This window comes from Mucilaginibacter koreensis (assembly GCF_054783355.1).
Genome location: NZ_BAAGQS010000001.1, coordinates 1,902,622 through 2,017,964 on the forward strand (window position 1 = coordinate 1,902,622; position 115,343 = coordinate 2,017,964).

At 45.0% G+C, this 115,343-nt stretch carries 111 protein-coding genes and 1 tRNA gene (2 of these 112 only partly in view); 70 read left to right on the forward strand and 42 right to left on the reverse strand.

Annotated elements, in window-relative coordinates:
- The 4 genes in view from ACYVNW_RS08615 to ACYVNW_RS08630 are tightly spaced (at most 36 nt apart) and all read left to right on the forward strand, a layout consistent with a single transcriptional unit that may run on beyond the window.
- On the forward strand, positions 1-419 hold the end of the coding sequence (locus ACYVNW_RS08615) for an XrtY-associated glycosyltransferase XYAG1 (protein WP_460679447.1). The gene continues 1,600 nt to the left of window position 1, outside the view; only the last 419 of its 2,019 coding nucleotides appear in the window; the start codon falls outside the window, past its left edge; its stop codon occupies positions 417-419.
- On the forward strand, positions 406-951 hold the full coding sequence (xrtY, locus tag ACYVNW_RS08620; protein WP_460679448.1) for an exosortase Y: 546 nt from the start codon (positions 406-408) through the stop codon (positions 949-951). Before ACYVNW_RS08615 ends, xrtY begins: the two co-directional genes overlap by 14 nt.
- Positions 941-1,492, forward strand: coding sequence for a WcaF family extracellular polysaccharide biosynthesis acetyltransferase (locus ACYVNW_RS08625; RefSeq protein ID WP_460679449.1), 552 nt, complete (start codon positions 941-943; stop codon positions 1,490-1,492). The genes xrtY and ACYVNW_RS08625 overlap by 11 nt, the downstream gene beginning before the upstream one ends.
- 36 nt (positions 1,493-1,528) lie before the next feature.
- A complete protein-coding gene (locus ACYVNW_RS08630) occupies positions 1,529-3,115 on the forward strand; it encodes a hypothetical protein (RefSeq protein ID WP_460679450.1) in 1,587 nt (528 codons plus the stop codon).
- Positions 3,116-3,257: 142 nt separating this feature from the next.
- On the opposite strand, the gene obgE is transcribed toward ACYVNW_RS08630, so the two are convergent.
- From obgE to ACYVNW_RS08650, 4 genes are all read right to left on the reverse strand, one after another.
- Entirely contained in the window at positions 3,258-4,256 is a 999-nt protein-coding gene (gene obgE, locus ACYVNW_RS08635; protein ID WP_460679451.1) for a GTPase ObgE, read from the reverse strand.
- A gap of 134 nt (positions 4,257-4,390) precedes the next feature.
- Complete coding sequence (locus ACYVNW_RS08640; RefSeq protein ID WP_460679452.1) at positions 4,391-4,963, reverse strand: adenylate kinase; 573 nt, start codon at positions 4,961-4,963, stop codon at positions 4,391-4,393.
- A 56-nt stretch (positions 4,964-5,019) separates the two neighbouring features.
- Positions 5,020-5,093: transfer RNA gene (locus tag ACYVNW_RS08645), tRNA-Arg, on the reverse strand.
- A 59-nt stretch (positions 5,094-5,152) separates the two neighbouring features.
- On the reverse strand, positions 5,153-5,614 hold the full coding sequence (locus ACYVNW_RS08650; protein ID WP_460679453.1) for a redoxin domain-containing protein: 462 nt from the start codon (positions 5,612-5,614) through the stop codon (positions 5,153-5,155).
- A gap of 151 nt (positions 5,615-5,765) precedes the next feature.
- Between ACYVNW_RS08650 and ACYVNW_RS08655 the strand changes: the two genes are divergently transcribed.
- Complete coding sequence (locus ACYVNW_RS08655; RefSeq protein WP_460679454.1) at positions 5,766-6,758, forward strand: NAD(P)H-quinone oxidoreductase; 993 nt, start codon at positions 5,766-5,768, stop codon at positions 6,756-6,758.
- Positions 6,759-6,810: 52 nt separating this feature from the next.
- On the opposite strand, the gene ACYVNW_RS08660 is transcribed toward ACYVNW_RS08655, so the two are convergent.
- Together ACYVNW_RS08660 and ACYVNW_RS08665 are read right to left on the reverse strand one after the other, a co-directional pair.
- Positions 6,811-8,109 (reverse strand): SGNH/GDSL hydrolase family protein, encoded by a 1,299-nt coding sequence (locus ACYVNW_RS08660; protein WP_460679455.1) that lies wholly within the window; start codon positions 8,107-8,109, stop codon positions 6,811-6,813.
- Positions 8,110-8,136: 27 nt separating this feature from the next.
- Complete coding sequence (locus ACYVNW_RS08665) at positions 8,137-9,360, reverse strand: OmpP1/FadL family transporter (RefSeq protein WP_460679456.1); 1,224 nt, start codon at positions 9,358-9,360, stop codon at positions 8,137-8,139.
- A 197-nt stretch (positions 9,361-9,557) separates the two neighbouring features.
- Here ACYVNW_RS08665 and atpD point away from each other — a divergent pair, with 197 nt between their 5' ends.
- From atpD to ACYVNW_RS08735, 14 genes are all read left to right on the forward strand, one after another.
- Positions 9,558-11,063 carry a F0F1 ATP synthase subunit beta gene (gene atpD / locus ACYVNW_RS08670; RefSeq protein WP_460679457.1) on the forward strand — a complete coding sequence of 502 codons (1,506 nt, stop codon included), beginning with the start codon at positions 9,558-9,560 and terminating at the stop codon, positions 11,061-11,063.
- A 105-nt stretch (positions 11,064-11,168) separates the two neighbouring features.
- Complete coding sequence (gene atpC, locus ACYVNW_RS08675) at positions 11,169-11,417, forward strand: ATP synthase F1 subunit epsilon (RefSeq protein ID WP_460679458.1); 249 nt, start codon at positions 11,169-11,171, stop codon at positions 11,415-11,417.
- A gap of 377 nt (positions 11,418-11,794) precedes the next feature.
- The gene (gene ilvD / locus ACYVNW_RS08680) at positions 11,795-13,501 is read left to right on the forward strand and encodes a dihydroxy-acid dehydratase (protein WP_460679459.1); all 1,707 of its coding nucleotides are present in this window, start codon (positions 11,795-11,797) and stop codon (positions 13,499-13,501) included.
- A 101-nt stretch (positions 13,502-13,602) separates the two neighbouring features.
- Positions 13,603-15,348, forward strand: a complete 1,746-nt coding sequence (gene ilvB, locus ACYVNW_RS08685; RefSeq protein WP_460679460.1) for a biosynthetic-type acetolactate synthase large subunit — start codon at positions 13,603-13,605, stop codon at positions 15,346-15,348.
- 37 nt (positions 15,349-15,385) lie between these two features.
- The gene (ilvN, locus tag ACYVNW_RS08690) at positions 15,386-15,994 is read left to right on the forward strand and encodes an acetolactate synthase small subunit (RefSeq protein WP_460679461.1); all 609 of its coding nucleotides are present in this window, start codon (positions 15,386-15,388) and stop codon (positions 15,992-15,994) included.
- Positions 15,995-16,110: 116 nt separating this feature from the next.
- Entirely contained in the window at positions 16,111-17,169 is a 1,059-nt protein-coding gene (gene ilvC / locus ACYVNW_RS08695) for a ketol-acid reductoisomerase (RefSeq protein ID WP_460679462.1), read from the forward strand.
- A gap of 119 nt (positions 17,170-17,288) precedes the next feature.
- The gene (gene leuC, locus ACYVNW_RS08700) at positions 17,289-18,710 is read left to right on the forward strand and encodes a 3-isopropylmalate dehydratase large subunit (protein WP_460679463.1); all 1,422 of its coding nucleotides are present in this window, start codon (positions 17,289-17,291) and stop codon (positions 18,708-18,710) included.
- 35 nt (positions 18,711-18,745) lie between these two features.
- The gene (locus ACYVNW_RS08705; protein ID WP_460679464.1) at positions 18,746-19,186 is read left to right on the forward strand and encodes a GxxExxY protein; all 441 of its coding nucleotides are present in this window, start codon (positions 18,746-18,748) and stop codon (positions 19,184-19,186) included.
- 1 nt (position 19,187) lies between these two features.
- Positions 19,188-19,778: a 3-isopropylmalate dehydratase small subunit gene (gene leuD / locus ACYVNW_RS08710; protein ID WP_460679465.1), complete on the forward strand. Its 591-nt coding sequence runs from the start codon at positions 19,188-19,190 to the stop codon at positions 19,776-19,778.
- Between the two features lie 114 nt (positions 19,779-19,892).
- The gene (gene leuB, locus ACYVNW_RS08715) at positions 19,893-20,972 is read left to right on the forward strand and encodes a 3-isopropylmalate dehydrogenase (RefSeq protein ID WP_460679466.1); all 1,080 of its coding nucleotides are present in this window, start codon (positions 19,893-19,895) and stop codon (positions 20,970-20,972) included.
- 99 nt (positions 20,973-21,071) lie between these two features.
- Positions 21,072-21,830, forward strand: coding sequence for a methyltransferase domain-containing protein (locus ACYVNW_RS08720; protein ID WP_460679467.1), 759 nt, complete (start codon positions 21,072-21,074; stop codon positions 21,828-21,830).
- 144 nt (positions 21,831-21,974) lie between these two features.
- On the forward strand, positions 21,975-23,138 hold the full coding sequence (locus ACYVNW_RS08725; RefSeq protein WP_460679468.1) for a 2-isopropylmalate synthase: 1,164 nt from the start codon (positions 21,975-21,977) through the stop codon (positions 23,136-23,138).
- 5 nt (positions 23,139-23,143) lie between these two features.
- Positions 23,144-24,400, forward strand: coding sequence for a threonine ammonia-lyase IlvA (ilvA, locus tag ACYVNW_RS08730; protein WP_460679469.1), 1,257 nt, complete (start codon positions 23,144-23,146; stop codon positions 24,398-24,400).
- Positions 24,401-24,660: 260 nt separating this feature from the next.
- The gene (locus ACYVNW_RS08735) at positions 24,661-25,356 is read left to right on the forward strand and encodes a TMEM175 family protein (protein ID WP_460679470.1); all 696 of its coding nucleotides are present in this window, start codon (positions 24,661-24,663) and stop codon (positions 25,354-25,356) included.
- 149 nt (positions 25,357-25,505) lie between these two features.
- Here ACYVNW_RS08735 and ACYVNW_RS08740 read toward each other — a convergent pair whose 3' ends face one another.
- From ACYVNW_RS08740 to ACYVNW_RS08755, 4 genes are all read right to left on the reverse strand, one after another.
- Positions 25,506-26,507 carry an ABC transporter ATP-binding protein gene (locus ACYVNW_RS08740; protein ID WP_460679471.1) on the reverse strand — a complete coding sequence of 334 codons (1,002 nt, stop codon included), beginning with the start codon at positions 26,505-26,507 and terminating at the stop codon, positions 25,506-25,508.
- Between the two features lie 140 nt (positions 26,508-26,647).
- Positions 26,648-27,481 carry a porin family protein gene (locus ACYVNW_RS08745; RefSeq protein WP_460679472.1) on the reverse strand — a complete coding sequence of 278 codons (834 nt, stop codon included), beginning with the start codon at positions 27,479-27,481 and terminating at the stop codon, positions 26,648-26,650.
- Positions 27,482-27,512: 31 nt separating this feature from the next.
- The gene (locus ACYVNW_RS08750) at positions 27,513-28,334 is read right to left on the reverse strand and encodes a hypothetical protein (protein ID WP_460679473.1); all 822 of its coding nucleotides are present in this window, start codon (positions 28,332-28,334) and stop codon (positions 27,513-27,515) included.
- Entirely contained in the window at positions 28,303-28,872 is a 570-nt protein-coding gene (locus ACYVNW_RS08755; RefSeq protein WP_460679474.1) for an RNA polymerase sigma factor, read from the reverse strand. Before ACYVNW_RS08755 ends, ACYVNW_RS08750 begins: the two co-directional genes overlap by 32 nt.
- A 120-nt stretch (positions 28,873-28,992) precedes the next feature.
- On the opposite strand from ACYVNW_RS08755, the gene ACYVNW_RS08760 reads away from it, so the two are divergent.
- Positions 28,993-30,267 carry a metal-dependent hydrolase family protein gene (locus tag ACYVNW_RS08760; protein WP_460679475.1) on the forward strand — a complete coding sequence of 425 codons (1,275 nt, stop codon included), beginning with the start codon at positions 28,993-28,995 and terminating at the stop codon, positions 30,265-30,267.
- Positions 30,268-30,428: 161 nt separating this feature from the next.
- Here ACYVNW_RS08760 and hemJ read toward each other — a convergent pair whose 3' ends face one another.
- The 9 genes from hemJ to hemA form a co-directional block, all read right to left on the reverse strand.
- Entirely contained in the window at positions 30,429-30,962 is a 534-nt protein-coding gene (hemJ, locus tag ACYVNW_RS08765) for a protoporphyrinogen oxidase HemJ (RefSeq protein ID WP_460679476.1), read from the reverse strand.
- A gap of 180 nt (positions 30,963-31,142) precedes the next feature.
- Positions 31,143-32,168 carry a uroporphyrinogen decarboxylase gene (hemE, locus tag ACYVNW_RS08770; protein ID WP_460679477.1) on the reverse strand — a complete coding sequence of 342 codons (1,026 nt, stop codon included), beginning with the start codon at positions 32,166-32,168 and terminating at the stop codon, positions 31,143-31,145.
- Positions 32,169-32,193: 25 nt separating this feature from the next.
- Positions 32,194-32,724 carry a hypothetical protein gene (locus tag ACYVNW_RS08775; RefSeq protein WP_460679478.1) on the reverse strand — a complete coding sequence of 177 codons (531 nt, stop codon included), beginning with the start codon at positions 32,722-32,724 and terminating at the stop codon, positions 32,194-32,196.
- Entirely contained in the window at positions 32,724-33,428 is a 705-nt protein-coding gene (locus ACYVNW_RS08780; protein WP_460679479.1) for a response regulator transcription factor, read from the reverse strand. Before ACYVNW_RS08780 ends, ACYVNW_RS08775 begins: the two co-directional genes overlap by 1 nt.
- 21 nt (positions 33,429-33,449) lie before the next feature.
- Positions 33,450-34,322: a sensor histidine kinase gene (locus ACYVNW_RS08785; protein ID WP_460681006.1), complete on the reverse strand. Its 873-nt coding sequence runs from the start codon at positions 34,320-34,322 to the stop codon at positions 33,450-33,452.
- Between the two features lie 9 nt (positions 34,323-34,331).
- A complete protein-coding gene (gene hemL / locus ACYVNW_RS08790) occupies positions 34,332-35,696 on the reverse strand; it encodes a glutamate-1-semialdehyde 2,1-aminomutase (RefSeq protein ID WP_460679480.1) in 1,365 nt (454 codons plus the stop codon).
- A gap of 136 nt (positions 35,697-35,832) precedes the next feature.
- Positions 35,833-36,804, reverse strand: a complete 972-nt coding sequence (hemB, locus tag ACYVNW_RS08795) for a porphobilinogen synthase (RefSeq protein WP_460679481.1) — start codon at positions 36,802-36,804, stop codon at positions 35,833-35,835.
- A 94-nt stretch (positions 36,805-36,898) separates the two neighbouring features.
- Entirely contained in the window at positions 36,899-38,482 is a 1,584-nt protein-coding gene (gene hemC, locus ACYVNW_RS08800) for a hydroxymethylbilane synthase (RefSeq protein ID WP_460679482.1), read from the reverse strand.
- 603 nt (positions 38,483-39,085) lie between these two features.
- Entirely contained in the window at positions 39,086-40,309 is a 1,224-nt protein-coding gene (gene hemA, locus ACYVNW_RS08805; protein ID WP_460679483.1) for a glutamyl-tRNA reductase, read from the reverse strand.
- 150 nt (positions 40,310-40,459) lie between these two features.
- Here hemA and ACYVNW_RS08810 point away from each other — a divergent pair, with 150 nt between their 5' ends.
- Genes ACYVNW_RS08810 through ACYVNW_RS08820 form a run of 3 tightly spaced genes read left to right on the forward strand, consistent with a single transcriptional unit; the run spans position 40,460 to position 42,697 of the window.
- Positions 40,460-40,849 (forward strand): DoxX family protein, encoded by a 390-nt coding sequence (locus tag ACYVNW_RS08810; RefSeq protein ID WP_460679484.1) that lies wholly within the window; start codon positions 40,460-40,462, stop codon positions 40,847-40,849.
- Between the two features lie 7 nt (positions 40,850-40,856).
- Complete coding sequence (locus ACYVNW_RS08815) at positions 40,857-41,687, forward strand: alpha/beta hydrolase family protein (protein WP_460679485.1); 831 nt, start codon at positions 40,857-40,859, stop codon at positions 41,685-41,687.
- Between the two features lie 14 nt (positions 41,688-41,701).
- The gene (locus ACYVNW_RS08820) at positions 41,702-42,697 is read left to right on the forward strand and encodes an MBL fold metallo-hydrolase (protein ID WP_460679486.1); all 996 of its coding nucleotides are present in this window, start codon (positions 41,702-41,704) and stop codon (positions 42,695-42,697) included.
- A 178-nt stretch (positions 42,698-42,875) separates the two neighbouring features.
- On the opposite strand, the gene ACYVNW_RS08825 is transcribed toward ACYVNW_RS08820, so the two are convergent.
- Positions 42,876-43,013, reverse strand: coding sequence for a hypothetical protein (locus ACYVNW_RS08825; RefSeq protein ID WP_460679487.1), 138 nt, complete (start codon positions 43,011-43,013; stop codon positions 42,876-42,878).
- A 4-nt stretch (positions 43,014-43,017) separates the two neighbouring features.
- Positions 43,018-44,754, reverse strand: a complete 1,737-nt coding sequence (locus tag ACYVNW_RS08830) for a thiamine pyrophosphate-dependent enzyme (RefSeq protein ID WP_460679488.1) — start codon at positions 44,752-44,754, stop codon at positions 43,018-43,020.
- Positions 44,755-44,829: 75 nt separating this feature from the next.
- On the opposite strand from ACYVNW_RS08830, the gene ACYVNW_RS08835 reads away from it, so the two are divergent.
- On the forward strand, positions 44,830-45,072 hold the full coding sequence (locus ACYVNW_RS08835; RefSeq protein ID WP_460679489.1) for a hypothetical protein: 243 nt from the start codon (positions 44,830-44,832) through the stop codon (positions 45,070-45,072).
- Between the two features lie 181 nt (positions 45,073-45,253).
- Here the strand turns inward: ACYVNW_RS08835 and ispG are convergent, their stop codons facing one another.
- The 3 genes from ispG to ACYVNW_RS08850 form a co-directional block, all read right to left on the reverse strand.
- On the reverse strand, positions 45,254-47,332 hold the full coding sequence (gene ispG, locus ACYVNW_RS08840; RefSeq protein ID WP_460679490.1) for a (E)-4-hydroxy-3-methylbut-2-enyl-diphosphate synthase: 2,079 nt from the start codon (positions 47,330-47,332) through the stop codon (positions 45,254-45,256).
- Positions 47,333-47,381: 49 nt separating this feature from the next.
- Positions 47,382-48,017 carry an RDD family protein gene (locus ACYVNW_RS08845; RefSeq protein WP_460679491.1) on the reverse strand — a complete coding sequence of 212 codons (636 nt, stop codon included), beginning with the start codon at positions 48,015-48,017 and terminating at the stop codon, positions 47,382-47,384.
- Between the two features lie 86 nt (positions 48,018-48,103).
- A complete protein-coding gene (locus tag ACYVNW_RS08850) occupies positions 48,104-48,727 on the reverse strand; it encodes a DUF4159 domain-containing protein (RefSeq protein ID WP_460679492.1) in 624 nt (207 codons plus the stop codon).
- 183 nt (positions 48,728-48,910) lie between these two features.
- Between ACYVNW_RS08850 and ACYVNW_RS08855 the strand changes: the two genes are divergently transcribed.
- The 10 genes from ACYVNW_RS08855 to ACYVNW_RS08900 all read left to right on the forward strand — a co-directional run bounded on the left by ACYVNW_RS08855 (position 48,911) and on the right by ACYVNW_RS08900 (position 62,450).
- Positions 48,911-49,903 carry an AAA family ATPase gene (locus ACYVNW_RS08855; protein WP_460679493.1) on the forward strand — a complete coding sequence of 331 codons (993 nt, stop codon included), beginning with the start codon at positions 48,911-48,913 and terminating at the stop codon, positions 49,901-49,903.
- Between the two features lie 84 nt (positions 49,904-49,987).
- Positions 49,988-50,863 (forward strand): DUF58 domain-containing protein, encoded by an 876-nt coding sequence (locus tag ACYVNW_RS08860; RefSeq protein WP_460679494.1) that lies wholly within the window; start codon positions 49,988-49,990, stop codon positions 50,861-50,863.
- A 69-nt stretch (positions 50,864-50,932) separates the two neighbouring features.
- Positions 50,933-52,456 (forward strand): BatA domain-containing protein, encoded by a 1,524-nt coding sequence (locus tag ACYVNW_RS08865; RefSeq protein WP_460679495.1) that lies wholly within the window; start codon positions 50,933-50,935, stop codon positions 52,454-52,456.
- A complete protein-coding gene (locus ACYVNW_RS08870; RefSeq protein ID WP_460679496.1) occupies positions 52,449-54,563 on the forward strand; it encodes a hypothetical protein in 2,115 nt (704 codons plus the stop codon). Before ACYVNW_RS08865 ends, ACYVNW_RS08870 begins: the two co-directional genes overlap by 8 nt.
- A 6-nt stretch (positions 54,564-54,569) precedes the next feature.
- Entirely contained in the window at positions 54,570-56,351 is a 1,782-nt protein-coding gene (locus ACYVNW_RS08875) for a hypothetical protein (protein ID WP_460679497.1), read from the forward strand.
- A 52-nt stretch (positions 56,352-56,403) separates the two neighbouring features.
- Entirely contained in the window at positions 56,404-58,044 is a 1,641-nt protein-coding gene (locus ACYVNW_RS08880; RefSeq protein ID WP_460679498.1) for a TldD/PmbA family protein, read from the forward strand.
- Positions 58,045-58,052: 8 nt separating this feature from the next.
- The gene (locus tag ACYVNW_RS08885; protein ID WP_460679499.1) at positions 58,053-59,384 is read left to right on the forward strand and encodes a TldD/PmbA family protein; all 1,332 of its coding nucleotides are present in this window, start codon (positions 58,053-58,055) and stop codon (positions 59,382-59,384) included.
- A 218-nt stretch (positions 59,385-59,602) separates the two neighbouring features.
- Positions 59,603-60,325, forward strand: coding sequence for a carboxypeptidase-like regulatory domain-containing protein (locus tag ACYVNW_RS08890; protein ID WP_460679500.1), 723 nt, complete (start codon positions 59,603-59,605; stop codon positions 60,323-60,325).
- Positions 60,326-60,423: 98 nt separating this feature from the next.
- A complete protein-coding gene (locus ACYVNW_RS08895) occupies positions 60,424-60,738 on the forward strand; it encodes a ferritin family protein (RefSeq protein ID WP_460679501.1) in 315 nt (104 codons plus the stop codon).
- Between the two features lie 74 nt (positions 60,739-60,812).
- Complete coding sequence (locus ACYVNW_RS08900) at positions 60,813-62,450, forward strand: TldD/PmbA family protein (protein ID WP_460679502.1); 1,638 nt, start codon at positions 60,813-60,815, stop codon at positions 62,448-62,450.
- Between the two features lie 134 nt (positions 62,451-62,584).
- On the opposite strand, the gene ACYVNW_RS08905 is transcribed toward ACYVNW_RS08900, so the two are convergent.
- From ACYVNW_RS08905 to ACYVNW_RS08915, 3 genes are read right to left on the reverse strand one after another with little or no spacing between them, the layout of a single operon-like run.
- Positions 62,585-63,547: a LiaF transmembrane domain-containing protein gene (locus tag ACYVNW_RS08905; RefSeq protein ID WP_460679503.1), complete on the reverse strand. Its 963-nt coding sequence runs from the start codon at positions 63,545-63,547 to the stop codon at positions 62,585-62,587.
- 6 nt (positions 63,548-63,553) lie between these two features.
- Positions 63,554-64,033, reverse strand: coding sequence for a PspC domain-containing protein (locus ACYVNW_RS08910; RefSeq protein WP_460679504.1), 480 nt, complete (start codon positions 64,031-64,033; stop codon positions 63,554-63,556).
- Positions 64,034-64,063: 30 nt separating this feature from the next.
- Entirely contained in the window at positions 64,064-64,768 is a 705-nt protein-coding gene (locus ACYVNW_RS08915; RefSeq protein WP_460679505.1) for an SDR family oxidoreductase, read from the reverse strand.
- Positions 64,769-64,841: 73 nt separating this feature from the next.
- Between ACYVNW_RS08915 and ACYVNW_RS08920 the strand changes: the two genes are divergently transcribed.
- Together ACYVNW_RS08920 and ACYVNW_RS08925 are read left to right on the forward strand one after the other, a co-directional pair.
- Positions 64,842-65,573 (forward strand): MlaE family ABC transporter permease, encoded by a 732-nt coding sequence (locus ACYVNW_RS08920; protein ID WP_460679506.1) that lies wholly within the window; start codon positions 64,842-64,844, stop codon positions 65,571-65,573.
- Entirely contained in the window at positions 65,570-66,322 is a 753-nt protein-coding gene (locus ACYVNW_RS08925; protein WP_460679507.1) for an ABC transporter ATP-binding protein, read from the forward strand. Before ACYVNW_RS08920 ends, ACYVNW_RS08925 begins: the two co-directional genes overlap by 4 nt.
- Positions 66,323-66,372: 50 nt before the next feature.
- Here ACYVNW_RS08925 and ACYVNW_RS08930 read toward each other — a convergent pair whose 3' ends face one another.
- A complete protein-coding gene (locus ACYVNW_RS08930) occupies positions 66,373-66,630 on the reverse strand; it encodes a hypothetical protein (RefSeq protein WP_460679508.1) in 258 nt (85 codons plus the stop codon).
- Positions 66,631-66,847: 217 nt separating this feature from the next.
- On the opposite strand from ACYVNW_RS08930, the gene ACYVNW_RS08935 reads away from it, so the two are divergent.
- From ACYVNW_RS08935 to ACYVNW_RS08945, 3 genes are read left to right on the forward strand one after another with little or no spacing between them, the layout of a single operon-like run.
- Positions 66,848-67,735, forward strand: coding sequence for a class I SAM-dependent methyltransferase (locus ACYVNW_RS08935; RefSeq protein WP_460679509.1), 888 nt, complete (start codon positions 66,848-66,850; stop codon positions 67,733-67,735).
- Between the two features lie 60 nt (positions 67,736-67,795).
- A complete protein-coding gene (locus ACYVNW_RS08940; RefSeq protein WP_460679510.1) occupies positions 67,796-69,382 on the forward strand; it encodes an N-acyl-D-amino-acid deacylase family protein in 1,587 nt (528 codons plus the stop codon).
- Between the two features lie 8 nt (positions 69,383-69,390).
- Positions 69,391-70,446: a hypothetical protein gene (locus ACYVNW_RS08945; protein ID WP_460679511.1), complete on the forward strand. Its 1,056-nt coding sequence runs from the start codon at positions 69,391-69,393 to the stop codon at positions 70,444-70,446.
- Between the two features lie 140 nt (positions 70,447-70,586).
- Here the strand turns inward: ACYVNW_RS08945 and porT are convergent, their stop codons facing one another.
- Together porT and ubiE are read right to left on the reverse strand one after the other, a co-directional pair.
- Positions 70,587-71,324, reverse strand: a complete 738-nt coding sequence (gene porT / locus ACYVNW_RS08950; protein WP_460679512.1) for a type IX secretion/gliding motility protein PorT/SprT — start codon at positions 71,322-71,324, stop codon at positions 70,587-70,589.
- Positions 71,325-71,327: 3 nt separating this feature from the next.
- A complete protein-coding gene (gene ubiE / locus ACYVNW_RS08955) occupies positions 71,328-72,059 on the reverse strand; it encodes a bifunctional demethylmenaquinone methyltransferase/2-methoxy-6-polyprenyl-1,4-benzoquinol methylase UbiE (protein ID WP_460679513.1) in 732 nt (243 codons plus the stop codon).
- Between the two features lie 331 nt (positions 72,060-72,390).
- Between ubiE and ACYVNW_RS08960 the strand changes: the two genes are divergently transcribed.
- Both ACYVNW_RS08960 and ACYVNW_RS08965 read left to right on the forward strand, forming a co-directional pair.
- Positions 72,391-73,104: a hypothetical protein gene (locus tag ACYVNW_RS08960; protein ID WP_460679514.1), complete on the forward strand. Its 714-nt coding sequence runs from the start codon at positions 72,391-72,393 to the stop codon at positions 73,102-73,104.
- 15 nt (positions 73,105-73,119) lie between these two features.
- Entirely contained in the window at positions 73,120-73,857 is a 738-nt protein-coding gene (locus ACYVNW_RS08965; protein ID WP_460679515.1) for a hypothetical protein, read from the forward strand.
- A gap of 37 nt (positions 73,858-73,894) precedes the next feature.
- Here ACYVNW_RS08965 and ACYVNW_RS08970 read toward each other — a convergent pair whose 3' ends face one another.
- Both ACYVNW_RS08970 and ACYVNW_RS08975 read right to left on the reverse strand, forming a co-directional pair.
- The gene (locus ACYVNW_RS08970; RefSeq protein WP_460679516.1) at positions 73,895-75,202 is read right to left on the reverse strand and encodes a DEAD/DEAH box helicase; all 1,308 of its coding nucleotides are present in this window, start codon (positions 75,200-75,202) and stop codon (positions 73,895-73,897) included.
- A 95-nt stretch (positions 75,203-75,297) separates the two neighbouring features.
- The gene (locus tag ACYVNW_RS08975; RefSeq protein WP_460679517.1) at positions 75,298-75,789 is read right to left on the reverse strand and encodes a VOC family protein; all 492 of its coding nucleotides are present in this window, start codon (positions 75,787-75,789) and stop codon (positions 75,298-75,300) included.
- A gap of 53 nt (positions 75,790-75,842) precedes the next feature.
- Between ACYVNW_RS08975 and yihA the strand changes: the two genes are divergently transcribed.
- From yihA to ACYVNW_RS09005, 6 genes are all read left to right on the forward strand, one after another.
- The gene (gene yihA, locus ACYVNW_RS08980) at positions 75,843-76,487 is read left to right on the forward strand and encodes a ribosome biogenesis GTP-binding protein YihA/YsxC (protein WP_460679518.1); all 645 of its coding nucleotides are present in this window, start codon (positions 75,843-75,845) and stop codon (positions 76,485-76,487) included.
- Between the two features lie 8 nt (positions 76,488-76,495).
- Positions 76,496-77,362, forward strand: coding sequence for a UbiA-like polyprenyltransferase (locus tag ACYVNW_RS08985; protein ID WP_460679519.1), 867 nt, complete (start codon positions 76,496-76,498; stop codon positions 77,360-77,362).
- Complete coding sequence (locus ACYVNW_RS08990) at positions 77,338-77,943, forward strand: Crp/Fnr family transcriptional regulator (protein ID WP_460679520.1); 606 nt, start codon at positions 77,338-77,340, stop codon at positions 77,941-77,943. Before ACYVNW_RS08985 ends, ACYVNW_RS08990 begins: the two co-directional genes overlap by 25 nt.
- 99 nt (positions 77,944-78,042) lie before the next feature.
- Positions 78,043-78,969 (forward strand): NAD-dependent epimerase/dehydratase family protein, encoded by a 927-nt coding sequence (locus tag ACYVNW_RS08995; RefSeq protein ID WP_460679521.1) that lies wholly within the window; start codon positions 78,043-78,045, stop codon positions 78,967-78,969.
- 68 nt (positions 78,970-79,037) lie between these two features.
- Positions 79,038-80,738, forward strand: coding sequence for a M3 family oligoendopeptidase (locus ACYVNW_RS09000; RefSeq protein ID WP_460679522.1), 1,701 nt, complete (start codon positions 79,038-79,040; stop codon positions 80,736-80,738).
- A 252-nt stretch (positions 80,739-80,990) separates the two neighbouring features.
- The gene (locus ACYVNW_RS09005) at positions 80,991-81,653 is read left to right on the forward strand and encodes a hypothetical protein (RefSeq protein WP_460679523.1); all 663 of its coding nucleotides are present in this window, start codon (positions 80,991-80,993) and stop codon (positions 81,651-81,653) included.
- Positions 81,654-81,777: 124 nt separating this feature from the next.
- Here ACYVNW_RS09005 and map read toward each other — a convergent pair whose 3' ends face one another.
- Positions 81,778-82,542: a type I methionyl aminopeptidase gene (gene map / locus ACYVNW_RS09010; RefSeq protein ID WP_460679524.1), complete on the reverse strand. Its 765-nt coding sequence runs from the start codon at positions 82,540-82,542 to the stop codon at positions 81,778-81,780.
- A gap of 124 nt (positions 82,543-82,666) precedes the next feature.
- Positions 82,667-83,098: a T9SS type A sorting domain-containing protein gene (locus tag ACYVNW_RS09015; protein ID WP_460679525.1), complete on the reverse strand. Its 432-nt coding sequence runs from the start codon at positions 83,096-83,098 to the stop codon at positions 82,667-82,669.
- A gap of 255 nt (positions 83,099-83,353) precedes the next feature.
- Here ACYVNW_RS09015 and ACYVNW_RS09020 point away from each other — a divergent pair, with 255 nt between their 5' ends.
- Positions 83,354-85,309, forward strand: coding sequence for a KUP/HAK/KT family potassium transporter (locus ACYVNW_RS09020; RefSeq protein ID WP_460679526.1), 1,956 nt, complete (start codon positions 83,354-83,356; stop codon positions 85,307-85,309).
- Positions 85,310-85,640: 331 nt separating this feature from the next.
- Here ACYVNW_RS09020 and ACYVNW_RS09025 read toward each other — a convergent pair whose 3' ends face one another.
- On the reverse strand, positions 85,641-87,353 hold the full coding sequence (locus ACYVNW_RS09025) for an amino acid permease (RefSeq protein ID WP_460679527.1): 1,713 nt from the start codon (positions 87,351-87,353) through the stop codon (positions 85,641-85,643).
- Positions 87,354-87,503: 150 nt separating this feature from the next.
- Between ACYVNW_RS09025 and ACYVNW_RS09030 the strand changes: the two genes are divergently transcribed.
- The 13 genes from ACYVNW_RS09030 (at position 87,504) to ACYVNW_RS09090 (ending at position 101,768) form a co-directional block, all read left to right on the forward strand.
- A complete protein-coding gene (locus ACYVNW_RS09030) occupies positions 87,504-88,160 on the forward strand; it encodes a phosphatase PAP2 family protein (RefSeq protein WP_460679528.1) in 657 nt (218 codons plus the stop codon).
- Between the two features lie 147 nt (positions 88,161-88,307).
- Positions 88,308-88,922 carry a fumarylacetoacetate hydrolase family protein gene (locus tag ACYVNW_RS09035; RefSeq protein ID WP_460679529.1) on the forward strand — a complete coding sequence of 205 codons (615 nt, stop codon included), beginning with the start codon at positions 88,308-88,310 and terminating at the stop codon, positions 88,920-88,922.
- Positions 88,923-89,062: 140 nt separating this feature from the next.
- Positions 89,063-90,778, forward strand: coding sequence for a M23 family metallopeptidase (locus tag ACYVNW_RS09040; RefSeq protein ID WP_460679530.1), 1,716 nt, complete (start codon positions 89,063-89,065; stop codon positions 90,776-90,778).
- Between the two features lie 12 nt (positions 90,779-90,790).
- Positions 90,791-91,255 carry a thioredoxin-dependent thiol peroxidase gene (gene bcp / locus ACYVNW_RS09045; protein WP_460679531.1) on the forward strand — a complete coding sequence of 155 codons (465 nt, stop codon included), beginning with the start codon at positions 90,791-90,793 and terminating at the stop codon, positions 91,253-91,255.
- Between the two features lie 68 nt (positions 91,256-91,323).
- Positions 91,324-92,199 carry a transketolase gene (locus ACYVNW_RS09050; RefSeq protein WP_460679532.1) on the forward strand — a complete coding sequence of 292 codons (876 nt, stop codon included), beginning with the start codon at positions 91,324-91,326 and terminating at the stop codon, positions 92,197-92,199.
- A gap of 92 nt (positions 92,200-92,291) precedes the next feature.
- Positions 92,292-93,248 (forward strand): transketolase family protein, encoded by a 957-nt coding sequence (locus ACYVNW_RS09055; RefSeq protein ID WP_460679533.1) that lies wholly within the window; start codon positions 92,292-92,294, stop codon positions 93,246-93,248.
- Between the two features lie 26 nt (positions 93,249-93,274).
- Positions 93,275-93,829 (forward strand): RNA polymerase sigma factor, encoded by a 555-nt coding sequence (locus tag ACYVNW_RS09060; protein ID WP_460679534.1) that lies wholly within the window; start codon positions 93,275-93,277, stop codon positions 93,827-93,829.
- A 50-nt stretch (positions 93,830-93,879) separates the two neighbouring features.
- Entirely contained in the window at positions 93,880-94,623 is a 744-nt protein-coding gene (locus ACYVNW_RS09065) for a hypothetical protein (protein ID WP_460679535.1), read from the forward strand.
- 5 nt (positions 94,624-94,628) lie between these two features.
- Positions 94,629-95,099 (forward strand): hypothetical protein, encoded by a 471-nt coding sequence (locus ACYVNW_RS09070; protein ID WP_460679536.1) that lies wholly within the window; start codon positions 94,629-94,631, stop codon positions 95,097-95,099.
- 66 nt (positions 95,100-95,165) lie between these two features.
- Positions 95,166-96,353: an aspartate aminotransferase family protein gene (locus ACYVNW_RS09075; RefSeq protein WP_460679537.1), complete on the forward strand. Its 1,188-nt coding sequence runs from the start codon at positions 95,166-95,168 to the stop codon at positions 96,351-96,353.
- A gap of 91 nt (positions 96,354-96,444) precedes the next feature.
- The gene (locus tag ACYVNW_RS09080) at positions 96,445-98,082 is read left to right on the forward strand and encodes an alpha-amylase family protein (RefSeq protein ID WP_460679538.1); all 1,638 of its coding nucleotides are present in this window, start codon (positions 96,445-96,447) and stop codon (positions 98,080-98,082) included.
- 397 nt (positions 98,083-98,479) lie between these two features.
- Entirely contained in the window at positions 98,480-100,756 is a 2,277-nt protein-coding gene (locus tag ACYVNW_RS09085; protein ID WP_460679539.1) for a glycosyltransferase family 4 protein, read from the forward strand.
- A gap of 1 nt (position 100,757) precedes the next feature.
- On the forward strand, positions 100,758-101,768 hold the full coding sequence (locus ACYVNW_RS09090) for a glycosyltransferase family 4 protein (RefSeq protein ID WP_460679540.1): 1,011 nt from the start codon (positions 100,758-100,760) through the stop codon (positions 101,766-101,768).
- Between the two features lie 198 nt (positions 101,769-101,966).
- Here the strand turns inward: ACYVNW_RS09090 and ACYVNW_RS09095 are convergent, their stop codons facing one another.
- The 4 genes from ACYVNW_RS09095 to ACYVNW_RS09110 all read right to left on the reverse strand — a co-directional run bounded on the left by ACYVNW_RS09095 (position 101,967) and on the right by ACYVNW_RS09110 (position 106,927).
- The gene (locus tag ACYVNW_RS09095) at positions 101,967-103,433 is read right to left on the reverse strand and encodes a glycoside hydrolase family 130 protein (protein WP_460679541.1); all 1,467 of its coding nucleotides are present in this window, start codon (positions 103,431-103,433) and stop codon (positions 101,967-101,969) included.
- 141 nt (positions 103,434-103,574) lie between these two features.
- Complete coding sequence (locus ACYVNW_RS09100; RefSeq protein WP_460679542.1) at positions 103,575-104,495, reverse strand: DUF58 domain-containing protein; 921 nt, start codon at positions 104,493-104,495, stop codon at positions 103,575-103,577.
- Positions 104,496-104,607: 112 nt separating this feature from the next.
- The gene (trxA, locus tag ACYVNW_RS09105; protein ID WP_460679543.1) at positions 104,608-104,928 is read right to left on the reverse strand and encodes a thioredoxin; all 321 of its coding nucleotides are present in this window, start codon (positions 104,926-104,928) and stop codon (positions 104,608-104,610) included.
- Between the two features lie 145 nt (positions 104,929-105,073).
- The gene (locus tag ACYVNW_RS09110; RefSeq protein ID WP_460679544.1) at positions 105,074-106,927 is read right to left on the reverse strand and encodes a DNA polymerase III subunit gamma/tau; all 1,854 of its coding nucleotides are present in this window, start codon (positions 106,925-106,927) and stop codon (positions 105,074-105,076) included.
- A 104-nt stretch (positions 106,928-107,031) separates the two neighbouring features.
- Between ACYVNW_RS09110 and ACYVNW_RS09115 the strand changes: the two genes are divergently transcribed.
- Positions 107,032-107,625 carry a Uma2 family endonuclease gene (locus ACYVNW_RS09115; RefSeq protein WP_460679545.1) on the forward strand — a complete coding sequence of 198 codons (594 nt, stop codon included), beginning with the start codon at positions 107,032-107,034 and terminating at the stop codon, positions 107,623-107,625.
- Between the two features lie 20 nt (positions 107,626-107,645).
- Here the strand turns inward: ACYVNW_RS09115 and ACYVNW_RS09120 are convergent, their stop codons facing one another.
- Entirely contained in the window at positions 107,646-108,623 is a 978-nt protein-coding gene (locus tag ACYVNW_RS09120; protein WP_460679546.1) for a Kelch repeat-containing protein, read from the reverse strand.
- 188 nt (positions 108,624-108,811) lie between these two features.
- On the opposite strand from ACYVNW_RS09120, the gene rpsF reads away from it, so the two are divergent.
- From rpsF to rplI, 3 genes are read left to right on the forward strand one after another with little or no spacing between them, the layout of a single operon-like run.
- Complete coding sequence (gene rpsF / locus ACYVNW_RS09125) at positions 108,812-109,174, forward strand: 30S ribosomal protein S6 (RefSeq protein ID WP_460679547.1); 363 nt, start codon at positions 108,812-108,814, stop codon at positions 109,172-109,174.
- On the forward strand, positions 109,174-109,437 hold the full coding sequence (rpsR, locus tag ACYVNW_RS09130; protein WP_090623589.1) for a 30S ribosomal protein S18: 264 nt from the start codon (positions 109,174-109,176) through the stop codon (positions 109,435-109,437). The genes rpsF and rpsR overlap by 1 nt, the downstream gene beginning before the upstream one ends.
- Before the next feature lie 19 nt (positions 109,438-109,456).
- Positions 109,457-109,900: a 50S ribosomal protein L9 gene (gene rplI / locus ACYVNW_RS09135; protein WP_460679548.1), complete on the forward strand. Its 444-nt coding sequence runs from the start codon at positions 109,457-109,459 to the stop codon at positions 109,898-109,900.
- A 20-nt stretch (positions 109,901-109,920) separates the two neighbouring features.
- Here the strand turns inward: rplI and ACYVNW_RS09140 are convergent, their stop codons facing one another.
- On the reverse strand, positions 109,921-110,205 hold the full coding sequence (locus ACYVNW_RS09140; protein ID WP_460679549.1) for a hypothetical protein: 285 nt from the start codon (positions 110,203-110,205) through the stop codon (positions 109,921-109,923).
- A 43-nt stretch (positions 110,206-110,248) separates the two neighbouring features.
- Between ACYVNW_RS09140 and mtgA the strand changes: the two genes are divergently transcribed.
- Complete coding sequence (gene mtgA, locus ACYVNW_RS09145; RefSeq protein ID WP_460679550.1) at positions 110,249-110,938, forward strand: monofunctional biosynthetic peptidoglycan transglycosylase; 690 nt, start codon at positions 110,249-110,251, stop codon at positions 110,936-110,938.
- A gap of 74 nt (positions 110,939-111,012) precedes the next feature.
- Here the strand turns inward: mtgA and ACYVNW_RS09150 are convergent, their stop codons facing one another.
- On the reverse strand, positions 111,013-111,615 hold the full coding sequence (locus ACYVNW_RS09150; protein ID WP_460679551.1) for a YdeI/OmpD-associated family protein: 603 nt from the start codon (positions 111,613-111,615) through the stop codon (positions 111,013-111,015).
- Positions 111,616-111,867: 252 nt separating this feature from the next.
- On the opposite strand from ACYVNW_RS09150, the gene ACYVNW_RS09155 reads away from it, so the two are divergent.
- The 4 genes from ACYVNW_RS09155 to ACYVNW_RS09170 form a co-directional block, all read left to right on the forward strand.
- The gene (locus ACYVNW_RS09155) at positions 111,868-112,614 is read left to right on the forward strand and encodes an acyl-CoA desaturase (protein ID WP_460679552.1); all 747 of its coding nucleotides are present in this window, start codon (positions 111,868-111,870) and stop codon (positions 112,612-112,614) included.
- Between the two features lie 156 nt (positions 112,615-112,770).
- Entirely contained in the window at positions 112,771-114,024 is a 1,254-nt protein-coding gene (locus ACYVNW_RS09160) for a pyridoxal phosphate-dependent aminotransferase (protein WP_460679553.1), read from the forward strand.
- 122 nt (positions 114,025-114,146) lie between these two features.
- Positions 114,147-114,857 carry an SAM-dependent methyltransferase gene (locus ACYVNW_RS09165; protein WP_460679554.1) on the forward strand — a complete coding sequence of 237 codons (711 nt, stop codon included), beginning with the start codon at positions 114,147-114,149 and terminating at the stop codon, positions 114,855-114,857.
- Between the two features lie 3 nt (positions 114,858-114,860).
- Positions 114,861-115,343, forward strand: the 5' end (the start) of a protein-coding gene (locus ACYVNW_RS09170) for an FAD-dependent oxidoreductase (protein WP_460679555.1). Its footprint extends 1,113 nt past the window's final position; 483 of the gene's 1,596 nt are visible here — the first part of the coding sequence; it begins with the start codon at positions 114,861-114,863; its stop codon lies off the right edge, out of view.

Below are 115,343 nucleotides of genomic sequence, written 5' to 3' on the forward strand. Positions count from 1 at the left end.
TGGACCACCGCTTTGTGATTGAAGGTAAAACCACCATCTGGAAGCAGGGCTGGCTAATTGAGGAAAACTTAAAAGAAAACCAGATTGCCTTTTGGATAGCCAAGCACAACCGTTACAGTGATTTGCTGGCCCAAGAGGAGGTAGAGCGCATGCAGCAGCTCCGCAGACAAACAATTAAGCCACGTTTTTTTGGCAGCCCCGATGAACGTACCGCCCGCCTGAAGCAATGGTGGTGGAAAATGCCCCGGTACCTCAGACCGTTTGTTTATTTGACTTACAGGTTGATATTTAAATTGGGCATACTGGATGGCCGCACCGGTATTATTTTTCATTTTTTACAGGGTTTTTGGTTCCGGTTAATTGTGGATGTAAAAATTGACGAATTACTAAAAAAACAACGGGATAATGCAGGCGCTTAAAAATCCTGCGGTACAGTTTGCGCTTAAGTTCCTGGCACTTTTTGCAGTGCTATATGGCTTTTATCTTTTTTACTTAGGCATTGTTTCGCCGGGCAACCTGTATGCCCCCTATTTGGATCGGCATTTTAACTTCATCCGTGGCCTCCGTCACCTGCTCATTGGCACCAGTGCCGGCGTTTTGCACTTACTGGGCTATACCACCAAATACAATGATGTACAATTAATGGTACCTGCCCATAACATCATTATCATTGGTTACGATTGCCTGGGTTTCGGGGTGATGTGCTTCTTTACGGCATTCGTTATCGCTTATCCAAAAGCTTTGCGCCCGAAAATCATCTTTTTATTAACCGGATTGCTTACTATTCAACTTTTAAATGTGTGCCGGTTCGTATGGCTTACTTTGTACTGGCACCATTCGCGTATATATGTAGCTGACCAGCATAATGTATTTAATATGGTTATTTATGCATTAATTATGGTAAGCCTGTACTTTTGGATCAAAACAACCCGTACAGTGCATGAAAACTGATTTATCTGCTTACAACAATCACCCCTATCATCCCGGCGGAAATGTAATTAAGCGGTTGCTGTGGTTTTATGTTAATGCTTTGATTTTTAAAACGAGCCTGCTGCCCTCCAGCCGCATCAAATGTAACTTACTGCGCCTTTTTGGAGCCAAGGTGGGTGAAGGCGTAGTGATCAAGCCTTGTGTGAACATTAAATATCCCTGGTTTTTATCAGTGGGAGATCATAGCTGGATTGGCGAGCAAGTGTGGATTGACTGCCTTACCCAGGTAACCATTGGCAGCCATGTTTGCCTCTCGCAGGGTGCCTTGCTGCTTACCGGGAACCATGATTACCGCCGCCCTGCTTTTAATTTAATGACCCGCCCCATCATTTTAGAAGATGGCGTATGGATATGTGCCAAAGCCACCGTGTGTCCTGGCATTACCGCCGGCAGCCATGCAGTGCTATTCACCGGCGCTGTAGCGATGGTGAACCTCGAACCATACGGTATCTACCAGGGCAATCCTGCCACAAAACTGCGCACCCGCCGTATTAGCGAATAATACGTACTTTTACCGCAGTATCATTCACATTTATTCATGCAAATTGCTAACCGAGCCGGTTCCCGCCTGCCCGGGCTAATTTTATGCCTGGTGGTTTTGCTCACATTAAGTTTAGCCTTCATCGCCTGGCTAAACCCGCCCGCTGTGTTCCCCGACCCGGCCTGGGGTTTTGAGGTGATACGGAGTATGGAGCGTGGCAGCAGTTTTAACCAGATTGTAAGCCCCAACCATGCTGACATTGCCCAAAACGGAACCCGCTTTCTAACCTGGTGGTCGCCGGGGCAATACCTGGTTCCCTATCTTTTTAAATTAATCTTCAAAGTCAATTACGGGCAAGCGTCGGTATTAACCACCTTATGTTGCGAATTATTAGGCCTTGCCGGTTTTTATGCTTTCTTTAAAAGAGCTGGTTTTAATAAACTAATTGCCGCCATCAGCATAGCCTTAATAGCAAGCCAGCAGTTCTACTTTACTCCCTATATATTTTATAATGGCGGTGAGGTTACCTTATTTGCGTTTGCAGGCTGGTTTTTGTACGGTTGCTTCTGTTTCAATCGCGCGGGCTGGAAAGCAGCTTTGTTTATTGTATTAGCAGGCTGGATAGGGTTCATCAGCAAATCGGCTTTTCTATGGATTTACCTGGCAGGGTTATTTGCCATGTGGATTCATTTCAGCTTTAAGCAAAAAGATTTTTGGGGATGGATTAGAAATGGCTTTATGATAGCCATACCTGCTCTTATATCTTTGGCTTGCATTTACATCTTCTTTCTATCCAAAGGCGATAATCCAGCCTCCGAACCTAAAAACATGAAGCTTACCTGGGAGACTTTTCTTTTCCCATTGGCATCGCCGCTGCTTTCTGGCTTTTCTGTTGATGATTTATGCGGCGGTCTGATTGAAAATAGCGATGAAGTGTGGTTAAGTTATGCACAATCTGTTTTGATATTACTGGCGCTTGCAGCGCTAAGCTTAGTCATATGCAGAGCCATTTTACGTAATGTTGAAGTCTCTGCTGCGTACAAGATTGTCATTACAACTCTATATGCTGTTGCAGTAGTTTTTTTCGCCTACGTGTTCCTGCGGCAATTGGATATCTCTTATGAAGGCAGGCACTTCAGGGTGTTGGGATTGATATTTATTCCGGGTTTGGTTTTCATCATCAGTCGACTCAAGTTCCCCTATCGGTTAGCAGCGGCAGGTTTATGGTTACTGATGAGCGGGCTAAGCTTAGTATACCTGTTGCAAGGCATACACATTACCAAATATGAAAGTGCCCACGGCAGTGCAGGTATAAGCCAGCAGTTTATAGATCCTTACTCGCTTAAACGCATTCAACAAATTGACCATCAATATCGCAATGCCATATTTGTATTTACCACAGCCGATTTACCTTTAGAAATAAACCATAACCGGGTAATCATTCTGCAACATGTAGGTATTGGCGATGAACTGACAGACCAGGAAAGCGTTTACAAAGGCCATGCAGGCCCGCTGTTTATCCTGTTTCCACCGGATGATGAGCAGCATCAAAATCAACAATTATTGCATAGGTATTTCCCTAATTATCGGCAGTTTAAATCTGAGAAACTAAGTGAGGACTATGTGCTGTATTCGGCGGAATGAGGAGATATTCTTCAAACAACATCTTGTCATTTCGACCGTAGGGAGAAATCTTCTTCAATAAGCCGGTCTGCTACTGACCTATCGCTTAAAGAAGATTTCTCACTACTGCTCGAAATGACGAGTTAGAGGACAATAAGAACCTTTATTGGTTGATAGCTGCCCAAAGTTTATCCTTTAACTCCGTGATACCCTTTTGTGCGATAGAGGAAATAAATACAGCCGGTATATCTTGCGGTAATTCGCGGCGCATTTCTTCCTGCAGTTCATCATCCAGCAAATCGCTTTTGGTAATAGCCAGTATGCGGGGCTTGTGCATCAGTTCGGGATTATACTGCTCAAGCTCATTCAGCAAAATACTGTATTCTTGTTGCAGCGTGCGGTTGGTATCGGCCGGTATCATAAACAGCAATACTGAGTTACGCTCAATATGGCGAAGGAAGCGTATGCCCAAACCTTTACCCTGTGATGCCCCCTCAATAATTCCGGGAATATCGGCCATTACAAACGATTTATTATCCCGATAAGATACAATGCCCAGATTAGGCACCAGCGTGGTAAAGGCATAATCGGCAATCTCCGGCTTTGCTGCCGATACCACTGATAACAAAGTAGATTTGCCGGCATTCGGAAATCCTACCAAGCCCACGTCAGCCAAAATTTTTAATTCCAGTATATTCCAGTCCTCGCGGCCGGGCTCACCGGGCTGTGCAAAGCGTGGGGTTTGCTGTGTGGGCGATTTAAAATGCCAGTTACCCAAGCCGCCCCGGCCACCTTCTGTTAAAATACGGGTTTCGCCGTCTTTGGTAATTTCAAACAAAACCTCACCTGTTTCCGCATTGCGGGCAATGGTACCCAGCGGTACTTCCAATATATCATCTTTACCGGTTTTACCGCTGCGCAGGGCAGGGCCGCCGCTATCGCCGTTACCGGCAATTACATGCTTGCGAAATTTAAGGTGCAGCAAAGTCCATAATTGGGCGTTGCCTTTTACAATTACGTGGCCGCCGCGGCCGCCGTCGCCACCATCAGGGCCGCCTTTGGCCGTATGCTTATCGCGGTGCAAATGCGCAGAGCCTGCCCCTCCGTGACCGGAGCGGCAACAGATTTTAACGTAATCTACAAAATTTGAACCCTGAGACATGGAATGTATTTTTTAGCTGTAAAGTCGTAAGACTTCAATCCGCACTTTTGTTTGTTAACGTCCCGAAAATCAGATGTCCGGAAGTATCCCGTTAACGGACTTCCGGACATCTGATTTTTGGAATAGATAAGTAATTAATAATTACCTATCACCTCATTTAATGAGTTAAATATTTCTTCAACCGCACCAATGCCGTTAATGCTTTGATACTTGTTTTGATCTTTATAATAATTAGCCACAGGCGCTGTTTTGGTGTTGTATTCGGTGATGCGTTTGCTGATTACCTCAGGGTTGGCATCATCCGGCCGGCCCGACTCTTTGCCGCGAAGCAGTAAGCGGTTTTTTAGCTCCTCATCTTCTACCTCCAGCGCAATCATGCCTGAAATTTGTGAAGATTTGCTTTTCAGCAGTTCATCCAGCGCTGCAGCCTGTGCTACGGTACGTGGAAAACCATCAAATATAAAGCCTTTTGCATCCTTGTTGGCATCCAGCTTATTGCTGATCATGCCGATGACCACCTCATCAGGAACCAGCAAACCTGCATCCATCAGCTTTTTAGCCTCGAGGCCCAATTCGGTACCTTGTGCTATCTCATTGCGTAATAAATCGCCTGTGGATAAATGCATTAAGCCGTATTTTTGAATCAGCTTTTGTGACTGGGTACCTTTCCCGGCTCCGGGCGGGCCAAATAATACAAGGTTGAGCATCCTGTTATAAAATTTAAAAAGCCTTTCTGTAACAAAACGGAAAGGCTTAAACTGTGTGCACTCGAAGGGAGTCGAACCCCTAACCTTCTGATCCGTAGTCAGATGCTCTATCCAATTGAGCTACGAGTGCCTGTTGTAACGGACTGCAAAGATAGAAACAGATTACATTCCGTCAAACATTTTTTTAAATTATTTTACAGCCTCTGCAATGGCATTAAAGTCAGGCAAATCACCTGCCGACTCAAGTACCTCAGCATAAATCACTTGCTGGTTTTCATCAATTACAAAAGCCGCACGTTTAGAAACACCTTTTAAACCGAATACAAACTCATCGTACAAAGCGCCGTAGGCTGATGATACCGTTTTGTTGAAATCAGACAGCAGCGGAAACTGGTATTCATTCTCTGCTTTGAACTTAGCCAGTGTAAAAGGAGAGTCAACTGAAATACCCAGCACCTGTGCGTTCAAACCGTCATAATAAGCCAGATTATCGCGCATAGTGCATAGCTGCGTAGTACACACGCCCGTAAAAGCCATCGGGAAGAAATGAATAATCACCTTTTTGCCTTTGAAGTCGCTTAATGATACCTCTTTAAGCTCTGATGATACCAGTGTAAAATCGGGCGCTTGTGTTCCTGTTTGAATTGACATGGGTTGAATTGATTTTGATACAAAACAAGCAGAAATAAACGAATTGTTAAGCACCCGGCTTAAATTTTACTTTTTTATGGTGCAAGTAGATGGTGTACCAGAACAAACATTAAACCCTTTACTGCCGTTATTCAGCCAGAATAATACAGGAATGAAAGCAATAACCATTACCCAGCCCGGCGGCCCCGATGTATTGAAGATGAGTGATTACGAACAGCCCTACCCGGTAGATGGACAAGTAATGATACGGGTAGAAGCTGCCGGCATCAACCGGCCAGATGTAGCCCAGCGCAAAGGCGTTTACCCCGCCCCTTTCGGCGCACCCGATGACATCCCCGGTTTGGAAATAGCAGGCATTATTTCTGCCGTTGGCGATGAAGTTACCCGCTGGAAGGTGGGCGATGAAGTATGCGCTTTAGTGGCAGGCGGTGGCTATGCTCAATACTGCCTTGCACCGCAGGAGCAATGCCTGCCCCGCTTAAAAAATTTGAGCTTTGAAGAAATGGCATCATTGCCCGAAACCTTTTTTACGGTATGGAGCAATGTGTTTAACCGAGGGCATCTGAAACCGGGCGAAAGCCTGCTGGTACATGGCGGCAGCAGCGGCATTGGGGTTACCGCCATTCAAATAGCAGTGGCCTTGGGCAGTACAGTGTACGTAACTGCCGGAAGTGATGAGAAGTGCCGCTTCTGCGAACAGTTGGGTGCCGCTAAAGCTATTAACTACAACAGTCAAAATTTTGAGCAGGAACTACTTGAACTCACCAACTATAAAGGTGTAAATGTAGTGCTGGATATGATAGGCGGCGACTACTTTAAAGCCAACCTGAATTTGCTGACCGAAGAGGGCCGCCTGGTAATGATTAATACCATGAAAGGCAAAGACGCCATGCTCGACCTGTCGCTGGTGATGCGCAAGCGTTTAACCATTACTGGCTCTACCCTGCGCTCACGCGATGCAGAATTTAAAGGCAGCATTGCCCGGCAACTGGAAGAAAAAGTATGGCCGCTGCTGGCATCGGGCCAGATTAAGCCGGTAATTGAGCGGGTATTTAATGCTTATGATGCGCCCGGAGCACACCGGCTGATGGAGAGCAGCACCCATAAAGGCAAAATCGTGCTTGATTTTAGCCAGGTAAAATAAAAAAAGGGCGGTGTGAACACCGCCCTTTTTTATAAATGAACTCAGTTAAGGTTTATGGAAACTTTACACCTGTATAATTGGTGATATTCACTTCAGGAATAGTTGAACCATATTTCAGGTTAGCTGCCTTAATAAATTCGTTGGCTTCAACAGCATAACCGCGTGGGGTTAAGTGCACCCCATCCAGTGAAAATAAACCGCCGCTGATATAGGCTGAACTTAGGTTTGCACCGTTGATGACTACGCCATTTTTGTTTAAATTAGTTAAAAAAGTGTAGGCATCAAACACAGCCAAACCTTTTGCCGCAGCAATACTGATAATGCTGGCATTATAAGAGGCTACATAATCGCGCACCTGGGCAATTTCGTTTTTATCCAGTACATACTGGTTTTCAATAGGCGCACGAGGGTCTAAACCATAAATATACCCGGTAATGGCTTGTGGCTTACCTATAAATGCTACAGGTGTAGTTAGCACCAGCAAATCATCGGCAGTAGCTGCGCGGGTTACATAAGCACCGGCATCGTTTTTAGCACTGATAAACAAAGATGTATTAGCAGGTAAGCTTGCCTGTATTGTACTCACTTTCACAGTAGTAAAGTAAGGAATAGAGGTAACATCTGGGATTGTGGCCACCACACCCTTTTGCCCATTTGCAGTCAATTTGGCAATTAACGCAGTATACAATTGTGCAAATTGGGTTTTATCGGTTAAGGCATCGCTTGCACCACCTGCTGTTGCATAACCCAAAGCATCATTATTACCTAACCAGCAGGTAAAAAAAGTGTAAGGTTTTGCGGTTACAAAATCTAAATAAGCCGTATTGTTGGTTGGTGAATTACCCGGTAGCAAACGCTCATAGTAACCATTCAGATTACCATAAGGTGCGTAAGTAATCTGTTGCAATTTAATTCCTGGTATACCGTAATTGTTGTTGTTACCGCTGTATTTGGTATATAAAGTAACATTGCCGAAACCGGGGATAGCTTGAGAACCACGCACAGCGGTATGATTGGCAACAACGCTGGTAACCGGGCTGCCAGTAGCGCTAAAGCCAGTAAGCTTTATATACCCCGAACCATCGGCCTGTGCATCGCTGAACAGCGGCTGATTAAAATCGCCACCACCAACGGCTTTTAATTGTTGGGCTATAATGGATGGGAATGAATTTTTCTGGCCTTCCAGGTATAGACCATTATCAGCATACCCGGCAGTTTGTGAATCACCAATGGCGATATAAGTAGAAAAATCTGCCGAGCCTTTGGTAAGCGTTGGCGTTTTTATTTCGGGTTTACATGAAGCCAGCAGTAACAAGCCGGCTACACCAATTTTATGTATAGTTGATTTCATTATTCTCGAGTTTTAATTAATCAGGTATTACCAGTGATAAGTGATGCCAATGCCGGGGATATACACATCTGTTTTAAAGGTGCCGGATAGTTGGGTTTCAATGTTGGTTTGGGTACGGCTCATCAGGTGCTCATACTCAAACGACAAATCAATATTGAAATGCTTGGCTACATTGTAACCAATACCGCCTGTTAAATAATAACGGTTAGCATCAGGCACTTCAGGCGTTACATAGCCATCGCGCACGGCAGTGCTTACATAACCACCACCTGCACGCAGCGCCCATTTATCTTCGGGCTTGTACTGTGCACCTGCACGTAACGAGAACGCGTTTTTGTAATTACGCGGCGAGTGGGTATCCTGCAAGGTTGCAGTATTGTTTTTGTAATCGAACGCCAGTTCCTTGTAAGCGCTCCAGTTCACCAGGCTGCCATCTAAAGCAAACAGCCACTGGTTATTCAGCTTGTAACCGAAACCAATATTAGTGCTGGCCGGCAGCGGGATGCTGGCATAAAAGTTATTAGGCTGCGGAAAATTGCTTTGCAGTAATTGCGGTACCCTGAAAAACGCATCTCCATTCTTTACCACTGTATTCATTCTTGAGCGATAAGCCACGCCTACGGTAAAATTGGTAAAAGGTTTCAAATACACACCGGCATTCCAGCCCAAACCATGGCCGCTGCCTTTCAGCTCGGCTTGCCCGGCCGGGTTATCGGCACTGGCCAGCGGGATAGCGCGGGTTAAATCAACTATACCACGCGTATATACAAAGCCTGCACCAATGCTGATGAAATCAGAAATTTTATACCCTACGGTAGGCTGAAATGAGATGGCTTTCAGGTCGAGCTTTTGCACAGCATACTTGCCTATCCAATCGTTACCCCAATCGGTTAAACCGCCAAAAGGCGTATATACACCAAAACCTACTTTCCAACGGGCGTTTTGCGGCCCCCAAACGGCATAAGCGCTAAATGGGGTAGCTACACGGTTTTTATTGTAAATTTGATCGGGTGTGTTAGCCGGGTTAAAGTTGGATTTAAAAACCAGCGGACTGATGCCACCCTGCACATAATTTTGTGTAAGATTGGCCATGGCGCCGGGGTTAAAAAATAAGGAAGCACCATCTTGTGCCAGCCCCACGCCGGTATGCCCCATACCAATTTGCTGTTGCCCTTGCAGATTAACCTGAAAACCCTGGGCAAAGGTTAAGGCAGGACATAACAATGCTAAAAAAAGTAAAAGTTTACGCATATATAAAAACTATGATTAATTGGTTTATTAAAAAAGCAGCAACAAAATTAGTGTTTATGAATCGATATCGTTGTAAAAATCTTTCAATTAAGCATTTAAAATATCGGCAATAAACCTTAACTTTGCGCTCCTGAAAAGGTGCATTATTAACAAATGCCTCTTTTTTTGATAAACTCTTAAAAAATACCAGGTTATATATGCCAAACATTGGAAAAATATCACAAATCATTGGACCGGTAGTTGACGTAAGTTTTAGCGATGACGCTCATCTGCCCCGAATTTATGATGCGCTGGAAATCACTAAAGACAACGGACAAAAGATTGTTTTGGAAGTTCAGCAGCACTTAGGTGAAGATCGTGTGCGTGCCATCGCTATGGACTCAACCGACGGCTTACTGCGCGGAATGCCGGTTACCGATTTGGAATCTCCTATCCGTATGCCCATTGGTGATGATATTAAAGGCCGTGTATTTAACGTGGTTGGCCAGGCTATTGATGGTATTACCCAATTAGATACCACTACCGGCCGCCCTATTCACAACACGCCTCCCCGCTTCGAGGATTTATCAACCGAAACTGAAGTACTGTTTACTGGTATCAAAGTAATCGATTTGTTAGAGCCTTATGCTAAAGGTGGTAAAATCGGCTTGTTCGGTGGTGCAGGTGTAGGTAAAACCGTATTGATTCAGGAGCTGATTAACAATATTGCAAAAGCATATTCTGGTTTATCCGTATTTGCCGGTGTAGGTGAGCGTACCCGCGAAGGTAACGACTTACTGCGCGAGATGCTGGAATCAGGCATTATCAAATACGGCGACGAGTTTATGCACTCTATGGAGAGCGGCGGCTGGGATCTTTCCAAAGTAAACAAAGAAGAATTGAAGGAATCTAAAGCTACCTTCGTATTCGGCCAGATGAACGAGCCACCGGGTGCACGTGCACGTGTAGCTTTATCAGGCTTAACCATTGCTGAATATTTCCGCGATGGCGACAGCGAAGGCAAAGGCCGCGATATCCTGTTCTTTATCGACAACATTTTCCGTTTCACCCAGGCAGGTTCTGAAGTATCAGCGTTGTTAGGCCGTATGCCTTCAGCCGTAGGTTACCAGCCAACACTGGCTACCGAAATGGGTATGATGCAGGAGCGTATTACTTCAACCAAACGTGGTTCTATTACCTCTGTACAAGCAGTATATGTACCTGCGGATGACTTGACCGACCCTGCGCCGGCTACCACTTTCGCCCACTTGGATGCAACTACTGTATTGTCACGTAAAATTGCCGAGCTGGGTATTTACCCTGCGGTTGACCCTCTAGATTCAACTTCACGTATCCTGAGTGCAGCAGTTTTAGGTGATGAGCATTATAATACCGCACAGCGCGTAAAAGAAACTTTGCAGCGCTACAAAGAACTGCAGGATATCATCGCTATCCTAGGTATGGATGAGTTATCTGAAGAAGATAAGTTAACCGTATCACGTGCCCGTCGCGTACAACGTTTCTTATCTCAGCCATTCCACGTAGCCGAGCAGTTTACCGGCTTAAAGGGTGTATTGGTTGATATTAAAGATACCATTAAAGGCTTCAACATGATTATGGACGGTGAAGTGGATGAATATCCCGAAGCCGCTTTCAACCTGGTAGGCAGCATTGAAGATGCTATTGAAAAAGGTAAAAAACTGTTAGCTGAAGCAAACGCATAATTAGATATGAGATCATAGATGTGAGATTTGAGACAAAGAAGGTAAAGTTGTAATACAACATTTATCTCAGATCTCTAATCTCACATCTCAAATCTATTCCCACACATGACATTAGAAATTCTTACTCCGGATAAAAAAGTTTTTGAGGGCGAAGTAACTTCGGTTACCGTACCGGGTACTCAGGGTTCGTTTGAAATTCTGAATAACCACGCTCCTATTATTTCAACCCTGGAGGACGGAAAGCTTACCGTTCGCAATAATGGCAAGCAGGATGTTTTCTACATCAAAGGCGGTGTAGTTGAAATGTCGAACAACAAAGTGATGGTACTTGCCGAAGGCATTACCCACCGATAGAAAATTATACTTTTAAAGTAGAAGGCCCGGATGTTTGTCCGGGCTTTTTTTATGCACAAAATTAAGGTGACTACTCTTTTTCCGACTGATTTTTGACAGCAAACTATGCAAGCATAATATCTAAACCAAAAACCCATTTTAACTTTGGTATAAATGATTAAAAATTTAATTACGATTATTCAAATTTAAACAACCTATAAAATACATTATTGAGCAATAATTTAGAATTATATTTTGTTTAAAATTTTATATTTCTCATATTGCTATATAAGATTGAGGTAGCTACCTTACAAATATCAATTAGCCACCTTACTCGATATGTTTTTTTAAAATTGAATGTAAGTAATGGCTGAGATGTATAAACAGACAGATACGGCATGAACAGCACCGAAGAGCAAACCATAACTTCTGAGTTAAACAAATACAGTAAAGTACTTACCCAAGATCCTACCCAACCTGCTGCGCAGGCTATGCTTTATGGCATTGGCCTTTCGGATGCGGATATGCAAAAGGCGCAGGTAGGCGTAGCCAGCATGGGTTACGATGGTAACACCTGCAACATGCACCTGAACGATTTAGCCAAAGTGGTAAAACAAAGCATTTGGGACGAAGAACTGGTTGGCCTTATATTCAACACCATTGGCGTAAGCGATGGTATGAGTAACGGCACCGATGGCATGCGCTACTCATTGGTAAGCCGCGATGTGATAGCCGACTCGATTGAAGCCGTATGCGGTGCCCAATATTACGATGGTTTAATTACCCTGCCCGGCTGCGACAAGAATATGCCTGGCTCACTCATTGCTATGGGCCGCTTAAACCGTCCATCTATTATGGTATATGGCGGTACCATTAAGCCCGGCCATTACAAAGGTGAAGACCTGAATATTGTATCTGCTTTTGAGGCCTTGGGTAAAAAAATTGCCGGCCAGATGGATGATATCGATTTTAAAGAAATCATTAAAAACGCCTGCCCTGGCGCCGGTGCCTGTGGTGGTATTTATACCGCCAATACTATGGCTGCCGCTATTGAGGCATTGGGCATGAGTTTGCCTTACTCCTCTTCTAACCCCGCCTTGAGCGAAGAAAAGCAGGCCGAATGCCGTGCCGCCGGTAAAGCCATTAAAGTATTGCTGGAACGCGACATTAAGCCAAGTGATATTATGACGCGCGAAGCTTTTGAAAACGCCATTACCGTAATTATGGTATTGGGCGGCTCCACCAATGCGGTGTTGCACTTAATAGCCATGGCTAAAAGTGTAAACGTACCTCTAACACAAGATGATTTTCAAACCATCAGCAACCGTGTACCTGTACTGGCCGATATGAAGCCGAGCGGAAAATACATGATGGAAGACCTGCACAAAGTAGGTGGCGTACCTGCGGTAATGAAATATTTGCTGAACGAAGGTTTACTGCACGGCAACTGCTTAACCGTAACCGGTAAAACATTGGCCGATAACCTGGCTGAAATAGACGCTATCAATTTTGATGAGCAAAAAGTTTTATTGCCTTTAGAACGCCCGATTAAAGCTACCGGCCACTTGCAGATATTGTATGGCAATTTGGCCGAAGGTGGTAGCGTAGCTAAAATTACAGGCAAAGAAGGTGAACGCTTTGAAGGCCCTGCCCGTGTGTTCGACGGCGAGCAGGAACTCATTGCCGGTATTACCAGCGGCCGCGTTAGGTCTGGTGATGTGGTGGTGATCCGCCAGGTAGGCCCTAAAGGTGCGCCCGGTATGCCAGAAATGCTGAAGCCTACTTCGGCTATTTTTGGTGCAGGTTTGGGTAGTTCGGTAGCGTTAATTACCGATGGCCGTTTCTCCGGTGGTACACATGGCTTCGTAGTGGGGCACATTACGCCCGAAGCGTTTGATGGCGGCTTGATTGCTTTAGTTAAAGATGAAGACCGCATTGAAATTGATGCCATTGCCCGCACCATGAATTTGATGGTAAGCGAAGAGGAAATAGCGGCCCGCCGTGCAGGTTGGGTAAAACCAGCATTGAAAGCAACTAAAGGCTTATTATACAAATACGCCAAACAAGTAACTACCGCAGCAGAAGGTTGCGTAACGGATGAATAAATTTCTTCACCCTCTAAAGGGGGAGTAAGATTGGACAAAAAAGAAACGGAATCAACTATATATAAAACTAAAATTCTCCCTTTAGGGAGTTAGGGGGCCATATGGAAGCAACACAGGATACACTAATTGCACCGGAAGCATCGCAGCAGGAAACAGCCGTACAGATTTCAGGTTCGGCAGCAGTATTGGAAGCCTTGTTAGCCGAAGGTACCGATACCATTTTCGGTTACCCGGGCGGGGCAATTATGCCTATCTATGATGCCTTGTTTGATTATCGCGATCAGTTGAACCACATCCTGGTTCGCCATGAGCAGGGCGGCATTCATGCAGGTCAGGGTTATGCGCGTTCATCGGGTAAGGTAGGTGTAGTGTTTGCCACCAGTGGCCCTGGCGCTACCAATTTGGTTACCGGTTTGGCCGATGCCCAGATTGACAGTACCCCGTTGGTTTGCATTACTGGCCAGGTGTTTGCCCACTTGCTGGGTACCGATGCTTTTCAGGAAACGGATGTCATCAACATCACTACACCGGTTACCAAATGGAATTACCAGGTAACAGATGCCTGCGAAATTCCGGAAGTATTGGCTAAAGCTTTTTACATCGCCCGCAGTGGCCGCCCAGGCCCGGTGCTCATTGATATTACTAAAAACGCACAGATACAGAAATTCGACTATAAAGGCTACACACCTTGCACCCATATCCGCAGCTACCGCCCAAAACCGGTAGTTCGCACCAAGTATATTGAGCAGGCAGCCGAACTAATCAACCAAGCTAAAAAGCCCTTCATTATTTGGGGTCAGGGCGTGCTGTTAGGCAAAGCCGAACAGGAATTTAAATCTTTTGTGGAAAAATCAGGTATTCCTGCCGCCTGGACGATATTAGGCGTTGATGCCCTCCCTACTGAACACCCGCAAAATGTAGGCATGTTAGGTATGCATGGTAACTATGGCCCTAACGTACTCACCAACGAGTGTGATGTACTGATCGCCATTGGTATGCGTTTCGACGACCGCGTAACCGGTCGGTTAGATAAATATGCCAAACAGGCCAAAGTAATACACCTCGATATTGACCCATCTGAGATTGACAAAAATGTAAAAACTACCGTAGCTGTTTGGGGCGACTGCAAAGAAACCTTGCCCCTACTTACCCAAGCTATTGAACAAAAGCAACATATTGAATGGCTGAATACCTTCCGTGAGTATGGCCGCAAAGAAGATGAAGCAGTCATCAACCCAGAACTCCATCCGCAAAGCGGAGAGTTAACTATGGGTGAAGTGATTGACCAGCTCAACCAACTTACCAATGGCGATGCCATTGTGGTAACCGATGTGGGTCAGCATCAGATGGTGGCTTGCCGCTACGCTAAATTTAACCAAAGCCGCAGTAATATTACCAGCGGAGGCTTAGGCACTATGGGCTTTTCATTGCCGGCAGCCATTGGCGCTAAATTCGGTGCGCAGGACCGTACCGTGGTAGCCGTAATTGGTGATGGCGGCTTCCAGATGACCATACAGGAATTGGGCACCATTATGCAAAGTGGCGTAGACGTAAAAATTCTGATTTTGAACAACCGCTTTTTAGGCATGGTACGCCAATGGCAAGAATTGTTCAACGAGCGCCGCTATTCATTTGTAGATATTCAAAGTCCGGATTTTGTACAGGTAGCCAAAGGTTATGGCATTGCCGGCCAGTGCATCAGCGAGCGTACTGATTTGCAAACCGCATTATCAACCATGCTGAATTACCAGGGCTCTTACTTGCTCGAAGTAATGGTGACCAAGGAAAACAACGTATTCCCGATGGTGCCGCAAGGTTGCAGCGTAAGCGAAATCAGATTAAAGTAAAGACCGGCGCTATAGAAATAATCAACAGCAAAACGTAATGGAAAATCAACATACAGAGGCACGGCAGGAATATAACATCACGGTTTATACCGAAAACCAGATTGGTTTATTAAACCGGATTGCCATTATTTTTACCCGCCGTAAAATCAATATTGATAGCCTGAATACTTCGCCTTCAGAAATTGAAAGCATTTACCGCTTCAATATTGTGATTACCGAAACCGAAGATGTGGTACGCAAGGTAGCCCGGCAAATTGAAAAGCAGGTAGAAGTATTGAAAGTATACTACCATACCAATGCCGATGTAATATGGCAGGAACTGGCTCTGTACAAAGTGCCTACTGATATAATTGCTGAAAAAGCCAGTGTAGAACGCTTACTACGCGAAAACGGTGCCCGTGCGGTAGTCATCCGTAAAGATTATATCGTGTTTGAAACCACCGGTCAGCGCGAGGAAACCGATAACCTGATTAAGGTATTACAGCCTTACGGACTAATTGAGTTTGTACGCAGTGCCCGTGTAGCTATCATAAAAGACAGCGAAGGCTTTAACGCCAAACTACGCGAATTTGAACTGGAAGATCCAGGCGAAGAAGTAAACGAGAACCGGTACTTGAACCAGGGACAAAAGGTATTTACCATGTAAGCCCCCTGTTCCCTGCAGGGAGAACAGAAATGAATAGTAATTAATCACAGAATAATAAAATAACCCGCATCGGTGAAATCAAAAAATCATCGGCGTAATCAAAAGAAGCAAATACAATGGCAACATTAAATTTTGGCGGTACTGAAGAAAATGTAGTAACCCGCGAAGAATTCCCGCTTTCAAAAGCACAGGAAGTTTTAAAAAATGAAACCGTAGCCGTTATTGGCTATGGCGTACAAGGCCCCGGCCAAGCGCTTAACCAAAAAGACAATGGCATTAACGTAATTGTGGGTCAGCGCAAAAACTCTAAAACCTGGGATAAAGCCGTAAGCGATGGCTTTGTACCCGGCGAAACCCTGTTCGAGATTGAAGAAGCTTTGGAACGCGGAACCATTATTTGCTACCTTTTAAGCGATGCTGCCCAGATTGAATTGTGGCCAACTGTACAAAAACATTTAACACCGGGCAAAGCCCTGTATTTCTCTCATGGCTTCGGCATTACCTTTAATGAGCAAACCGGCATCATTCCGCCGGCAGGTGTAGATGTATTTCTGGTAGCGCCTAAAGGCTCGGGTACGTCATTGCGCCGTATGTTCTTACAAGGCCGTGGCTTAAATTCAAGCTATGCCATCTTCCAGGATGCAACCGGCAGAGCCAAAGAACGTGTGGTAGCATTAGGCATCGCCGTAGGCAGCGGTTACCTGTTCGAAACCGATTTCAAAAAAGAAGTATACAGCGATTTAACCGGCGAGCGTGGCACGCTGATGGGCTGCATTCAAGGCATTTTTGCTGCACAATATGAAGTATTACGCAGCAAAGGCCATACCCCATCTGAAGCCTTTAATGAAACGGTAGAAGAATTAACCCAATCATTGATGCCTTTGGTAGCCGAGAACGGCATGGACTGGATGTACGCCAACTGTTCTACCACTGCACAACGCGGCGCGCTGGATTGGTGGAAAAAGTTCCGTGATGCTACAAAACCGGTATTCGAAGAACTGTACGAAAGCGTAGCTACCGGTAAAGAATCACAACGCTCCATTGATTCTAACAGTCAGCCAGACTATCGCGAGAAGCTGAATGCCGAATTACAAGAGCTCCGCGAAAGCGAACTGTGGCAGGCTGGCAAAACCGTGAGAAGCTTACGCCCGGAAAATCAGGCGGTAGAAGCATAACTTCGGCCCCATACTCCCCTGAAGGGGAACGGAAAATTGAAAAACAATAGATTTAAAATTCATAATAAACATTAAATCCAAAAGCCCTTCCCCTTCAGGGGAGGGCTTGGGAGGGGTACATGGGAAAAACATTATTCGACAAAGTTTGGGATGCGCATGTGGTGAGCAGTAAAGAGGGATTCCCGGACATTTTATATATCGACACCCACTTTATTCATGAGGTAACCAGTCCGCAGGCCTTTGATGGTTTGCGGCAGCGTGGTTTACCGGTATTCCGTCCGCAACAAACCGTAGCCACGGCCGACCATAACGTACCTACCTGGGATCAGCATTTGCCAATTAAAGAGGAGCTATCACGCTACCAAGTAGATATGCTGACAAAAAACTGCGCTGAATTTGGCATTGAACTATTTGGCTTAGGCCATCAGTACCAAGGCATTGTACACGTGATTGGCCCCGAACTGGGTATTACCCGCCCGGGCTGTACCTATGTATGCGGCGATAGCCATACCTCCACGCATGGTGCTTTCGGCGCTATTGCTTTTGGTATTGGCACCTCGCAAGTGGAGCAGGTATTGGCAACACAGTGTCTGCTGCAATCGCGCCCTAAGCGCATGAAAATTGAGGTGAACGGAACTTTGCAAAAAGGTGTTGGTGCTAAGGATATTATCCTGTACATCATCTCCAAAATATCGGCCGCCGGTGGCACCGGTTACTTTGTGGAATACGCTGGTGATACCATCCGCTCATTGAGTATGGAGGGCCGCATGACCATCTGTAATATGAGCATTGAAATGGGTGCCCGTGGCGGCTTGATCGCTCCAGATGAAACCACCATCAACTACGTAAAAGGCCGCGAGTTTGCCCCCAAAGGCGAAGACTGGGATAAAGCCGTAGCCTACTGGCAAACGCTGTACTCTGATGCCGATGCGGTGTTCGATGAAGAATTGTATTTTGATGCGGCCGACATTGAGCCGATGATTACCTATGGCACCAATCCGGGCATGGGTATCGGCGTTACACAGCATGTACCCGAAACTCAATCCTTTGATTTCAAAGAGCAGGAATCTTATCAAAAGGCCTTGAATTATATGGGCCTGCACGATGACGAGCAGTTGTTAGGCAAGCCGATTGATTATGTATTTATTGGCAGTTGTACCAACTCCCGCATTGAGGATTTGCGCGAAGTAGCTGCCTTTGTAAAAGGTAAGCAAAAAGCCGACAATGTAACGGTATGGGTAGTGCCCGGCTCCAAGCAGGTTCAACTGCAGGCTATTGCCGAAGGTTTGGACAAAGTATTTGAAGCCGCCGGTTTTCCGCTGCGCGAGCCCGGCTGCAGCGCATGCCTGGGTATGAACGAAGATAAAATACCGGCCGGCAAATACTGTGTATCTACCTCCAACCGGAACTTTGAAGGCCGGCAAGGGCCTAATTCCAGAACGTTTTTAGCCAGCCCGTTGACTGCAGCGGCCGCGGCAATTACAGGCAAGATTGTGGATATACGAGAGTTATTGTCTGAACCGGAATTGATGGAATTGTAAGGATTTCCAGAATTGAATTGCAAATGAAATAAGCAATGGAAAAGAGAACCGCACTTGAATTTGATGATTGCACTAGCCAGATAATCGGTTGCGCAATGCGTGTTCACTCGACTTTAGGCAGCGGCTTTCAAGAGGTGATATATCAGCGAGCGCTCGAAATTGAATTGACACTGTCAAACTTAGATTTCAAGCGTGAGATGGAAATGCCAATTTATTACAGAGAACAATTAGTTGGAATCAGAAGAGTTGACTTTTTTGTGAATAATGAAGTGATGGTTGAGTTGAAAGCTATTTCACAATTAGATCATTTACATCTGGCACAAGCCATCAACTATTTAGAAGCTTATCAAATTCGCACAGGACTGCTTATCAATTTTGGCAGTGGTAGCCTCCAGTTCAAAAGATTAATTAACAAGAAGATTAACCCGCACTTAATGAATTCTAAAAATTCATTAAATCCTAAAAATTCCGGTTAAAATGGCAACTAAAATATTTAAACACATACAGTCTCCGGTAGTGCCGCTGCCCATTGAGAACATTGACACCGACCAAATCATCCCGGCCCGGTTCTTAAAAGCCACTACCCGCGAGGGTTTTGGCAATAACCTGTTTCGTGACTGGCGCTTTGACGGCAATGATCAGCCTAAGCCCGATTTTGTACTGAACCAGCCTACCTATTCGGGTAAGATATTGGTGGCAGGGAAAAACTTTGGCTGTGGCAGCAGCCGCGAGCATGCTGCCTGGGCTATTTCTGATTATGGTTTTGACGCGGTAGTGAGCAGCTTTTTTGCCGATATATTTAAGGGTAACGCTTTAAATAATGGTTTGCTGCCAGTACAGGTAAGCGATGAATTTTTGAAAAAGATTTTTGATGCAGTGTTTGCCGATGCACATGCTGAGGTGGAAATTGACCTCGAAAACCAGTTCATCAAAATTACAGCCACCGGCGAGCAGGAAAGTTTTGAAATTAACCCATACAAAAAAGCTTGCCTGACCAATGGGTACGATGATATTGATTATATCCTGAGCAATAAAGAACTGGTAGAAGAATTTGAAGCAAAAAGATAAACTCGCCCCCTATCCCCATAAAGGGGAATAGGAGTGGATGAGCTTGTGTTCAATTGTGTTGTAAAAAAATAAACGGATTAAAATCTCAATTCCCCCTTTGGGGGTTAGGGGCATATGGATAAGAAAATATTAGTTATACCCGGTGACGGTATCGGCCCAGAAGTTACCACTTGGGGGAAAGCGGTACTGGAACAAATTGGCCAGGCTTACGGCCATGAATTTACATTTGATGAGGCGCTGATGGGCCATGTAGCCATTGAAGCCACCGGCAACCCTTTGCCTGATGAGACGCTGGAAAAGGCCAGAACCAGTGATGCGATATTATTCGGTGCGGTTGGTCATGCCAAGTATGACAATGACCCGTCGGCCAAAGTACGTCCTGAACAGGGGTTACTAAAAATTCGCAAAGAGCTGGGTTTGTATGCCAACCTGCGCCCCATCATGCTATTTGATGAACTACTGGATGCCTCGAGCCTGAAACCTGAAGTGCTGCGGGGTACGGATATCCTGTTTTTCAGGGAACTGACCGGCGACGTTTACTTTGGCGAAAAGCAGCGTAGCGAAGACCGTAATACGGCATCGGATTTAATGATATACCACCGCTACGAGGTAGAACGCATTGCCAAAAAAGCATTTGAAGCTGCCCGCACACGTGGCAAAAAGCTCTGTTCGGTAGATAAGGCCAATGTACTGGAAGCCTCCCGCCTGTGGCGCGAGGTAGTACAGGAACTGGCTAAACAATATCCTGATGTAGAAACTGAGCACATGTTTATTGATAATGCCGCTATGCAGCTGGTAAAAAACCCGAAAAAGTTTGATGTGGTATTAACCGCCAACCTGTTCGGTGATATTTTAACCGACGAGGCCTCACAGATTGCCGGCTCTATGGGTATGCTGGCTTCGGCATCTATTGGCGATGGCACCGGCTTTTTTGAGCCGATCCACGGTTCGGCGCATGATATTGCCGGGCAGGATAAAGCTAATCCGCTGGCCTCTATCTTATCGGTAGCATTGATGTTAGACATCAGCTTCGGTTTAAAAGGTGAAGCCAAACGCATTACCGATGCTATTGATAAAACCTTGAAAGAGGGCTACCGCACCGGCGATATTGCCGATGCCCAAACCGATATGGGCAAAATATTAGGCACCAAAGCCATGGGGCAAAAAGTGTTAGCGTATTTGTCTGAATCATAATTTTCAGAATTAAAGAATTAACAGAATAGTTAACAAATAAAATAAACACCTCAATCGGTGTAATCCTCGAAGAATCAGTGCAATCAAAATAATAAAATCATGAACTGGAATGCCGAATTATATGACCACAATCACGCCTTTGTATTCCAATACGGCGAAAGCTTATTGGAACAACTGGAGGTAAAGCCAGGCGAAACCATACTAGACCTGGGTTGCGGTACCGGTCATCTAACGCAGCAAATTCAGAGCCTGGGCGCCGAGGTAATTGGCTTGGATGCCTCGCCATCCATGATTAAAATGGCAAAGGAAAACTTTCCGGAAACCTGCTTTGCCGTAGGCGATGCCACCAGTTTACATTTTAACGAGCCTTTTGATGCCATCTTTTCTAACGCTACCCTGCACTGGATTTTAAACCAGGATGACTTGTTGCACGAAGTCTATCACAGCCTGAAACCAGGTGGTCGATTTGTAGCCGAGATGGGTGGCAAAGGCAATGTACACCAATTGCTGACCACAACTAAAGCCGTATTAAGCCGTCATGGATACCAACAGCAGGCCCGGGTACAAAACTTTTATTTTCCATCCTTGGGCGAATATACCCACCGGCTGGAGCAACATGGCTTTACAGTAACATTTGCTGTTTTGTATGACCGTCTTACCCAATTACAAGAAGGGCGCAGAGGCGTTTCCAAATGGCTCACCATGTTTGGTGCCAACTACTTTGCAGGCATTCCGGAACGTGAAAAGTACGAAATGCTGGAAGAAATTACCGATAGCCTGGAAGAAAACTATCGCAGTAATGACGGCCAGTGGTATGCCGATTATAAGAGATTAAGATTTATAGCAGTAAAAGAGTAATGAGATTTTAGATGTGAGATATGAGAGCTTTTCACATCGTTAATTAATAAAACAATTGATTTAAACACCAGATAAGAGATTGAGGATAAAAGTTACCTAAGCGTATCTCACATCTAAAATCTCATATCTCAAATCTAAACAACTATGTTACACGACCCTAACCGCGTTTACGTATTTGACACCACCCTGCGCGATGGTGAACAGGTACCCGGCTGCCAGCTGACAACCCCGGAAAAAATAGAGATTGCCCGCGAGCTGGAAGCGCTGGGTGTGGATATTATTGAAGCAGGTTTCCCGGTATCAAGCCCGGGTGACTTTCAGAGTGTGGTTGAAATTTCAAAAGCGGTAAAATACCCAACCGTATGTGCACTTACGCGTGCACACAAGGGAGATATTGATGCCGCCGCCGAAGCATTGCAATATGCCAAACGCCCGCGCATTCATACGGGTATCGGTGCATCAGACATGCACATCAAATATAAATTTAACAGCACCCGCGAAGAAATTTTATCGCGCGGTGTGGAGGCGGTTAAATACGCCAAAAAGTTTGTAGAAGATGTGGAGTTCTATGCCGAAGATGCCGGCCGGGCTGATATTGAGTTTTTAGCCAAAATGGTAGAGGCCGTGATTGCTGCCGGCGCTACGGTGGTCAACATACCCGATACCAACGGCTATTGCTTGCCTGATACCTATGGCAGCAAAATCCGTTTCCTTAAGGAGAATGTTAAAAATATTGACCAAGCTATTATTTCGGTGCACTGCCATAATGATTTAGGTTTAGCCACCGCCAACTCCATTGCCGGTTTGCAAAACGGTGCCCGCCAGGTAGAAGGTACGATTAACGGTATTGGAGAACGTGCAGGCAATACCTCTATTGAGGAGGTGGTGATGATTTTGAAAACGCATCAGCAACTGGGCCTGCATACCAACATTCACACCAAATCAATCTACGAACTGAGCCGCATGGTAAGCACCCAAATGCGTATGCCGGTGCAGCCCAACAAGGCTATTGTGGGTAGCAATGCTTTTGCTCACAGTTCAGGCATTCATCAGGATGGCTTCTTGAAAAACCGTGAGAATTACGAAATTATAAAGCCTGAAGATGTAGGCATACCAAGTGCCAGCATTGTACTTACCGCCCGCAGTGGCCGCCATGCGCTTAAATTTCACTTAGATCGCCTGGGCCATCAATTGGATAAGCCTGAGCTGGACGAAACTTACAAGCGCTTTTTATTATTAGCCGATAGTAAACTGAACATCAACGATGACGACCTGTTAAGCCTGGTGGCTTACCGCATGGTAAAATAGTACTTATGGAAACTGAAACCACGCTGCATACATTTGATTTTGAAGCCGCCCAACAGCGGCTGAAAGGTATAGTGCGCCATACGCCGCTTGAATACAATGCCGGCCTGTCTGACAAATACAAGTGCGAGTTATACCTTAAGCGTGAAGATTTGCAGGTGGTACGCTCTTACAAACTGCGCGGTGCTTATAACATGATCAGCCAGCTTACGCCAGAACAACTGAGTAAAGGTGTGGTATGTGCCAGCGCCGGTAACCACGCACAGGGCGTGGCTTTTTCGTGTAAGAAGATAGACATTAAAGGTGTCATCTTTATGCCCGAAATTACACCTAACCAAAAAGTGAAGCAAACCAAAATGTTTGGTAACGGCAACATAGAGGTTATTTTGGTGGGCGACACTTTTGATGATTGCCTACGGGAAGCTTTAGCTTACACCGAGCAGCACGGCATGACCTTCATCCCCCCTTTTGATGATTACCGCATTATGGAAGGGCAAGGCACGGTAGGCATGGAAATTATGCAGGATATGGAGGGCGATGTGGATGTAGTAATTATGCCCATTGGTGGCGGCGGCTTAGCTGGCGGCACCGGTACTTATCTGAAGCAACAAAAACCAGACGTTACGCTGATTGGCGTAGAACCAGAAGGTGCCCCGTCCATGACTGAGGCCTTGGAAGCACATCAGCCCACTACCCTGGCGGCTATTAACCGCTTTGTAGATGGCGCAGCTGTGAAGCGTGTAGGGCAGCTTACTTATCAGGTATGTGCAGGTGTACTGGATGACATGCTGCTGGTACCCGAAGGCAAAGTTTGCTCAACCATTTTAAAGCTTTACAACGAAGATGCCATAGTAGTAGAGCCTGCAGGGGCGTTGTCAGTAGCGGCACTCGATTTATGCAAAGAGCAGCTGGAAGGTAAAAAAGTAGTCTGCATCATTAGCGGCGGCAATAATGACATTGACCGCATGCAGGAAATTAAAGAACGCTCATTACTATACGAAGGACTAAAGCATTACTTTATTGTTCGCTTCCCGCAACGGCCGGGTGCCCTGAAATTGTTTGTAAGTGAAGTATTAGGCCCTGGCGATGATATTACCCGCTTCGAGTTTATCAAAAAAACAGAACGTGAACGTGGTCCTGCTTTAGTTGGCATCGAGCTGCGCAACGCCGAAGATTACGCCCCCCTGCGCCAGCGCATGGATGACTATCGCTTTGATGTAATTGAGGTAAACGAGAATGCTACGCTGTTTGAGTATCTGGTATAGTTATTTACCATCCTTTTTCCTGTTGTTATTTCGGCAACAGGATATTTTTTTTATCAAGCTACTTTCCACCAACGTCATTGCGAGGTACAAAGCAATCTCTACACGCCTAATTACTAAATGATGCAAAGAGATTGCTTCGTACCTCGCAATGACGTGGTGGTGTGAGCTCTCGTTAAATTTTGAATAACAGCAACTTAAATTTCCTCCACATTTAAATCAATCTATATTATTTGCTATTTTTCAGCTGTAAACCTTTAACCATGAGTGATCACAGCATAGAAGAGATAGAGAAAGACATTAAAAATGAGTTGCAGCTTGAGCGCATGATTTTGTTCAGCGATGCGGTGTTCGCCATTGTCATTACCCTGATGGCGATTGAGCTGCGCATCCCTGAATCAGAACACAAGCGGACAGCCGAAGAATGGCACCATGTGATTAAGCATTTGTTTTCTGTATTTGTGGCCTATGGGGTAAGTTTCGGTTTTATTGGCAGCACCTGGTACCGGCACTTAAAGTTGTTCGGCTTTTTGAAAGATTATGATACCGGCTTGGTGGTTCGCAACCTGATCCTACTGTTTTTAATCGGCCTGTTTCCTTTTAGTGCATCGGTGGTCACTACCCCTACCGAGACTATTTTTCCCTTTGTTGTTTATGCCGTTGTGATTATACTGTGCATGGCGGCACAATATGCATTGCAGTATTATGTAATTGTACAACGCCCTCAATTACGCAACCAGCGCCCCATAGATAAACAATTGATTATGCTGAAAATTGGCCGATTAATATTAGCCGGCTTAATTATAGCCTTTACACTAACAGCTGTAAGTTACATCATGCTTTCAACCGAAAACAAGCCATTGGCCTTTTTATGGATGGCAGGATTTGGCTTTGTAGTTAAATTCGTTCGTCAAAAGTATAAATCGCAATTGAAGAGCTTACCGCCTGAGTGCTTGTAATTAGCTTAAATAGGGATTGTCACGCTGAACTTGTTTCAGCATCTCACATGCTAAGTTTGAGGTCGCCTTATCGCATTGCTTGTCCTGAGAGCTGCTAAAACAAGTTCAGCATAACATACAATGCAATTCAAAAGTTTATGAAAAAACGATCAAAAGTCCAGATGCTGCTTAATTTTGATGTTAAAAGTATCCCCTTCTTTGTATTTGCCTAAGGTGTAATTAAGTAAGCGCAGGCTGAGGCCACTCTCATGTTCAATGCCCAATTGCTCATAAAAACCTTTGAACAGTACCCTACTCACCTTCCATTTTTTGGCAGTAAAGCTGTGTATGATTTCAATGCACTCTGGGTAAACAGCCACCTGTTGCTTTTCAGGCTTAAGGCCGATACTGGTCGCTTCCTCTGCACTTAAAATATTACAGTTGCTAAGCAGACGGGCCGTATATAGTTGTATCGGTTTGCGGTACAGGGCCTGTGGTTCACCGGTTTCAATAATACGGCCGTTGCGCAGTACAACCAACCTATCGGCCATAGAGAGCACCTCAGCCGGATCATGCGATACCATAATTACCGTTATAGCCGTTTGTTGCACAATGGCGCGGATGTCCTGCTGCAAACCTTCACGGAACGAAGTATCTACCTGATTAAAAGGCTCATCTAATAATAACACCTCGGGGCGTGTCACCAAAGCACGTGCTATGGCTACCCTTTGCTTTTCGCCGCCACTCAATTCGGCAATTTTTTTCTCGGCCAGGTGCAGCATATTCAGTTGCTGTAATACCTGCTCCGACTTTTCCTTCTTGGCTTTCAAATTGGTGTTGGGCAACAGCGAAGCCACGTTATCCCACACCCTGGCATACAGGTTGAGGTCATCAGTATGCTGGGTTACCATTTTCATGGCATCATGGCCGGGTATCAGTTTTTCTTCTGGTCCCCAAATGCGTTCACCTTTAAAATATACTTTGCCTTCATCGGGCGAGAGCAAGCCATACAACAGTTTCAGTAAAGTACTTTTCCCGCTGCCACTTTCACCAATGATGGCCGTAATTTTACCCGGCTCAATGGTTAAGTTAGTTTTCTGTATGCCCGACGCCAGTTGCCCCGGGTATTGTTTACTGATTGCCTCTGCCCGCAAAAAAGGTACTTGTGCCATTGCGGTAAAGATAAGGAAAGGATTAGGAAGATAGAATCAAGAGTCAAGGCAGCTTTTTGATTAATGAAAAAAGACAAAAGACAGGAATAGTAACTCCTCATCTTTTGTCCTTTGTCTATTAATCTTTTGTCGATAAGCTCTTAAAATCCAAACATCAAACCTACTGACAAATTTTTCAGGCCTTCCTGGGCCGGGCTATCTTGGAACATGTCGTTGAAATAGTATTTGGCAAATAAACCCATGCTGCCATAGCCTACGCGGGCGGTTACGCCGTATCTCAGTTTGGCAAAGTGGTAATCGTCGTTAAACTTCTGCTTGCCGTTTTCATCGCTCTTTTGTTTAACGCGGCCATTTAACAAGATGCCGATATCAGGGCCTGCTACAAAGTGTACGTATTTACCATTCTCATCGCCACGGGTGCGGAAATCAAAAGCCAGCGGAATACGCAGATAGCTGGAAGAGAAGCGGTTTTTGCTATAAATGATATTATCCTGGCGATAAGTTAACACCGGCTGATCTTCCAGTATGGTAATGTTTTCGCGCAGGCGGATCAGTGTCCAGTCGAAACCGGCGGACAGGTAAACTTTAAACGCCGGACTAAAGCGGTAACCGGCCTGTAGTACATCAAAGCCTACATTAAGCGTTTTCCATGAGCGGTAGCGTAAAAAGTTGTTTTGCGGCGATAACTTAAAGCTGCCATTATCCAACAGGGTAGCCAAACCCAAATCGAACCGGGAGAAAGTTAATCCCCAAGAGAAGCCGGGTGCTTTGTCTACGGTTTTGCTGCTATCAGGAGCGCTGGTAATGCCATTACCCATTCTGAAGCGGTATACCTTGCGCTTGGCATGGCTTACAGTATCAGTTTTAATTTTCACGGTATCAGTAACCCGTCTCGAAGTATCGGTAGCGGTGCTTTGTGCAAACACACCGGTGGCAGCCGCGCATAGTATGGCGGTAAGTAATAAGCGTTTCATTGTATGTAAGTGTATTATATAGATTGAATAATTATTTGTCTTTTTTTACTCTGAACAGGCCCAAGTTAACTCCGGTAACTACAGCTTCGTCATCATCAGTATCGGTAAACTCTATCAGCTTATCATCGCGTTTATCTACTTTAGAGACTACCAGGTTCACTACATCGCCCAAACTACGTATACCATGGCGCTTTGTTTTAGGTTTGGTAGCTATATTTGAAGCCAAGCTTGTATTAGCAGACTGGTTAGCGGTAGTTTGAAACACAGTTTCTTCTTTTGGCGTTGGTTGGGCGGCTAAAATTACATCAGGCACTACGGCGTGAGTAACTTCCGGTTGGGTAGGCTGCGTAACCGATGCTAAAACCGGCTGGTTTTCTGTGGGCAGAACAGTCTCCGGTTTAACAACCAGCTGCTGTTTTGCTGCCGGCTCATTAACCGTCTGTTGCTGGCGATGAACGGCGGCCATATGATTTACCGGCTCCACCGTTGCCGGTGTTTGAGCAGCCTCGGTGACAGGATTACTGCTTTGCATCTGCGCCTCGTCACTTCTTTTTACTTCCTCAAGCACAGTTGACTTAGGCAGATTTCTTGCAGCTACTTTGATAGAATCAACCGCCTGGTCATTAGTTTTGGTTCCCTTCAGCATCAACCAGGTACCGGCGGTTAATACCACAACTATAGTAGCGGCAATGCGCAGGTAAGGTACGATGCTTTTTTTAGCGGCCGGGCCATCCAGTTGCCGGGCTATATTTTGCCAGGCATTGGCCGATGGCTCTGCTTCCATGTGCTCTAATTTTGAGCGGAACAGCTGGTCAAAATCTTTATCGTGCATATCCATATGACGTTTTTTCAATTTCTTCAATTTTTTGTTTCAAAATACCGCGGGCTCTTGACAGCTGCGATTTGGAGGCGCCTTCAGTAATGCCCATGGTTTCGGCTATCTCTTTGTGCGAGTAGCCCTCAATGGCATACATGTTAAACACCATCCGGTACCCCGGCGAAAGCTGCTGTATCAGGTTCATTAAATCTTTGGCACTCAGGTTGGCCGGTGCTGCTGCACTTACGCCTTCATCATAGCCACTCTCGGTAATATCTACCACCTGCATCATTTTGTGGTGCTTGCGGTAATACTCAATAGAGCTGTGCACCATAATCCGCCTGATCCATCCTTCAAAAGAACCTTCGCCCCGGTAATCACCCATTTTTTGAAAAACCTTTACAAAGCCGTTTTGCATCATATCCTCAGCCTCCATTTTATCGGTGGCATAGCGCAGGCATACACCCAGCATTTTTGATGCAAATTGTTTATACAGCATTTCCTGTGCTTTACGGTCGCCCGTTTGGCATCGCTGTATCAGCTCTTCAGTGGTAAAGGTCTTTCTTAAAAACATGTGATATAAGGAAGATGAAGCTTTTGGAAGAATGGTTGCAAGGGGTTACAAATATTTTTAAAAAACTTTATAAATATAATTTTTGAGGCTGATGTTAAGGTATTTTTATCTTTATACACCATGAGAAGACTTGCCCTGTTCTGTATTTTCTGGCTACTGCTTTCTGCTGCCTATGCCCAATCTGTTGCCTCACATTATAGTTTACTTAAACCCGACTGCGTTTTTGATGGCCATAATGTACATACCGGCTGGTGGGTGCTGGTGAATAACAACCACATTGAAGCTGTTGGCGAACCTGCCACCATAAAAGCGCCTGCAGATGTAAAGGTGATTGAGCTAAAAGGACAAACCCTGATGCCGGGCATGATTGAAGGCCATTCGCATCTTTTTTTACATCCATACAACGAAACCAGCTGGAATGACCAGGTGCTGATAGAAAGCCGTGCCGAGCGTACTGCCCGGGCTGTGAATCATGCCAGGGCAACGCTGATGGCCGGTTTTACTACCGCACGTGATTTAGGTACTGAAGGCGCCATGTACGATGACGTGGGTTTAAAGCAGGCCATTAGTAAAGGCGTCATTCCTGGTCCGCGTTTGTTGGTAGCTACCCGTGCCATTGTTGCTACCGGCAGTTACGGCCCCAAAGGATTTAATGAAACTACGGAAGACGGTATACCCAAAGGCGCCGAAGAAGCCGACGGCGTGGATGCTTTGAGCAAAGCCGTACGCTCACAAATTGGTTACGGTGCCGATGTAGTTAAACTATATGCCGATTACCGCTGGGGCTCTAACAACACTGCTGCCCCTACCTTTACCGTAGATGAATTGAAACTGGCTGTACAAATAGCCGGTAGCAGCGGCCGTTATGCGGTAGTACATTCAGGAACCGAAGAAGGCATGCGCCGGGCCATTGCCGCCGGTGTGCGCACCATTGAGCATGGCGATGGCGGCACGCCCGAGATATTTAAATTGATGAAAGAAAAAGGCGTAGCCTTGTGCCCTACCCTTGCCGCCACAGAATCCATCGCCAGCTACCGCGGTTGGAAAAAAGGCATCGACCCTGAAACTGAAGGCATTAAGCAAAAGCATAAAATGTTTACCGAAGCCCTGAAAGCCGGCGTTACCATTTGCATGGGCGGCGATGTAGGCGTATTTACCCATGGCAACAATGCCCTTGAGATGTTATTGATGGCTGAATATGGCATGAAACCCATTGATGTGCTACGCTCCGCTACCTCAGTTAACGCAACAGTGTTTGGCCTGAAAGATTTAGGTAACATCAAAGCCGGTTACCTGGCTGATTTGGTGGCGGTAAGCGGTAATCCGGCAGAAGATATAAAAGCGGTAAAACAGGTGGCTTTTGTAATGAAGGATGGGGTAATTTATAAACAGTAATAAAAAAAGCAAGTGATTGTGTCATCACTATAATTTGTCCTTTCGACCGCAGGGAGAAATCTTCTTCATCAAGCCTCTCTACAGCAGACTTATTGCATGAAGAAGATTTCTCCCTGCGGTCGAAATGACAAGAACATTTATTATTTACTAATAAACTTGTATTATTTCCTTAGTCTGTAGTATTTATAAATCTTTACGGCCGACATAATGATCATAGCAAAGGCGACTAATCCCAGTAAGCCATAAATCCAGTCTACAGCATTTTTGAGCACTGCTAAAAAGACGATGGCGAATAAAAAGATAGTAGCTACTTCGTTCCAAATGCGCATTTGGGTGGAAGTCCAGGTATAAATGCCCTTACGCATTTGCTGCATTTTCTTTTGGCATATGAAATGATACACTATTAAACCGGCCACAAATCCTAATTTTACCTGTAGCCAGCCCTGGTGCAGCCAGTATGGATTAATGATGGTCATACCTATGCCTGCCAGAACAGTAAGCAGCATAGCAGGCGTGGTGATGATATTCATCAGCTTGCGCTCCATTACCTCAAACTGGGCAGACAAGATGCCACGATCGGGCTCCGGCTTTTCCTGCGCTTCAGTATGGTAAATAAACAACCGCACAATATAAAACAGGCCGGCCATCCAGCACACTACAAAAATGATATGTATGGATTTAATGTATAAGTACATACCCCCTCCGCCCCCTGAAGGGGGAACTTTTATAATTTATAATATTAAACAATGAATGTCGAACTACGAAAGATAAGCAATTGAGCTTAACACCTTCGTCATTCGACATTCATCATTTGATGTTTGACACTACCCCATTTACCTTCTGTTCCCCCTTAAGGGGGTTAGGGGGCGGGGCTCTTAATATTTGAACTCCTTAATAACCTCAACGGCATACTTCACATTATCAAACGGAATGTCGGGCATAATGCCGTGGCCCAGGTTAAAGATAAAGCCTTCCTCGCCGCGCATGCGCTCAAAGAGGCGGTAAATGCGGTCTTTAATTACTTTTTTATCGGCATATAAAATATGCGGATCTAAGTTACCCTGTACAGCTACGTTAGCCGGTAAGCGTTTCTTGATGTCCAATAAATCTACATTCCAGTCGATAGAAACTACATCCGGCTTGGCTTCAGCCATTAATGGTGCAAATACCGAACTGCCTTTACAGAAGGAAATCACCGGAATATCCTGACGGTTCAGGTTACTGATAATTTCGGTAATATAACGGTGCGAAAACTCTTTGTAGTCATCCCATGCTAAAGCCATGGCCCAGCTGTCAAAAATCTGCACGGCATTTACACCGGCTTCAATTTGCAGGTTCAGGTAACCGGCAGTTACTTTTGCAATTTTAGCAAGCAATGCATGCGCCAGTTCTGGCTCGTTGTGCAGCAGCAGTTTGGTGAGTTTGAAATCTTTTGATGAACCACCCTCTACCAGGTAACTCATTACCGTAAACGGCGCACCGGCAAAACCGATTAACGGAATTTTTCCGTTCAGGCGTTGCTGTACTACTTTAATGGCATCGGCTACATACTGTAGTTTGTGTACCACTTCGGTATCCAGGCGGTCAATATCGGCCTTGCTGCGTACCGGGTTGGCAAAGCGCGGACCTACGCCCTGGGTAAAGCTTAAATCACCGCCCATGGCCTCTGCAGTTACCAATATATCTGAGAACAGAATGGCGGCATCTATATCCAGCAAATCAACCGGCAGCATGGTTACATCGGCTGCCAGCTCAGGTGTTTTGCACATTTCTAAAAAAGAGTGCTTATTTTTAATGTCCCAGTACTCTTTCATAAAACGGCCGGCCTGGCGCATCATCCATACCGGTGGGCGCTCGTGCGGCTGTGCAAATGCAGCTTTAATAAATAACGAATCTTTCATATCAATACTTAAGGCAATCCCTGCCTTATTCAGGTTTATAGCGTTTCAAATTTTGCTGAACTTCAGCAATCACGGCTTTCATTTTAGCAGTTTGCTTATCCTGGTGCTGGTTGGCCAGTTGCAGATAAGCCGCCGTTTTTTCGGGCTTGCCATTGCGCAAACTAATGTTCGCCACAGCCACCAGTGCCGCAATATGGTCATTCATGGTACGCAGCGGATATTGGGCCGCCTGCTCGTAATGGTATTCGGCACTTTCAAAATCGGGTTTATGCATGCTGATGCCACCCATCATATATTCATAAACCCCGCGGCGCTTTTTACTCAGCCATTCAGGCTTTTTAATTTCATGGAGCAAAGCCTCAGCCTGCTGATAATTTTTTAAATGAAATTGCTTGGCGGCCAGTACTAATGTACCCTGGCGAAAATATTCAACCACCAATGCTACCAGCAGTAATAGAACTACCCCTACCAGTTGATAGGTTTGGTAATGATAAAACACAAATGCCAATAAAATTAATATCCCGCCTATAACAAGGCGGGCTTTGATAGTGAACATTAATGCTGATCAGTAAATTTATAACCTACGCCGCGGATGGAATGGAAATAAACCGGATTTTTAGGGTCTGGCTCAAAATATTTGCGGAAGGTTAATATAAAATTGTCAATGGTACGGGTTGATGGATAAACATCATAATTCCATACCGTTTCTAAAATCTGCTCGCGCGATACCGCCTCGTTGCGGCGCTCAATCAGCAGTTTTAACAGCATGGTTTCCTTTTTGGTTAAAGGAGTGATAGAACCGTCTTCATTTACCAATTCAAAAGAATTGAAATGAATGGTTTTCTCGCCTATTTTATAGCTATTAAACTCTTTCAGGTCATCGCCTTTTAAACCGCGTTTCACCAGGTTGTTTACCCGTAAAATTAGTTCTTCCAGGTTGAAGGGTTTGGTCAGGTAATCATCAGCGCCTTTTTTCAAACCGGCAATTTTATCCTCGTTGGTGTTTTTGGCGGTGAGGAACATAATGGGCACCTCAGAATTTTCGAGGCGGATGGTTTCGGCTACTACAAAGCCGTCAACTTCTGGCATCATCACATCCAGAATCACCAGATTAAAGCGCTCTTCTTTAAAAATATTCAGCGCTTTTTTACCATTGTTGGCAGTTGATACCTTGTAGCCTTCCAGCTCGAGGTTTAGTTTGATGGCTTCCAGCAAGTGTTCCTCGTCTTCGGCCAATAATATTCGTTTTTTGTTAGGCATAGTTGAACTCATATCTCAGTTTTAAGAAAAAACAACTTCAAAAACACTTCCGGTAGGCTCATTATCTCTCACCTGTATAGAAGCCTGGTGCTTATCAAGCACCTGTTTTACAATGTATAAACCTAAACCTGTGCCTTTTGTGTTACGGGTTTCTTCACTCCCTACACGGTAAAACCTCTCGAAAATACGGCTTTTTTCTTCATCGGCTATACCAATGCCGTGGTCGGCCACCTGGAAACAGATTTTGTTGTTCTTACTGTATAATTTTACTTCAACGGTTTCGCAAGGCTTGGAATATTTTACCGCATTCTCAATCAGGTTAGTGATGACCGAAGTGAGCGCAAACTTATCGCCGGTAATTTGAATTTTAGGCTCAATCTCGGCATTGATGAGTTGCTGCTGCAAGTCACATTTATTGATTTGCAAACGGTTTACAATACCATCTACCAGTACCGATAGGTTAAATTCCTGCTTAGGGAAATTATACGAATGGTTTTCTATTTTAGAGGCCAGCAACATATTTTCCACCATATCATTCAGGCGGTCTACATCCAGTAAACATTTGCCAATAAAATCATGCGTTTGCTCCCTGGTGAGTGTAGTGCGCTTCTGTATGGTTTCCAGATACAATTTGATAGAAGCCAGCGGCGATTTCAATTCATGTGTTACTGAAAGCAAAAAGTTCTTCTTTTGCGCATGCAGCGTACGTTCTTTATTGATAGCCCGGTGAAACTGATATGCACCTACTAATATAACAGTAATGAACATCAGGCCTTCGCCCAATATCATTCCTGTTCGGGCAGGTTGCAGTGTCACGAGCATATACCCCCACCATAGCAACTCGGCTATAGAGTAGATCATCAGGGCATAAAAGATGACGAACGGACGCTTCATCATAACAGTTTAATTTTGAGTTTGCGAATTAAATACAATATTTAAACTATGGAAGATGGCTTGCTGTGTTTGCTCTAAATCAGCAGCCGTGTGCGCTGCGGATACAAAGCCGACCTCGTAGCCCGACGGACCTACATAAATGCCACGGTTCAATAACTCGCGGTGCATCACTTTAAAGTTATCCATACTGGCCGGATTAATTTCATCAGCCCGGCGGATGGCCTCCTGCTCGGTAAAGGCAAACCAAAATATGGAGCCGATGGTAAATATTTTAACAGGATAGTTGCGCTCGGCAATAAAGCTTTGTATACCGGCTACAAAGTGCTGTGTTTTTTCAGCAAGTTGCTCATAAAAACCGGGTTGCAATAACTGACTTAACTGTGCTATACCTGCCGACATAGCCACCGGGTTGCCCGACAAAGTACCCGCCTGATAGACTGCCCCATCCGGCGAAATCTGGCTCATGATAGTTGCCGAAGCGCCGTAAGCACCTACCGGCAAACCACCACCAATAATTTTACCATAGGTAATAATATCCGGCTGGATATTGTAATAACCTGCCGCACCTTCAAAACCTACACGAAAACCGGAGATCACTTCATCAAAAATCAACAGAGAGCCGTTTGCTGTACAAATGTCGCGCAGGAATTGCAAAAACTCAGGCTCTTGTAACAATAAACCATTGTTAGCAGGTACTGGCTCAATAATGATGGCGGCAATCTGGTCTTTAAAATCTTCGAAAGCCTTTTGCACGGCCTCTTTATCATTTAAAGCCACTACAATGGTTTCGGCTGCAAAAGACGGCGGTACACCTGCGGATGATGTTTCGCCAAATGTAACCAGGCCCGAACCTGCCTTCACCAACAGGGCATCTACGTGCCCGTGATAGCAGCCTTCGAACTTTAATATCTTGTTGCGTTTTGTATACCCACGGGCTAAGCGGATAGCCGACATTACAGCCTCGGTGCCCGAGCTTACAAAACGTATTTTTTCGATAAAACGATTGTTGGATAAAATCAGTTCGGCCAATTCGTTCTCCAACGCCGTTGGCGCACCGAATGACATGCCATGCTGCATCACCTCAATCACTTTTTCGCGTACTGCGGGATGGTTATGGCCCAAAATGAGCGGACCCCATGAGCCGCAGTAATCAATAAATTCATTACCATCGGCATCCCACAGGTGGCTGCCGTCGCCTTTCTGGATAAACAGCGGCGTACCGTATACCGATTTAAAAGCCCGCACCGGTGAGTTTACCCCACCCGGAAAATAAGCTTTAGCCTTCGCATATAACTCCGCAGATTTCTCACGGCTGATATCAGCCGCTGGCGCTTCCGGATTGGTATTTACAATATGATTATTGGCGTCTTTCATTATTAACTTCCTTCTTTCTTTTCCTGTCATTTCGACCGTAGGGAGAAATCTTCTTCGCCAAGCCAGTCTGGTGTAGACCTATCTCTTAAAGAGGATTTCTCCCTACGGTCGAAATGACAAATTTTATATTTTGGCTTTACAACCACTTATTCAACAGCACTTCCTTCGCATGGTAGGTCAAAATAGCCGTAGCCCCTGCCCTGCGTATGCTCATCAGCACCTCGGTAATGGCGCGCTGCTCGTTGAGCCAGCCATTTTGTATGGCAGCTTTTATCATGGCATATTCGCCGCTTACATTGTAGGCCGCGATAGGCAGTTCAGTATTATCTTTTAATAATTTAATTACGTCCAGGTAAGGCAAAGCTGGTTTAACCATCAGAAAATCAGCACCCTCATCTTCATCCATGCGGGCTTCAATCAGGGCTTCACGCTGGTTGGCCGGGTTCATCTGGTACGATTTCTTGTCGCCAAACTTAGGAGCCGATTGCAAAGCATCGCGGAATGGGCCGTAAAATGCACTGGCATACTTAGCAGAATACGACATGATGGATACATTAGCAAATCCATGCTCATCCAGATATTTACGGATGTAACCTACGCGCCCATCCATCATATCTGAAGGGGCAATGATATCGGCTCCTGCACGGGCGTGAGCCAATGCCATTTTGCCTAATACCTCCAACGTTTCATCATTCAAAATTTGGCCGTTCTCCACAATACCGTCGTGCCCGTCAATACTGTAAGGATCCATAGCTACATCGGTAATTACGCAGGCTTCAGGAAAGTGCTTTTTCACTTCAGCAATGGCGCGTAAATACAGGCTGCCTTCGCGGTGGCTTTCAGTAGCGTATTTATCTTTTAATTGTTCCTCGATGTTCGGGAATAAGTCGAAACTTTTTAAACCCAGTGCCAAGCAGCTTTCTACTTCACGCAGCAAATTGTCAATGCTGTAACGATAAATGCCCGGCATAGAAGACACCTCAGTTTTCTGGTTGCTGCCTTCTACAATGAATAAAGGAAAAATAAGGTTAGCGGCGCTCAGGTATGTTTCCTGCACCATGTCACGTATCACTTCACTTTTCCGGTTTCTTCTTGGTCTTTGTAACATAAACCCCTCCTAAATCCTCCCCCATAGGGAGGACTTTTAAAATGTAATTTAAAAAAGTAGCCCTCCCTACCGGGGAGGGTTGGGTGGGGCTACATTAAACGGTTAACCCAAACACGGCCTCGGCCAGCCCCACTTCGTCGGGCGAGAAAGGCAGCTTGTAAGTCATATTTAATTCTTCCAGCTTTTTACCTGTCGATTTACCGATAGCTACAATCTGCTGATGATTTTCTAATAAATGGTGCTCGAAGTAGGCGGCAACGTTTGATGGACTGGTAAATACCAGCACCTCGGCCGAAGTACCTGCCACCTGCTCTTCGGGCAGGGTTTCATATACCGGCAAGTCAATAATTTTCGTGTCCTCACCTAAACTGCGCTGTATACTTCGCATTGGGCTTTCGGCACCGGGGAACAATACGGTGCAACCTTTGCAGAGCTCAGAGAACTCGCGACCAACAACAGCCGTATCGGTATTATCGCCCACAAAATCGGCAAAGTAACCTTGGCGGCGCAGCATATCTTCTGAGCCGCTGCCAATAACGCCGAATTTGGGTGTTTTTACAAACTTAGGTTGCAATTGAAAAAAGTGCTCAACTGCATTCTTACTGGTAAAAAACACCCAGTCAATATCTTTCAGGATATGTGGGTTCAAAATGGTCATGATCGGTACCGTGCGGATCAGTGACCGTCCTTCAATCTCGATCTTATGCTTTTCCAGCACCCTGCGGAAATAGCTATGTGCCGAAATATCCCTTGAAATAAACACCTTAGACGGAAACTTGCGCTCCGCCTGAAAATAGCTTACCACCTTCTCGGGCAGGCCGTTAACGGTGCCTGCTGCCAGGTACAAACGGTCGGGCAGCTCTTCGCCACTATTGGCTTTAGAGGTAAATACTTTGTAAATACCATCCTGCTTGCGGCAGTAACAGCCTAAAGGCATATGGCAACCACCGCCGAATTGCTTCAATACATCTCGCTCAACCGCCAACTCCTCAGCTACCTGAGGGTAGTGCAGGTGCTGCTGCAAAAAGTCGAATAGTTCGGTATCATTTTCGCGTATTTGTATAGCTAAAGCGCCCTGTGCAGGCGCCGGCACAAATTCGGTAGGTTTCAATTCTTCTACATGAAATTCGCTCAGGTCAATACCTAAACGGTGCACACCGGCCTTGGCCAGCATAATGGCATCGTAGCTTTCGCCGCGCAATTTATTGATGCGGGTAGGCACATTGCCGCGCAGATCGGTAATTTCCAAATCGGGGCGCAGTGCCAGTAGTTGGGCCTTGCGGCGATTGGATGACGTACCCACGGTAGCGCCAAACTTTACAGATAATTTATGACGAACATCTACACAATCCTTCAAAATCAACAACAGTTCAGAAGGGTCTTCCCGTTCTGAAACTGCTGCGATAATGAGTCCCGGCGGATGCTCTGTAGGCAGGTCTTTGTGCGAATGTACCGCCAAATCAATTTTACCTGCCAATAATTCTTCTTCTAACTCTTTGGTGAAAAACCCTTTACCTTCCAGCTTATCAAAGCTGAGGTTCAAGATACGGTCGCCCTGTGTTTTAATAATTTTTAAATCAGCAGCCACGCCGTTATTGGCCAGTTGCTGCTTTACAAAGTTGGCCTGCCATAAGGCCAGCTCACTGCCACGAGTTCCTATAATGAGTTTTCGATCCAAAAGCGTATATAATTTGCAGTCCAAATTTACGCTTTATACCCCTCATTCAGGAATATTATTGAGATATAAGTACATTCCTGACGGATAAATTACAGTAAATCAAGGTTAACGATTGACTTTCGCGTTTTATTCAATTCTACTGGTCTGAAAAGATTTTTTTGACTTTTGAATTTTCACTTTTGACTTAATTGGAGCATTGCCTTCGTCCCGGACTATGCAATAGTCTGAACCGGAATTTGTGAAATTGGAGGAATGAACAGAATTGAAAACATGATCTCATTGGGAAAAAGCATGTCTTGCTGAGTGCGAGCGAAGAACCTGTACCGAAACATGTTTAAAAGTGAACCAACGCTGTCATGCTAAGGTTCTCGAAGCATAGGTGCACAGGCCGCACCGATGAACGTTTCTGCACCCACACTTCGAATGCCTCAGGGTGACAAGGATAGCACTTTATCGTTATACCTCTTTTTGAGCAAAAGCAAGCAGTTAGATCAAACGTACAGGGGCTTCGCTGCCGCTCACAATGACGCCATGGTTTAAAACGAGAAAGGGAGAAAAGCTAAACACTTTTCTCCCTTTCTGTTTTCAGATAACCAGTAACTACTACTGGTTGATAAAAATCTCTTTCGCCATTACCATAGGTACACTAATGTACTTTTTCTCCATATAGCTGATTACCTTTTCCAGCACCTCGCGCGATTGCTGATCCATGTTCTGCACTTCATCAGCGAATACAGTATTGAGGGCGGTGTAGCGTATCTCTTTAATTTTTTCGGGCACTTTACGCATAGCCACTTCAATGCGGCGCTGCTTCAGTTGAGGTATAAACTCGTTTAAATTTTGCTCAATGATTTTTTCGGCATGTACCAGTTCCTGGTAGCGCTCCTGCAAGTTCTTTTTAGCAACCTCATTTAATGAAGTTACCTCGATATAATGTACCGGGAATTGCTCTAATACTTCGGCAGCCAAATCATTAGGTACGGCTAAATCCACTACGGTTTTTTTACCGGTTTCGCCGTTAAGCAAGGTGGTATAAATTTCGGGGGTAATTACAGGCTCGGTGGCTGAAGTACAGGTAATGATCACATCAAAACCTTTATTATAATTCTTCAATTCATCCAGGCTGTAAGCCTCACCGTTCAAGTCAGCGGCTAACTGCTGTGCCTTTTCGAGTGTGCGGTTAAACACCACAAAATTTGAGTACTTATGCTTTTGCAGATACTTGGAGATATTGCGGTTGGTTTCGCCTGCGCCTATAATCAGCACGCGGGCATTTGAACACTGCTTTAAGTCTTTTAACTTGCGGTAGGCCAATGAAACTACCGAAATAGGATTTTTTGAAATATTGGTATGGGTATATACCTCTTTGGCTGTTTTAACTACGCAATTCATCACCATGCGCAGGTAATCGCCGGTTAGGCCAGCCTCTTTACAGCTTTCGTAAGCTTTACGTACCTGAGCTAAAATTTCTTTTTCTCCTACCACCAAACTCTCCATAGAGCACGAGGTGCGCAGTAAATGGCCTAAAGCCTCCTGTTCTTCATATATGGAAACGCCTTCTAAAAGGGTGTCCATATAATAAGGGCATAAGCCCATATTTAAAGCGAGGATAAAACGCTTGGCAAACTCTTTATCTACCGGTTGCGATGTAGCCAAAATAAACTCAACCCGGTTACAGGTAGCGAGGTAGAATAATTCAGGCACCTGAAATTCATCACGCAGTTGTTGAAGTTTAGGCGTAATGTTCTCCTGGCAAATCACCAACTTCCCTAATTCCTTAAGCTCAATTTGTTTATGAGTAAACGCGATAACCTTTAAATACTTCAACGCATTTTATATTTAGCACAACAAAAGTACTATCTATTGCAGGCTTGCATTGTCAAACCTTTGTCAAACACCGCAATTTAGAATGGTTATAAATTGCAGCGAACTTTATTTAAAACGGCATTTTTCTCATTATCTGTGTTTAGTTAGTGTATGGAAATAGGTAAAAAAATAAGTTTATTATTACTGATATTATTATACCTGGCCGGAGGTATAAACCACTTCTGGCATCCGGATGGGTATATCAAAATCATTCCGCACTATCTCCCGTTTCCGGCAATACTCAACTATATTTCAGGTGCGTGTGAAATTTTATTCGCGGTGTTATTGATGTTTAATAGTACCCGGTCCATTGCGGCATGGCTGATCATTTTGATGCTGGCCGCCTTTTTACCCGTACATATAGATATGTTGCTACATGCCCCAATGCAGTTAGGGAAACTTACAGTAACACCTGCCATAGCCTGGATACGCCTGCTGTTACAACCGGTTTTAATGCTGTGGGCCAGGTGGCATACCCAGCGGCAAACCGCTCACATTTGAAAACGTTATGATTAAAAGAGAAAACTTCACTATAAACGGCGCCAAAGGGCGCTTAATGCTGGCTGATTTAACTTATGACGATACCTTGCCCACTGCACCGCTCATTATTTTTGCGCATGGCTTTAAAGGTTTTAAAGACTGGGGCACCCATCAGTTGGTAGCCAACTTTTTTGCCGAACAGGGTTACCGGTATTTGAAATTCAATTTTTCGCACAACGGCACTACGGTAGAGCAACCGCAGGACTTTGCCGATTTGATCGCCTTTAGTGAAAATACCTTTTCAATGGAATTGGAAGACCTGGGACATGTGATCGATTTTGCCTGTAGCGGCTCTGGGTTTGCAGCGGCATCATCTATAATACTAATTGGCCATAGCATAGGTGGTGGCATCAGCGTGATCAAAGCGGCTGAGGATAGCCGGATTAGCCATTTGATTACGATGGCCTCGGTAGCCAATTTCAGAAATTTATGGCCGAAGCAATTGGAGGAGCAGTGGCGGCTAATGGGCGTGCTTTATTTGCCCAACCACCGTACCGGGCAGGATATGCCCATAAAATCTACCCTATTGGACGACCTGGAAAAGAATGCTGCCCGCCTGAATATTTTGGCACAGGCTGCCTATGTAAAACAGCCCTGGCTGCTGCTGCATGGCACCGCCGACCCCACCGTGGCACTAAGCCATGCCCGGGAACTAAAAGCGGCTCAACCTAACGCACAGTTATCCATACTGCCCAACGCCGACCATACTTTTGGCGGCAGGCACCCGTATACTGAAATGGTTTTACCACCTGCCTTGCTAGATGTATGCCGGCAAACACTTGCCTTTTTGCAAGCTTAATAATTATAGTAATTATGAACTTAAACGGCTCTATAAAAAAAGGCAAAAAATTTGTCAACCCGGTACCTACATTTCAACCAGGGCCTAAGCAGATGATTCCGATTTTGAGGGATTACTGGTATCATTCCTCTGAGAATACACCTCAAAAGCCGTTGGGCCTTTTTCGTGTACCTGAAGGTGCGTTTAACAAAGCCCCTGAAAACGGCCTGCGCGTTACCTGGATGGGGCATGCCAGTGTGCTGATTGAGATAGATGGCAAGCGTATACTTACCGACCCGGTGTGGAGCAAACGGGCTTCTTTTTCCAGCTTTTTTGGGCCTAAACGCTTTTACAAAGCGCCAATTGCATTACAGGATTTGCCTGAACTGGATGCCATTATTATTTCGCACGATCATTACGACCATTTGGATAAAGCGACTATCAAATATTTTGCTGGCACCGCTACACCGTTTATTTGCACGCTGGGTGTAGCCAAATATTTAAAACGATGGGGAGTAGCTGCCAGCCGCATTACCGAAATGGACTGGGGCGACCATACTGAACTCGGCACGGATTGCCGGATTACAGCCACACCGGCGCGGCATTTTTCGGGCCGGGGCATTACCCACCGTGATGAAACGCTATGGGCTTCTTTTGTGATTAAAAGCGAGCAGCATAACGTTTACTTTGGTGCCGACTCCGGTTGGTTTGAAGGCTTTGCCGATATTGGTCAAGCCTTTGGCCCGTTTGATTTAACTATATTGGGTATAGGCGCTTATGGCAAGTACTGGCCCGATATTCATACCACACCCGAACAGGCCGTTAAAGCACATTTGCTTTTGAACGGTAAATTGATGTTACCCATGCACTGGGGTACCTTCCCCCTGGCCCCCCACCCTTGGTACGAGCCGGCTGATGATGTGGTTAAGTTTGCCCAACAATATGATGTTGCTTTAATTTTGCCCGAACCCGGAGCGCCGGTCGAGGTTGCAGAGGCTTATAATTCTGGGTGGTGGAAGAAGTATAAATAAATTTGCATAATCCTTCTTTATATACACCCACGCTGTCATGCTGAGGCACTCGAAGCATGACAGCGTGGGTGTACAGGCCGCACCGGTGAACGCTTCTGTACCTACTCTTTGAGTGCCTCAGGCTGACAACGGAGTTGCGTTTGACTATCTTCATAGCTACCGCTACGCTCTTCGAAGTTTACAATTTCGAAGCTATGTGCTGGTAAATTGTATCTACCTTAAAATCACTGACACGTTTATGCCACTGCTGCGTGCTGCTGCGGGTGCTGCGCAGTGCTGCACCTGCTGCATCCGCTGCACGCAGCACCCCTACCATACACTTACAATAAATCCTTCAAATGCTTATAATTTGATTTGATGGTATCCATCACCTCGCCCATCTCGCCGTTCAGCATCAGTTTGGTCATAGACAAGGCCATACCTTTTACCTGCTCAAACTCTATTTTGGGCGGCATGGCCAGGGCATTAGGATCCGTATACACATTCACCAATACTGGCCCCTGGTGCATAAAAGCTTCGCGCAGCGCTTGTTCTACATTATCAGGATTGCTTACGCTGATGCCCTTCATACCCATGGCCTGAGCTACCAATGCAAAGTCGGGGTTGTGCATATCGGTTTGCCAGTCGGGTAGGCCGGCTACCTCCATTTCCAGCTTCACCATACCTAAAGAACGGTTATTGAATACTACCACCTTTACTGGCAATTTATATTGCACAATGGTAGCCAAATCGCCCAACAGCATAGACAGGCCGCCATCGCCGGCCAGGCAAACTACCTGCCGGTCGGGGTGCGCCAGCGCAGCACCTATAGCTTGGGGCATGGCATTGGCCATAGAGCCATGGTTGAACGAGCCCAACATTTCGCGCTGACCGGTAGAGCGGATATAACGGGCACCCCACACGCAGCACATACCGGTATCTACCGTGAATATGGCGTTATGGTCGGCCAGTTGATCAATGGTGTTGGCTACAAACTCAGGGTGTATGCTATGTTCGGTTCCCTTATCTTCTACATACGTTTGCAGGCGGTCTTTCACCGTACTGTAAAACTCCAGTTGCAGTTTCAAAAAGCTGTCGTCGGTTTTCTGATTGATGAGCGGCAGTAGGGCAGTTAGCGTATCTTTAACGTCACCACAATAACCGGCATCTACCTTGGCGCGGCGGCCAATGCGCTCGGCACGGGCATCTACCTGTACAATCTTACAATCCTGCGGCATAAATTGGGTGTACGGAAAATCAGTACCCAACAGTATCACCAAATCAGATTGATGCATACTGTGGTAAGCCGAAGGCAGGCCCAATAAACCTGTCATGCCCACCTCATTGGGGTTATCGTGCTGTATGCTCATTTTGCCACGGAAGGAGTAACCTACCGGCGCATTGATGCGCTGCGACAGTTCTACCACCTCATCGTGTGCATTAGCTGCTCCGATACCGCAAAAGATGGTTACCTTTTCGTGTTGGTTAATGATAGCTGCCAGCTCGTGCAGGGCATGGTCTGAAGGGCGAAGTACGGGTTGAGTGAAATAGTTAATTTCTGAAGTAACAACATCTTCAGCATCCAGCTTGGTAACATCACCGGGCAAACCAATTACCGACACCCCTTTTTTTGTGATGGCATACTGAATGCCGGCCTGCATCATGCGGGCAAACTGGCCGGGGGTACAAGCGGTTTGGTTATAATGGCTGCAATCATCAAACAGCTTAATGGTATTGGTTTCCTGGAAGTATTCGGTACCAAACTCATACGTGGCACAGGTAGAAGCAATGGCAATAAGCGGTGTACCTGAGCGGTGCGCATCATACAAGCCGTTGACCAGGTGCACGTGGCCGGGGCCGCTGCTGCCCGCACAACAGGCAATACCCAAAAGTTGCGATTCAGCACCGGCGGCAAAAGCCCCAGCCTCTTCGTTGCGTACGTGTATCCATTGCAGGCGGCCATCGCGGCGCACGGCATCATTTACCTCATTCAAGCTGTCGCCGGTAACGGCGTATATTCTTTTTACTCCTGCCGCTACCAGCATTTCTACTAGTTGGTCGGATACATTCTTTGCCATAATTGTAGATTTTTATTTGTTTGAATAACCTGATAGTTGTTCAAACTGTTTATCTTTTCCTACATTTATTACCGTATGCCGACCGAACTCACCAACATCCAGCTCAAATTCAACTGCACCGCCAATTGGGACGAGATGCAGCAGCTCAGCGACTGCCGCTTTTGCAGCCATTGCCAGAAAAAAGTATATAATTTTACGGGGAGTACAAGGGAAGATTATGAGCAGGTATTGGCTGAAAATAACAACCGGGTTTGCGGCCGGTTTACAGCTGAGCAGGCGGCTGTACCTGTTATGGTGAAACCATTTTGGATGAAATAGGCATCAGCAGTTATGATACTGTTGGGGTTTAATATGATATCTTGCAAAGACAAGCCTAAAACCCACGCTACAAGCGAAACTATTACACCAAGTGCCCAATGTAAGAGAACCAGCGCAATAACCATGGGCGTGCCTTTAATGCAACCACCCAAGCATCATAAGAAGAAGCACAAGTAATTACTTACACTGCTGGTTCCACCCAATTGCCATCGCCCTGAATAATGCCAATCAGTTCATCCAGTGCATTGGCAGTATTTACGTTTTTCTTCACTACCTCTTTTCCACGGTACAGCGTTATCTTACCCGGCCCGGCACCTACATAACCATAATCAGCATCGGCCATTTCGCCGGGGCCGTTTACAATACAGCCCATGATGCCGATTTTCAAGCCTTTTAAATGGCTGGTGCGGCTGCGGATCATCTGCGTGGTTTCCTGCAAATCAAACAGTGTACGGCCACAGCTCGGGCAGGAAATATATTCAGTTTTGGATATGCGCGAGCGGGTGGCCTGCAAAATACCAAAAGCGGTTGAGGTGATGACATTGACAGGCAGTTCGGGTGCATCAATCCAGATGCCATCGCCAAAGCCGTCTACCAGCAGGGCGCCCATATCAGTAGCGGCGTAGAGTTGCAGCAAAGTAGTCCTGTCTGTTTGAGAGTTGTTGTTCCCAGAAACTAAATCAACACCGTCATTTTGACTTTTGACTTTTGACTTTTGACTTTCAAAATCATAGTTCCGTTTTACAATCACTGGCACATTTAAGCCAAATTCCTGCAGCTTGAAAAAGAAGCTGCGCTGGTCGGCCATGCCGTGCAATTCCTCAGTTTCCAGTACGAATACCAGGCTTTTATCTAAAGGCAATACGGAAAAGTTTTCACTTTCCAAATCAGCGGCTTTAACGCGCACCAAGTTTAAAGCGGAGGTGCGGTTAGCATCCGGTTGAATGTATTCGTCTAGCGTAAACACCGGATGGCAGTTAGTTTGGTTAGCCAATGACTGCCAGGTAGAATAATTGTACAACTGCTTCAAATTACCCGGAAAAGTGAACGAAGGCAATTGATCGGCCAGGTACACAAAATCAACCGATTGGTCGGCCATATTGTATTTGTCCAGCAGGGCCGAATACAGGTAACCGGCATCATTCAATACTGCCGGGTCTTTTAGATTCTGTTTGGATAAATCTACTACCACACGTGGTACCATGTGCCCACCGATGAAGGCATTAGCCTCATAGGTTTCGCGCTTTTGGTAACTATAAGGGTTGTAGATATCGGATTTCGGAGGTTCGATTTCGGATTTATTTATCTTAACCGACTCCTCATTTTGACTTTTAAATTTTGAATATTGACTTCTCCTTGAATACCGCTCTACCAGTGCAATAGCCACCGGTGCTTCGGCTTCGGGTTCTTCGGTGAGGGATACACGCACAGTATCGCCCAAACCATCTTCTAAAAGCGTACCGATGCCTACGGCAGATTTAATACGGCCGTCTTCACCGTCGCCGGCTTCGGTTACGCCCAAATGCAGCGGGTAGTTCATGCCCTCGGCCACCATGGTTTCCACCAATAATCGGTAAGCTTGCACCATCACCTGCGGGTTGCTGGATTTCATGGAAATGACCAAATTATAATAGTTCAGCGCCTCGCACATGCGAATGAACTCCATGGCTGATTCCACCATGCCCTGCGGCGTATCGCCATAGCGGCTCATAATACGGTCGGATAGCGAACCATGGTTGGTGCCAATGCGCATAGCCGTGCCGTATTCTTTACAGATGTTCACCAGGGGGGTAAACTTCTGAAAGATGCGGTCTAACTCGCCCTTGTATTCAGTGTCGGTATATTCCAGTACATCAAAACGCTTTTTATCGGCGTAATTGCCAGGGTTCACGCGCACCTTCTCTACAATACGGGCCGCCACTTCGGCAGCGTTAGGGGTAAAATGTATATCGGCTACCAGCGGAACGGTGTATCCACGGCTGCGTAGTTGCTTTTTAATTTCAGCCAGGTTCTGTGCTTCTTTAATGCTGGGTGCTGTAATGCGCACATACTCGCAACCGGCATCCACCATGCGGATGGTTTGCTCTACCGTACCTATGGTGTCCATGGTATCGGTAGTGGTCATGCTCTGTATGCGGATGGGGTTATTGCCGCCCATAGGTACATCGCCAATCTGCACCTCGCGGGTCACAAAGCGGGAGTAATCGGTAAGCGAATTGCAATAACGGCCGGGCAGCACTTTCGAAAAATCAGCATTCATATCTCTACAAAAATACAAAATTACCGGCAATGCACAGGTGGCAACGCTTTTATCTCATACCTTCTGGCTTACGTATTACATAAGTTTTGGCCAGCTGGTCATGCCAGCCCTGTTTATAATCAGTCCATAATATCATTAGGAACCCAATACCCAACATTAAGCTGGAAAGCACTTTGCCTACATTACGGGATAGTGCCTGTCCGAAATTCTCTCTTTTTCCTTCGGCGTTTACCACCGCCAAACGGCAAATGTATTTTCCTATACCGCCTTGCATAGGCGTAGCTTCACAAACAGAGTGATAAACAATCATGGCAACAACACCTATTAATTTCAAAAGCGCATCGTTACCCTCTCCTGATTCCTGATATTGATGGCCGGTAAGTACCCAAAGCATCGAGAAACCAATAGCAAAAATCACAATTAGTACAATAATAATGGCATAATCAATAAAGTAGGCCAGCAGGCGCCACCAAAATCCAGCCATGCTATCCGCGCTTACTATATAAATTCCGCGCTTATAAAAATAAGTAGTAAGTTCAGGAACATCGGCAGCAGCTAACCACCCGTCATGTAATGGCGACAGCACCTGGGTATCCGGGTCGAAGTCCTGCTCCATCAGTTCGTGCAATGAAAATGGACCTACTGGTTCGCCGCCACTTTCGTTTAAATAGTATTCGTTAATCACAATAGTTTAGGTATAAAATGAAGAATTGATTTAGGTTTGTTTTACTCAGAATATCTGGATGTTAGTGTAGCATATATTTTAATGCATTAACTCTGCATAGCGTAAACCACAATATTTACCCCGAACTTGGTATTATCTTCGGCCAGGAAACGTTTATTTCTGAAATCGTAATCCCACTCGCAGCCGTAATCTTTGTTACTGTATAATACGGCAATACGTCCGTTTATTTCAATGGCTTTCAGGTAATCATGCACCAGGTCGTCGCCCCAGCCGTTAAGTTCGAATGAAGTAGTGGGCGGCCCTTTTTCAAAGGTGAAAAAAGAGCGATACAACTGGTGATTATTGGGTATTTTTTTTAATGCGCCAACACCAAACAGCGCTGCCATTTGCGCCTCAAATGATTTGGCAAAGAGGCCGTCAATATCATGGTTGCAGTCATCCACAAATACAAAGCCGCCGTTTTGCACATACTTTTTAAAATTTACCCGCTCCTGCGCGTCAAACTGCACAAGTTTGTGGCCGCTCAGGTAACTGAAAGGCGAAGTAAAAATTTCGGGGCTGCTTAATGGTATTACCTTTTCTTTCGGCTCGATGGGAATGCTGGTATACTCTAATAAAGAGTTGAGAATATTGGAAGGCATGCGCTGGTCGGTATCCCAATCGCCTGAATGATAACTGAACCGCGTGAATGTGAATTTAGAACTGCGCACCTGATATAACCAACGCCTAAAAGTAGCAGAAAATTTCAGCGTTTACACCAATATCCGTTATCACACTTGTAAATTTTCAGATACTTTATTTAAAATCAGTTATTAAGTTCACCGAATAGCTAAAAGTACAATATATTAGGAATCGAAATATTGATTGAACCGCTATTCTTAAACACCCACGTTTTGGAACTTACCGAACAGCAAGTAAAAACGCTACTGGCCAAGCTGCCACAGTTAAAAACCGAAATACAAAAAGTTATTGTAGGCCAAGAACATATACTGGATGAATTGCTGGTGGCTTTTTTGGCCGGTGGCCACTGCCTGCTGGAGGGCGTACCCGGTCTGGCCAAAACCCTGCTGGTAAAAACCATGGCGCAAGCCCTGCACCTGCCCTTCCGGCGTATTCAGTTTACGCCTGATTTGATGCCAACAGACATTATTGGTACAGAGGTACTGGAGGAAGATCAGGCAACCGGCAAACGCTTTTTTAAATTTAACAAAGGCCCATTGTTCGCCAATATTATACTGGCCGATGAGATTAACCGTACGCCGCCTAAAACACAATCGGCTCTGCTGGAAGCCATGCAGGAATTTGAGGTTACCTATGGCGGACAAACTTACCCGTTGGATAAGCCCTTTTTTATCTTGGCTACCCAAAACTCTATTGAGCAGGCCGGCACATATCCGCTGCCTGAGGCTCAGCTCGACCGCTTTTTGCTGCTGGTGCGCATCGGCTACCCTACCGAACAGGAGGAATTTGAAGTATTGAACCGTACCACAGGCACTAAAAGCGCACAGGTAAATGCCGTAATTACCGCCCAGGAAATACAGCAGGCCCAGGCACTGGTGAGGCAGGTTACCATCAGCGAAGATTTAGTGAGGTACGTAAGCGCACTCATTCGCGCTACGCGGCCTGATAGCAGCACCCTGAGTTATGTAAAAGAATGGATACGCTGGGGAGCAGGCCCACGTGCCGGGCAGGCACTGATCCTGACCGCCAAAGCACGCGCCTTGCTAAAAGGCCGCTATGCGGTAGTAATGGAAGACATCCATGCCATGGCGGTGCCGGTATTACGCCATCGGGTATTGATGAATTTCAGGGCCGAGGCGGAAGGTATTACCTCAGATAAAGCCACATTGGAATTATTAAAATTGATAGAAAGACCTAAAGTTTAGTTTTGACAATGGATTAAAAGACAAAGGACAAAAGATAAATTCAATGTCCTTTATCCTTTGTCTTCCTGTCCTTCATCCCACATCATGCAGCTCAACCCTAAAGTATTAACTACCATTAAGAATTTGCCGTTGCTGGCGAAAACTGTAGTGGATGGTTTTTTGAATGGCTTTAACAAGAGTACCGTTAAAGGGCCTGGCTTGGAGTTTAGCCAGTACCGCAGCTATCAGCCGGGGGATGACCTGCGATGGATGGACTGGCGGATGTATGCCCGATCAGACCGGTATTACATCCGGGAGAGCGAGGTGGAAACCAGTATTTCGGTAAAGTTTTTGGTGGATGCCAGTGCCTCAATGAACCATCAGGATGGCACTATCAGTAAAATAGCATATGCCCGTTACCTGGCGGCATCATTGGCTTATTTGGCTAACTTACAGGGCGATGCTGTGGGGCTGACTATATTTAATGAAGGGAAGTTGTACAATGCTGCTTCGCGCAATGACCCGCAGCATTTGCAGCGTTTGTATTACCAGTTAGAAAAAACGGAACCGGCAGGTACTTTTACTGAGCCGGTACACTACAAAGAATTATTCAGCGGCGGGCGGCGCAAAGAACTGCTGGTATTTATTACTGACATGTATGAAACCGGTAATGAAATCAGCCACCTGCTGGATACCTTAAGTGCCTTGCGCCACGAGGTAATTGTGTTTCACCTGATGGGGGCCAACGAACTCACCTTTGATTTTGAAGGCTACAGCAGTTTGCAGGATATGGAAACCGGCGAAACGATAGCCATTAGTCCGCAAACTAAAAAGCAGTATCAAGATAAATTGGAGGCGCATTTGGCCGGCATCAAACGGCAAATGCTGGATAAAGGCATTGTTTACCGGATGATGAGCACAGCCGAGCCACTGGATAAAGCGCTACGCGACTTTTTGGTGCAGCGGAATAAAGGAAGATAATCATTGGTTCATTGGTTCATTGGTTCATTGGTTCATTGGTTCATTAAAGAAATTTTTAATTGAGGTAGATTGTTCGCGTTATTAAATAGTTGGTGGTTATGGGGTTTGGCAGCACTAAGTGTACCGCTGGTGATTCACTTATGGAACCTCAGGCAGGGCAAGGTGCTCAAAGTAGGGAGTATTGCCCTGATTGCAGCCGCATCAAAAAAAAGCAGCCGCAGTTTTAAGCTGACTGATGTATGGCTTTTAATCATCCGCTGCGCTTTGCTGGCTGTTATTGCGCTGCTGCTGGCTCAGCCTATATGGCAAAAACACGTAGCTGCAACTAAAAGCAAAGGATGGGTATTGATACCGAAAGGAAACATAGCTGAAGTGTACAAAAAATTCGGCTCCCAATTAGACTCCCTACGCAAAGCCGGCTTTGAACTGCACGATTTTGATAGAGATTTTAAGCTGATTGATTCTGTACAACTTAAGGGCTTACTAAACACAAAAAATCAACCACACGTAGCTCAGATAAGCGACTATTGGCTGCTGCTGAACCGGCTGAATACTTTATTCAACCCCACAACACCTGTTTACCTGTTTACCACCGCCCAGCTTAAACATTTTAACGGCACAAAGCCGGCAGTAGCTTTAAACCTGCACTGGCAAACCTATCGCCCTGCAGATTCTGTAAGTACCTGGATTGAACAGACCTGGCTTACCCCTGGTAATAACATCAGGGTAGTAAAAGGCACCAGTAACCCGGCGGCAATTACTTATACCTACTACAACATCAAAAACGAGCCGACGGCTAACTCCCTTTTCGAGGTATTTGCCAACGGCGGCTCATTACAGGTTAAGCTCAAAAACGACACTGCAAAAGCCACAACCATTGATACCGGCATACAGCGTTATGCCGTTTACACAGATGTAAACACAGCAGATGCAAATTATGTAAAAGCTGCCTTACAAAGCATTACACAATTTACTCAGCACAAAGCTGTGGTGCAGCAATTCAACAGCGCAAACGCTATCCCCGGCAATGCAACATGGGTATTCTGGCTATCAGTTAAACCTGTGCCTGCGGCCTTACTGCAAAGAACAAAACACCTGTTTTTCTACGCACCGGGTAAACCACATACCGTTAATTCCTGGCTTAATCTCGCACCGCAAAACACAATAGCCGACCAAGGCCCTGTTATTGAACTATATCAAACCATTGTACCGCCAAAAAACAGCGGCATACCCTTATGGACGGACGGATATGGCAAGCCGGTACTCAGCCAGCTTCGAAGCCAGCAAACAGATATATACAAATTTTACAGCCGCTTCAATCCCTCCTGGAACGATTTGGCTTGGAATGATCAGTTTCCGAAGCTGTTGTTCAAATTAATTACACCGTCAACTGAAACCAACAAGCTACATGATCACCGTATTATTAATCGTGAGCAGATGATGCCGCTGGGTGGCAGAAGCACCTACAGTGCATCATCAGTTGTAATCCGGCAAACCGATTTACGATTGATTTTCTGGTTATTGGCAGCAGCATTATTTCTAATAGAGCGTTTGCTAACTCATCGCAAAAAAAACCTTGCATCCAATGGCTGAGCAACAAGGGATACTTATTATTCACCAACTGCGCAGGCACTGGATGATTTACCAGTTGCTGATTCATAGCCTCATGGCTCTGTCCATAGCTTTGTTATCAGGCCATATTTTACATGCTACAGCGGGTTTGTCTTTTGCATGGATAGCTGCCTTCTTTATTCTCATTTTAGGTGGATTAATTATATGGCGTAATCCCTGGGAGATTACTGAAGCAACCGTTACGCGCTTTTTGAACCAACAGTACCCGGAGCTGGAGGAAAGCAGTCATTTATTACTGCAACCGCAGCAACAGCTTAATTTATTAGCGCAATTGCAGTGGCACAAGGTTGCTCATGCCCTGCAAGTTCTGCCTGTTACCTCTACCCCGTTTAAACGGCAGCTCAGGGTTGCTATAATCACTTTTGTAGGTTGTGTTATTTTGAGTTTGATAACAGCTCATTTGCCATTTAAACAAAGCAGTACCGAGGCAATGAATACAACTGTGCTGACCTCTCGCCAATTGCCCAAGGAGCATATACTATCACAAATTAACGCTGTTCATATTACCATCATCCCTCCGGCTTATACACTTAAAGCAACCCGAAGGCAAGACCGGTTTTCACTGAATGTGGAAGATGGCGCTGCTGTAAACTGGCAGATAACCACGAATGTTAAGGTGAACAAAATAGCGCTTCTGCTCAATGGAAAAACCCGTTTTTTGCTGGGTTCCAACAATCAAAAAATTTGGACTGCCCATACTATCTTTACTGCTCCCGGCTTTTATCAGGTCAGTATAGACGGTAAACTGTCTGATTTATATCCTGTTCAAATAATTAAAGATGCGCCGCCGGTCATCCACATAAAAACGCCCAAGCAGTACACCTACATTGATGCCGGCGAAACGCCCAAAGTACTGATGACGGCCCAGGTGAGCGATGACTATGGTATTGTTGCGGCCATGCTGGTAGCTACCGTAGCCAAAGGCAGCGGTGAAGCGGTAAAATTCAAAGAATACCGCATGCCTTTCGCTATGGCATCCAACAAACACCAAACACAATACAACTTGCAAAAACTGTTCGATCTACCCACCCTGGAGATGGAACCGGGCGACGAACTGTACTTCTATCTGCAGGCTCAAGATAACCACCGGCAACATGCCCGTACTGATGTATACAAAGTTACTTTGCAAGATACCGCACAACTGTTAAGCATGGATGGCCTGGTAGCCGGCAGCACCCTGAAGCCTGAATTTTTCCGCAGCGAACGGCAAATTATTTTAGATACCGAGGGTTTATTAAAAGCCAAAGACAGTATTAGTACCGCTGAGTTCAATACCCGCTGCAACGATATTGCCACCGACCAAAAACTGCTGCGCCTGCGCTACGGTAAGTTTTTGGGCGAGGAAGATGAGGGCAAAATCGGAGAAGCAGAGGGTAGCGATTTAGGCGCCGCCGAAAACTTTAGCAATGCCGCTAAAATTATGGATGCCTATACCGACAAGCACGATAATGCCGAAGATGCCACCTTTTTTGAACCGGCCATTAAAGCGCAGCTGAAAGCTACATTAAATGAAATGTGGCGTGCCGAGTTGCAACTTCGTTTATATAAACCCAACGCTGCCTTACCTTATGAGTATAAAGCCTTACGTCTGCTAAAGGATTTACAACAAAAATCGCGCGCTTACGTGGTGAAAACCAACTATAATCCCCCACCATTAAAGTTTGAAAAACGCCTGAGCGGCGATTTATCCAAAGTAAACAACCCAATTAGCCAGCAGCAGGGCAAGCCAGTGGTTAACCCAGCCGCAGGTTTGCTGCAAGCAGCAGCGGTATTGGCACAAGCTCACCAACAACCTTCATTGGGCAGTTCGGGTAAGCAGGCATTACAACGCATAGTACCCCAAATCAACAACTTTGCAGCACGCAACGGCAATTCTTTAAGCGCCGTTAATACTTTACGTCGTTTATTAACAACTCGAAAAGCCAGCTTAACCGACCTTAACCAGGTAGAGGCAATCATTCAAAAAATGCTCCCGCAAGCCAAAACTCTTCCTTCTGCTTCAGCAGCAACGCCTGACATGGGCCTGAGCCAAAGCTATTACCGAAACCTCAACCGTTACAACAGATAATACAACATGCAGCAAACCACACTCATCATTCTTATCTGCATTGTACTTGCCGCTGTTGGGGTTTGGGCAGCTTGGGTGCGCCCGTCAAAAGCACATCTGTTATGGCGTATACTGTCAACCATCACTGCCGTGATCGCCTTTGGCTGTTTAGTGTTGCCCGTTAAATATTCTACTACTTTGGTTAAAAATGAGCAGCACGAAGCCATACTGCTAACAGATGGTTTCGAAAAAGACAGCTTAAAAACTCTTGCGAATTTGCCTCTTTATACACTTGACTCTAACATTCACCCCTCTTTTAAAACTCAATACCTTCCTGATGTTGCGGCGCTGAATGAGTTACAGCCTAAAATCACCACGCTTCATGTTTTAGGTTCAGGCCTGAGCCAAGAGCAATTGAAACAAATAGCTCCCTTAGCAATCACTTTTCGCCCTTCCTCACTAACAGGCATGCTGGCGGTTAACCATACTGCACAACTGCATAGCGGGCAACGCCTTCGAGTTCAGGGCCAGTACAGCAACACGTCTGGCAGGCCGGTGAAGTTGATGCTTAAAGGCTCAGGCACTGTTTTAGATTCAGCTACCTTGCCTGCAAACCGGTCATCGGCATTCAATTTAAATACTATCCCGAAAGCAACCGGCCGGAACGTGTACCAACTACTGGCTATCCAAAATGAAGATACTTTACAAAGCTTGCCATTACCTGTCACCGTTACTCAGGCACAACCGCTTAAAGTACTGCTGCTATCCGCCACGCCCGATTTTGAGAATAAGTTTTTAAAAAACTGGCTGATCCAAAATGGGTATGCTGCCGCCATCCGTTCATCTATTACCAAGGGCAAAACCAGTGTGGAGTTTGTTAATATGGCTCAACTGCCTTTGGATAAGCTTACCCCTGCCAACCTCAACAAATTTGATGTAGTTACTGCTGATGCCGCTTCCTTAAAAGCTTTATTACCGGCAGAAAACGCAGCCTTATATCAAGAGGTCACACAAAAAGGTTTGGGCTTAATTATTAGGGCCGATAGCAGCAAGGCGGGTTCCGGTTGGATGCAAAGCGGCTTTTCAGTTTCTGTGCCGCCATCTGAAAAGCAACTGACTACGAAGCTAATTTTAACCGGTGACCAGTTTTCTGCATCAGCGGTTAATATCAATCCGGTTTACATCCACCCTGCGTCCACAGTGCAAACTGTGGTTACTGATGCGCAGCAACGTATTTTGGCTGCCTGTAAACTGGCTGGCAATGGCAAAGTGTTGCTCACTACGCTTACCCAAACCTTTACCTGGGCGCTGTCTGGCAATGCAAAAGATTATGCCACGGTGTGGACTGCCCTGTTTAACAAAGCTGCCCGTAAGAAAGCAGCCGCCGAGCAGTGGTTTCTCAATTCAGCACTGCCTGCCGAAAACGCGCCGGTAAATATTACCGTACAAAGCGGCGCAGCAGGAACATTGCAGGTTAATCAAGCCATTGTTCCTTCAACGCAGCAGGCACTACTTCCATTTGAACATACGGTTACTTACTGGCCTCAAAGTTCAGGATGGCAAAAGGCAATTCATAATAATTCAACTTTTTATTGGTTTGCAGCCTCAAAAGGCACCTGGCAGCACTTGCAAAATCAGCAAAATACAAAGGCAACACTGCTATATGCCCAATATCATCGGCCTTATGCCCCTGTAACAAAAAAAATGCAACAAATAATTAGGATTGAAGTACCTAAATTCTATTTTTATGTGCTGCTATTGTTAGCGTTAACCTATTTGTGGGCCGAAAGCCGCTGGTTCAGCTCATAATTTAAACTGAATTAAACTAAAACTATATCAATTCACCAAAAGGAGAATCACTTTGAAAAGAAGAGACTTTATTTACCTCTCGGGCATGAGTGCCGGCGCCATGATGCTGGCCCGTATGCAGGCCGCAGGTCAGCCCATTGAGCAGGAAATGGCCTTGCACAACCCCATTGATGCCCGCGCCAAAAAAGAATTGGCCGACATCGCCCTGAACGCCGCCAAATCCAAAGGGGCTACCTACGCCGATGTGCGTATTGGCCGGTATTTGAACCAGGCCGTTATTACCCGCGAAAACCGGGTACAAAATGTAGCCAATACCGAGTCGTTCGGTGTGGGTATACGTGTAATTGCCAATGGCTGCTGGGGTTTTGCCGCTACCAATGATGTTACCCGCGCCGGCATGGCTAAAACTGCCGAACGTGCGGTAGCCGTGGCTAAAGCCAATGCTAAACTGGGCGGCGCACCTGTGCAGTTGGCCCCGCAAAAAGGTTATGGCGAAGTGAGCTGGAAAACACCAATGGAGCGTAACTCTTTTGAAGTTCCGATTAAAGAGAAAGTAGACCTTTTGCTGAGTTGTAACGCTGCGGCTATGGCCGGAGGCGCAAACTTTGTGAATTCCAGTATCTTCTCGGTGAACGAGCAAAAATATTTTGCCTCTACAGATGGCTCTTATATTGATCAGGATATTCATCGCATCTTCCCTAACTTCGGGGTAACCAAGATTGACCCTACCCTGGGCGATTTTGAAACCCGCGGCTCGCTGGCTTCGCCACGCGGTATGGGCTATGAGTATTTGATGCCGAAGGCAGACCAGAAAGTAACCGGCGTAGTTACCCGTTACAAAGACCGGTACGATATGCTGGAAGACATTAAAGCAGCTACTGAAAATGCCAAACAAAAATTAAGTGCCAAATCGGTTGAACCGGGCAAGTATGACCTGGTATTAGATCCGTCGCACTTATGGTTAACCATCCACGAATCGGTAGGCCACCCTACGGAGTTGGACCGTGTATTAGGTTACGAAGCTAACTTTGCAGGTACCAGCTTCCTGACACTGGACAAATGGAAATCCGGCAAATTCAACTTTGGCAGTAAACATGTAAATGTAGTTGGTGATAAGTTGCAGCCTGGTTCGTTAGGCGCCGTAGGTTATGATGACGAAGGCGTAAAAACAGGCCAGTGGGATATTATTAAAGATGGTGTATTGGTGAACTACCAGGCCACTCGCGACCAAGCCCATGTCATCGGCCTCGACCATTCACAAGGCTGCTGCTATGCCGATAGCTGGAATTCAGTTCAGTTTCAGCGGATGCCAAATGTGAGCCTTCAGCCAGGCAAAACCCCATTGAGCGTTGAAAACATGATTAAAAATGTTGAAAAAGGCATTTATATCATTGGCGATGGTTCCTTTTCTATTGATCAGCAACGCTACAACTTCCAGTTTGGCGGCCAGCTGTTTTATAAAATTGAGAACGGCAAAATTGCCGGTATGCTGAACGATGTAGCTTATCAGGCCAACACACAGGAATTCTGGAACTCTTGCGCCGCCGTATGTGATGCCAGCGACTACCGCCTGGGCGGATCATTCAGCGATGGTAAAGGCCAGCCGCAGCAGGTAAGCGCTGTATCGCACGGTTCATCTACTGCATTATTTAAAGGAGTAAACGTAATTAACACTAAACGAAAAATCGGATAACCTACTATATGCCAATACTTAGCAAAGAAGAAGCACAGGCTTTATTAAAGAAAGTGCTTAGTTATTCAAAAGCCGATGAATGCGAGGTGAGCGTAAGCGGCCGCGATGGCGGTAACATCCGTACGGCACTCAACGCCGTATCCACCGCCGGCGATACCAGCACCAGCGGATTGGCCGTTAGCTCTACCTTCGGTAAAAAAACAGGCACTGCTACCATCAATGAGTTTGATGATGCCTCACTGGAAAAAGTAGTACGCCGCGCCGAAGAACTGGCACAATTAGCGCCGGAAAACCCGGAGCACATGCCGCTGTTAGGCCCGCGTGATTTCAAAGAATCTATTACTTTCAATGCAGATACTGCCGCCATGACGCCCGAAAGCCGGGCCGATTTGATGGCCAAAAGTTTGGAAGTAACCAAAGCTGCCGGCTTAACTGCAGCCGGTTTCCTGGAAAACTCATCAGGCTATGTAGCTGTAGCCAACTCTAAAGGGTTATTCGCCTACAACAAATCATCAGATGTTACCTTTTCGGTAACTACACGTAACCAAGCCGGTACGGCATCAGGCTACGCCGCACGCGGTTTTACCGATGTTAAAAAGCTGGACACTTACGCAGCTACCAAAATTGCAGCACAGAAAGCCATTAGTTCGGTAGGCGCCAAAGCCATGGAACCCGGCAAGTACACTGTAATTTTAGAGCCTACTGCCGCTGCTTACATGATGGAAAACATGTTCCGCTTCGATGCGCGCAGCGCAGACGAAGGCCGCAGCTTTTTGAGTAAAAAAGGCGGTGGTACACGCTTAGGTGAACAGCTAATGGATGAGAAAGTGAACATTTATTCTGATCCTTTCAACACCGAATTACCCGGCAGCACCTGGAATGGCGATGGGTTACCCTTAGAGAAAATTTACTGGATACAAAACGGCATGGTGAAAAACCTGAGCTACTCGCGCTATTGGGCACAAAAGAAAGGGGTTGAACCCGTACCCGGCCCAAGCAACATCATTATGGATGGTGGCAATAGTAGCATTGAGGAGATGATCAAAAGCACCGAGCGCGGCATTTTGGTGTCTCGCCTGTGGTATATCCGTATGGTTGACCCTAAATCTTTACTGTTAACCGGCCTTACCCGCGATGGTACATTTTACATTGAGAACGGCAAAATCAAGCATCCGGTGAAAAATTTCAGGTTTAATGAAAGTCCGGTCATTATGCTGAACAACGTAGAAGCACTGGGCAAGCCCGAACGTGCCATCAGCGTGGAAAGCTACCGCAGCTACCTCATCCCACCAATGAAAATCAGGGACTTTACCTTTAGTTCATTGTCTGACGCAGTTTAAAATTTACAACTATATTTAAAAGCCATCTTTCGGGATGGCTTTTTTGCTTTTGTGTAAAGGTTTGTCATTGCGAGGAACGAAGCAATCCCATCGCATACAGGGCGAAGATGCACGGTTACGAGATTGCTTCGTTCCTCGCAATGACAAAACTTTAGAATCTTAACATCATTTAACATTTTCTATTCTTCCAAGCAACAGGCATATCACTATCTTCAACCATGATTCGTTATGGCCTTATCATCTGCTGCTTTTTATTCCTCTGCCTACACGCACATGCCCAAGTTTTGGTTAAAGGCAAAGTGATGGAAAATCAAACCCGTATACCCTTAGCCGGTGTGCGGGTAGAAAACCTGACTACCAAACAAAGTACATTAACCGATAACAAAGGCCTGTTCAGTATTAAAGCCGAAAAGAACCAGCTACTCACCTTTAAAGTGTTCTCCTACGAGCCTGACACCATATTGATTACCGGTTACCTGATGCTGGAGGTCTACCTTAGCCTGCAAACGCATATTCTCCAGAAAAACGTAAATGTAACTACTGCTCAGGGGCCGGGTTCCTTTGCCGTATATGACCCTTTGTACCACGGGCAAACCGTAACTTACCAAACTGATGCCAGCGGACGCCCTAAAGGTGGCGTAGTTTTTCGTTTCTGGTACTGGAAAAAAGATGAACGCCGCAAAAAACGCAACGAGCGTCGGGAAGAAGAAGGGCGCTTAAATGCACAGATTGATACGGTATTTACATCTGCCCATCTGTCTAAATATCTTACTTTAAATGCAACAGAAATGAGCCGGTTTATTCAGCTTTATAAACCTACCACGACCGTTTATTTTGACAATGATTTCAACCTGCTGAGTTACCTGCAAGGCTGCGTTAAAAAATTTAATCAGCTACCGCCTGAACAGCGCAACCGGCTGGATACCTTAAAGCTTCAGTAAAAATCATTCTATATTAGTTTTCTGCAAAACTCTGCTCTTGTGCTTAGGTTTAATCAACACCGGGGCAATACCGCACCGGCTTCATCAAATTTTATACTATGGGATTTGACCAATATCACGAACCGGCGCATGAGCTGCCGGAGGAAACCCGAACTTTTGCCCGCATGATTGCCTCACTTGGTGAGGAAGCAGAAGCCATTAACTGGTACGAACAGCGTATTGCAGTAGAAAAGAACGAGCAGGCAAAAGCTATTATGCAAAATGCACAAAAAGAAGAATTCAAGCATTTTGGCATGGACCTGGAATTTCTACTCCGCCAAAAGCCTATGTGGCGCGATACCATTAAAGAAATATTATTTAAAGAAGGAGACATTGTAGAACTGGGTGAAAAAGGCGAAGAAGCCACCGAGTAACCTGTCCTTATAATTCACTTATTATAAAAAGTACTTTCCTGAAATGCTTATCTTGGTAAACCAATATTTTCACATTGAAAAGGAAAGACTTTTTATACCTCAGCGGCCTGGGCATCAGCAGCGCCATGTTCAGCAGGTTTACCGCCAATGGTAATCCTATACATCCCGAAGATGCACTCAAAACTGTTGATACCGCCTTTAAAAAAGCTTTGGCTGATGTAGCGCTCAATACCGCTAAATCAAAAGGCGCTACTTATGCCGATGTACGCATTGGCCGCTACCTCAACCAATCCATCATCACCCGTGAGCATCAGGTAGAAAATGTATCTAATACCGAATCATATGGTGTGGGTATACGCGTGTTGGCAAATGGTTGCTGGGGTTTTGCGGCTACCAACAATGTCACCAAAGAAGGAATGGCTAAAACTGCCGAACGCGCTGTTGCTGTGGCTAAAGCCAATGCCAAGCTGGGCGGCGCACCTGTGCAGTTGGCCCCGCAAAAGGGCTACGGTGAAGTAAGCTGGAAAACGCCCATCCTGCAAAACGCTTTTGAAGTACCCTTGAAGCAAAAAGTGGATTTATTATTAAACGCCAATGCCGAAGCATTAAAAGGCGGTGCCACTTTTATTAATAACTCGCTGTTTGTTATTAACGAAAAAAAGTATTTCGCCTCAACCGAAGGTTCATATATTGACCAGGATGTACATTGCATCTGGCCTTCGTTCACCATCACCAAAACAGATGGAAAAGGCGGCCGCTTTGAAACCAGAAATTCGCTGAGTTCTCCTATGGGCTTAGGTTTTGAATACCTGATTCCGGATGAGAAAGAGAAGATACAGGGCATTTTCCCACTGTACCGTAACCGTTATGATATGCTGGAAGATGTACGCATTGGTACTGCCCATTTGGATGAAAAGCTGAAAGCCAAGCCATTGGAGCCAGGCAAGTACGACTTGGTACTCGACCCTACTAACCTTTTCCTTACCATCCACGAATCGGTAGGCCACCCTACGGAGTTGGACCGTGTATTAGGTTACGAAACTAACTTTGCAGGTACCAGCTTCCTGACATTGGACAAATGGAAATCCGGCAAATTCAACTTCGGCAGCCCGATTGTTAATTTTACCGGGGATAAACTACAGCCCGGCTCGTTGGGGGCCGTAGGCTATGACGACGAAGGTGTAAAAACCGGCCAGTGGGATATTATTAAAAACGGCACCTTAGTCAATTATCAAACCACGCGTGACCAGGCACACATTCTCGGTTTAAACGCCTCGCAAGGTTGCTGCTATGCCGACAGCTGGGATTCGGTTCAGTTTCAGCGGATGCCGAACGTAAGCCTTCAGCCTGGTAAAACGGCTTTGAAAACTGCAGAGATGATCAAAGGTATTGAGAAAGGTTTGTACATGTTTGGCCGTAACTCCTACTCTATCGACCAGCAGCGGTATAATTTTCAGTTCAGCAGTCAGCTGTGTTATGAAATTAAGGACGGTAAGATTGCCGGTATGGTTAGTGACGCCGCTTATCAGGCCAACACCCAGGAGTTCTGGAACTCCTGCAGTGCCATTTGCGATGCCGGTGATTATCGAATGGGCGGATCCTTCTTCGACGGTAAAGGTCAGCCCCAGCAGGTGAGCGCTGTTTCACATGGCTGCGCTACTACTAAATTTGATAAAGTGAACGTGATTAATACCGGGAAGCGGTTGGGATAGATAAACTTATTGTTAAGTAAAAAACGTCATTGCGAACTACGAAGCAATCTCTCTGCACCTGAATAAGGTCGCTCGTACAGAGATTGCTTCGTTCCTCGCAATGACTTGCTGGAGGAGCAAACAGTACTTATTTATTAATACCTGTTCACATTAAAATCAGATATACCACCACTAAAATGGATATACATTTTGTTAGGCGCAGAACTGAAGTTGGCCGTTTCATAACGGTTGTTGCCCACTTTGTTAAATCCATTGATGTTGGTATCTGATAAGCCGCTGCTGGTAATTACCTGGCATGCCGCGCCTGTGGGTACACTAATATTGATGTCAGATACCCCTGTAGAAATATTTACGTGCGTTTCTGCCAATGGCATACCCATTTTTATGGTATAGTCGGTTGCCCCACCGCTTAATTTCAGATTACGGATTTTAAACTTCGATAAATCGAATTTTAACTCATCGGCACCGCCTTTGATGTCAATATCCCAAAGGGGCCTGCTGTTTAGCTTTACCGCAGCGCTGTTAGAATTATCTGAACCGAAATTCCAGTTTTTACCTTTCATGTGTAAATTGATTACAGCAGTAGAATCGGTTAATCTTTGATTAAAAACATACCTGCCATTGTATTCGTGCGTTTGTGCGCTCATCAGTTCGCTGGTGGTATCATTTAACGTATAACTGGTGGCTGCGCCCTGTATGCTTAATGAAGCCACTTTTACCTTAGGCTCCCAGGGCTGGCTGTAAGTGTTAGTGCTGCCTTTTATTCCTCTGCGGGTGTCGTTGTCATTATCGTTATCGTCGCTGTCATCATCGTTATGATAATTATAACGGAACCAGCCGCCGCGCTCATAACGGTTACCGAAATCGCCGAAGAAAATTAAACCGAGGCAAAACACCGCTACCACCACACGTACTGCTGTTGCCCAAGGTGCACGGTTATGGCTCAGTAGCAAATTCACCCCTCCTATTACTAGAAACAACGGCCACAGGTACATAAAATTTTGCCAGTGAAAATGCAGTACGCCCAAACGGTTGAGTAAAAAGGCCAGACCGATAAATACCAATATCAGGCCGGGAACTAATCTGTTACGATTCATGATAAGTTAAATTTTAGGTGAGTTGTCGTTAAATGGATTGTTTTTTACAGGAGCGCTGTGGCGTGAGCTGAAAACAAACACCAGGCCCACTACAATAAATAATACAGGCCAGAAATAATCAAAATCAAAGTGGTAAATAATATTAAACTGATCAAGCAAGAACATTACCCCTACCAGGATTAATGCCAGGCCGCCAATGTATCTGCCTGTTGATGGCTTACGGCTATACTCTGGCGCATAGCCTGCGGTGCCTTCAGGCTGCACCATATAATCTACCCCGGGAACGCCATTTACACCATAAGGGCGCTTAGGCAGTACAATCCACATCACTATATATAATAAAAAGCCTGCGCCATGTCCAAACACAAAGCTTAATAAAAACAGTACCCTGATGATGGAAACATCGGTGTTGAGATATTCAGCCAGGCCGGCGCAAACGCCGCCAATGGTTTTATGCTGTTCATCCCGGTATAATCTCTTGTTCATGATGATAATTTTTAAGTGGTTAGTAATTTCTTAAAGCTGACCAAAAACAGGCTTGATAATTAATTGCTCCGGGTTAGCCCCTGCGCTCATCAGGTAACAGCTGATGATGGCCGATGCTACATCCTCGGGCTGCACGAAACGCTGCTGATCCACCGTTGTGCCTTCCCATGATGAAGTAAAGGTTGAGCCGGGTAAAACCGCGGTTACTTTTATTCCGTATGCCTGCATTTCTAATCGCATTATATCATTAAGACTCAGCTGTGCTGCCTTTGTTACAGAATAACTTCCGGCATTTACAACCGGGCCGGTAGCCGCTGCCGAGCAAATGTTAAACACATGCCCCCAGCGCGCCTGCATCATCTTGGGCCCAAAATACCGGTACAAATGATAGCCCGACAGCAAATTAGTATCTAATTGCTGCTGCAGAGTATCTTCCTTATCTTCCAATATACTATTGGGTATAAACTGCCCTACATTGTTCACCAGCACCTGTATACTACCCAGCGCCTGCTCGGCCTGGCGGGCAAAATCAAGCAGTTCGGCCTTATCACTACAATTAGTTACGTGACTGAAAATTGTGCATTGCGGATAACTTTGCTGCAATTCTTGTTTAAACTGCTGCAATTCTTTATCATTACGAGAACAAATTGCCACGTTCAATCCTTGTTTAGCAAATGCAATCGCAATTGCCCTGCCTATGCCCTTGGTGGCTCCTGTAATTAAGGCGTTTTCCATAGCAGGTAAATATAGCAATCTGCAAATGCTTACAATTAAAATGTATTTTTAACCCAAATTTTTACAGCTACTTATGTTCGCAAGTTTAGGCAGGTATATATTGCTCTTACGCCTTAGTTTTAAGCGCCCCGAAAAATTTGTTGTGTACTGGAATGAGGTGATGCGCGAAATGGTGTCCATCGGCATTGGCTCGCTGGGTATCATCAGCATCATTTCGGTATTTATTGGTGCAGTGGCTACCATTCAGGTAGCTTTCCAGTTATCAAGTCCGCTGGTGCCCCGCAGTATTGCAGGCAGCATCGCGCGCGATTCTACCATACTGGAGTTCAGTCCTACCATTTCATCACTGGTATTGGCCGGCCGTGTAGGCTCAAGCATTGCTTCGCAGATTGGTACCATGCGTGTAACCGAACAAATTGATGCCCTCGAGATCATGGGTGTAAATGCACCGGGCTATTTAATTGCCCCAAAAGTAATTTCGGGGATGATTATGGTACCCATACTGGTCATCATTTCTATCGCCTTGGGTATCATTGGCGGTTACATTGCCACTGCCACATCAGGTGACATCACCCCTGCCGATTATATTGCCGGTTTGCATGATGGCTTTATGCCCATCACCATTCAGGTAGCCATGGTTAAGGCTTTAGCTTTTGGTTTCATTATTACTTCAGTATGCGCATACCAGGGCTTCTACACATCGGGCGGTGCGCTCGAGGTAGGCCAGTCGGCCACCAGCGGTGTGGTATACAGCTGTATTGGAATTTTATTTGCAGATTTAGTAATTACCCGTTTAATGCTATGATAGAGATTAAGGATATTGAGAAAACATTTGGCGAAAACACGGTATTAAAAGGCATCAGCGCTAATTTTCAATCAGGCAAAAATAACCTGATTATTGGCGGCTCCGGCTCGGGTAAAACTACACTGCTCAAATGTATTGTAGGTTTGCACGAACCTACTAAAGGACAGGTTTTTTTCGATAAAGAAAATTTCACCGAAATGAATTTCGAGCAGCGCGTGCCTATCCGTACCCAAATTGGTATGCTGTTTCAAAACTCGGCTTTGTTTGATTCCATGACGGTGGAAGAAAACATTATGTTCCCGATGAATTTGTTTACCGATAAAACTAAAGAAGAAAAGCTGGAACGTGCCAACTTCTGTTTAAAGCGCGTTAACCTGGAAGGAAAAAACAAATTGTTTCCGGCTGAGCTTTCGGGTGGTATGAAAAAGCGGGTGGGCATTGCCCGGGCTATAGTAATGGACCCCAAATATTTATTTGTGGATGAGCCCAACTCCGGCCTTGACCCTAAAACTTCAGTACTGATTGACCAGTTGATTAACGAAATTACTCAAGAATACAACATCACCACCATTGTGGTAACACACGATATGAACTCAGTAATGGGCATTGGCGACCACATTTTGTTTTTACACCAAGGCAAAAAATGGTGGGAAGGTTCTAATAAAGAAATTGCCCACACCGATAACCCGGAACTGAACGATTTCATTTTTGCCAGCAAGTTTATGGAGGCGGCAAAAGATCAGTTATAAATTACTAATCATAAAAAAAGGCCCAGTTTGTACCGGGCCTTTTTTTATGATTAGTAACGACGATAATGTCTGTAATATGGGCGGTGATAACCATGGCGTACTACCCTGCGGGTTACCACTACTTCGTGGCGGCGTACGGGGCGGCGCACTACCACTACACGGCGCTGTATAGGGCGGTTCACTACAACGGTACGGTGATAAACAGGCCGGTCTACAACGGTTCTTACACGTACCTGAGCATTGGCATCAGCGCTCATTAAACCTACAGCTACTACAAGCGCAACAATTAATGATTTCAGAGTTTTCATAAGTCTAATTTTTATAAGTTAATACTAGTAAGCCTTATTCATGTGATGGCTTAGCCGCCGTCATCAATAATGCTTTTTATAACTTAAAGACTGGCCGTTTAAGCTCGGGTTTAACTGTAATAGCTAAGTTACAAAGCAGGCGTAAAACAGCTTACCTTATAAAGCATAACTACCGTTTCTTTTACCATAACCTAATTTTCAACTATCTTTGCCGGTAATGATTCAATTACTTACCCCAACGCACTGGAAAGATTACGAACTGATTGACTGCGGCAACTTTGAAAAATTAGAACGCTTTGGCAACGTTACCCTCATCAGGCCTGAGCCGCAGGCTGTCTGGAACAAATCGCTTCCGGAAGCCGAATGGCAGCGCCGGCACGACATCCGTTTTAAAGGCCGCTCGGCCACGGCGGGCGAATGGGTGAAGAAGAATCCGAAAGCATCAGACCGCTGGCATGTTACCTATCAGAACCCTGAAGCTGCAATTAAGTTCAGGTTAGGTTTAACCTCCTTTAAGCATGTGGGTATTTTCCCTGAGCAGGCCGTTAACTGGGACTATATTTCAGAAACAGTAAAACGTTTCCAAACGCCTGAACCGAAAGTGCTCAACTTATTTGCATATACTGGCGGAGCTTCGCTGATAGCCCGTGCCGCCGGGGCCGATACTACGCACGTAGATTCTATTAAACAGGTAGTCACCTGGGCCAATGATAACCAGGAACTATCAGGCCTTAATAACATCCGTTGGATGGTGGAGGATGCATTGAAATTTGTAAAACGCGAAATTAAACGCGGCAAAAAATATAATGGTATCATCCTCGATCCACCGGCTTACGGGCATGGCCCCAACGGCGAAAAGTGGAAACTGGAAGATCACATTACCGAAATGATGCAGGATGTAGTGCAATTGCTTGATGAAAAGGAACACTTTTTAATATTGAACACTTACTCGTTAGGCTTTTCTTCTGTGATTGTTGAAAATCTGATCAAAAGTTCATTCCCAAAGGCAGAAAACCTGGAAACGGGTGAGCTTTACTTGCAGGCTACTGCAGGGTGCAAGCTACCGCTGGGTGTGTTTGGTAAATTCAGGAAATTAAGCAAATAATCAGCTTTTCAGATTATAAAAGCCTTACCTCCAGTAATTAAGATCATATACCTTCACTATATGCGTGTAAAATTATTTTGGCTGGCCTGCTGCCTGTTACCCTTACATGTGATTGCCCAAAATCACTATGATGTACTCATCAGGAATGGTAAGATAGTAGACGGTACCGGCAACCCCTGGTTTTACGGCGATATAGGCATTGTTAAAAATAAGATTGCTGCTATTGGTAATCTGTCTGGCAGTAAGGCTACGCAAACTATTGATGCGACTGGGTTAATTGTTGCCCCCGGTTTTATTGATGTTCATACCCACATTGAAGGAGATGAAAAACGCACACCCACTGCCGATAATTTTATTTATGATGGCGTAACCACCGTTATTACCGGCAACTGCGGCGAATCAAACGTAAATATCAAAGCTTACCTGCATTTTCTGGATAGCTTAAAATTATCTGTTAACACTGCCACATTAGTAGGGCACAATGATGTGCGTAAGGCTGTACTGGGTGCCGCCGCCACAACACCCAACGACAGGCAACTACGGCAGATGACTGACCTGGTGGAACAAGCAATGCGCGATGGCGCTTTCGGCTTCTCCACAGGCTTAATTTATACGCCGGGCATCTACTCCAAAACGCCAGAGGTAGTCGCTTTAGCCAAAGCCGCGGCTAAATACCAGGGCATCTATACCTCGCACATGCGCAACGAAACGGATAAGATTTTCGATGCCATTAATGAGGCCATTGATATTGGTCGCCAGGCCCACATGCCGGTTGAGATTTCGCATTATAAAGTAGGCCGGCCCAACTGGGGCAGCTCTGCCCGGATGATTGCCATGGTGGAGGACGCCCGCAAAGAAGGCTTGGATGTAACTGTTGACCAGTACCCTTACACCGCCAGCAGCACGGTACTGAGCGTTTTACTGCCCGACTGGCTGCAGGACGGCGGACGAGATTCAGTCTTGAAACGCCTGGCCGATACCAGCATCCACCGCAAGGTAATTAATGAGATGATTACCGATATGCAGCGCCGCCAGTTGCCTCATTTTGATTATGCCGTAGTAGCCAATTGCTATGCTGATAAAAGCCTCAATGGTAAAAGCATTGCCCAGATCAATAAAGAACGCGGCTTACCTGCCACCATTCCTGATGAGATTGAAACCATCCTGTATATCATTAAACTGGGCGGCGCTGATATGGTGTTTCATGGTTTGAGTGAAGATGATGTGGAGCGGATTCTTGGCTATCCGCTTACCATGGTTGCCTCCGATTCGGGCATACGTTTGTTTGGTAAAGGTGTACCGCACCCGCGCGGCTATGGCAGCAATGCACGCGTACTGGCCCGCTATGTGCGCGAAAAGAACTTGATCCGCTTGGAGGATGCCATACGTAAAATGACTTCATTACCAGCACAAAAGTTCAGGCTGGAGGGTCGGGGATTGTTACAGCCGGGCATGTACGCCGATGTAGCAATTTTTGATGCCGACAAAGTAACCGACCAGTCTACGTTTGAGCACCCCCATGCTTATTCGGTCGGGTTTAAATATATTTTGGTAAACGGCAAACTAACTGTTAATAATTTTAAGCATATTGGTACCCGCAATGGCTCCGTATTGTACGGGCCAGGTTATCATCACCAGACACGATAAACATACCTATGAGGACTTTAAAATCCGTTTTTGTAACTACAGGGCTGCTATTAGGCTCGCTGGCCCTGTTTTCTAATTGTACAGAATCTACCAAAGCCGGCAAAACCGGTACCGGTAGCGATACCACTAAGAAAGCCGGCGATACCACCGCATCTGTTGCTGTAAAGGGCAATTATCCGCCGCTGGATAAAGCGAAGTACGACAGCCTGATGAAACGCCTGGCTAATGGCGATACCACCGGGCGCTGGCCTGTAAAAAATGCGCCCTACCCTGTGGATGGTGCTATTTTACCGTTTAAGCGCATTGTGGCTTTCTATGGTAACCTGTACTCTAAAAAAATGGGTATCTTAGGTGAGTTGCCACCAAACGAAATGCTGGCCAAATTAAAAACGGAAGTTAAAAACTGGGAACGTGCCGACCCAAAAACCCCGGTACAGCCTGCTTTGCACTATATTTGCGTAGTAGCACAGGGCGATGGCGGTAAAGATGGCAAGTACCGTTACCGCATGCCGTTTAAGCAAATTGACTCAGTACTGGTACTGGCAAAAAAATCTAACTCTATTGTATTCCTGGATGTGCAGGTGGCCCTGAGCAACATACGCGATGAACTGCCTTTGCTGGAGAAATACCTAGTAATGCCGCAGGTACATTTTGGTATGGATCCAGAATTCTCAATGAAAGATGGCACCAAACCTGGCCGTAAAATAGGAACTTATGATGCAGCTGATATCAACTATGTATCAGATTACTTATCAAACCTGGTGCGTAAAAATGGCCTGCCGCCTAAAATATTAATTGTACACCGTTTTACCCGTAAAATGGTAACCAATTATAAAAACATCAAACTGCACAAAGAAACTCAGATTGTAATGAACATGGATGGCTGGGGCGAACCTGAGTTAAAATTGGGTACTTATCGCAACCACATCTTCCCTGAACCAGTACAATTCACCGGTTTCAAACTGTTTTATAAAAACGATTTAAAGAAAGCACCTCACCACATGCTTACACCTGATGAAGTGTTGAAATACAAACCGGCACCAATTTATATTCAATACCAATAGTCCCCGGCTCCCTGAAGGAGGGAGAAATTAGGATGAAAGGAAAAAGGACAAAAGATAAGGAGTGTTATCCTTATCTTTTGTCCTTTATCTTTTTATCATTTGTTCAACTCCTGTTCCCCTTCAGGGCGTTATGGGGTCTTCTACTCAAAATACAAGCTAAACCCTATGCTATGTAAAAACAGCTTGTTGAGCGGTAAGGAATAGGGATGATTTTCAGCCACCAGAATATTACCAAAGGAGTTGGAAATTTTGATTTCGGGTGAAAGTTTAAAATATTCGAAATAAATATCCATACCAACCCCTACTTCGTAAGAACCAAAGCCACTCGCATTTTTCACCAGTTTGTCCAGCGGCCCGGCGTCGGCATCTTTGCGCCGCTGCGAGCCCAGCGAAGCCGTGTATTTAACGCCGCCCAGCAAGTAAGCCCGAATATCGCCCAGGCGGTCTGATTTTAATTTGAAGGAAAGAGGTAAATCTACCGAAGTGGTTTGCACTTGTTTGTCTATGTTCTGCGAAGCATTCTCATAGGTATAACTAAGGGTGCGGTCGGCAAATACCAGTGCGGGTGTAGTGCGCACCTCCAGGTGTTCGGTTAAACTGTAGCGGGTAATAAACCCAACGGCAAATCCCGGCGTGCCTTTTGAGCTGATGCTGTTGAGTGACGAGGTAATATACCGGCCAGTTTCGGCATCATAATACGGTAAGCGCCAGTTCGGATTTTTTACAATTTTAAAATCCTGGCTCACATACTGAAACATGAAACCGAAGCTGAGCTCATTTTGGTCAGCACCACCGCCCCATGCCGGTACGCGCCCCTGCGCCAGCACCAGCCGGCTGCATAAACAACATACCAACAACAGCAGTAACCGTTTACCCATACTTTATTTTACGCCTGTGTATATCGAACAGATACCAAACGTTAACATACGGCTTTTGGTATGCTGAAAGCCCACTTTATCCATCAAGGCTGTAAAACGCTTTCCATCCGGAAAGGCGGCTACCGACTCAGGCAGATAGCTGTAAGCCCGGCTATCTTTTGAAAACAGCTTACCGATGCCCGGCGTAATGTATTTAAAATAAAAATTGTACAACTGTTTAACCGGGAAAGCTTGCGGTTTAGAGAACTCCAGTACTACGGCCTTACCGCCCGGCTTTAATACCCGGTACATATCAGCTAAACCTTCTTCGAGGTTCTCAAAATTGCGTACACCGAAAGCCACTGTAAGAGCGTCAAACTCATTGTCAGTGAACGGGAGTTGCTCCGAGTCACCCAACTTAACACTGAAACGATCAGACAAGCCGCGCTTGGTTATTTTCTGCTCGGCAATATTGAGCATCCCGCGCGAAATATCTACCCCTGTGATCTGCCGTGGTTTTAAAATTTTCAACGCCTCAAAAGCAAAATCGCCTGTGCCGGTGGCTACATCTAAAATGTGCTGAGGCTTATCTTTTTTAAGCTCGTTAATGGCTTTTTTACGCCAGATAATATCGATACCCAGCGACATGAAATGGTTCAGGAAATCATAGGTCTTAGAAATGTTATTAAACATATCGGCTACCTGCTCTTTCTTGGTGGCTTGCTGGTTGTTATATGGAGTTACAGTTTTGTTCATGCGTGCGGCAAAGATAGGCATTTTATCACTCTTGCTTTAGCGGCCAGTACAGTGTAATATCACTGACTATTTTAAATACATGTTCAATATTGAAGCGCCTTCCTTAAGAGATTAAAACTGCCGTTAACATTTTTATTATACGGGCAATTAAACTCCCAATTGACAAAATCGTCGAAAAATTTTGATGCCAGTTATACCTTTTTATGACCAGCATCCGTACTAGTTCTAAAATTTAATTTAAGTAATAATAGCACTTGTTTAACTATTGCATGTGCTAAAGCAATTGAACTTATACCCTGATTAACATTAAAACAAAGTTTGATTAACAACAATGAAAAAAACATCCGTTCTCTCAGTTGCATTGATAGGCCTGGCTACCTTTACGGCGCAGGCTCAGCAACGAAAGTCGCCTCCCATGGCCCCGGTTGCACCCGTTAATACACCAGTTTACAATCACCAGCAAGGCATACAATTGAACGTGGGCACCCAAGGTATAGGCTTGGAATACCACTATGGTATTGTACCAAAACTGGCGCTGCGCGGCGGCGTAGATGTAGTACCGGTAGCCATAAAAAACGTATTTGAATTTTCTGACTTCAATTCTACCTCAGATTTGGACGCCCGCTTTACCAACATTCATATTCTCGCCGATTATACACCGTTTACTGGTGCAAAATGGTTCAGGCTGGTGGGTGGCTTAGCTTATTTTGCCAAAGCTAAAGGAACTTTAGATGTAAAACCTACCGATAGTTATAAGTACGGCGAGATACAACTCACCCCAGAACAGGTGGGCCAGGTAAAATTTACAGCTGACTGGCAGGGCGTAGCTCCATATGCGGGTTTAGGCTTCTTCCGTATGTTTCCGCAAAAAAAATTCAACGTCAATCTGGATCTGGGTACTTATTATTTGAAACAGCCTAAGGCGCACGTAAGCGGAACCGGTAGTTTACAAGGCAACAGTTCACAAACTGCCCAGTTCCAGGAAAATATTAAAGATTACCGCTGGCTGCCAGTGGTGCAAATTAACTTCAATTATAATCTCTAAACACTCAGCAACACCATGACATACTTAAAAAAAGGCATACTGGCCCTGCTGCTGATATTGCCCTTCGCCTGCAAAAACCCCACCGATAACTTAAAAATTGTAGTAGATACCAATATTATCAAATACACTGCACTGCTTCACATCACCGATTCGGCCGACCCGGGCAAAGCTCCGGCTAATACCACCATCACCATTGGCGGCAGTGCGGCCAGCAATATTTATGAAGCATCCGGCAAAAAGAATTTCACGGTAGTGAACGGTGTAATTACTATTGGTTTAGGGCCAGCGGCTTCACCTACGGCGGGCAACCCGTTAAGTTGCACAGTGCAAATCAGTGCACCGGGTTATACCACCACTACGCAAACAGTTACGTTTACAGCAGACCAAACGCAGCAAGTGATCAATATACCACTGGTTAAAACCGGTTCTACCGCTCCGGTGGTTATTCCACCACCTGCCCCTACAGTTAACCCCGATGTGTCTTTGGATTTTACCGGCACCTGCAGCAATAAACCCGATTTATTAATTAAGCCAAGCCTGTATGTATTCTATCGTGTAAATGGCTCGGGCGCAGCTTACCAATATTTAGGTTATATGGAATCTGGTAAAATTACCACCAAGGCATTGGCTTTAGGTAAAACTTACGATTTTCAGATTACCTACGGCGGGCAAAATTATGTAGTTACCCAACTCATACAGCAATCCGGCTACGCGCTTACCCTGGATATGGGAACGGCTTGTAACAATTTCTGATAAACTTTATGCTGTCATAAAAAGAAAAAGCACGGTATTATCCGTGCTTTTTCTTTTTATTCATTTTGGCTTTTTCGGTAGCCTTATAATTATAGGTTTTGGCATTGCTGGCTTTTTTCTCATGAAAAGCCTCGCCAACTGCAGGAGCTATATTTTTATGCTTTGAAGGTTTAGTTTCTTCATCGGCTGTCGCCTTTTTTTCTTTTTGAATCAGTAAATCTTCAGGCAACTCGATTACCGCCATCTTCTGCCCGCTGGTTTGTTCAATCTTTTTTACCTGAGCCAATTCCAAATCGGTAGCAAAGGTGAGGGCTAAAGTTTCTTCGTCTGCAGGCAGGCCGGCATTGATGACACGGTTTAAATAACCATCTGTAGTTTCCGGCAATTCGAAATGAATCAGGAAAGGAATATCCTGTAGTTCTGCAGCATTTACATCAGTACCGGTTACTATTAATATGCGTTGCGATGCATTTTTAAATTCTTCAACAGCGTTTAAGCCGGTTATTTCAAAAAACCATGAATTTAAGACGGCTACTTCACCTTTTAAGTGTAATTGCAAGGTTTGATAAATTTTCTCGGCTGTGGGGCGGGTATTTACAAACACTACGGCTTTGGTAAATACCTCCGCATCTTTCATAAAAAGTATGAGCAGATTAAGCTTGGTACCAAAGTTAGGCACATGATATAGTAGTTGCGGATGCAGGTTGAGCGCAACCTCACCTACTTCTTCAATCTCCACCAAGGCAGGTTGCTTCATATAGGGGTCAATCATCTTATGAAGTTTATCATGCATTACCGTGCTGAATACCAAACGCTGGCATTTAACCAGGGCGTTATTGAGTTCGGCTACCGGTAATTGCAGTCCTTGCTTCACAATCAGTTCGGCATCATCCATCACCAGCAGTTCTACCTTATTTAAGTTGAGCCCCAGTTTAAGGTAAATGGCACGGGCGCGGTCGGGCGTGGCTACCACAATATCAGCACCTTCTGCCATGGCATCCATTTGGGCCTCGGTACCGGGCGTGGCGTATAAACCCACTATAGAAATGGTTTTGTTATTATTCAGCAGTTTAAACTGAGCAATAACGGCTTCTACCCGTTCACGATCAGGCACCAACACCAAAGCGCGGGTAATGCCATCGGCAGTAAAAGTAAAACGATTCAATACCGCCAGCACATAGGTGGTAGTTTTGCCACAGCCTTCGGGGCCAATGGCTATTGTATCCTGACCGCCATTAATGCGTGAAAGTGTTTTCTGTTGTACTTCTTTAGGCGCAGCATATCCGGCATCGTTCAACGATAATAATAGTCCCTTCTTCAGCTTTAATTTTTCCGGCCACGCCATAACTTTGAGTTTTTACAATAAAAAGTACAAATTTAGGCTTTTTAGGTGGATTAAACGGTTACCTAAAGTGCTATAGTCAAATCATCATATGGTACTTAATCCAATTCGGCCAGTAAGCCGTCAATATCCAGCCTTCGGGTAAACATGGTGAGCTTGCCTGCTGCATCCAGCGGCCATTGATCACGCGGGCGGTCCCAGTAAAGTTCAACCCCATTCTGGTCGGGGTCATTTAGATATATGGCCTCAGATACGCCATGATCAGAGGCACCGGTGATATTCGGATATTTAGCATCGAGCAGTCGTTTTAAAATAGCTGCCAGATCTTTTCGCTCGGGGTACAGGATGGCCGTATGATATAAACCTACAGTGTGCTCAGGTGCAGGCCCCGCCCCCTTGCTGTGCCAGGTGTTTAAACCAATATGGTGATGATAGCCCCCGGCTGAAATAAATGCCGCCTGATCGCCATACATTATCACCAGTTCAAAACCTAATAGGCCACAATAAAAATCAATTGACCGTTGTAAATCGCTTACTTTTAAATGCACGTGCCCAATACGGGTTTGTGCAGGTATTTGATAATTTGACATCAATTACATGTTTAAACATCAAATATAAAGGGATTACTTGGTATCTTTGTACCATGATTGTAAAATCGGCCGAATTCATTTGCAGCAACACCAAAATATCGAAGCTGCCGCCGCCCATAAAGCCGGAGTATGCTTTTATTGGCCGCTCCAACGTGGGCAAATCATCATTGATCAATATGCTCACCGGTAAGAAAGGCCTGGCAAAAACTTCGCAAACGCCCGGAAAAACGCAGCTCATCAATCATTTTTATATTAATGATACCTGGTACCTGGTGGACTTACCGGGTTATGGCTATGCCCGCACCTCGAAAAGTAACAAAGAAAGCTGGGATAAATTTATCCGCACCTATCTGGATAAACGAGAAAGCCTGCAATGCGTGCTGGTGTTGATTGATAGCCGCCTGTCGCCCCAAAAAATTGATGTGGAGTTTTGCAACTGGCTGGGCGAAAAAGGCCTGTCTTTTGTATTGGTATTTACCAAAGCGGATAAGCAATCGGGCCTGAAGACAGAACAAAATGTGCAATTGTTTAAAAATGCGTTATTAGAAACATTTGAAGAAGTACCTGAGTGCTTCATCACCTCCTCAGAAAACCGCACCGGCCGCGACGAAGTGCTGAATTTTATTGATGGCGTGAACCAAAATTTTGTGATACCTGAGTTGGTACACACCCCTAACCCCTCTGGAGAGGGGAACTAATCATAACAATGAAAAAATATTTCTCATTAGTTACTTTCTCGCACACCATATTTGCCATGCCTTTTGCCTTTATTGGCTTTTTTCTGGCAGTGAGCACTACAAATCATCCTTTTGAGTGGCATAAGCTGCTACTAATGATATTGTGTATGGTATTTGCCCGAAATTCGGCTATGGCTTTTAACCGTTATCTCGACCGGGAAATTGATGCTAAAAACCCGCGCACCAAGGTACGTGATATTCCGGCAGGTCGTATTTCGCCCGGGGCAGCGCTTACTTTCACTATTGTAAATTGTCTGCTGTTTATAACCGCCACTTACTTTATCAATACCATTTGCTTTTATCTTGCTCCTTTGGCGCTGCTGATTGTATTGGGGTATAGCGCCACCAAACGCTTTACTGCCTTATGCCACATGGTACTGGGCCTAGGCCTGTCACTGGCACCTATAGGTGCTTATTTGGTAGTGGCCGGGCAGTTCAATGTATTACCGCTGCTCTACTCACTGGCGGTACTGTGCTGGGTGAGCGGTTTTGATATTATTTATGCCCTGCAAGATGAGGATTTTGACCGCAATGAGAAATTGCATTCCATTCCCACTTACCTGGGCAAAGTAAATGCCCTGAGGCTATCTACATTTCTGCATATTCTATCAGCACTGTTTGTTATATTACCTGTGTTTTTAACACAGGTAAGCTGGCCATACTATGCGGGCATATTGGTATTTTGCACTATGCTGGTGTATCAGCACCGCCTGGTGAAACCTGATGATTTGAGCCGGGTGAACTTTGCTTTTATGACCACCAACGGTATTGCCAGCGTGGTATTTGCCGTATGCTTTTTACTGGACAGGATATGGATACATCAAACCATCATATAGCGCATTACCGCAAAGCTTTAGAAAAATTTGTAACCTTTACAAATGAAGAATGGGCGCTGTTTGCCCACGGTCTTCGCTTTAAATGTTTAAATAAAAAGCAATGCTTTATTCAGGCTGGTGAAATCAGCAAAGCCGTGGGTTTTGTAATTTCTGGCTCAGTAAGGCTTTACCATATTAAAGACGGGGAACAAATTACCGGGTACTTTTGCCTCGAGGATGACTGGGTAAGTGCTTACAAAAGCTTTATTACGCAGCAGCCCAGCAATGTATATATTGAAGCACTGGAGGATACCCGGTTACTTACATTCTCCTACCAGCATTTACAGCAGTGTTACCAATCGCCGCAATTATGCTACAAAGCCGAACGCTTTGGCCGCCTGATTGCCGAATACTTGGTTTGTTGTTATGATGACCGGGTGAATTCCTTCGTTACCGAATCCCCGGAGGAGCGGTATCTTAAAATGTTGGCCACCGGCAAAAACATCATGCAACGCATCCCACAGCATTACATCGCTAATTATTTAGGTATTACCCCGGTATCGCTGTCACGCATCAGAAAGCGGATTATGGAAACCGTATAATCATGTATTCTATTCTCTTGGTTACTCGTTTTCTTATCTTAAGATAACGATTTGCCTGTTAGTGCAAAGCTACTTTTGTTTAACCAACATCAAAAAGCTATGCATACCATATTAGGCGCAGGCGGTCCGGCTGCAAATGCACTTACCCGCAACTTCATTCAAAACCATCAACCGGTACGCTTAGTTAGCCGCCGCCCGGTAAACATTGATGCCCCGAATGTGAGCTGGCAAAAAGCCGACTTGCTCAATTACACCGAACTTCGGCAGGCAGCAAAAGGTTCATCGGTAATTTACCTATGCGCCGGATTAACTTATGATAAAGATATCTGGCAGCAACAATGGCCGGTGATTATGCAAAATGTAATCAACGTAGCCAAAGAAAACCAGGCACGACTGATTTTCTTTGACAATATTTATATGTACGGCCTGGTGAATGGCCCGATGACAGAGAGCACCCCTTACAACCCTATCAGCGTGAAGGGAGAGATAAGGGCTAAAATTGCCAATACATTAATGGATGAAGTAAAAGCCGGAAACCTGCACGCTACTATAGCCCGCGCACCCGATTTTTACGGAGCGGAAAGCTTAAACAGCTTCTTAGACAGCATGGTATTGGATAAATTTGCTAAAGGTCAGCGTGCACAATGGATGGGCAAAACCGATAAACTGCACAATTTCATCTACATCCCCGATGCCGGCAAAGCGGTATACCTGCTGGGGCAGCACCCTGAAGCCGACAACCAGATTTGGCATTTGCCCACTGCCGCTCCCATGACTGGCAAGCAATTTATCGAACTTGCAGCACAAATATTTAACGTTCCGGCTAAATATAATACGGTTAATAAGCTGATGCTGCGTGTGGCCGGATTGTTTAATAAAGTGATACAAGGCTCCGTAGAAATGTATTATCAGCAGGAATATAATTATATTTTTGATTCCAGCAAATTTGAAAAACACTTTAACTTTCAACCCACTTCGTACCGGCAGGGCATCACAGAATTGTCGGGCACACTTTTTAAACGATAAACCTTTACTTTAACATGATGTTGATTTAGCTAACTTAGCATTCTACAGTTATTACATAATCTATCATCATGATATCATCTAAAGAAAAAACATACATCCCTGCTAATCTCGAAGTTAAATGGGAAAACCTGGAACCACTGTATCAGGAACTAAGTAACCGCCCCATTAATTCGGTTACCGAGTTGGAACAGTGGCTGCGTGACCGCAGCGAACTGGAAGCCGCGTTGGAGGAAGATTTTGCCTGGCGCTACATCCGCATGACTTGCGATACGGCTAACGAAGATTTGCTACAGAAATTCCAATACTTCGCTACCGAGATAGAGCCTAAAATTGCGCCTTATAATAATGAGCTGAATAAAAAGCTGGTAGATAGCGAATACACCAATCAGTTAGATGAGCAAAAATACTTCATCTACCTGCGCAGCGTGAAAAAAGCATTAGAGCTGTTCCGCGAGGAAAACATCCCGGTACAAACCGAAATTCAGCTGGAACAACAGAAATACCAATCGGTTACGGGTGCCATGTCGGTACATATTGGCGATAAGGAGTTTACTTTGGAGCAGGCTGCTGCGATATTGAAAGATACCGACCGCAGCAAACGGCAGGAAGCCTGGGAGAAAATTACCGCCCGCCGCCTGCAAGACAAGCAAACCCTCAACGAATTATTCGACAAGCTGATGGTGCTGCGTCATAAAGTGGCGCTCAATGCAGAGTTTACCAACTTCAGGGACTATATGTTCCAGGCGCTGGGCCGCTTTGATTATACTCCGCAGGATTGCTACAACTTTCATGAAGCGATTGAGACGGAAGTAGTGCCCATTTTGCGCGAGCAAGCCGAAAAGCGCAAGGCTGCACTACAATTAGATGCCCTACGCCCCTGGGATACCGATGTGGATATTACCGGCAAAGCACCATTGAAGCCGTTCGCCAACGGCGAAGATTTGATTGACAAGTCCATCCAATGCTTTAATGCGATCAACCCCTACCTGGGCGAACGTTTGCAGGTGATGAAAGATAACGGTTTATTTGACGTGGAGAGCCGCAAAGGCAAAGCACCAGGAGGCTACAACTATCCGCTGGCTGAAACAGGCGCCCCGTTTATTTTTATGAACTCAGCTAATACCTTCCGTGATTTGACTACCATGGTACACGAAGGCGGCCACGCGGTGCATACCTTTTTAACAGCCGATTTAGAGCTGAACGACTTTAAGCACTGCCCTTCTGAAGTGGCCGAGTTGGCTTCTATGTCAATGGAGTTGATTTCTATGGATAAATGGAATGTGTATTTCAATAACGAGGAGGAATTGAAACGCGCTAAGCGCGACCAACTAGTGGATGTGTTAAAAACGCTGCCCTGGGTAGCTGTGGTCGACCAGTTTCAGCACTGGCTGTATACCAACCCCGACCATACCGACCAGCAGCGCACCGATGCCTGGGTTCAGATTTATGACCGTTTTGGTGCCGGCTTTGTAGACTGGAGCGGACTGGAAGAAGCCAAAGCCAACCTATGGCAAAAACAGCTGCACATTTTTGAGGTACCTTTCTATTACATTGAATACGGCATGGCCCAGCTGGGCGCTATTGCCGTTTGGAAAAACTTTAAAGAAAACCCTGAAAAAGGTTTGCAACAATACTTGGATGCCTTAAAATTGGGTTACACCAAAACCATTAAAGAAATCTACGAAACCGCAGGCATCCAGTTTGATTTTAGTGCCGCGTATGTAAAAGAACTGGCGGAATTTGTAAAGCAGGAACTGGAAAAAATTTAAATGCGTTTAGAATATATAAACTAATAAAGCCGGATGCTAGCATCCGGCTTTATTAGTTTATATATCACCTTTTTTCCTCAACGTCCTTGCGAGGAACGAAGCAATGACGTGTTGATTTAGTCAATCATTTTCAAGTAGCAGTTTACTATGAAAATAAAAATACACAATTACAAGCATTCAAACTGCTGATTGTCAACACCTTAATTTACATACTCAAACATAATCACTTTTTCATCGGTTATTTTAACACCTATGAAAAAGACAACATTATTCCTCGCTGTTCTAATCATGAGCAGTATATCGGCGTTCAGCCAGGTACTGAAACCCGTAAAATTAGATAGTATGGTCACGGTCTCGATGCCGCCGGAGTACAAGCGGCAGGATACATTGGGCCAGCAAATTCTTTCTGGCAATTCTCTATATGGTTACATCATGATCATCAGATCAGCTAACCCTCCGGGCAAGCCATTGAAATATGAGAAAGATTTAAAGAAAGAGCTCAAAAACTACCAGAAGAAAGTAGTGGCCAGTTCAGGCAAGGGCACGGTTGAGCATGACCATGATACCTTAATTAACAATAACCTGATTGCCCGCGATTTTACGCTTAAAATTGATACTGGCTCGGGCGTACAAGACCGCCAGTTCAGGCTGGTGTATACAAAAAACTATACCTATACATTCCAATATTTGTTGAATGATGCCCAGCAGGAAGTAGCCGCAAAAGAGATGAAAGCGTTTTTCGGCTCTATTAAGTTTGACGAAAGCATTGACCGCAACGATCAGTATACAACCATCGGCCAGTTTACGGGCATGCACAAAGGGCTCAGAATGGGGCTCATTGCCGGTGGTGTACTTATTATCGGCCTGATTATCTGGTTAATTATGCGGCGAAAAAGAAATACGCTGCAAGCATAGAAAATAAACTTGCTGTTTCGGGCCAGATGGTGGCAATTACCAGTTGTGTACAGTAATTGCCGCCATCTGGCTTATAGCTCATTAAAAATTTAGTTTAACAATAGCAGATCAGGCATACCAATGATTAGTCCCACACCCCATTGTTTTCTGTTAAAATAATGGGTTCGCCGCCGGTAATTAATATGGTGTGTTCGTGCTGCGCTACGTAGCCGCCTTTATTTCCCACCAGTGTCCACCCGTCGGGCTGGGTATCCGCAATGGTAGAAGCAGTGGAGATAAATGTTTCTACCGCTACTACAGAATTCTTTTTAAAACGCTGCAGATTGAAACGGTCGCGGTAGTTGGCAATTTCATGCGGTTCTTCGTGCAGACTGCGGCCTACGCCGTGGCCTGTCAGGTTTTTAATTACGGTATAGCCACGCTTTTTAGCTTCGGTTTCAATCAATAAACCAATATCAGATACACGCACCCCTCCTTTAATATTACTGATAGCCTTGCGCAAAATTTCTTTAGAGGCGCTTACCAGCTTTTGATGCCCGTGTACATCTTCACCCAGCACAAAAGAACAGCCGTTATCGGCCCAATAACCGTTCAGTTCTGCCGAAACATCAATATTTACTAAATCGCCATCTTTTAACAGCGTTTCAGCATTAGGTATACCATGAGCTACCTGATGATTGATACTGATACAAGTATGGCCCGGGAAATTATAAGTTTTGATGGGAGCCGATACGGCGCCATGCTGGGTTAGTATTGCACCACCAAAATCATCCATTTCCTTGGTGCTCATGCCTGGTTTGGCATAATCAATCATTTGCCGCAGCACAAGCGCAACCAGTTCGCTTATGGCTTTCATTCCCGCTAATTCTTCGTTGGTGGTAATTGACATGTTTTTACTTTTTAAGCAAATGAAATATACTGAACGAAGCAAAGGTACTAAACATCCGGCTTTCAGATGGTTTGAAGCTTGTTAAATTACAGGCTGTTTAGGGCAGGACTGTGTTACCGAAAGTTTAAAGGATGGAAATGCGCTTAATAACCGATTCGGTGCCTACCACAATACGCACAAAGTAAAAGCCGCTGGTAAACTTATTGTTCAGGTACTGAGTAAACTTTTGGTCGCCGGGCTCTACACGCTGCGAAAACAAAGTTTGCACATTATTACCCAATACATCCATCAGCCTGATGGTTACATTGGTATTGCGCGAAATAGTGTATTTGATATTAATTTGATCGGTAATGGTACTGGGCGATACCTGCACATTGCTGAGCAGCCGGTCATCGGTCGGTTTAGGGGTAGGGCGAATACTAAGCGGCGTTGTTTTAAGCGGCGGCATGTTCACCTTAATGCCATTACGTAATATAGAGCCTTTAACTGTTTTATTACTGAAACGTAAATGGTAAGTAGTATCGGCTTTTAAAGGGATGGCGAGGGCAAAATTCATGGATATCGCTATCGCGAACAGCATAATCCATGAAACTTTTTGAGTAGATTTTTGCCCCATATTTAAGTTTAGCTACAAAAGTATAAATAAAGCCATGATGTAATGCAGGTTTTGTATTTTTGCCCGCTGTTTTTAACACAATTTAACATTTGTTTGTTTAGAGTTCATACCCGTATCAAACTTATGTGCATACGTGAGGTTAGTGTTAAAGTTACAGTTCTTGTTTTATATTACTGATTTCTTATACGTTATAAAGTGTCACATCACAAGGATTTACAAAAATTAACCTTTGCCGGGCTGCTCATCAGCTTAGGCATCATTTACGGTGATATTGGTACATCACCACTCTATGTATTTAAAGCTATAGTGGGGAGGGAACAGATCAATGAGCTTTTAGTACTCGGAGGAGTTTCCTGCATCTTTTGGACGCTTACCCTGCAAACCACACTTAAATATGTAGTAATTACGCTTAAGGCTGATAATAAAGGCGAAGGTGGCATTTTCTCCCTATTCTCGCTGGTGCGGCGGCGCGCCAAATGGCTGATTATACCGGCCGTGGTAGGCGGTTGTGCCCTGCTGGCCGATGGTATTATTACCCCACCTATCACTATATCGTCTGCCATTGAAGGTTTAAAAACCTTTTACCCGAATGAGCCCACCATGTACATTGTAATCGGCATCATTTCGGGGCTGTTTTTTATTCAGCAATTTGGTTCGGCAACGGTAGGTAAAGCTTTTGGGCCTATTATGTTTTTATGGTTTACCATGATGGGCGTACTGGGCATTATGTTTATTGTAAAAATGCCTTATGTAATTAAAGCTTTAAACCCTTATTATGCTTTCAGTTTGCTTACCCACGGCGGCTCAGGTACGGCATCGGCATTCGGTATTTTGGGTGCGGTTTTTTTGTGTACTACAGGTGCCGAAGCTTTGTATTCTGATTTGGGCCATTGCGGGCGCGCCAACATCCGCGTAAGCTGGATTTATGTAAAAACCTGTTTAATTTTAAATTACTTAGGTCAGGCGGTATGGCTGTTGCAGCGCAAAGGGCAAAGCTTGGATTTAAACCAGCATAACCCGTTTTTTGAAATGATGCCAAAAGTGTTTTTGATTTATGGCATTGGTATAGCTACAGTGGCAGCCGTTATTGCTAGCCAGGCGCTCATATCGGGTTCTTACACCCTTATTGCCGAAGCTGTGCGCTTAAACTTGTGGCCTAAAGTAAAAATCAATTACCCCTCAGAACAAAAAGGACAGCTCTATGTGCCCAGTATCAACTGGCTGCTGGCCATTGGTTGTATCGGCGTAGTATTGCTGTTTAAAGAATCGAGCAGAATGGAGGCGGCTTATGGTTTAAGTATCACCATCGCCATGCTCATGACAACCATACTGGTTTCCCGCTTTTTAAAGCGACGCAAAGTGCCCCGTTATTTAATCAACCTGTTTTTGCTGGTTTATATTCTTATTGAAGGCACCTTCCTGTTTGGTAACCTGGGCAAATTTGTTGAGGGCGGCTGGTTTACAGTTACCATTGGCAGCATCTTGTTCTGCATTATGTGGACCTGGCATACCGCCCGTAAAATACGCAACCGCTACGTTAAGTTTGTAGAAGTAGAAGATTACTACGAGATTTTAAAGGAATTGAGTGATGACCAAACGGTGCCCAAATATGCCTCGCAGCTGGTATATTTAACCAGCGCTAACTTCAACTCGGAGGTAGAATCTAAAATCATGTATTCCATCCTGCAAAAGCAGCCCAAGCGTGCGGATGTATACTGGCTGGTGCACGTAGATGTAATGGACGAGCCTTATACCCGCGATTACGAAGTAGATGTATTGGTGCCGGGCAAACTTATCCGTATCGATTTTAAACTGGGCTTTAGGGTGGAGCAGCAAATCAGTATGCTGTTCCGTAAGGTGGTGGAGGATTTGGTGAAAAATGGTGAAATTGACATTACCAGCAAATACGAGTCACTGAACAGACGTAAAATTGTAGGCGATTTCCGCTTTGTAGTCATTGAAAAGGTGATTTCTCGCTCACACCAGCTTTCATTCTATGAAGGAATTGTAATGGACTTTTACGAATATTTGAAGCATTTAAGCATTTCCGAAGAGCGTGGCTTTGGCCTCGACTTGAGCTTCGTAACCGTAGAGAAAGTACCACTAATGCTATCAGATCCGGAGAGCGTAACCATACACCGCATTGTGTAAACGCCGGTTGATACCAACTAAAAAGGCGCTGCAAGTTGCAGCGCCTTTTTAGTTGGTTATTTTTTCTGATGTTACCTTAAGCGGCAGCATAACTTACAATACATATACTTAAGCATATGCAAGCGAGTTGCCATTGTCATGCTGAGACACTCGAAGGTTAATAGCAAAGGCGCACAGGCCATTCCTATGAGCGCCTCTGCTATTAATCTTCGAGTATCACAGGGTGACAGTGGCATTATTATAAGATACAATTAAGAATGACCTGAACTGATACTTACTTAAGCACAGCCCCCTTCGCTATTCCTCAGGAGGACAAACGGAAGAGTAATACTTAAGATAATTCCGCTTTTTCTTTACCCAACACACTGTGTTTGTATCCGTAAGTAGCATAAATTACCAACCCTACTACTAACCAGATCAGGAAACGCAACCAGTTGGTATAACCTAACTCTGTCATTAAATAAAAACAGCTTAACAAGCCCAGAACCGGTATTAACGACAGCTTTTTGATAAAGGCAAGCACCGTTAACGTAGCCGACAAGATGATGAACAAAAAGAAAGGGAAGCGCTCATGAGCGTTCTCGGCTGAAAACAAACCTAACAACGGCTTCCAGAAAATAACGATGCCTGCAATAAACAATACGGGGGCAATCCACTGTGAGTTAATATAAGGGATTTTAAAGCGCCCTGCTTTGCTTTCTTCTTTCGGCAACAGCAATACCCCGCCGCAAACCAGTACAAAAGCAAACAGGGTACCAATACTGGTTAAATCAGTCACCTCGGTTAAGTTCATAAACAAGGCGGGTACAGCTACCACAATACCGGTAACAATAGTAGCGAATGATGGTGTTTGAAATTTAGGGTGAATGCGGGAAAATGCCTTTGGCAGCAAACCATCCCGGCTCATGGCCATCCAAATGCGCGGCTGGCCCAACTGGAAAATCAGTAGTACACTGGCCGTAGCAATAACCGCACTGATGGAAATGATATAACTGATTTTCTTTAAGCCAATGCGCGAGAATACGAAAGCCAGTGGGTCGCCCACCTGTAATTCTTTATAGCTTACCATGCCAGTAAGTACCAGTGCAATAAGTATATATAAAACGGTACAGATGATCAGTGAATAAATCATGCCGCGCGGCAAATCGCGTTGCGGGTTTTCACATTCCTCGGCCGTGGTAGAGATGGCATCAAAACCGATGTAGGCAAAAAACACACCCGATACCCCCTTCATTACGCCGCCAAAACCATTGGGCAAAAACGGATGCCAGTTGGCCGGGGTGATATAAAAGAAGCCCAAACCGATGACAAATAATACAATGGCAATTTTTAACATTACCATAGCGTTGGTGGCCTTCTTGGTTTCGCGTATGCCTATATATACCAGGTAAGTAATAATAATAACGATAGCCAAAGCAGGAATGTTGGCAATGAACTTAAAATTGCCAAAGCCCGGTGCAGTGGCCCAGGCTGAAGCATTGAGTTTAATCTGCTCGGTAATATCTTTCAGATGCCCGCTACGGGCAAGTTCCTGCAATTGGCTGTGGGCCTTGAAGGCTGTAAAGTAATCCATGGTAAGATACCGCGGCACATGTATACGGAAACCTTCCAACAAGTTCACAAAGTAGGTACTCCAGGAAATAGCGACCGCAATATTGCCAATGGCATACTCCATTAATAAATCCCAGCCGATAATCCAGGCAATCAGTTCGCCGAAAGAAGCATACGCATAAGTGTAGGCACTGCCCGCTACCGGTATGCGCGAGGCAAACTCCGCATAACACATGGCCGAAAAGCCGCAGGTAATGGCGGTAAGTACAAACAAGAGTGTTACCCCCGGCCCACCATTGAATGAAGCTTCGCCGATAGTGGAAAATATACCTGCGCCTACCACAGCGGCAATACCCATCAGGGTGAGGTCTTTAACTTTAAGTTCTTTTTTGAGCTGGTTGCCTGAGCCGGAGTGTTCGCCGTCGCTAAAACCGCTGGCCACATCGGCCAAAATTCTATTTACAGACTTTTTGCGGAAGATACTATTCGACATTTAGTTTAAAAATTAGCCTAAACCCCAAACATAGCCAAAAAAAATGAGCTGTAAGTGCTTAAACGCATTATCACATCATCAAAAGCCTGATTATGGAATATTATATGCACTTACTTCTGTAGCTATGCAAATTCTGACTATTTTGCGGTCATGAATACCCGTTTGCTGGATGTGCTGCGCCAAAGCCGGCTGTTTTTTGTGCCCTACCTCGTTGTTTTTATTTGCTGCATTGTTGTTAAGCTGACTTATACACGCCCCGAAATTTATTTTGCCATTAACGCACGGCACAGCAATTGGGAAGATTTCATATTCCCATACGTTACAGAATTAGGAACCGGCTGGATGCTGGTACCTATTGCTATATATTTTTTACTCACCAGTTACCGCAAACTACTGCTGTTTGCAACGGGCTTTGCTTTAAGTGGTATTATTGTGCAGATAGCCAAACGTATTGTACATGCCCCACGCCCCAAAGCTTACTTTGCAGGCCAGCTGGCTAAAATATATTTTGTGAAGGGACAGGTTATTCTGACTAACAATAGCTTTCCTTCCGGGCATACAGTTACAGCTTTTGCGGCAGCTACCGTGCTGTCTTACTTAACGGTTAGTAAACGCTGGGGCTTTATCTTCTTGCTGTTTGCCATGGCAGTAGGTTACTCGCGTATGTATTTGAGCCAGCATTTTCTGGAAGATGTAATGGCCGGCTCCATGATTGGCGTAATGTCTACCGTAATCTGGCTTACCTGGATGGACGGCCGCCCTTTCATGAAAAGCAAAAACTGGAATAAGGGACTACTTAAAAAGTAGTAAAAGAACCAAAATTGCTGTAAATAACGGTGCTTATCACATTAAACTGAATGTAGCTGCGGGTTTGGCTCATTGTAACAGTTTAACAGCAGCGCACGCTGTGCTTCAAACTATTTTATAGCTTTGATGTTGCTAAACACTATTGTTATGAAAATTATTGCCATAGGCCGCAACTATGCCGAGCACGCCAAAGAACTGAACAACCCGGTACCCACTACCCCGGTCATTTTCATGAAACCGGATACCGCATTACTGAAAGATAACAAGCCCTTTTACCATCCCGACTTTTCTGAAGATATTCACCACGAAATTGAACTGGTGCTGAAAATCAGTAAAGAGGGCAAGCACATTGAAGAAAAATTTGCTGCCGACTATTATGATGAGATTGGTTTAGGCGTTGATTTTACCGCACGCGATATCCAGAGCCGCCATAAAGAAAAAGGCTTGCCTTGGGAGCTGGCCAAAGCTTTTGATAACTCTGCCCCTATCGGTACCAAATTCATCCCTAAAAGTGAGTTTGCTGATTTAAACAATATCAACTTCAAATTGGAAGTAAACGGCGAAGTGAAACAAGCCGGCAATACCAAAGATTTGCTGTTCTCATTTGAGCGCATTATCACCTTTGTTTCCAAATACATCACCCTTAAAAAAGGTGACCTCATTTATACCGGTACCCCCGAAGGTGTGGGCAAAGTTAATATTGGCGACCATTTGGTTGGCTACATCGAAGATCAGGAATTACTAAACTTTTATGTGAAGTAATAACTAAACTTTATTCAACATTTTTTGTCATTGCGTGGTACGAAGCAATCTTGTTGTATGTCTGTCAGACAAGTACAGCTACGAGATTGCTTCGTACCTCGCAATGACATTTTATTTATAATATATTGTATATCAACGGCATGCATAAAATCTGGTTTTACATTTTTGCTATTCTATTTATTATTTCTACATCAACATTTGCCCAAGACCGTGTACAAAGCCGCCCCTATCCGCAAACTGATTTCATTAACCCGCTGGAGCTTACGCCATCAACTGCCGGTACTTTTGGCGAATTAAGGCCGAACCACTTTCATGCCGGGCTCGATTTTCGCACCAACCAACGCACCGGCTACCCGGTACATGCCGCCATGTATGGCTATGTATCGCGCATTAAGGTACAGTTGGGTGGCTTTGGCAATGCTGTATACTTAACCCATCCCAATGGTTACACCACTGTATACGGCCACCTGGAGCGCTTTGCCCCCGAATTGTTAAAGGCTTTACGCTATCAGCAAAGCAAAACGGAAAGTTTTGATGCTGATTTCAAATTGCAGCCTTTTCAAATACCGGTGTATAAAGGGCAGGTTATCGCCTGGTCTGGTAATACAGGTGCTTCGGGAGGCCCGCATGTGCATTTCGAGGTACGCGACTCAGCTACTGAAGAAACCATTAATCCGCAATTGTTTAACCTGGCAGTTACCGACCATGTAAAACCTGTTTTATATGGCATGTGCGTTTACCACCTTAACGGGGCACCTTTCAGCGAAAAAACGTTTCGTGAAATGAATGGACTGACGGGCGCTAACGGTACTTACCACCTGGCCGGCAATCCCACCCTGCAACTTAGTGGCAGCATCGGTTTCGGCATTATAGCCAATGACATGAATAGTACCTCGGCCAACCGTAATGGCGTATATTCGGTGCAACTCAACATGGATGGCAAAACGGTATTCACTTACGCCGTAGAGCGCTTTGCATTTGATCAAACACATGCCATTAATGCATTAGTTGATTATCCGCAGCAGGTATTAACCCACAGGTTCATACAAAAATCATTCATTTTGCCCGGCAGTAATATCACACTGTACCCACAGTCGGTAAACCGTGGTGTAATAGATTTCAGAGATACTGCAGTACATCAGATGGAGTATGTGGTAAAAGATGTGGCCGGCAATACCTCCACTCTTACCTTCAATGTACAATCCTCTATCCCGAAGGATAACCCTATTTATAGGCCAACCGGTTACTTAATGCACTATAACCAGGTAAATGAATTTACATCGGATAACCTGAAAGTGGTTATCCCGGCCGGGAACCTGTATGATGACCTTGATTTCCAGTTTAGCAAACAGCCGCGCCGTTCAGGCATGTATTCGTCTATCTACCGCTTGCACAACAAATTAACACCCATACATGACGGTTTTCAGGTATGGATTAAGCCTGAGATTGATTTTGGCTCTTATGCTGATAAGGCCATGATCATCGCCTCCAACGGCGGCACCGATGGTAACGTTTATGAGGATGGCTACATTAAAGCCACCGCACATGCCTTCGGCGACTTTTATATTAAACTGGATACCATACCTCCTGTAATTACCCCGGTTAATATCCGTAACGGCAGCAACCTGCGCACAGCAAAAACTATTGCCGTGCGTATGAGCGATAACCTGTCGGGCATTAAAACCTGGAAGGGCAAAATTGATGGCAAATGGGTACTGATGGAATGGACTTACCACAACCGCATACCCAAGTACACTTTTGATAGTAGTATAGCACCCGGCAAGCATACTTTTGAATTTACAGCTACCGATTTTAAAAACAATACCTCTACCTTTACAGCCGAATTTTACCGTTAACAATTAACACCTATGGCTATTATTGCAGAAGGCGACAAAGCGCCTGCCTTTACCGCTACCGACCAAAACGGCAAAACCGTTTCGCTGGCTGACTATTTGGGCAAATTCGTGATCCTGTATTTTTATCCCAAAGATGATACACCCGGCTGCACGGCCCAGGCCTGCAACCTGCGCGATAATTATGAAGCGCTAACTGCCCAGGGCTACGAAGTAATTGGTGTAAGCACCGATAGCGAAAAATCGCACAAAAAATTCGAAAGCAAATACCAGCTGCCCTTCACCCTGATTGCCGATACCGATAAAGTTATGAATGAGGCTTACGGTGTGTGGAAAGAAAAGAACATGTATGGAAAAAAATATATGGGTACCGCACGCACTACCTTTATCATTAACCCTGAGGGCACAATTACCCATATTATTAATAAAGTAGATACACAAAACGCCACAGCACAGGTACTTGACCTGCTGAAGGGTTAAACCGGGTATCAACATTTTTAGTAACTTCGCCCTGTAATACGGGCTATTTACACTTTCAGGATATTATAATGGAAACTACAGAAACAATTACCCACACTACCAACATAACCGAGTTGGAGGCCATTGCTTCACAGGTGCGCAGGGATGTGGTACGTATGGTTCATGGCTGCCAAAGCGGTCACCCGGGCGGCTCATTGGGTTGTACGGATTATTTGGTGGCGCTGTATTTTGCCATCATGCAACATACTCCCCAGCCTTTTGATATGGATGGTGTGGGTCAGGATTTATTCTTCTTATCTAACGGACATATTTCGCCGGTACTGTACTCTGTACTGGCACGCAGCGGTTATTTTGATGCTGCGGAACTGGCTACCTTTCGTAAACTCAATTCACGTTTACAAGGCCACCCTACCACGCATGAGCATCTGCCGGGCGTACGTGTAGCTTCAGGCTCACTGGGTCAGGGCTTATCGGTAGCTATCGGTGCCGCCTTATCTAAAAAACTTAATGGCGACAACCGCATTGTTTACTCATTGCATGGCGATGGCGAACTGCAGGAAGGCCAGATTTGGGAAGCCGCCATGTTTGCTCCGCACCATAAAGTAGATAACCTGATTGCTACTGTGGATTACAATGGCCAGCAAATTGACGGACCTACCAGTTTAGTACTTTCCCTGGGCGATTTAGCTGCCAAATGGCGTGCCTTCGGCTGGGAAGTAATGGAAGTAGCCAAAGGTAACGATATGGCTACCGTAGTTGAAGCTTTAAATGAGGCCAAAACTAAAACCGGACAAGGCAAACCCATTGTAATTTTGATGAAGACTGATATGGGCGCCGGGGTTGATTTTATGATGGGCAGCCACAAATGGCATGGCGTAGCGCCAAATGATGCCCAACTGGAAACTGCCTTAAACCAATTAAAAGAAACCCTGGGGGATTATTAATGAGTTGATTGGGGCATTGGTTCATTAGGCAAAGCAGATTACTAATGCCCAATGAACTAATGCCCCAATGAACCAATGAACTACGAAACAACATGACCAAATATACTTACACTGATAAAAAAGATACCCGCTCGGGCTTTGGTGCCGGACTGTTGGAGGCCGGTAAGCGCAATGATAAGGTAGTGGCTTTATGTGCCGACCTGATAGGTTCGCTTAAAATGCAGGACTTTATCAATAACTTTCCGGAGCGTTTTGTACAGGTAGGCATTGCCGAGGCTAATATGATTGGCATTGCGGCGGGCTTAACCATTGGCGGGCATATTCCATTCACTGGTACTTTCGCCAACTTCTCTACCGGCCGGGTGTACGATCAAATTCGCCAGTCGGTAGCATATTCAGGTAAAAACGTAAAAATTTGTGCATCGCACGCCGGCTTAACCCTGGGCGAAGATGGCGCAACCCACCAGATACTGGAAGACATTGGTTTAATGAAGATGTTACCGGGGATGACGGTGATCAACCCATGCGATTATAATCAAACTAAGGCTGCTACATTAGCTATTGCCGAATATGAAGGCCCGGTTTACCTGCGCTTTGGCCGCCCTGTGGTGCCTGTTTTCACCCCTGCCGACCAGAAGTTTGAAATTGGTAAGGCCTGGATGGTAAGCGAAGGTACTGATGTATCCATCTTTGCTACCGGCCACCTGGTTTGGGAAGCCATACAGGCCGCTGAGCAACTGGAAGCCGAAGGTGTCAGCGCCGAAGTGGTGAACATACACACCATTAAACCACTGGATGCAGAAGCCGTGCTGGCCTCAGTAGCTAAAACAAAATGTGTAGTTACGGCCGAGGAGCACAACCGTTTGGGCGGTCTGGGCGATTCTATTGCACAATTGCTGGCTACCCACAACCCTACTCCGCAGGAGTTTGTAGCCGTGAACGATTCCTTCGGCGAATCGGGCACGCCAGAACAATTGATGGAAAAATATGGTTTAAATGCTAAAAGCATTGTGGCTGCTGCCAAAAAAGCAATGCAGCGTAAAGGATAACAGCCCGTAATTATTAATTTTATCAAATGCCTACACATCCGGATGATGCAGAAATTTTAAGCAAGTTTCAGGACGAACGTACCCGTAACGAAGCTTTTAATTTACTGCTGAAAAAATATCAGCAAAAAATATACTGGCACGTGCGCCGTATGGTAATAGACCATGACGATGCCGATGACATTGTACAGGATGTATTTGTGAAAATATGGAAAAGCCTGGGCGGGTTCAGAAATGATGCCCAGCTGTATACCTGGATGTACCGCATTGCCACCAACGAGTGCATTACTTTTCTGAACAAAAAGAAACAGAAAAACAATGTATCACTTGATGAGGTGAGCTATGACCTGGCCGATACCCTTGCAGATTCTACTTACTTTAACGGCGACCAGGCCCAATATAAATTGCAACAGGCATTGCTCACCCTGCCCGAAAAACAACGGTTGGTTTTCAACATGAAATATTTTGATGATATGAAGTATGAAGAAATTTCTGACGTTTTGGGAACGAGTGTTGGTGCATTAAAAGCTTCTTTTCACTTGGCAGTCAAAAAGATAGAGGCTTTTTTATTAGCTAAGGATTAATTTTAAAAAAGATGTTAAACCTTTTTGCTTAAATTCATCTAACGTATATTATGACAAGCGATAAAGAGAAAAACGAGTATCCGGGCGAAGAAATGTCATCTGAACGGTTCAATCCAAACAACCCGTTTAGTGTGCCATCCGGTTATTTTGATGAACTGGATCAGCGCATAATGTCATCTGTGTTTTTAAATGAGTTAAAAGAGCGAACGTTAGAAGAAGGCTTTACTTTACCCGAAGGTTATTTTGAGGCATCTGCCGACCAAATTAACAGCCGTATACATATAGAAGAATTAGCAGCCAGCGATGCCGAGAGCTTTACTGTACCGGGCGATGATTATTTCAGTCGCCTGCAGCAGCAAATTACCAGTCGCATAGCTATAGAAGAAATGGCTCCTGCCGCTGAGGAAGCAGCTTTTGCCGTACCTGAAGGTTATTTCGATACGTTAAATAAAAGCATTTTAAATAAAACTGTAAACCAAGATATGGTAATGCGGAAAGGCATTATCCGTAAGCTGGTAAGTACAGCGGCGTTTAAATATGCCTCGGCTGCCTGTTTTGCTTTAATTATAGGTGCAGGTATTTTTCTGGCACAAAGTAACAGCAGTTCAACTACATCGCACGCCACTACTTATTTACATAAGGAACTGGCTGAAATACCGGCTGATGACATTGAAAGCTATCTGGAAACCCATATGGACCCAAGTGATGTACAGCGTACAATAAACGCAGAAGGAGCTTCTGTAGATTATAATGCACTGGATAAATCATTGAACGAAAGTCCGGCTAAAAATTAAAGCTAATGAAACGAGTTGCTAAATATTTGCTGATCATGGCGTTGACGTTTACCGGCGCTACTGCTTTTGCGCAATCATTTCGCGATAGCCGCTCAGACGGCCGGATGTATAATAACCGCTCGGCCGGCGTTAACCGCATTGAAGCAACGAAGGAAAACTATATTTTATCTCAGCTTAACCTCTCGCCCGACGAGGCCGACCGCTTTTTGCCGGTGTACCGCCAGTACCAGCAGGAACTGGTGAGCATTCGCCGCCAGAAGCGCCGCAACAATTCGAGTGAGCAGAGCAATGGTACCGAGCAAATTAACCGCGAAATGCAGTTCAACCAGCAGTTATATGAGGTAAAAAGACGATATAATACGGAGTTTTTAAAAATACTCTCGCCTCAAAAAGTGAGCGTATTATATAAAAGCGAAAAGCAGTTCAATGATGAACTGATACGGCAGATGGGCGAACGCCGCGGCGAACCCGATTAAATGATATTTTTTCTATTCTAACATAAGGCTTACTTTAATCAGGTAAGCCTTTTTTATTTTTGCAATATGTTAACCCTGCGCCAGCTCTTTTTAAATAACAACGCCCAAACTACCAACTTCCCTTTATTATTGGAGTTTGAGCGGGCCGAAGGTATTTACCTGTACAATGCCGAAGGCCGTGCATTTATGGATTTAATTTCGGGCATTGGCGTCAGTTCTATCGGCCATGGCAACCCGCAGGTAAAAGAAGCCATAAAGCAGCAGGTAGATAAATACATGCACCTGATGGTGTACGGCGAATATGTGCAAACACCGCAGGTGCGCTTTGCCGAAAAGCTGGTGAGTGTGCTACCGGAGCAGCTGCAATCTGTATACTTTGTCAACTCAGGCGCTGAAGCGTTAGAGGGTGCCTTAAAGCTTGCTAAACGCTATACCGGGCGGCAGGAAATTGTGGCTTTTCACAACTCTTACCATGGCAGTACCCAAGGCGCTTTAAGCGTAATGGGAAACGAGGAGTTCAAACAAGCTTATCGCCCGTTATTGCCGGGTGTAAAATTTATTCAATTTAACAATCCAGAAGATCTGGCACAAATTACATCAGCCACTGCCTGTGTTATTGTAGAAACCATTCAGGGCGAAGCCGGCATTCGTGTTCCGGATGTGGAGTACATGAAAGCCCTGCGCGATAAATGCACCGAAACCGGTACTTTATTAATATTAGATGAAATTCAGGCAGCATTTGGCCGTACCGGTAAACTGTTTGCCTTTGAGCACTATGGCATCGAGCCTGATATTTTACTGTTGGCCAAAGCCTTGGGAGGCGGTATGCCTATCGGTGCCTTTGTGGCATCGAACGAAGTGATGTCGGTGTTAAAAGAAAATCCAATTTTGGGTCATATCACCACTTTCGGGGGGCATCCGGTAAGTTGCGCTGCCGGATTGGCTGCATTAAAGGTTTTGTTAAATGATGATTTGGTAAGCAGTGTGGCTGAGAAGGAAGCTTTATTCAGGCAACAGCTTACTCATCCGGCTATTAAGCAAATCAGGGGCAAAGGCCTCATGCTGGCCATGGAACTGGAAAGCTTCGAATTTAACAAGAAGGTAATTGACCGCTGTATTGAAAATGGTGTAATTACCGATTGGTTTTTGCATTGCAGCAATTCCATGCGCATCGCTCCTCCCTTGATTATCACCCCTGAGGAAATTACAAAAGCTTGTGATGTAATTACAGAAGCAATATCGTTTTATTCATAATATCTGTCAATTATACATTAATTTAGGTAGAAGTTAACGCAACGGTTATTTTTTTAATACATTAGTTTCTTGAACATCAATTATATAAACGATGCTAAGAAGAAACTTTATTAAACTTTCGGGCGCTACGTTTGCAGCCTTAGTGTATAGCAAACTTACCTATGCCGGTGCCGGTCAGCAGTCATTGATCAACCACCCAGACGAAGTTTGGGCTCAGTTGAACAGCAATTGGGTAAAACTCACTAAAAGCAACGGCTCAACCTTTAGCTATCGCGATGTTCAGGTAACTATAAAGCCAAATCAAAACACACAAGCCGTTTATGTAAACGCCCCTAATGTAGAGTTAGAAGCCATCAGGTTAAGATGGAAATACAATACTGCAGGCTTTACGCAAATGTTAGGCGACCATTGGGAGCGCAGTTACGGCGACCTGGCCTGGAAAGCACCGGAACCTGACATTAAAAACCCGTGGTATATGCTGCTGCACGACCAGCAACACACGGCCTGCTTTGGTGTAAAAACAGGCGCCAGTACCTTGTGCTGGTGGGCGGTTAAAGATAATGGCATTGAACTTACTTTAGATACCCATTCGGGCGGTGTTGGCGTAAAGTTGGGGCAGCGCCAGTTACATGCAGCCGATATTGTTACGATGTTAAGCCACGCCGGCGAGAAACCTTTTGCTACCGATACCCGCTTTTGCAAACTGATGTGCCCTAAGCCACGCCTGCCCAAGCAGCCGGTTTATGGCATTAATGATTGGTATGCCGTGTATGGCAACAACTCTTTCAAAAGCATTCAGGAACAAACCGCTTTTATGGCTCAGTTGGTTACTGATACGCATAACCGGCCATTCTCTGTAGTGGACGACGGTTGGGAACAACCAGATGATTTTTCGAAGCCGAATGATAAGTTTAAAGATATGCACAGCATGGCCGAAGAAATCAAAAAATCAGGTATGCGCCCCGGTTTATGGACCCGCCCGCTGATTGCCAAGAAAACGGATAGCCCAAATCTGCTTGCGCCTAAAATTAAAGGGCGTAACCAGGATGGCGGAGAACTGATTTTAGACCCCACCCTACCTGAAACCATTGAACGCGTTAAATACAATATGCGTACTTACCAGCAATGGGGTTACGAAATGGTGAAACACGATTACAGTAGCTATGACATTTTTGGCCGATGGGGTTCGCAAATGAAAAACGAATTTACTACGCCAGGCTGGAAATATTATGATCAAACAAAAACCAACGCCGAAATCATTAATCACTTGTACCGCTCCATCAGGGAGTCGGCCGGAGATATGTATATTATTGGCTGTAATACCGTTAGTCATCTTTCGGCCGGGTTATTTGAATTGAATCGAACCGGCGATGATACCAGTGGTAAAGAATGGGCGCGCACCAAAAAAATGGGCGTAAATACTTTAGGCTTCAGGTTACCGCAGCACAATACCTTTTATGCAGCCGATGGTGATTGTGTAGGCCTTACCAAAGATGTACCTTGGAATAAAAACCGCCAGTGGCTTCAACTACTGGCCGAAAGCGGCGCTCCATTGTTCATTTCGGCGGAGCTCGACTTTATGGGCGCTGAACAAAAAGCTGCTGTGAAACAAGCATTTGCCCAGGCCGCTAAAGTACAGCCTACCGGCGAACCACTGGACTGGATGAGCAACCCCTACCCGGCCCATTGGCGTTTAAACAACCGTGATGTTACCTTTAATTGGGATTGATAGTTAACCCGTTGTAAATGCACTTAGCAATAATTGCATCCAAGCATTTTAACTAAAAGAATAGTACTTAAGTACATACACAAAGGGAGCTTGATTTTCAATCAATGCTCCCTTTTCATTTTACCGGCAAATGTCCGATCATCAGGTAGTCACACATCGTCATAATCATTTCAAATTGATAACGTTTAAGTATATTCAGTAACATTTTGGTACACTTTGTGCCATATATGGAGCAATATTAATAATAAGATGCGAAAACAGGCTTCAGCCCTGTATCCCGCCGAAGGCTGCCTATTTTAGTATCCATACAGGTATAGCTTTTTTACGACATCTTCCAGTTATTAGTACACAAAGAGTACGCGAACCATATTTGCCGTTAAGGAGATTTTAATTAAAAATGAAAATAGCATATCTATCAACTTATCCACCGCGTGAATGCGGACTGGCTACATTCAATCAAAATTTAATGCGTGCCATAAACGCTAATTTTCCAAACCAGAAATCGTTGTTGGAAAACGGCTATGTGGTTGCCATGAATGACTCAGACGATGCAGACCAGTATGAGTACCCGGAAGAAGTTAAATATGTTATTCGCCAAAACCATCAGAAAGATTACATCCGCGCAGCTAACTTCATTAATACCAGCGATGCCGATGCGGTGATTATGGAGCATGAGTTTGGCATTTACGGTGGCGAAAGCGGAATATATGTGCTCCCACTGATTAACAGGCTGGAGAAACCACTGATCTCTATTCTGCATACCATTTTGCGTGAGCCCAGCTATGTACAGCGCATTATCATCCGCGAAATTGCAGAGCAATCTTCAAAAATTGTGGTGATGAGCCAGCGTGCCGTTGAGTTCCTGACCACTATTTACGATATACCTGCCGAGAAAATACAGATTATTGAGCACGGTGTGCCGGACTTGGAAGCGCCTGTTAACAACCCGGTAAAAAACATTTCGGCTTTTAAAAATCACCGTGTAATGCTCACTTTCGGTTTATTGAGCCGCAACAAAGGTTTAGAAACTGTAGTTAAAGCTCTACCTAAAATTGTAGCCAAACACCCCGATGTGATGTACGTGGTATTGGGCAACACCCACCCAGGTGTGGTTAAACATTCGGGCGAAGAATACCGTGATTACCTTAAAAGTTTAGCGGCGCAGCTTAAAGTATCCAACAATATCACTTTCATCAATAAATTTGTTGAAGAAAACGAACTGATTAATTACCTGACTGCCTGCGATGTATATGTGACCCCATATTTAAATGAGGCGCAAATTACCAGCGGTACCTTATCTTACGCGGTAGGTGCAGGTGCAGCTGTGGTTTCAACCCCGTACTGGCATGCTACCGAGCTATTAGCTCACAACCGTGGCCGCTTGTTTGATTTCAAAGACTCAGACGGCCTCGCTGAAGTTATCAATGAATTGTTTGATAATGCCGATGTAATGAACACGCTGAAAAGCAATGCTTATGAATACGGCCTCAATTTACGTTGGCCCCGCATTGGCAACCAGTTTATTAAGGTAGCCAGCGAAGCCCACAGTGTACATGATTTTAGCGATAAAATATTGCGTAACAGCATTGTTGACCCCGAAATAATGCCCACTTTCAGCTTGGCGCACGTATTACGTTTAACTGATGATACCGGTATTGTACAACACGCTAAATACGGCATCCCTAACCTGAAAGAAGGCTACTGTTTAGATGATAACTCACGTGCATTGGTAATGGCCCTGATGGCCTACCAACGCAATAAAAGCCAGGAAGCATTTGATTTGCTGCCCATTTACCTGAGCTACATTCATTACATGCAGCGCGAGGATGGTAACTTCCGTAATTTCCTGAGCTTTGACCGCCGCTATTTGGACGAAGTAGGCTCTGAAGATTCATTCGGACGCACCGTTTGGGCATTAGGCCACCTGATTGGCTGTGCCGCCAGCAACTCTTATCAGGAGTTTGCCATGGAACTGTTCCAGCGCTCTATTCCTCACTTTAAAGATTTAAAATATATCCGTGGAATGGCCAACACCATTATTGGCGTGGCCCTGTACCTGAAAGCGCATCCCGGCGATGAAGGAATGGTAAGAGAACTCATTAACTTAACTACTCCGCTGGTAAAAGCTTATGAGGAAACTGCTACACCGGATTGGCAATGGTTTGAAGAAGGCATGACGTATGATAACGCCATTCTGCCCCTGGCCTTGCTGCACTCTTCGCAAATAACCGGCGATGAACGGGTGAAAGAAATTGCTTTAACTACCATGGGCTTTTTAGACCAGCTCACCTTATCAAATGGCTACCTGAGCCCGGTGGGTAATGATGGCTGGTATTACCGTGGTGGTACCTTCCCTACCTTTGATCAGCAGGCGATTGAAACCATGGCGATGGTACTAATGCACTTCCAGGCTTATGAAACATTCCGTCAGCCGGAGTACATTGAAAAAATGTTTTTAAGCTACAAATGGTTCCTGGGTGATAATACCCTGCGTGCGCCATTGTATGACCACGAAACCAAAGGTTGCTGCGACGGCCTGCTTCCTACCGGTATCAACCGTAACCAGGGCGCCGAAAGTACGTTGGCTTATTTAATATCGCATTTAACTGTATTAAAAGCTTTTGAGCTGGAGTACGAGTACAAAAAGTTTTCAAAAAGCCTGGAAGTTTGCTAACATGAAGGTAGCCATACTATCGCCCGTGGCTTGGCGCACGCCGCCGCGTCATTACGGGCCCTGGGAGCAGGTAGCTTCAAACATCGCCGAAGGCTTAATTAATTTAGGGGCAGACGTTACATTATTTGCCACGGGTGATTCTATCACCCGTGGTGCTTTACAATCGGTTTGTGCTACCGGTTATGAAGAAGACCGCACGCAGGATGCAAAAGTGTTGGAGTGCCTCCACATCAGTAACCTAATGGAACAGGCCGATGATTTCGACATCATCCATAACAATTTCGATTTTTTGCCGCTTACCTATACCGGCTTGATTGATACGCCGATGGTCACTACCATTCATGGTTTTTCATCACAAAAAATTATTCCGGTTTATAAAAAATATAATCAGGGCAACAATTATTACGTTTCCATCAGTAATGCCGACCGCAGCCCAGATTTAAACTATTTAGCTACAGTTTACAACGGACTAAACGCCGCCGAATTTCAATTGAACCTGCAACCTCAAGATTATTTATTATACTTTGGCCGTATTCATCATGATAAAGGCTGCGCCGAAGCGATTGAGATTGCACAGAAAGCTGGTAAGCAACTGCTGATTGCAGGCATTATTCAGGATGAAGGCTACTTCAAAAGTAAAATTGAGCCTCATCTGAGTGATCAGATACAATATATTGGCCATGCCGGGCCAGAGAAACGCAACGAGTTGTTAAGCAATGCCGCAGCACTGCTGCACCCTATTAACTTTAACGAACCGTTTGGCATGAGCGTAGCAGAAGCGATGCTGTGTGGAACACCGGTTATCGCCTTCAACCGCGGCTCAATGCCCGAACTGATTAATGACCGGGAAACCGGATTTTTGGTAAAAACGGTAGATGAGGCAGTAGTAGCAGTTACAGAACTACCCACTATTAACCGGCAGCAATGCCATGATTGGGCAAAAAGCCAGTTTTCGGCCGAGAAAATGGCGGGGGATTATTTCAGGCTGTATCAGGAAATATTAGGTAAGTGATACTCCTACTTTCTTCAACACGTAATTGCGAGGAATGAAGTAATCTCTGTATGCTTAACTACTAAAAGGTGCAGAGAGATTGCTTCGTTCCTCGCAATGACGTGATAGATACGGAATACTGAATTGAAGCTTATCACAAAACACGAGAGCCTGCGGATGATACCTGCAGGCTCTTGTGTTGTATGGTGTGTGTAAATACTATTTAGGACTTTGTTTTAACCTTTCCAGTAAGGCATTCAAATCTACTTCGGCAAATGAGGTAGAAGAATCGGATATACCGTAAGGGATAATCAATTTACCGTTGTGTACTAATGAACCGCAAGAGTATAATACGTTAGGTACATAACCTTCTCGCTCATCGCTGTTAGGCACCAGCAGGGGCTCATCCAAACGGCCAATCTCAATGGTAGGGTCGTCCAGTTTAAGTAAGCTGGCGCTCAATACATATTTACGCATAGGGCCTACGCCGTGGCCAATCATCAACCATCCGTCCTCAGTTTCAATAGGCGAACCGCAGTTACCAATCTGCACAAATTCCCAGGGGTACTCGGGCGACTGTAGTTTAATCGGCTCCTCCCAGATATTGATCTTATCTGAGTACATAATATAGTTATTGAAACCGTCGATACGTGAAATCATGGCATACTTGCCGTTAATTTTACGAGGGAACAGCGCAAGATTTTTATTTTGTGCACCAGCCCCGTAAAGCGGCATGATTTTAAAATCGATAAAATCTTCGGTTTGCAGCAATTTGGGCATAATCAACGCCCCGTCATACGCGGTATAAGTAGCGTAGTATACCGACGAACCATCTTCGTTATAAAACTTCACAAAGCGGGCATCTTCTATCCCTTTGCGTTCATACTCGGATATTGGAAAAATTACCCGGTCTGATATATCGGTATCCAGCGAGAAAATAATCTCATAGTAAGAATCGGCCAGCCATAGTATCTTATCGTACTCCAGTTTGGCCATATTGCTTTGTTGCAGTTTTTGCGAATCCAGAATTACGCGGCGCAGGTTAGAATATTCGAAGTGATAATCCAGTTGCTGCTCTATCTCTTTTAATACATCGATATTAATTTGTGTGGCTACCGCTTTTTCAAAAAACAGTTTTTTATTATATACCGCATTACGTACAATTTCAGCCTCATCAATATAATTACCGGCAGGTATCACCGTAATGTTATTGTATTTGTCAATTAAAGCCCGGCGGAAGGTGATAGAGGAGATGTGCCCCTCGCCTACTGCACGAAAACTGATGATTACCCTTCTTTCGCCTTCTTCTAAATCGCCCTGATCGGGGTCATCAATAATAGACGGGTTAAAAAAGGCTGCCGATTCAATAGAATACTCATGAGTAAAGTATGAGCCAATGAGCAGCTTGCGGTAAGCCGAAAGAGAATCATAATCAATATTTACTTCCTCGAACAGATGTTTCAGCTTGGCGCAATGCCGGTTGAGTACACGGGTAATATTACGATGCCGTTTAGAATACTCCTGCAACAGCGGAGATACCAGCCCGAACACTTTATCTTCATCCAGCCGGGCCACCTTTTGGATCACTTGCTTGGCCCGGTCATTACCGTTAAAAAAAAATCTGGCAATTACACGTTTCGAATCGGGGTTAACTCTAATAGCTTTGCGCTCAATAGAAAGTCTCATACAAAAAATAACAGTTTATTCATTAACGTTAATGGCTGTGAATTGATTGCCACAATTTGTCAAAAGCGTAAAGTAAGTCATTATTATTTTACAGGTAAATAAAATTATGTTTAAGTTAAAATTATTTATTCGTCGTACTCGCTAAACCATTTTATTACGCTTTATCAGGTACTCTTTAAGCAAATTATAATATCCCTGCTGAATGTCGGCGTCTACCCAATCTACGCCAAACTGCGCACATTTAAGTTGCAGCTGGTGGCGGTACTCCTGGTAAGCCGTTTTATAAATATCCCTCATTTGATGCGGGTGTATATTAACCTGCTCGCCGGTTTCAGCATCTACAAACCGGTGGGGGCGGTTATCAAAACTAAATTCCTGCTCGTGCAGGCGGTCGTTTACATTAAAAATCAGCACTTCGTGCTTGTTATACTTTAGGTGCTGCAAGGCGGCAAATAGGGCATTTGCATGATCAGGCTGAGCACTGTTTTCCAGCATATCGCTAAAGATAATAATCAGCGAACGCTGGTGCGCTTCCTGGGCAATGCGGTGAATTACATTACTCAGGTGCGTGTGCGCATTCTTTTTAGGTTGTTGATAGGCTTTTTCGAGCTGGGCAAAAAGATAAAAAAGATGTGTACTGGTGGAACGTACAGCGCTTAGCCACTCTACTTCATCCGCAAACAAACACAAGCCAAAAGCATCGCGCTGCTTTTTAAACAGGTACATCAGCGAAGCAATAGCGTAAATAGAAAATTGCAGTTTATTGATTCCCGTTTCCGGGTAATTCATGGATGATGAAGTATCCAGCAGCAAATAGCAGCGCAAGTTGGTTTCTTCTTCAAACTGTTTAACAAACAGCTTATCAGTTTTAGCAAACAGCTTCCAGTCGATATTTTTAACCGACTCGCCGCTGTTATACAGCCGGTGCTCGGCAAACTCCACCGAAAAACCATGAAAAGGGCTCTGGTGCAGCCCTGTAATAAAGCCTTCCACCACTTGCCGGGCTAACAAATCAAGGTTAGCCAACTGCCTGAGTTCATTATTTTCGCTGAGCTTTTCCATTACCTATCTGTAAATATACGTTGCCAGCCCATTGTTAATTGCGAAAATTGTAATTAAACAGAAAAGCCGTTTGGAAATGATCCAAACGGCTTTTTTATAATATGATATTAGTTTATACTAATTGTTTGTCCAGCTTGCCGGCCAGTACTGATTTTGGCACAGCACCGATTTGTTTGTCTACAATCTCGCCGTTTTTAAAGAACAATAAAGCCGGGATATTGCGGATACCAAATTTCATGGATACGCCCGGATTGTGGTCAACATTTACTTTGCCTACTACAACTTTACCGTCATAGTCTTTTGAAATTTCTTCAACTACAGGGCCTACCATACGACAAGGGCCACACCATTCTGCCCAAAAGTCAACCAATACCGGTTTATCTGATTTCAGCACAACTTCTTCAAAGTTTGCATCAGTAATTTCTAAAGCCATAATTTTAATTATTTATTGTTAAACAAATATATAGTATTCAAATCCCTTGCCACAAGTGGCGGTATGACATTCTGACAAACGAATTACCCAATATGTTTATCGCATATCGCTTTTTTACAATTAAGCAATTTTTTGGGGCATTCAATTAATCAAACTCGAGGTTGAATTTATTTTTCAGCTCAATCAAACCCGGGTTTTTGGCGGCCAGATATTGAAAGCGTTCTGATGAAGTATAAGGCCGTTTAGCTACAGCATGTTCATTAATATGTGGAATCACATTAATTTCAAAGTTTTTTAACTGCACCCGCAAAAAGTTTAGTAAATCGGGCTTTTCATCACGCAATGACAACTCCTGCGATTTGTTGTGCAGCGTTACCTCAAAATCATAAGGCTTTAGCATTTTAGGCTCATGCCCTGTCATGATGCTGTGCAGCGTAGCTTTGCCATCAGCCTTGGCCTGGCTGGCATACTCGTTCCACCTTTGCATAAACTGTTCCGGGGTGAACGGCTGCTTATCAGTACCTTTTATATAAGGGTCGTCCTCATCGGCCTGTGCCGTAGAGTCAAACTTACCAATATCTTTCAATGACGGTATTTTTACCGAAGCTCCCCCTAACGTGGGCTTAGGTATCTGTATTTTAGGCTTATCAGCTACTACTGGCTTAACCGGTTCAGGCTGCTTTACAGGCTCCGTTTGTTTCAGTAGCTCTGTTACAGTTGCCGCCGGCGCAGGTGTTGCTGCCGGGCGCTGGGGCTGGTAGGCAACAGCAGGCTCGGTAAGCGCAGCTATAGGCGCTGGCTGTTGTGCCATTGTTGCCGGTGCTTTTACCGGTTGCGTATCAGACTTTTTTGCTGCAGGTGCCTCCACCCCTGCCGTTGCTGCAGGCGCTACGGCCGCATTAAATACTGATGGCAGATGGCATATTTTCAACAAAGCCAGTTCCACCTGTAAGCGTTGATTTTTACTGAGCCGATAGTTCAGATCGCATTGGTTGGCCACATTCATGGCCGAGAGCAAAAAGGATATAGTGGACTGCTGTGCCTGCTGTAAATAGCGGTTTTTGATGTTTTCACTTACTTCAAGCAGTTTGATGGTAGCCGCATCTTTTACCACCAACAAATTACGCAGGTGGCCGGTAAGTCCGGTAATAAAATGGTTGCCGTCGAAACCCTTGCTTAATATCTCGTTAAACAGCAACAGCGTTTTAGAGGTATCCTCGCGCAGCAGACTATCAGTAATGTTAAAGTAGTAATCATAATCCAGAATGTTCAGGTTATCAATCACCGCATTATAGGTTACCTTACCTGCTGAGAAACTCACAATCTGGTCGAACATCGACAGGGCATCACGTAAACCACCATCGGCTTTCTGGGCAATAATGTGCAAGCCATCAGGCTCAAAGCTGATGTTTTCTTTTTGTGCGATGGAAGCCAGGTGCGCTGCCATGTCATCTACCTTGATACGGTTAAAATCAAAAATCTGACACCGCGACAGGATGGTAGGCAATATCTTATGCTTCTCTGTTGTAGCCAGAATAAAAATGGCATAGTTAGGCGGCTCCTCCAGCGTTTTCAAGAACGCGTTAAAAGCGGCTTGAGATAGCATGTGCACCTCATCGATGACGTATACCTTATAGCGGCTCCCCTGCGGCGGTATACGCACCTGCTCAATCAGGCTGCGAATATCATCTACCGAGTTATTGGACGCCGCATCCAGCTCATGTACGTTAAACGAATTTCCGTTTTGAAATGCTGTGCATGAAGGGCACACCCCGCATGCTTCACCATCGGGCTGCAAATTGGTGCAGTTGATGGTTTTGGCCAGGATGCGTGCACATGTTGTTTTACCTACCCCACGTGGCCCGCAGAATAAAAATGCCTGCGCCAGCTGATTGCTTTTGATTGCGTTTTTTAACGTATTGGTTACATGTTGCTGACCTACAACGCTTTCAAAAGTAGCCGGGCGGTACTTGCGTGCCGAAACTATAAAATTATCCACAGGCACTAAGATACGGAAAATTGAGGGAAGGGTAAAGATGGATTTTGGAAACTTGCAAATGGCTTGGAAAGTCAAAAAATATTATTTTTGAAAAAAACGCAGTAATGAATTTTTCAGATCTGGATTTATCAAAGAGCTACACTTATGCCGATTATCTACAATGGCGCTTTAACGAGCGACTTGAATTGATAAAAGGTAAGGTTTTTAAAATGAGTCCGGCGCCAAGTTCGGCTCATCAGTTTATATCAGGTATCGTATTCAATGAACTATATAATTATTTAAAAGGTAAGCCTTGTAAAGCCGTTTCAGCGCCATTTGATGTGCGGTTATCCAGAATCGTAAACGATAAACAAATCATTACCGTAGTCCAACCGGATATTTGTGTAATTTGTGATCCGGCCAAAATTGATACGCGAGGTTGCTTAGGCGCACCTGATATAGTGATCGAAATTTTGTCGCCCGGTAATAACAATAAAGAGCTGCAAAACAAGTATGAGGTATATGAAGAAGCCGGTGTGCTGGAGTACTGGATTATACATCCCTCTGAGCGCACCTTTTTTAAATACACACTTGTTGACGGCCAGTTTCAAGCATCAAAACTACTAACCGTTGGCGATGAAGTGATAACTCCTTTACTGCCCGGCTTTGCATTAAATTTAAATGAGGTGTTTGACAACGACAATTTACTTGAAGAATAAATCTGTTTCATAATCCACTCTCACTGCACCATCTGGTTCACATCTGTAGCCTGCGTACTCGTCATGCCCGGAAATGAAGTGCTAAGTCCGCCGCCATATACATAAAATAAATTACCAATAATGCCGGTATTGGTAAACTGCCGCCCCAGCATATTGGATTGCAGTTGGGTAAACGTAGCTGTTTGGGTGTTAAAGTACCCCAAAAAAGTATTGTGATTTAAATCACTCGTTAAAAAGATATAATTGGCTCGCTGGCTAACGGCCGGCTCCCTGATTTCCTGAGGCATTTGAGCTACCAGTGTGTAAGTTTGCGTAATCAGGTTATAGGCGTATACCTGTTTCAATGTACTGTTGCTGGTTACGTCGCGGCCGCCAAAGGTGTATAAGGTGCCATCAACTATGGCGCCTTTTACATTACCGGTTACGGGCAGGTATTTAAGTTTGGTAAATTTTTCGGTGGCGGGGTCAAATTCATATATCTTACGGGTAGGATAACCTGCTTCGCTGAAACCACCAAAAATGTAAACCTTATTATTCCAAACAGCTACACCGGAGTTAACAGCACCGGCAGGGTTACTTACTTTTAATGTAGTTACTGCTCCGGTTTCTGTATCTACGCTTTCAATGTTATAATAAAATCCGCGCCTGTCGGCCAAAATCCCCCCCATGATATATATTTTATGCATGGATGGCACATAGGCAGCAACACCATTAATTTTTGCGTTCAGTTTATCCGTCAGTACCTCCCATTTGTCTTCATCCGGGTCATAGCGCAATAATTTGGTAGAGTAAACGGTGCCATTGGCCAGCCCGTTGGCAGCATATAGATATTTGCCATCGTTACAGTAGGCCGCGTAAGTAAGGCGGTAAGGCAAATCAGCTTTTTTCTCAAAATTTACTTGCGGCTCTTGTGCATAGGCAGCAGATGCCGCTATAAACAGGGCAACGGTTGCAAACCATATGTTAAGGCGTTGGTAAAAACGAAGTTTCGGTTTCATTGTGTATAAGGCTTTATTTGCTGCCTAAGATAACAACCGTGTATTAAATCTTTTGTTATTCCTGCATTTTCAAACATATTTTTTCTGACATCAACCACAAATAACTCATTTACTATTGCTTAACTATCAATAATTTCTTACTTTTGCAGCCCGTAAAATAACGGAAAACACAAAAATTAAAGCACAAAATGCAACAGTACGAAACCGTCATCGTTCTTACCCCGTTGTTATCAGAGGATGTAGCGAAAGAGGCCATTGCCAAATTCACTAAAATCCTGACTGATAACGGAGCCGAGATTGTTCAAGAGGACAATTGGGGTTTGAGAAAATTAGCGTACCCTATTCAAAAGAAAACTACAGGGTACTATCACCTCACCGAATACCGTGCTCCGGGTGAACTAATTAACAAGCTGGAAACCGAATTCCGTCGTGACGAGCGCGTATTACGTTTCCTGACCATCGCATTGGACAAAAACGCTATTGCTTACAACGAGAAAAAACGCAGCGGCGCTTTTAACAAAAAACCAAAAACACAGGAGGCAGCACAATAATGGCTAACGATCAAATTCAATACGTTACCGCTCCTAAAGTGGAGGATAACCGTAAAAAATATTGCCGTTTTAAAAAGAATGGTATCAAGTACATCGATTATAAAGATGCCAACTTCTTATTAAAATTTGTTAACGACCAAGGTAAAGTTTTACCACGCCGTTTAACCGGTACTTCATTAAAATTTCAGCGTAAAGTGGCTCAAGCGGTTAAACGTGCTCGCCACATCGGTTTATTACCTTACGTTGCCGACTCATTAAAATAAGAACAAGGAGGTTTACAACATGGACATTATTTTAAAACAGGACGTAAAGAACCTTGGTGAGAAAGACGAAATCGTAACCGTAAAAGCAGGTTATGGCCGTAATTACCTGATCCCTCAAGGTTTCGCCACTTTAGCTACCCCTTCAGCCCGTAAAGTATTGGCTGAAAACTTAAAGCAGGCGCAATTTAAACAAGATAAAATCCGTAAGGATGCCGACGAAGTGGCTGCACGTTTAGAAGGTGTAAAACTGACTATTGGTGCTAAAGCCGGCGAAAGCGGTAAAATATTCGGTGCCATCAATACCATCCAGGTAGCTGATGCCCTGAAAAAACAAGGCTTCGATGTTGATCGTCGTCGCATTACCTTTGACCAGGATCCTAAAGTTTTAGGTGAATACACCGCAAACCTGAACCTGCACAAAGAGGTAAAAGTGAAAGTACCTTTCGAAGTAGTAGCTGAGTAAGCTATCCTCTTTAAAAGATTTTAAAAGCCTGCTGATTTCAGCAGGCTTTTTTCGTTTACGACCTGAAGTGCTGCGTGCAGCGGGTGCAGCATGTGCAGCACCGCGCAGCACCTTGAAGCAGCGCGCAGCACCCGCAGCACCACGCAGCAGGCGCAGCAGTGGCGCAAACGTGTCAGTGGTTTGAATATGTAAAATTCGTTATGGTGAGGAGGAACGGCGTGACCATTGTACAGAAGCAGTTGCTCCTGTTGAGGCATCTGCGTCTCTGTACAGCAAACAAATGCCATGCTATCGCTTACCATCATAAAAGAAAATAGATTGAATTTTCTCTACTTTCGCAATCAATATATGAACGGCATCGGCAAACTCATTTTTCGCATCTTTAAACTGGTATTTATCCTGTTTGTAAGCATATCCTTATTGTGGGTGTTGCTGTACCGCTATGTGAACCCGCCGGTTACGCTGCTGATGATACAACGTGGTTTTGAGCGCAAGCACGAAGGTAAAGATTGGAAAATTGACAAAGACTGGGTAGCCTTCGATAGTATTGCCGACCCCATGAAACGCGCTGCCGTTTCCGCCGAAGACCAGACCTTTTTAGATAATTATGGCTTTGATTTTAAAGCGATGGAGCGCGCTATTAACAAAAATGCCCATAGTCATAAACTCATTGGCGGCAGTACCATATCGCAGCAAACCGCCAAAAACGTATTCCTGTGGCCTGGCCGCTCGTATGTGCGTAAGGGTTTTGAGGCTTGGTTTACGCTGCTCATTGAAGCCTTTTGGAGCAAGGAGCGTATATTGGAAGTGTACCTGAATGTGATAGAAATGGGCGATGGCATTTACGGCGTACAGGCGGCCTCACAAGCTTATTTTCATAAAGATGCCAAAAAATTAAGCTGGCGGAACTCGGCAGCTATTGCCTCTATCTTTCCCAACCCGCGCAAGTGGTCGGCCAACAAGCCAGGGCCATATATGCGGCACCGGCAGTATATTATTTTGAAGAATATGCGCAGGCTGGGGCCGTTAGATTTTTAGTGATCCAGATGTTGATTACAGCCTAATCCAAGCACGTCATTGCGAGGAAAGTTGCGTTGTTGTATTGAAGCTTCTTATTTATACTTCCAGTTTCTATCCTTCCCTTCCGCCATCCACTCCACGGCCTGTGTTAAGCGCTTTTGGCGGGTGGCTTCGGTTTTGGCTTCGGTAATCCATTCCAGGTATTCGCGGCGGCAGGCGGCTGAGAAATTTTCAAAGGTTTGTTTGGCTGCACTGTTCAGTTCCAGCGCTTCAGTTACATAAGGCGGCACAGGTATCTCCGGCTTGGGCGATGATTTTCTGACGGCTTTGATATCCTGCTCATTCAGCTTCACCGCCTCGTGGATATAAGCAATGATGTATTCATCCGGCGGCAAATCAGCCAGCGTAGTAATACGGCCCATGCTCCCCATAGCTGCTTCCTTCTCCTTGGCAAAAAGCCCATGAAGGTCTGGCATCAATGACTGCTTCCAAAAACCCATGGCACAATGCTGCTTAAAGGCAGCCATATGGCAAACCGGGCCTTTATAATCGTAATGCACATGGCCCCATTTTATCTTTTCTTCTATCTGCGGACAGGCGCGGTGTACCAGCGCCCGTATGTGCATTAATATGGGTTTGGCAAAATCGGCCGCCTTAGCTATATACTCATCGGTTTTAACGTTGGTAGCTTCCATCCTTTAATTAGTAAGTGAATAGTTGGTTCTGTGTCATAAAAGTATAAAAGCACTCATCCAAATACAATAAATGCCCGTAAATAAGTTTAATACAGTAAACATGCAAATACCCTTCTCTCAAAAGCATAAATTACATTGCATTTATGCAATAAGTTTTCAATGTTCCGGCAATCAAATTTCATTGAGCATTGTTTGAATAATTCATACCTTTGCAGCCCTAAATAAGTAGTAACCTGTAATTTAGTACCATACGTGATCATCATCATTTTCTTCTTAGCACACTGGTTTTTATCCCTGTTTTTTCAAACATTTTACCTGCACCGCTATGCGGCACATAAAATGTTCAGCACTCATAAATTTACCGAGCGTGTATTTCACTTCCTTACCTTTGTTACCCAAGGTTCATCTTTTTTAAACCCGCGTGCTTATGCCGTTATGCACCGTGAGCATCATGCTTACAGCGATACCGAGAAAGACCCGCATTCGCCGCACTTCTTTACTGATGTATTTCAGATGAGCTACAACACACTAAAAAGTTTCCGTGAGCATGAGCGTCGCCTGAAAGACCCGGAAGCCCGTTTTAAAGGCAACTACCCTGAGTGGCATTTAATTGACTATTATGGTTCACATAATGTTACCCGCGTAATATGGGGTTTATTGTATGTGGCATTTTATGTGGCGTTTGCCACCCATTGGTGGATGTTCCTGTTATTGCCTATTCACTTCTTTATGGGGCCAATTCATGGCGCTGTGGTTAACTGGTGCGGTCATAAATACGGTTACTCTAATTTTGACAATGGCGATAAATCTAAAAACACTACCCCATTTGACTTTTTCATGCTGGGCGAACTGTTTCAGAACAATCACCACAAACACCCTAACAGCCCTAACTTCGGCAAGCGCTGGTTTGAAATTGATCCGGTATACCCGGTCATGAAACTGATGCATTATACCCACATCATCAGGCTACGCAAACCAGTGGCGGGAAGCGTTTTTTAGAACATACCATTTAATGATATATGCAAAAGGCCGGATGAAGTATCCGGCCTTTTGCGTTAAGTGCATCAACATGAGCCAAGCCGGCTTCTACTGTTGTATGGCTATGTATTCCTGCTCAAATTCCTGTATATTTGCGCCTTAATATCAATTACTACCATGAGTGTATCTGTACTGGCGCAAACGCTAAAAGGCTCTGAAATTATAAAAATCGGCAACGAGATTAACGAACTGAAACGTCAGGGGCAAAACATTGCCAACCTTACCATCGGCGATTTTGATCCGGCCATTTATCCCATACCTGCCGAGTTGCAACAAGGCATTATAGCGGCCTACCAGGCTCATCACACCAACTATCCACCTGCTGATGGTGTACTGGCCCTGCGCGAGCAGGTATCTGCCTTCTTAAACCGTCACTTCGGTTTAACATTTGGCGCCAATGAGGTATTGATTGCCAGCGGCTCACGTCCGCTCATTTACTCGGCTTACCTGGCACTGGTAGATCCGGGCGATAAAGTAATTTATCCTGCTCCTTCATGGAATAACAACCACTACTGCCACATTACCGGTGCACAGGAAGTAGCAGTAGAAACCAAGGCCGAAAATAACTTTTTGCCTACAGCAGATGACTTGCGCCCACACCTGAAAGGCGCTACCCTGCTTGCCTTATGCTCGCCGCAAAATCCTACCGGTACCATGTTTGAGCAAAAAGACCTGGAAGAGATTTGCGACCTGGTAATTGCCGAAAACAAAAGCCGTACCGAGGGCGAAAAGCCATTATACATTTTATACGACCAGATTTACTCAATGCTCACCTTTGGTAAAGCACATGTAAACCCGGTAAGCCTGCGCCCTGAGTTGAAAGATTATGTAATTTATATTGATGGTTTATCTAAATGCCTGGCTGCAACCGGTGTACGTGTAGGCTGGGGCTTTGGTCCGGAAAAAATTATTGGTAAAATGCGCGGTATCGTGGGTCATATGGGTGCCTGGGCACCAAAGGCCGAACAGGTAGCCACCGCACAATATTTGCAAAATGACGATCAGATAGCCACCTACCTTAATGGCTTTAAATCAAAAGTACAACAAACCCTAACTGCGTTGTACGAAGGCTTTCAGCAGTTAAAAACTGAAGGCTTTACGGTGGATGCTATTCAGCCGATGGGTGCTATTTATTTAACCGTGAAAATTGACTACACTGGCAAAACCACTGCCGATGGTACCGTACTACAAAATGCAGCCGACATCAACTTCTATTTAATTAAAGAAGCCAAAGTGGCCCTGGTACCGTTCTCTGCCTTTGGCACCGGCCCGGATGTCAACTGGTTCCGCGCTTCGGTAGGTACCAGCACGCTGGAAGACATTCAGGCCATGATACCGAGAATTAAGGAAGCGCTGAGTAAGTTAAAGTAAATAATTTCTCTATTTGTCATTGCGAGTAACGAAGCAATCTCGTTGGATGCTTATTGAATGAGCATAGCTACGAGGTTGCTTCGTTCCTCGCAATGACAACTTTTTCTACCAACATAAATAACATGCCTGCCGGAACCCTTTTCCTCATTCCTGTGCCTTTGGCTGATGATGCCGCCGCAAAGTCGTTCACTTCTTTTGCTGGGCAAACCATTAACCAGATCAAAGAATACATTGTGGAGAATGAGAAAACGGCGCGTAAGTTTTTAAAGCAGGCAGGACTCAGCATTCCGCAAAGCGAACTCATCATCCATGATTATGGTAAGCATCAACGTGAGCAGCCATTGAGCAACTTCTTTACCGGCCTGCTGGCAGGCCGAGATGCCGGCCTGATGAGTGAAGCCGGTTGCCCCGGCATAGCCGACCCCGGTGCTGATATTGTAGCCGAAGCGCATCGCCGGGGTATTAAAGTAGTGCCACTGGTAGGCCCCAGCTCAATTTTACTGGCGCTGATGGCCTCTGGCTTTAACGGGCAGAGCTTTACCTTTCATGGCTACTTACCCATTGATAAAGGCCAGCGCAGCAAGCGCATTAAAGAGCTGGAAAGCATAGCCGAACGGCATAGCCAAACACAGCTGTTTATTGAGACGCCATTCCGCAATAATCAATTATTGGATGAGTTATTGAAGACCTGCAAACCGGCCACCCGCCTGTGCATTGCCTGTAATTTAACTGCAGCTAATGAATTGGTGCAGACCAAGCCCATAGCCGACTGGAAAAAACAACAGCCCGATTTACATAAAAAGCCAACTATTTTCCTGCTCTTCCGTTCCTGATACATGCGGATTACGGAGCGCCATACCCAGATTGTAATTATTGGTGCAGGCCCCTCGGGGCTGATGATGGCGGCTCAGCTGCTGCGTAATGGTGTGCAGCCAGTTATTATTGACAGCCGCCAAGGCCCTACCTCCCACTCCAAAGCTTTGGCCGTGCAAGCGCGCTCTGTAGAAATTTACCGACAGATGGGTTTAGCCGATGAGTTGCTGGCACATAGCAGCTATGCAAAAGGTGTAAAATTCCATCAGCAAGGCAAAGAAGTAGCAGCGTTGAATTTGGAAGATGCGGGGCTTGGGCAAACGCTGTTTCCTCACGTATACCTTTATGAACAAAGTAAAAACGAACGTCTCTTACTCAATCAACTAACGCACCACTGCTGCCCGGTATACTGGAATACCACATTAACGGATTTACAACAGTATCCTGACCATGTCATCTTACAGCTGAATACCTCCGACGAGGCTTATACTTTAGACTGCGACTGG

What these genes read in the sequence shown, in the direction of transcription:
- xrtY (WP_460679448.1), top strand. Translation starts at nt 406, where the DNA reads ATGCAGGCGCTTAAAAATCCTGCGGTACAGTTTGCGCTTAAGTTCCTG.
- ACYVNW_RS08625 (WP_460679449.1), top strand. Translation starts at nt 941, where the DNA reads ATGAAAACTGATTTATCTGCTTACAACAATCACCCCTATCATCCCGGC.
- ACYVNW_RS08630 (WP_460679450.1), top strand. Translation starts at nt 1,529, where the DNA reads ATGCAAATTGCTAACCGAGCCGGTTCCCGCCTGCCCGGGCTAATTTTA.
- obgE (WP_460679451.1), bottom strand. Translation starts at nt 4,256, where the DNA reads ATGTCTCAGGGTTCAAATTTTGTAGATTACGTTAAAATCTGTTGCCGC.
- ACYVNW_RS08640 (WP_460679452.1), bottom strand. Translation starts at nt 4,963, where the DNA reads ATGCTCAACCTTGTATTATTTGGCCCGCCCGGAGCCGGGAAAGGTACC.
- ACYVNW_RS08650 (WP_460679453.1), bottom strand. Translation starts at nt 5,614, where the DNA reads ATGTCAATTCAAACAGGAACACAAGCGCCCGATTTTACACTGGTATCA.
- ACYVNW_RS08655 (WP_460679454.1), top strand. Translation starts at nt 5,766, where the DNA reads ATGAAAGCAATAACCATTACCCAGCCCGGCGGCCCCGATGTATTGAAG.
- ACYVNW_RS08660 (WP_460679455.1), bottom strand. Translation starts at nt 8,109, where the DNA reads ATGAAATCAACTATACATAAAATTGGTGTAGCCGGCTTGTTACTGCTG.
- ACYVNW_RS08665 (WP_460679456.1), bottom strand. Translation starts at nt 9,360, where the DNA reads ATGCGTAAACTTTTACTTTTTTTAGCATTGTTATGTCCTGCCTTAACC.
- atpD (WP_460679457.1), top strand. Translation starts at nt 9,558, where the DNA reads ATGCCAAACATTGGAAAAATATCACAAATCATTGGACCGGTAGTTGAC.
- atpC (WP_460679458.1), top strand. Translation starts at nt 11,169, where the DNA reads ATGACATTAGAAATTCTTACTCCGGATAAAAAAGTTTTTGAGGGCGAA.
- ilvD (WP_460679459.1), top strand. Translation starts at nt 11,795, where the DNA reads ATGAACAGCACCGAAGAGCAAACCATAACTTCTGAGTTAAACAAATAC.
- ilvB (WP_460679460.1), top strand. Translation starts at nt 13,603, where the DNA reads ATGGAAGCAACACAGGATACACTAATTGCACCGGAAGCATCGCAGCAG.
- ilvN (WP_460679461.1), top strand. Translation starts at nt 15,386, where the DNA reads ATGGAAAATCAACATACAGAGGCACGGCAGGAATATAACATCACGGTT.
- ilvC (WP_460679462.1), top strand. Translation starts at nt 16,111, where the DNA reads ATGGCAACATTAAATTTTGGCGGTACTGAAGAAAATGTAGTAACCCGC.
- leuC (WP_460679463.1), top strand. Translation starts at nt 17,289, where the DNA reads ATGGGAAAAACATTATTCGACAAAGTTTGGGATGCGCATGTGGTGAGC.
- ACYVNW_RS08705 (WP_460679464.1), top strand. Translation starts at nt 18,746, where the DNA reads ATGGAAAAGAGAACCGCACTTGAATTTGATGATTGCACTAGCCAGATA.
- leuD (WP_460679465.1), top strand. Translation starts at nt 19,188, where the DNA reads ATGGCAACTAAAATATTTAAACACATACAGTCTCCGGTAGTGCCGCTG.
- leuB (WP_460679466.1), top strand. Translation starts at nt 19,893, where the DNA reads ATGGATAAGAAAATATTAGTTATACCCGGTGACGGTATCGGCCCAGAA.
- ACYVNW_RS08720 (WP_460679467.1), top strand. Translation starts at nt 21,072, where the DNA reads ATGAACTGGAATGCCGAATTATATGACCACAATCACGCCTTTGTATTC.
- ACYVNW_RS08725 (WP_460679468.1), top strand. Translation starts at nt 21,975, where the DNA reads ATGTTACACGACCCTAACCGCGTTTACGTATTTGACACCACCCTGCGC.
- ilvA (WP_460679469.1), top strand. Translation starts at nt 23,144, where the DNA reads ATGGAAACTGAAACCACGCTGCATACATTTGATTTTGAAGCCGCCCAA.
- ACYVNW_RS08735 (WP_460679470.1), top strand. Translation starts at nt 24,661, where the DNA reads ATGAGTGATCACAGCATAGAAGAGATAGAGAAAGACATTAAAAATGAG.
- ACYVNW_RS08740 (WP_460679471.1), bottom strand. Translation starts at nt 26,507, where the DNA reads ATGGCACAAGTACCTTTTTTGCGGGCAGAGGCAATCAGTAAACAATAC.
- ACYVNW_RS08745 (WP_460679472.1), bottom strand. Translation starts at nt 27,481, where the DNA reads ATGAAACGCTTATTACTTACCGCCATACTATGCGCGGCTGCCACCGGT.
- ACYVNW_RS08755 (WP_460679474.1), bottom strand. Translation starts at nt 28,872, where the DNA reads ATGTTTTTAAGAAAGACCTTTACCACTGAAGAGCTGATACAGCGATGC.
- ACYVNW_RS08760 (WP_460679475.1), top strand. Translation starts at nt 28,993, where the DNA reads ATGAGAAGACTTGCCCTGTTCTGTATTTTCTGGCTACTGCTTTCTGCT.
- hemJ (WP_460679476.1), bottom strand. Translation starts at nt 30,962, where the DNA reads ATGTACTTATACATTAAATCCATACATATCATTTTTGTAGTGTGCTGG.
- hemE (WP_460679477.1), bottom strand. Translation starts at nt 32,168, where the DNA reads ATGAAAGATTCGTTATTTATTAAAGCTGCATTTGCACAGCCGCACGAG.
- ACYVNW_RS08775 (WP_460679478.1), bottom strand. Translation starts at nt 32,724, where the DNA reads ATGTTCACTATCAAAGCCCGCCTTGTTATAGGCGGGATATTAATTTTA.
- ACYVNW_RS08780 (WP_460679479.1), bottom strand. Translation starts at nt 33,428, where the DNA reads ATGCCTAACAAAAAACGAATATTATTGGCCGAAGACGAGGAACACTTG.
- ACYVNW_RS08785 (WP_460681006.1), bottom strand. Translation starts at nt 34,322, where the DNA reads ATGAAGCGTCCGTTCGTCATCTTTTATGCCCTGATGATCTACTCTATA.
- hemL (WP_460679480.1), bottom strand. Translation starts at nt 35,696, where the DNA reads ATGAAAGACGCCAATAATCATATTGTAAATACCAATCCGGAAGCGCCA.
- hemB (WP_460679481.1), bottom strand. Translation starts at nt 36,804, where the DNA reads ATGTTACAAAGACCAAGAAGAAACCGGAAAAGTGAAGTGATACGTGAC.
- ACYVNW_RS08810 (WP_460679484.1), top strand. Translation starts at nt 40,460, where the DNA reads ATGGAAATAGGTAAAAAAATAAGTTTATTATTACTGATATTATTATAC.
- ACYVNW_RS08815 (WP_460679485.1), top strand. Translation starts at nt 40,857, where the DNA reads ATGATTAAAAGAGAAAACTTCACTATAAACGGCGCCAAAGGGCGCTTA.
- ACYVNW_RS08820 (WP_460679486.1), top strand. Translation starts at nt 41,702, where the DNA reads ATGAACTTAAACGGCTCTATAAAAAAAGGCAAAAAATTTGTCAACCCG.
- ACYVNW_RS08825 (WP_460679487.1), bottom strand. Translation starts at nt 43,013, where the DNA reads ATGGTAGGGGTGCTGCGTGCAGCGGATGCAGCAGGTGCAGCACTGCGC.
- ACYVNW_RS08830 (WP_460679488.1), bottom strand. Translation starts at nt 44,754, where the DNA reads ATGGCAAAGAATGTATCCGACCAACTAGTAGAAATGCTGGTAGCGGCA.
- ACYVNW_RS08835 (WP_460679489.1), top strand. Translation starts at nt 44,830, where the DNA reads ATGCCGACCGAACTCACCAACATCCAGCTCAAATTCAACTGCACCGCC.
- ispG (WP_460679490.1), bottom strand. Translation starts at nt 47,332, where the DNA reads ATGAATGCTGATTTTTCGAAAGTGCTGCCCGGCCGTTATTGCAATTCG.
- ACYVNW_RS08860 (WP_460679494.1), top strand. Translation starts at nt 49,988, where the DNA reads ATGCAGCTCAACCCTAAAGTATTAACTACCATTAAGAATTTGCCGTTG.
- ACYVNW_RS08870 (WP_460679496.1), top strand. Translation starts at nt 52,449, where the DNA reads ATGGCTGAGCAACAAGGGATACTTATTATTCACCAACTGCGCAGGCAC.
- ACYVNW_RS08875 (WP_460679497.1), top strand. Translation starts at nt 54,570, where the DNA reads ATGCAGCAAACCACACTCATCATTCTTATCTGCATTGTACTTGCCGCT.
- ACYVNW_RS08885 (WP_460679499.1), top strand. Translation starts at nt 58,053, where the DNA reads ATGCCAATACTTAGCAAAGAAGAAGCACAGGCTTTATTAAAGAAAGTG.
- ACYVNW_RS08890 (WP_460679500.1), top strand. Translation starts at nt 59,603, where the DNA reads ATGATTCGTTATGGCCTTATCATCTGCTGCTTTTTATTCCTCTGCCTA.
- ACYVNW_RS08895 (WP_460679501.1), top strand. Translation starts at nt 60,424, where the DNA reads ATGGGATTTGACCAATATCACGAACCGGCGCATGAGCTGCCGGAGGAA.
- ACYVNW_RS08905 (WP_460679503.1), bottom strand. Translation starts at nt 63,547, where the DNA reads ATGAATCGTAACAGATTAGTTCCCGGCCTGATATTGGTATTTATCGGT.
- ACYVNW_RS08910 (WP_460679504.1), bottom strand. Translation starts at nt 64,033, where the DNA reads ATGAACAAGAGATTATACCGGGATGAACAGCATAAAACCATTGGCGGC.
- ACYVNW_RS08915 (WP_460679505.1), bottom strand. Translation starts at nt 64,768, where the DNA reads ATGGAAAACGCCTTAATTACAGGAGCCACCAAGGGCATAGGCAGGGCA.
- ACYVNW_RS08920 (WP_460679506.1), top strand. Translation starts at nt 64,842, where the DNA reads ATGTTCGCAAGTTTAGGCAGGTATATATTGCTCTTACGCCTTAGTTTT.
- ACYVNW_RS08925 (WP_460679507.1), top strand. Translation starts at nt 65,570, where the DNA reads ATGATAGAGATTAAGGATATTGAGAAAACATTTGGCGAAAACACGGTA.
- ACYVNW_RS08930 (WP_460679508.1), bottom strand. Translation starts at nt 66,630, where the DNA reads ATGAAAACTCTGAAATCATTAATTGTTGCGCTTGTAGTAGCTGTAGGT.
- ACYVNW_RS08935 (WP_460679509.1), top strand. Translation starts at nt 66,848, where the DNA reads ATGATTCAATTACTTACCCCAACGCACTGGAAAGATTACGAACTGATT.
- ACYVNW_RS08940 (WP_460679510.1), top strand. Translation starts at nt 67,796, where the DNA reads ATGCGTGTAAAATTATTTTGGCTGGCCTGCTGCCTGTTACCCTTACAT.
- ACYVNW_RS08945 (WP_460679511.1), top strand. Translation starts at nt 69,391, where the DNA reads ATGAGGACTTTAAAATCCGTTTTTGTAACTACAGGGCTGCTATTAGGC.
- porT (WP_460679512.1), bottom strand. Translation starts at nt 71,324, where the DNA reads ATGGGTAAACGGTTACTGCTGTTGTTGGTATGTTGTTTATGCAGCCGG.
- ubiE (WP_460679513.1), bottom strand. Translation starts at nt 72,059, where the DNA reads ATGAACAAAACTGTAACTCCATATAACAACCAGCAAGCCACCAAGAAA.
- ACYVNW_RS08960 (WP_460679514.1), top strand. Translation starts at nt 72,391, where the DNA reads ATGAAAAAAACATCCGTTCTCTCAGTTGCATTGATAGGCCTGGCTACC.
- ACYVNW_RS08965 (WP_460679515.1), top strand. Translation starts at nt 73,120, where the DNA reads ATGACATACTTAAAAAAAGGCATACTGGCCCTGCTGCTGATATTGCCC.
- ACYVNW_RS08970 (WP_460679516.1), bottom strand. Translation starts at nt 75,202, where the DNA reads ATGGCGTGGCCGGAAAAATTAAAGCTGAAGAAGGGACTATTATTATCG.
- ACYVNW_RS08975 (WP_460679517.1), bottom strand. Translation starts at nt 75,789, where the DNA reads ATGTCAAATTATCAAATACCTGCACAAACCCGTATTGGGCACGTGCAT.
- yihA (WP_460679518.1), top strand. Translation starts at nt 75,843, where the DNA reads ATGATTGTAAAATCGGCCGAATTCATTTGCAGCAACACCAAAATATCG.
- ACYVNW_RS08985 (WP_460679519.1), top strand. Translation starts at nt 76,496, where the DNA reads ATGAAAAAATATTTCTCATTAGTTACTTTCTCGCACACCATATTTGCC.
- ACYVNW_RS08990 (WP_460679520.1), top strand. Translation starts at nt 77,338, where the DNA reads ATGGATACATCAAACCATCATATAGCGCATTACCGCAAAGCTTTAGAA.
- ACYVNW_RS08995 (WP_460679521.1), top strand. Translation starts at nt 78,043, where the DNA reads ATGCATACCATATTAGGCGCAGGCGGTCCGGCTGCAAATGCACTTACC.
- ACYVNW_RS09000 (WP_460679522.1), top strand. Translation starts at nt 79,038, where the DNA reads ATGATATCATCTAAAGAAAAAACATACATCCCTGCTAATCTCGAAGTT.
- ACYVNW_RS09005 (WP_460679523.1), top strand. Translation starts at nt 80,991, where the DNA reads ATGAAAAAGACAACATTATTCCTCGCTGTTCTAATCATGAGCAGTATA.
- map (WP_460679524.1), bottom strand. Translation starts at nt 82,542, where the DNA reads ATGTCAATTACCACCAACGAAGAATTAGCGGGAATGAAAGCCATAAGC.
- ACYVNW_RS09015 (WP_460679525.1), bottom strand. Translation starts at nt 83,098, where the DNA reads ATGAATTTTGCCCTCGCCATCCCTTTAAAAGCCGATACTACTTACCAT.
- ACYVNW_RS09025 (WP_460679527.1), bottom strand. Translation starts at nt 87,353, where the DNA reads ATGTCGAATAGTATCTTCCGCAAAAAGTCTGTAAATAGAATTTTGGCC.
- ACYVNW_RS09030 (WP_460679528.1), top strand. Translation starts at nt 87,504, where the DNA reads ATGAATACCCGTTTGCTGGATGTGCTGCGCCAAAGCCGGCTGTTTTTT.
- ACYVNW_RS09035 (WP_460679529.1), top strand. Translation starts at nt 88,308, where the DNA reads ATGAAAATTATTGCCATAGGCCGCAACTATGCCGAGCACGCCAAAGAA.
- ACYVNW_RS09040 (WP_460679530.1), top strand. Translation starts at nt 89,063, where the DNA reads ATGCATAAAATCTGGTTTTACATTTTTGCTATTCTATTTATTATTTCT.
- bcp (WP_460679531.1), top strand. Translation starts at nt 90,791, where the DNA reads ATGGCTATTATTGCAGAAGGCGACAAAGCGCCTGCCTTTACCGCTACC.
- ACYVNW_RS09050 (WP_460679532.1), top strand. Translation starts at nt 91,324, where the DNA reads ATGGAAACTACAGAAACAATTACCCACACTACCAACATAACCGAGTTG.
- ACYVNW_RS09055 (WP_460679533.1), top strand. Translation starts at nt 92,292, where the DNA reads ATGACCAAATATACTTACACTGATAAAAAAGATACCCGCTCGGGCTTT.
- ACYVNW_RS09060 (WP_460679534.1), top strand. Translation starts at nt 93,275, where the DNA reads ATGCCTACACATCCGGATGATGCAGAAATTTTAAGCAAGTTTCAGGAC.
- ACYVNW_RS09065 (WP_460679535.1), top strand. Translation starts at nt 93,880, where the DNA reads ATGACAAGCGATAAAGAGAAAAACGAGTATCCGGGCGAAGAAATGTCA.
- ACYVNW_RS09070 (WP_460679536.1), top strand. Translation starts at nt 94,629, where the DNA reads ATGAAACGAGTTGCTAAATATTTGCTGATCATGGCGTTGACGTTTACC.
- ACYVNW_RS09075 (WP_460679537.1), top strand. Translation starts at nt 95,166, where the DNA reads ATGTTAACCCTGCGCCAGCTCTTTTTAAATAACAACGCCCAAACTACC.
- ACYVNW_RS09080 (WP_460679538.1), top strand. Translation starts at nt 96,445, where the DNA reads ATGCTAAGAAGAAACTTTATTAAACTTTCGGGCGCTACGTTTGCAGCC.
- ACYVNW_RS09085 (WP_460679539.1), top strand. Translation starts at nt 98,480, where the DNA reads ATGAAAATAGCATATCTATCAACTTATCCACCGCGTGAATGCGGACTG.
- ACYVNW_RS09090 (WP_460679540.1), top strand. Translation starts at nt 100,758, where the DNA reads ATGAAGGTAGCCATACTATCGCCCGTGGCTTGGCGCACGCCGCCGCGT.
- ACYVNW_RS09095 (WP_460679541.1), bottom strand. Translation starts at nt 103,433, where the DNA reads ATGAGACTTTCTATTGAGCGCAAAGCTATTAGAGTTAACCCCGATTCG.
- ACYVNW_RS09100 (WP_460679542.1), bottom strand. Translation starts at nt 104,495, where the DNA reads ATGGAAAAGCTCAGCGAAAATAATGAACTCAGGCAGTTGGCTAACCTT.
- trxA (WP_460679543.1), bottom strand. Translation starts at nt 104,928, where the DNA reads ATGGCTTTAGAAATTACTGATGCAAACTTTGAAGAAGTTGTGCTGAAA.
- ACYVNW_RS09115 (WP_460679545.1), top strand. Translation starts at nt 107,032, where the DNA reads ATGAATTTTTCAGATCTGGATTTATCAAAGAGCTACACTTATGCCGAT.
- ACYVNW_RS09120 (WP_460679546.1), bottom strand. Translation starts at nt 108,623, where the DNA reads ATGAAACCGAAACTTCGTTTTTACCAACGCCTTAACATATGGTTTGCA.
- rpsF (WP_460679547.1), top strand. Translation starts at nt 108,812, where the DNA reads ATGCAACAGTACGAAACCGTCATCGTTCTTACCCCGTTGTTATCAGAG.
- rpsR (WP_090623589.1), top strand. Translation starts at nt 109,174, where the DNA reads ATGGCTAACGATCAAATTCAATACGTTACCGCTCCTAAAGTGGAGGAT.
- rplI (WP_460679548.1), top strand. Translation starts at nt 109,457, where the DNA reads ATGGACATTATTTTAAAACAGGACGTAAAGAACCTTGGTGAGAAAGAC.
- ACYVNW_RS09140 (WP_460679549.1), bottom strand. Translation starts at nt 110,205, where the DNA reads ATGATGGTAAGCGATAGCATGGCATTTGTTTGCTGTACAGAGACGCAG.
- mtgA (WP_460679550.1), top strand. Translation starts at nt 110,249, where the DNA reads ATGAACGGCATCGGCAAACTCATTTTTCGCATCTTTAAACTGGTATTT.
- ACYVNW_RS09150 (WP_460679551.1), bottom strand. Translation starts at nt 111,615, where the DNA reads ATGGAAGCTACCAACGTTAAAACCGATGAGTATATAGCTAAGGCGGCC.
- ACYVNW_RS09160 (WP_460679553.1), top strand. Translation starts at nt 112,771, where the DNA reads ATGAGTGTATCTGTACTGGCGCAAACGCTAAAAGGCTCTGAAATTATA.
- ACYVNW_RS09165 (WP_460679554.1), top strand. Translation starts at nt 114,147, where the DNA reads ATGCCTGCCGGAACCCTTTTCCTCATTCCTGTGCCTTTGGCTGATGAT.